Genomic DNA, 115343 nt, shown 5'->3' on the forward strand with positions numbered 1-115343 from the left:
AGGCCGACCACCCGATCCCCCGGGCGCAGGTCCGTGACCCCCGGGCCGACCTCCAGCACCACTCCGGAAGCCTCGCCGCCCATCAGGCCGACCTTGTCCTGGAACCAGCCCAGCGCGTTCAAACCGTCCAGCAGGTCACGGAAGTTGACGCCCGCCGCGCGCACCGCGAGCCGCACCTGACCGGCCTCCAACGGCTCGGACGGGAACGGAAGCAACTCCAGCGCGTCCAGACTGCCCTTGGCCCGGCTGCCCAGCCGCCACGCCCCAGCGGCCGGAGGCACCAGCCCGGTTCCCGAAGCCAGCGACGCCAACCGTGCCACGCGCACCTCACCGCCACGGATCACCGCCTGCGGTTCGGCCGAGGCCAGCACCGGGGCCAGCATCGCCGGCGACAGGGGCCACCCGGCCGCATCGACATCGACCAGCACGAACCGGCCGGGGTTCTCCGACTGCGCCGACCGCACCAGGCCCCACGCCGCCGCGGCCGGCAGGTCCGTGATCACCTCGCCCTCCGCGACCGCGCCCCGGGTGACCACCACCAGCCGCGAACCCGCCAACCGCTCATCGGCCAGCCACCCTTGCAGCAGTTCCAGCACCGAAGCGGTCACCTCATGGGTACGCGCCACCACGTCCTGGGACGACCCGGCCGCCACCCCGGCCAGCACCACACCCGGAACCGGCCCCGCCGCCACCAACTCCGCCAGGTCCCGATACACCTCGACCGGCCCGGCGACCTCCGACTCCGCGAGACCGATCACCGCCACCGGCACCGGATCGACGGCGGGAACGTCGGAGAGCGCGGCCCACTCCAGCCGGAACAGCCCATCGCCCAGCATGGCCTGGCCGCCGCCCGCGAGCTGGTCGGCCGAGAACGGGCGCAACACGAGTGAGCGTGCCGACAACACCGGATCCCCGGCCGCGTCCACCGTCGTCAGCGACACGGAATCCTCGCCCGTCCTGGCCAAGCGCACGCGCAACACCGACGCGCCGCCCGCGTGCAGGCACACGCCGCCCCAGGAGAACGGCAACCGGCCGCCCTCCACCGGTTCGAGCCCGGCGAACGACACCGTGTGCAGCACCGCGTCCAGCAGGGCCGGGTGCATCCCGAACGCGTCCTGCTCCGCCTGTTCGGGCAGCGCGACCTCGGCGAACACCTCGCCGCCCGCGCCGAGCCAGGCCGCCCGCAGCCCTTGGAACACCGGGCCGTAGCCGAAGCCGCCCGCGGCCAGACTGTCGTACAGCCCGTCCAATTCGATCGCGGTCGCGTCCCGTGGTGGCCACACCGCCGTGTCGAACGACCCGGCGGCCGCGGCGCCCGTGCCCAGGGTGCCGGTCGCGTGCCGTACCCATGGTGTGTCCTCCGGCGCGTCCGCCGAACGTGCGTAAACGTTGAGGGTGCGGTGGCCCGACTCCTGCGCCGCCCCCACCCACACCTGCACCGCGATGGCATCGCGCTCACCGAGCGCGAGAGGCGCGGTCAGGGTCAGCTCCTCCACCACGTCGCAGCCGACCTGGTCACCGGCGCGGATCGCCAGCTCCAGGAACCCGGTGCCCGGGAAGATCACCGTGCCGGCCACCGCATGGTCGGCCAGCCACGGATGCGACCGCAGCGACAACCGTCCCGTCAGCAACGCCCCGTCCGAGTCGGCCAGGCCCACCGCCGCGCCCAGCAGCGGATGCCCCGCGACCGCCAATCCGGCCGCCGCCACATTCCCCACGTTGGAAGCCGGGCCTTTCGGCCAGAACCACTGGTGCTGGAAGGCGTACGTCGGCACGTCCACCCGGTGGGCGCCGGTGAACAGGGCCTGCCAGTTCACCGCCGTCCCGTGCACGTGCAACCGGGCGAGCGCCTCGATGGCGGCGGCCGGTTCGTCCCGGCCGTTGCGCAACATCGGGACCAGCAGCGCCTCCTGATCGTCCTGCGGCTCTGCGAGCGAGGCGAGGGTGTCGTCGGCCATGGCGGTCAGCACCCCGTCGGGTCCCAGCTCCAGATAGGCCCGCACACCCTGCTGATGCAGCGCGTGTACGCCGTCGGCGAAGCGGACCGTGCCGCGCACCTGGTCCACCCAGTAGTCCGGCGAGCACAACTGCTCGGCCGTCGCCTGCTTCCCGGTCAGGGTGGAGACGATCGGGATGTTCGGCGGCCTGTACGTGAGCGTCTCGGCGACCTTTCTGAAGTCCTCCAGCATCGGGTCCATCAGCGGCGAATGGAACGCGTGCGACACCCGCAACCGCCGCGTCTTCACCCCCAGCGCATCGGCCACCTCAAGAACGGCCTGCTCGACCCCGGAGATCACCACCGACTCCGGGCCGTTGACGGCCGCGATCGACACCTCGTTCTCCCGCCCGGCCAGCAGGGCGGCGACCTCCTCCTCGGCCGCCCGCACCGCCACCATCGCCCCGCCCGGCGGCAACGCCTGCATCAACCGGGCCCGGCCCGCCACCAGCGCACACGCATCGGCCAGCGACAACACGCCGGCCACGTGCGCCGCCGTGATCTCCCCGACGGAGTGCCCGGCCAGCACAGCCGGACGCACACCCCACGACTCGACCAGCCGGAACAGGGCCGTCTCCAGCGCGAACAACGCCGGCTGCGCCCAGCCGGTCTGATCCAACGCCTCCGAGTCGGAGAACAACACCTCCCGCAACGAACCGCCCAGCTCGGCGATCACCTCGTCCAGGGCGCGCGCGAACACGGGGAACCGGTCATACAGTTCCCGGCCCATCCCGGCCCGCTGGCTGCCCTGACCGGTGAACAACATGGCCAGCTTCGGCTCCGACCCGGCCACCCCGCGCACGACACCCGGCAGATCCTCGACCACCGCGCCCAGACCGGCGAGCGCGCTCTCGCGATCCCCGGCGATGACCACCGCGCGGTGCTCGAACGCCGACCGCGTGGTGGCCAGCGAGAACGCGACGTCGGTCAGCCTCGCGTCCGGCTCGTCGCTCAGGTGAGACGCCAGCCGTCCGGCCTGTACGCGCAGAGCCTGCTCGGTCCGGCCCGAGACCAGCACCGGAACCGGTGCCTGCTCCTGCGTAGCGTCCCTGGTTTCCGTGGGCTCCACCGCTTGTTCGATGATGACATGGGCGTTGGTGCCGCTGATCCCGAACGACGAAACGCCCGCCCGCCACGGCCGTCCGGTTTCCGGCCACTCCGCCGGTTCCGTGAGCAGCTCTATCGCGCCCGCAGACCAGTCCACGTGCGAGGACGGCTCGTCCACGTGCAGCGTCTTGGGCAGCACGCCGTGCCGCATGGCCTGCACCATCTTGATCACACCCGCGACACCCGCCGCCGCCTGGGTGTGGCCGATATTCGACTTGATCGACCCGAGCAGCAGCGGCCGATCGCGATGCTGACCGTAGGTGGCCAGCAGTGCCTGCGCCTCGATCGGGTCGCCCAGCGTCGTACCCGTGCCGTGGCCCTCCACCACGTCCACATCGGCGGGAGCCAGACCGGCGCTCGCCAGCGCCTGCCGGATCATCCGCTGCTGCGAAGGGCCGTTCGGCGCGGTCAGGCCGTTCGACGCGCCGTCCTGGTTCACCGCCGACCCGCGTACGATCGCCAGCACCTCATGCCCGTTGCGGCGCGCGTCCGACAGCCGCTCCAGCACCACCACTCCGACGCCCTCGGACCAGCTCACGCCGTCGGCCGCGTCGGAGTAGGACTTGCACCGGCCGTCGCCGGCCAGCCCGCCCTGCGCGCTGAAATCGATGAACGCGCCGGGTGTGGCCATCACGGTCACGCCGCCGGCCACCGCCAGCGAGCAGTCGCCGCCGCGCAGCGCCTGCGTGGCAAGATGCATCGCCACCAGCGACGACGAACACGCGGTGTCCACCGTCACGGCCGGGCCCTCCAGGCCCAGCGTGTAGGAGATCCGGCCGGACAACACGCTTCCCGCGGTGCCGGTGCCCATGAAGCTCATCACTTCCGGCGGGAACTCCAGGCGTCCCGATCGGTAGTCGTGGTGCATCACTCCGGCGAACACGCCGGTACGGCTGCCGCGCAGCGACACGGGGTCGATCCCGGACCGTTCGACCGCCTCCCACGACACCTCAAGCAACAACCGCTGCTGCGGATCCATCGCCAGCGCCTCACGCGGCGAGATCCCGAAGAACCTGGGATCGAACTCGCCCGCCTCGTGCAGGAAACCGCCCTCGCGCACGTAGCTGGTGCCCCGGTTCTCCCGGTCCGGGTTGAACAGCGCCCCCAGGTCCCAGCCCCGATTCGTCGGGAACCCGCTGATCCCGTCCACGCCGTCGGTCACCAGCCGCCACAGGTCATCGGCGGAGTTCACCCCACCCGGGTAGCGGCACGCCATGCCCACGATCACCACCGGGTCATCGGCCACCGGCGGCAGCAGCGCGGGCGGGGCCGTGTCCACGGTCTCCGTCCGCGTGCCCATCAGCTCGCCGAGCAGGTGTTCGGTCAGCACGGCCGGCGTCGGGTAGTCGAACACCAGCGTTGCCGACAGGCGCAGGCCCGTCGCGGTGTTCAGCCGGTTACGCAGCTCGACCGCGGTGAGGCTGTCGAAGCCCAGGTCACGGAACTCGCGCCGGACCTCCACCGCGTCCGGCGTGGCATGTCCCAGCACCAGGGCCATCTCGGTCCGTACCACGTCCAGCATGACCTCGACGCGTTCGGCCGCGTTCAGCGGGGCCAGTCGCTGCGGCAGCTTGCTCCGCACCCGCGCGGCGGCGGCCGTCGAGCGGCGCACGGCCGGAACCAGCCCGGTCAGCATGGGCGGCAGCTCCGCGTGCGCCCGCAGCGCGGGCAGGTTCAGCCGGACCGGGGCGACCGCCGGCGCACTGGACGCGAGAGCCGCGTCGAACAACGCCATGCCCTGTACGGGCGAGATCGGCAGCAGGCCACCCATGTTCCACCGCTGCACGTCCACCTGCGACAACCGGCTGGTCATCCCGGCGTCCTGCGACCACGGGCCCCATGCCAGCGACACCGCGGGCAGTCCCGCGGCCCTGCGGTGCTGGACCAGCGCGTCCAGGAACGCGTTGGCCGCCGCGTAGTTGCCCTGGCCCGGCCCGCCGAACGTGCCCGCCACCGAGGAGAACACGGCGAACTCGGCCAGATCGGCGTCACGGGTGAGGTCGTGCAGGTGCCAGGCGGCATCGACCTTGGGACGCAGGACCGCGCCCAGACGCTCGGGGGTCAGCGAGGAGATCGTCCCGTCGTCCAGCGCGCCCGCCAGGTGGATCACCGCAATCAGCGGGTGCCCGGCCTCGACCCGCGCCAGCAGCGCCGCCACCTCGTCCCGGTCGGCCAGGTCACACGCGACGACGCTCACCTGCGCGCCGCTCTCCGCCAGGTCCGCCCGCAGCTCCGCCGCGCCGGGAGCGTCCGGGCCGCGGCGGCTCGCCAGCAGCAGGTGCCTGATGCCGTGCTCGGCCACCAGATGCCTGGCCAGCATGCCGCCCAGGCCGCCGGTGCCGCCGGTGATCAGCACCGTGCCGTTCCGGTTCCATTCCGGGGCGGTGTGCTCCTCCTGGACCAGCCGGGCCAGACGGGGTACCCGTGCCTCGTAGTCGCGCACCGCCACCTGCTGTTCGCCGCAGGCCAGCACGACGGGCAGCGCGGACAGGGCCGTCTCCTGCTCCTCGACGTCGGCCAGCAGGAAGCGGCCCGGGTTCTCCGCCTCGGCACTGCGGACGAGTCCCCAGACGGTGGCCGCGGCCGGGTTCCGCACGGTCTCGCCGGGGCCGGTGGCGACGGCGCCGCGGGTGACGAACACCAGGCGCGAGTCGTCGAACCGCTCATCGGCGAGCCACTGCTGCAACAGGCTCAGGACGCGGGTGGCCACCTCGTGCGCTGCCCCCACCACATCGGCGGAGCCGGACACGCCCACATCGGCGGGGCCGGGCACATCGGCGGGGCCGGGCACGTCTGCGGGGCCGGGCACGTCGATCTCGACGGTCACCAGTTCGGGTGCCCTGCCGAGCGGCAGCTCCAGCGAATCGAGGTCGCCCGTGAGCTCGGCCACCTCCAGCCCGATCACCGCGTCCACCGGGGAGACCGTCATCGGCACCGTGATCCAGTCGAGCTGGAACAACGAGTCCCGCTCCACGCCACGGTCGGGCGAGGCCGCGGCGAGTTGGTCGGCCGCGACGGCACGCAGGACCAGCGAGCGCGCCGACAACACCGGCGCCCCGTCGGGATCCACGGCGCTCAGCGACACGGCGTCCGTACCGGCCCTGGCCAGGCGAACCCGCAACGTGGACGCGCCTGCGGCGTGGAGGCGCACCGCACTCCAGGAGAACGGCAACCTGCCGCCACCCGCCGACTCCAGGCCGACGAACGGCACCGAGTGCAACGCGGAGTCGAGCAGCGCAGGATGCATGGTGAACAGGGCGGCGTCGGCTACCTGGTCCGACAGGGCGACCTCGGCGAACACCTCGCCGCCCGTACCTTGCCAGGCCGCCCGCAGCCCCTGGAACACCGGGCCGTAACCGAGCCCTCCCTCGGCGAGCCGGTCGTAGAGCCCGTCCAGCTCGATCTCGGTCGCGCCCTGCGGCGGCCACACCGCGGCGTCGAATCCGGCGCCTTCCCCAGCGGAGGAGTCTGTCGCCATCAGCACGCCGGTGGCGTGCCGGGTCCATGGTGTGTGGTCCTCGGCTTCGGCCAGGCGGGCGTGAATGCCGAGCGTACGCCTTCCCGACTCGTCCCGGGCTCCTACCGACACCTGCACCGCGACCGCGTCATCCGCACCCAGCACCAGCGGCGCCGCCAGTGTCAGCTCCTCGACCAGGCCGCAGCCGACCTGGTCCCCGGCCCGGATCGCCAGCTCAAGGAAACCGGTGCCGGGGAACAGCACCATCCCGCCCACGACGTGATCGGCCAGCCAGGGATGCGACTGCACGGACAAGCGGCCGGTCAGCAGCGCGCCGTCGGACTCCGCGAAATGCACGGCGGCGCTCAGCAGCGGATGCCCCGCCGCGGCCAGACCCAGGGCGCGGGCATCGCCGGTCCGCTTGCCGGTCGGCCAGAACGGCTGACGCTGGAAGGCGTAGGTCGGCAGCTCCACCCGGCGCGCGCCGGGGAACACCGCCCCCCAGTCGAGCGGCACCCCATGCACATGCAACTCGGCCAGCGCGGTCGTAATCGCCGTCTGCTCGTCGCGGCCCTTTCGCAACGCCGGCACCACATCCACGGTGTCGGCGGCCATCGCGGTCAGCACCCCGTCAGGACCCAGCTCCAGGTACGCCCCCACGCCCTGACTTTGGAGAGTGCGAATGGCGTCGGCGAACCGAACCGTGCCCCGCACCTGCTCCACCCAATACTCCGGCGTGCACAGCTGCTCGGCTGTCTCCCCGATCAGGGTGGACACGATCGGGATGCGCGGTTCGTTGAAGGTCAACGTCTCGGCCACGGCGCGGAAGTCTTCCAGCATCGGGTCCATCAACGGCGAATGGAACGCATGCGACACCCGCAACCGCCGCGTCTTCACCCCACGCTGCTCAAGAACGGCAGCCAGCTTGAGCACCGCCTGCTCTTCCCCGGAGATCACCGTGGAGGCCGGACCATTCACCGCCGCCACCGACACCCCAGCCTGACGCCCGGTCGACAGGCCAACACCTCCATCGGCCAGCAGGGCGGTGATGTCCTCCTCGGCGGCCTGCACCGCCACCATCGCCCCGCCCACCGGCAACGCCTGCATCAACCGCGCTCGCGCCGCGACCAGAGCGCATGCGTCCTTAAGGGACAGCACTCCGGCCACATGCGCGGCGGTGATCTCCCCGATCGAATGACCGGCCAGCACCTCAGGTCGCACGCCCCAGGACTCGACGAGCCGGAACAGGGCCGTCTCCAGCGCGAACAACGCCGGCTGCGCCCACCCCGTCTGATCCAACACCTCCGCCTCGGCCGCGCCAGGCTCGGCGAAGAGCACCTCACGCAGCGACCCCTCCAGCAACGGATCCAGCGCGACGATCACCTCATCCAACGCCGCCGCGAACACCGGGAACCGGGCATACAGTTCCCGGCCCATCCCCGTCCGCTGACTGCCCTGACCGGTGAACAGCATGGCCAGCTTCGGCTCCGACCCGGCCACCCCGCGCACCACACCCGGCAGATCCTCGGCCACCGCGCCCAGACCGGCGAGCGCACTCTCACGATCCCCGGCGATGACCACCGCGCGGTGCTCGAACGACGACCGGGTCGTGGCCAGCGAGAACGCGACGTCGGCCAACCCCAGATCGGGCTCGCCGGTCAGGTAGGACGCCAGTTGCCCGGCCTGCTCCTGCAGCGCCTGCTCGGTCCGGCCCGAGACCAGCACCGGAACCACACCCGCGATCGGCGGAGCCTCCGGCGCTTGCGCGGCCTCCTCGGCCGCTTGCTCGATGATCACGTGCGCGTTGGTTCCGCTGATCCCGAACGACGACACGCCCGCCCGCCACGGCCGACCGGATTCCGGCCACTCCACCGGCTCCGTGAGCAGCTCAATCGCACCCGCCGACCAGTCCACGTGCGACGACGGCGCATCCACGTGCAACGTCTTGGGCAGCACGCCGTGGCGCATCGCCTGCACCATCTTGATCACACCCGCCACACCGGCAGCCGCCTGGGTATGGCCGATGTTCGACTTGATCGACCCCAACAACAAGGGCCGATCACGATCCTGACCATAGGTCGCCAGCAACGCCTGCGCCTCGATCGGGTCACCCAGCGTCGTCCCCGTGCCGTGCGCCTCGACCGCATCCACCTCGGCCGGGGACAGACCGGCGCTGGCCAGCGCTTGGCGGATCACTCTCTGCTGTGACGGGCCGTTCGGCGCGGTCAGGCCGTTGGACGCACCGTCCTGATTGACCGCCGACCCCCGCACGACCGCCAGCACCTGGTGGCCGTTGCGGCGGGCGTCCGACAGCCGCTCCAGGACCACCACACCGACGCCCTCACCCCAGCTCGTGCCATCCGCCCCATCCGCGAACGCCTTACACCGCCCATCAGCAGCCAACCCACCCTGCGTACTGAAATCGATGAATGCCCCTGGTGAGGCCATCACCGTCACCCCACCAGCCAACGCCAGCGAACACTCACCGGACCGCAACGCTTGGGCCGCCAAGTGAATCGTCACCAAGGACGACGAACACGCCGTATCCACCGTCATCGCCGGACCTTCAAGGCCCAGCACGTAGGAGATCCGGCCCGACAACACGCTGCCCGCGTTGCCGGTTCCGAAGAAGCTCATCGCGTCCAGCGGGAGCTCCACGGTCGAGGCGTAGTCGTGATAGCTGATTCCGGCGAACACGCCAGTGCGACTGCCACGCATGGAGAGTGGGTCGATCCCGGCCCGCTCGATCGCCTCCCACGACGTCTCCAGCAACAACCGCTGCTGCGGGTCCATAGCCAGCGCCTCACGCGGCGAGATCCCGAAGAACCCGGGATCGAACTCCCCCGCCTCATGCAAGAAGCCGCCCTCACGCACATAGCTCGTGCCCCGGCTCTCCCGATCCGGGCTGTAGAGGGTCCCCAGGTCCCAGCCCCGATTCGTCGGGAACCCGCTGATCCCATCCCCGCCCTCGGCCACCAGTCGCCACAGGTCATCGGCGGAGTTCACCCCACCCGGATAGCGGCACGCCATCGACACAATGGCGATCGGATCGTCCACGACCGAGGTGAAAATGGTCGGGCTGATCACGTCAGTGTGCTTGCCGAGCAACTCGTCCAGGAGGAAGTCCGCAAGGACCACCGGCGTCGGGTAGTCGAACACCAGCGTCGCCGGCAACCGCAACCCCATCGTCGTGCTCAGCCGGTTACGCAACTCCACCGCAGTGAGCGAGTCGAAGCCCAGCTCACGGAACTCCCGCCGTACCTCCACCGACTCCGGTGAGGCATGTCCCAGCACCACTGCGGCCTGCGCGCGTACCAGCTCCAGGATCTGCCGAACCTGGTCGGCCCGGCCGATCCCGGCCAGCCGCCGTACCAGCTCCGAATCTCCACCGGCCGAAGCCGCCGCCCGGCGGCCGCCTCGCACCAACCCGCGCAACAGATGCGGCACCCAGCCCTGCGCCCGCACCGCCGCCACATCGAACCGCGCCGCCACCACCACCGGCCGGTCCACCCCGGGAGCCGCGTCGAACAACGCCAACCCTTGCTCAGCCGACAACGGCACCAGGCCCGCCCGCGCCATCCTGCGCATGTCCGCCTGACCCAGCGCGCCCGTCATCCCCACGCCTTGCGCCCACGCACCCCACACCAGCGACAAACCGCCCAGACCCAGCGCACGCCGATGCTCAGCCAGCCCATCCAGGAACGCGTTCGCCGCCGCGTAATTGCCCTGCCCCGCACCACCGAACGTCCCCGCCACTGACGAGAACAACACCAGATCCACATCCCGGGCCAGCTCATGCAAATGCCACGCCGCATCCATCTTCGGCCGCAACACCGCACCCAACTGCTCTGCGGTCAAAGACGCGATCGTCCCGTCATCCAGCACGCCCGCCGCATGAACCACCGCCGTCAACGGATGATCGACACCCACCCCGGCCAGCAGACCCGCCACCTGATCACGATCGGACACGTCACAAGCGGCGATCTCCACCGCAACCCCATGCGCGATCAACTCGGCCCGCAACTCCACCGCACCCGGAGCCTCCGGGCCCCGCCGGCTGGTCAGCAGCAGGTGCCTGATGCCGTGCTCGGCCACCACATGCCGCGCCAACAACGCGCCCAGACCACCCGTCCCACCCGTGATCAGGACCGTCCCCTCCGGATCCCACCGACGCTCGCCACCGTCAGACCCGGCCGCCACCCGCGCCAACCGAGGAACCAGCACCTCACCCCCGCGCACCGCCATCTGCGGCTCACCAGAGGCCAACACCTCGCCCAACAGCCCAGCCGAGACCTCATCGACATCCACCAGCACAAACCGGCCCGGATTCTCCGACTGCGCCGACCGCACCAAACCCCACACCGCCGCACCCGCCAGATCGGCAACCACCCCACCATCTCCGACATCCCGGGCGACCACCCCATCACCCGCCGCCACCGCGCCCCGAGTCACCACCACCAGCCGCGACTCACCGAACCGGTCGTCGGCCAACCACCCCTGCAACAGACCCAAAGCCCGCGCGGTCAGCTCATGAACCGACCCCACCGTCTCGCCCACTGGATCCGATACGAACTCGGCCACGACAACACCCGGCACCGGACCCACCAGGGCCGAAATATCCGCATAAACCGGAACCGACCCATCACCAACACCCAGGACGTCCCGACCAACCACCGCCACCGACGACACCTCGACCGCCGAAAGCCCCGTCAGCGGCGTCCACTCCACGCCGAACAACGGATCCCGCCCGGCCCCGGAGGCGACCGCGAACTCATCGGCCGAGAACGGCCGCAACACCAGCGACCGCGCCGAGAACACCATCTCCCCGACCGCGTCCACCGCACTCACGGAAACCGAATCATCACCCGACCGGACCAACCGCACCCGCAGCAACGAAGCCCCACCCGCATGCAGGCACACCCCACCCCACGACAACGGCAGCACCGCGCCCTCGAACCCGGCCAGCGGCAGCACATGCGACACCGCATCCAGCAGCGCCGGATGGATTCCGAACAGGCCCGCGTCAGCCACCTGCTCCGGCAGCACGACCTCCGCGAACACCTCCCCCTCCAGGCCACGCCACGCCGCCCGCACCCCCTGAAACACCGGCCCGTAATTCAGCCCGTCCTCGGCGAATTGCTCGTACAACCCATCCAGCTCGATCGCCGACGCACCCTGCGGCGGCCACACCACCGCGTCGAACGGCGCAACAGCCGCGCCACCGGACACCAGCACACCGGTCGCATGCTCGACCCACAGCTCATCTTCAGCCGCCTCCGCCGACCGCGCGTACACGCTGAGCTCACGACGGCCCGACTCCGCCGCAGCACCCACCCTCACCTGCACCGCAACCGCATCGTCCGCGCCCAGCACCAACGGCGCGACCACCGTCAATTGCTCCACCACGTCACAGCCGACCTGGTCCCCCGCGCGGACGGCGAGCTCCACGAACGCCGTACCCGGAACCACGACCGTATCCGCCACCGCGTGGTCGGCCAGCCACGGATGCGATCGCAGCGACAACCGGCCCGTCAGCAGCACTCCCTCGGAGCCGGCCAGCTTCACGGCCGCACCCAGCAGTGGATGCCCCGCGACCGCCAACCCCGCCGCCGCCACATTCCCCGCGCGCTCACCAGCGCCTTGGGGCCAGTACCACTGGTGCTGGAAGGCATACGTGGGCAGCCCCACCCGACGAGCCCCGGGGAACACCGCCGCCCAATCAAGCGGCACTCCCCGCACGTGCAACTCGGCCAGCGCCGACATGATCGCGAACTCCTCGTCGCGATCCTTTCGCAACACCGGCACCACATCCACGGTGTCGGCGGCCATCGCGGTCAACACCCCATCAGGGCCCAGTTCCAGGTACGCCCCCACGCCCTGATCTTGGAGAGTGCGGATGGCGTCGGAGAAGCGGACCGCGCCACGCACCTGCTCCACCCAATACTCCGGCGAGCACACCTGCTCGGCTGTCTCCCCGGTCAAAGTGGACACAATCGGGATGCTTGGAGAGTTGTAGGTAAGCGTCTCGGCTACGGCGCGGAAGTCTTCCAGCATCGGGTCCATCAACGGCGAATGGAACGCATGCGACACCCGCAACCGCCGCGTCTTCACCCCACGCTGCTCAAAGACGGCAGCCAGCTTCAGCACCGCCTGCTCTTCCCCGGAAATCACCGTGGAGGCCGGACCATTCACCGCCGCCACCGACACTTCACCCTGACGCCCGGCTGGCCAGGCACCTTCCTCGGCCAACAGCGCGGCGACGTCCTCCTCAGCCAGCAGGGCGATGATGTCCTCCTCGGCGGCCTGCACCGCCACCATCGCCCCGCCCTCAGGAAGCGCCTGCATCAACCGGGCCCGCGCCGCCACCAGAACGCACGCGTCTTTAAGCGACAGCACCCCGGCCACGTGCGCGGCGGTGATCTCCCCGATCGAATGGCCGGCCAGCACCTCCGGACGCGCACCCCACGACTCGACGAGCCGGAACAGGGCCGTCTCCACCGCGAACAACGCCGGCTGCGCCCACCCCGTCAGATCCAACACCTCCGCCTCAGCTGTCCCAGGCTCGGCGAAGAGCACCTCGCGCAGCGACCCGTCAAGCAGCGGGTCCAGCTCCGCGATCACCTCATCCAGAGCCTCGGCGAACACCGGGAACTGGTCATACAGTTCCCGGCCCATCCCGGTCCGCTGACTCCCCTGACCGCTGAACAGCATGGCCAGCTTCGGCTCCGACCCAGCCACTCCACGCACCACACCCGCCCTCGGCAGGTCCTCGGCCACCGCACCCAGACCAGCCAGCACACCCTCGCAGTCGCCCGCCAGCACTACCGCCCGATGCTCGAACGCCGACCGGGTCGTGGCCAGCGAGAACGCGACGTCAGCCAACCCCGGCTCGGTGCTCAGGTGAGACGCCAACCGCTCGGCCTGCACCCGCAGCGCCTGCTCGGTCCGACCCGAGACCAGCACCGGAACCACACCCGCGATCGGCGGAGCCTCCGGCGCTTGCGCGGCCTCCTCGGCCGCTTGCTCGATGATCACGTGCGCGTTGGTTCCGCTGATCCCGAACGACGACACACCAGCCCGCCACGGCCGACCGACCTCCGGCCACTCCACCGGCTCCGTGAGCAGCTCAATCGCACCCAAGGCCCAATCCACGTGCGACGACGGCGCATCCACGTGCAACGTCGCGGGCAGCACGCCGTGCCGCATCGCCTGCACCATCTTGATCACACCCGCCACACCGGCAGCCGCCTGGGTATGGCCGATGTTCGACTTGATCGACCCCAACAACAAGGGCCGATCACGATCCTGACCATAGGTCGCCAGCAACGCCTGCGCCTCGATCGGGTCACCCAGCGTCGTCCCCGTGCCGTGCGCCTCGACCGCATCCACCTCGGCCGGGGACAGACCGGCGCTGGCCAGCGCCTGACGGATCACCCGCTGCTGCGAAGGGCCGTTCGGCGCGGTCAGACCGTTGGACGCACCGTCCTGATTGACCGCCGACCCCCGCACGACCGCCAGCACCTGGTGACCGTTGCGGCGCGCATCCGACAACCGCTCCAGCACCACCACACCGACGCCCTCACCCCAACTCGTGCCATCCGCCCCATCCGCGAACGCCTTACACCGCCCATCAGCAGCCAACCCACCCTGCGTACTGAAATCGATGAATGCCCCTGGTGAGGCCATCACCGTCACCCCACCAGCCAACGCCAGCGAACACTCACCCGACCGCAACGCCTGCGCCGCCAAATGAATCGTCACCAAAGACGACGAACACGCCGTATCCACCGTCATCGCCGGACCTTCAAGGCCCAGCACATACGAGACCCGGCCCGACAACACGCTGCCCGCGTTACCCGTCCCGAAGAAGCCCATCACATCCGGCGGGAAGTCCACGCTGGAGGCGTAGTCGTGATAGCTGACCCCCGCGAACACACCCGTGTGGCTTCCACGAAGCGCGACCGGATCTATACCTGTCCGCTCGACCGCCTCCCACGACACCTCCAGCAGCAACCGCTGCTGCGGATCCATCGCCAGCGCCTCACGCGGCGAGATCCCGAAGAACCCGGGATCGAACTCCCCCGCCTCATGCAAGAAGCCGCCCTCACGCACATAACTCGTGCCCCGGCTCTCCCGATCCGGGCTGTAGAGAGCCCCCAGATCCCAGCCCCGATTCGTCGGGAACCCGCTGATCCCATCCCCGCCCTCAGTCACCAGCCGCCACAGGTCATCGGCGGAGTTCACCCCACCCGGATAGCGGCACGCCATTCCCACGATCACCACCGGGTCGTCCGCCACCGGCATCACCCCGGCGGGAACCACCACACCGGCCTGCTCACCCAGCAACTCGCCCAGCAGGAACTCCGCCAGCACCACCGGCGTCGGATAGTCGAACACCAGCGTCGCCGGCAACCGCAACCCCGTCGCCGCGTTCAGCCGGTTACGCAACTCCACCGCAGTCAGCGAGTCGAAGCCCAGCTCACGGAACTCCCGCCGCACCTCCACCGACTCCGGTGAGGCATGCCCCAGCACCACTGCGGCCTGCGCACGTACCAACTCCACAACCAGCCGGAGCCGGTCGGCCCCACCCACCCCGGCCAGCCGCCCCACCAGCTCGGCATCTGCGCCGGCGGAAACCGCCGACCGGCGAACCCCCCGTACCAGCCCGCGCAGCAGATGCGGCACCCAGCCCTGCGCCCGCACCGCCGCCACATCGAACCGTGCGGTCACCACCACCGCACGCCCGGCACCGGCCGCCGCCTCGAACAACGACAACCCCTGCTCGGCCGACAACGGCACCAAGCCCGCCCGCGCCATCCTGCGCATGTCCGCCTGACCCAGCGCGCCCGTCATCCCCACGCCTTGCGCCCACGCACCCCACACCAGCGACAAACCGCCCAGACCCAGCGCCCGCCGATGCTCAGCCAGCCCATCCAGGAACGCGTTCGCCGCCGCGTAATTACCCTGCCCCGCACCACCAAACGTCCCCGCCACCGACGAGAACAACACCAGATCCACATCCCGGGCCAGCTCATGCAGATACCAGGCCGCATCCACCTTCGGCCGCAACACCGCACCCAGCTGCTCCGCCGACAACGACGCGATCGTCCCGTCATCCAGCACGCCCGCCGCATGAACCACCGCCGTCAACGGATGCCCAGGATCCACCAGCCCCAGCAGACCGGCCACCTGATCACGATCGGACACGTCACAGGCGGCGATCTCCACCTCCGCGCCGAGCGCGATCAACTCCTCCCGCAACTCCACCGCACCCGGAGCATCCAAACCCCGCCGACTGCTCAACAGCAGACGCCGCACCCCACGCTCAGCCACCACATGCCGTGCCACCAACGCACCCAGACCACCAGTCCCACCCGTGATCAGGACCGTCCCCTCCGGATCCCACGGACGCTCGCCACCGTCAGACCCGGCCGCCACCCGCGCCAACCTCGGCACCCACACCTGACCGCCACGGATCGCCGCCTGCGGCTCGCCCGATGCCAGCACCCCAGCCAGCAACGGCTCCTGTCCATCCGCCTCGACGTCCACCAGGACGAACCGGCCCGGATTCTCCGACTGCGCCGACCGCACCAGACCCCACACCGCCGCACCCGCCAGGTCGCCCGACGCCATCGCCCCTCGGGTGACCACCACCAGACGCGACTCACCGAACCGGTCGTCGGCCAGCCACGCCTGCAACAGACCCAGGACCCGGGCGGTCAGCTCATGAGCCGACTCCACCACCCCATGCGCCGGGTCCGAGGCCACCTCGGCGACCACCACACCCGGTCCCTCCACCAAGGACGTCAGATCCGCAGCAACGCCCAGGAAGTCATGGCCAAGCACCGCCACCGGTACCGGCTCGGCAGTCGGAAGTTCCGCCAGCGGCGTCCACTCCACCCCGAACAACTCATCCCGCCGACCACCGGCGGCAGCGAGCTCATCGGCTGAGTAGGGCCGCAATCCCAGCGACCCCGCCGAGAACACCATCTCCCCGGCCGCGTCCACCGCACTCACGGAAACCGAATCATCACCCGACCGGACCAATCGCACCCGCAGCAACGAAGCCCCACCAGCGTGCAGGCACACCTCACCCCATGAGAATGGCAACAACCCGCCCTCGACACCGGCAAGCGACGCCACCTGCAATGCCGCGTCCAGCAGCGCAGGATGCAGCCCGAAACCGGCCCCCGGGACCTGCTCCGGCAGGGCGACCTCGGCGAACACCGCACCATCGGCGCCCCGCCACGCCGCCCGCAGCCCCTGGAACACCGGCCCGTAGCTCAGCCCGCTCTCGGCGAACCGCTCGTACAACCCATCCAGCTCGATCGCGGACGCACCCCGGGGCGGCCAGGTCGTCGTGTCGAACGGCGCGACGGCCCGGTCACCGGCGGCCAGTACACCGGTCGCGTGCTCGACCCACGGCTCGTCATCGGCGGCCTCGGCCGGTCGGGCGTAGATGCTCACGTCGCGACGGCCGGACGGCCCTGCCGCCCCCACCCACACCTGCACCGCGACCGCGTCATCCGCGCGCAGCACCAGCGGCGCGGCCAGCGTCAGCTCCTTGACCACATCGAGCCCGACCTGATCCGCCGCACGCACGGCCAGTTCGACGTACGCCGCGCCCGGCACCACCGCCGAACCCAGCACCGCGTAGTCGGCCAGCCACGGATGCGACCGCAGCGACAACCGGCCCGTGAGCAACACTCCCTCGGAGCCGGCCAGCCCGACCGCCGCACCCAGCAGCGGGTGCCCGGCCGCGGTCAGTCCCGCGGCCACCACATTCCCGACCCGCGCGCCGGCACCGTCGGGCCAGTAGCGCTGACGCTGGAAGGCGTACGTCGGCAACTCCACCGGGCGGCCATCCGGAATCACCGCCGACCAGTCCACCGCCACCCCGCGCACATGCACTTCGGCCAGCGCGGACATGATCGCCGACTCTTCGTCGCGATCCTTCCGCAGCGCCGGCACCACATCCACGGTGTCGGCGGCCATGGCGGTCAGCACCCCGTCAGGACCCAGCTCCAGGTACGCCCGCACACCCTGCTCATGCAACGCACGAACACCATCGGCGAACCGGACCGTGCCCCGCACCTGGTCCACCCAGTAGTCCGGCGAGCCCAGCGTGGCCGCTTTCCCGGTCAGGGTGGACACGATCGGGATGCGCGGTGGGTTGTAGGTGAGTGTCGCGGCGATCGCGCGGAAGTCTTCCAGCATCGGGTCCATCAACGGCGAATGGAACGCATGCGACACCCGCAACCGCCGCGTCTTCACCCCACGCTGCTCAAGGACGGCAGCCAGCTTCAGCACCGCCTGCTCTTCCCCGGAGATCACCGTGGAAGCAGGGCCATTCACCGCCGCGACCGACACCTCACCCTGACGCCCGACACCCTCCTCGGCCAGTAGGGCGGTGACTTCCTCCTCGGCGACCTGCACCGCCACCATCGCCCCACCCGCAGGAAGCGCCTGCATCAACCGCGCCCGAGCGGCCACCAACGCACACGCGTCGGCCAGCGACAACACCCCAGCCACATGCGCCGCCGTGATCTCCCCGACCGAATGACCGGCCAGCGCGTCCGGACGTACACCCCAAGAAGACACCAGCCGGAACAGCGCCGTCTCCACCGCGAACAACGCCGGCTGCGCCCACCCCGTCTGATCCAACGCCTCCGAATCGGAGAACAAAACCTCCCGAAGCGACCCCTCCAACAACGGATCCAGCTCCGCAATCACCTCGTCCAACGCCGCCGCGAACACCGGGAACCGGTCATACAACTCCCGCCCCATCCCGGCCCGCTGACTACCCTGACCCGTGAACAGGAACGCGACCTTGCCCCGCGCCCCGCTCTCCCCCAGCACGACCCCCGCAGCCGCCCGCCCCTCGGCCAACGCCCGCAGCCCGGCCACCACCTCATCGCGGTCACCGCCCGCCACAGCCGCCCGGTGCTCGAACGTGGACCGGCTGGTGACCAGGGAGAAGGCCAGGTCGGCCAGGTTCAGAGCGGGGTCGGCCTCGATGCGCGAGGCCAGCCGCCCGGCCTGCGCCCGCAACGCCTCAGCCGTACGACCGGACACCAGCACCGGCGGGGCACCCGCGACCGGTGAGCCCGCGACCGGCGCACTCTCCGGAGCCTGTTCGATGATCACGTGGGCGTTGGTGCCGCTCAGCCCGAACGACGACACACCGGCCCGCCAGGGCCGCTCCACCGCAGGCCAAGACCGGGCCTCGGTCAGCAGCTCAACCGCGCCCGCCGACCAGTCCACATGCGAGGACGGCGCGTCCACGTGCAACGTCGCGGGCAACAGCCCATGCCGCATCGCCAGCACCATCTTCATCACACCGGCCACACCGGCGGCCGCCTGAGTGTGCCCGATGTTCGACTTGATCGATCCGAGCAGCAGCGGCCGATCCCGATCCTGCCCATAGGTAGCCAGCAACGCCTGAGCCTCGATCGGGTCGCCCAGCGTCGTACCGGTGCCGTGTCCCTCCACCACGTCCACATCAGCGGGAGCCAACCCGGCGCTGCCCAGCGCCTGCCGGATCACCCGCTGCTGCGACGGGCCGTTCGGCGCGGTGAAGCCGTTCGACGCGCCGTCCTGATTCACCGCGGACCCGCGCAACACCGCCAGCACCCGATGCCCGTTGCGCTGCGCGTCCGACAGCCGCTCCAGCACCAGCATGCCGACGCCTTCGGCCCAGCCCGTGCCGTCCGCCGCGTCGGCGAACGCCTTGCACCGCCCGTCGGCGGCCAGCCCGCCCTGGCGGGAGAACTCCACGAACGCGCCGGGGGTGGACATCACGGTCACCCCGCCGGCCAGCGCCAGCGAACACTCACCGCCGCGCAGCGCCTGCGCCGCCAGGTGCAGCGCGACCAGCGACGACGAGCACGCGGTGTCGACCGTGACCGCAGGCCCCTCCAGGCCCAGGGTGTAGGAGAGCCGGCCGGAGGCCGCGCCCGCGCCCATGCCGGTCCCGAGGTTGCCCTGCAGGTCGGCCAGCGAGTTCACCATCAGGTAGGAGTAGTCCTGGCCGCTCATCCCGACGAAGACGCCGGTACGGCTGCCGCGCAACCGGGTCGCGTCGATGCCGGCCCGTTCGACGGCCTCCCACGAGACCTCCAGCAACAACCGCTGCTGCGGATCCATCGCCAGCGCCTCACGCGGCGAGATCCCGAAGAAGCCGGGGTCGAAGTCCGCGACGTCCCGTACGAAGGCTCCCTTGTCGGTGGCGCTGCGCGGCTCTCCGTCCGGGCCGCGGTCCGACAACATGCCGAGATCCCAGTCGCGGTCGGACGGGAAGCCCGAGGTGGCGTCGCCGCCCGCGGCGAGCAGCCGCCACAACTCCTCGGGGGAGGACACGCCGCCGGGGAAGCGGCAGCTCATCGCCACGATGGCGATCGGCTCGGTGGTGACGGCGACCAGTTTCTGGTACTGACGCCGTAGCCTGTCGGCCTCCTTCATGGAGGTCCGGAGCGCCTGTACGACCTGCTCACCGGGCGTATCCATCACAGCCTCCGTACATCGGGCGAGGTCGGGAGGCGTTCGGCCGGCGTCACCGGTACCAGGACACCCGCCGCCGCCCGCCACGTCGATCGCGTCAGTCCATCGGTGAAGTTAGGCCGACGGAGACTCGGCAAACGCCTAGTCTTTGGCCGGCGAGCCGCCTGGCGGGCCGCCTTACCGGGCCCGGTGAAGACTAGTGATCCCCCTAATTCGGCCGCGGTACCGTGCGGGCACGCCGACGTCAGGACACGCGAGGACGGGTCCCGCGTGCCGCTGGCGGCCGGGCTCCCGCGATGGAGGTACGTGATGGGCGAGGGCCGCAAGCCACTGCTGTTCGTGAGCAATGCGGGGGCCGGTGTCTTCAACCCGCTGTGCCTGATCGCCGCCGAACTGGCCCGGCGCGGCACGGAGGATCTCTGGTTCGCCTCGGACGAGTGCTGCAGGGCCGACATCGAGAAGATCGACGAGGGTGACGGCGTACGGTTCGTCTCGCTCGGTGAGACGAACCCTGACTCCTCCCCCGCCGACTGGGACGACGAGATGTACCGCCTGGCCACCCATCGATCCCGGTGGAAGGCGCACCACGCGGTGGTGCGGCGCCAGTTCGACCCGACGGGCGGCAAGGACAAGTACCTGGCGCTCGACGCCGCGATCGAAGAGGTCAGGCCCGCCCTGATGATCTTCGACAGCGTGAACCCGCTCGGGCTCGTGATGGCGCTCAAATGGAAGATCCCGTTCGTGCTCAGCTCGCCGTTTTTGCCGAGCAACCTGCTGCTGGCCAGGACGCCGCGCGGCTTCCCGATGATGCACACCGGCCTGCCGCTGCGCATGTCGTTCCCGCAGCGGGTCGGCAACACCATGTTCAAGCTCCGGGCAGGGCTGATGTTCCTGCACCCGAGGATGTTGCGGCTCGCCCTGGAGGGCATCTCGCTGGTACGGCAGCTCCAGCTTCCGCGCGAGTTCCTCAGCCCGTCGGCGAAGGTCGACTGCGCCGATCTCATCCTGTGTTACACGGTCTTCGGGCTGGAGTACCCCTTTCCGGTGCCGGACAAGTTCCACCTGGTCGGCGCCATCATCCCGCCCATGCCGGAGGCGCCGGACGACGACGACCTGTCCCGCTGGCTCGACGCCAACCCGTCGGTGGTCTACATCGGGCTGGGCACGATCACCCGGCTGGTCCGCCACGAGGTGCACGCGCTGGTGGAGGTCGCCCGCCGGTTGCACGGCCGGCATGCCGTGTTGTGGAAGTTGCCGGCCGAGCAGCAGCACCTGCTGCCGCCCAGGGACGAGCTGCCGCCGAACCTCAGGGTCGAGAGCTGGATTCCCTCTCAGCTCGACACGCTGGCCCATCCCAGCGTCAAGCTGTTCTTCAACCACGGCGGCGCCAACGCCTTCCACGAGAGCCTGTACTTCGGCAAGCCGCAGGTGATCAGGCCGCTCTGGGTCGACTGCTACGACCAGGCGATCCGCGGTGTGGACAGCGGGGTCAGCCTCACGGTGGACGATCCGCAGCGCATCGACGTCGAGGACGTCCTGGACAAGGTCACCCGGGTGCTGACCGACCCCTCCTTCCGCCAACGAGCCGAACATTTCGCCCGCGCGCAGCGAGAGGCGGGAGGCGTTCGAGCCGCCGCCGACCTGATCCTGGGCAACCCGGCGCTGAAATGAACTGTCCAGGTACTGCCGAAGGGCGTGGCAACCGTATGCCGAGCAACGATCCGACCACCACCATCGAGTTCCCGAGAAGGCGGCGCGGGCAACTCTCTCCCCCTGACGAGTACGCCGCGCTCCGCAAGCAGCCCGGCCTGGTCAGGTCGGCGCTGCCCAACGGCAGCACCCTGTGGCTGGTCACGCGGCACGAGGACGCGCGCACCGTGCTCACCGACCCCCGGATCAGCGCCAGCCCGCTGAATCCGGGTTTCCCGACGATCGGGCGCAACGGTACGGTGCCGCCGCCCGACCAGATCCCCGGCTGGTTCGTCGCCTACGACCCGCCGGAGCACACGCGCTTCCGCAAGGCCCTGATCCCGGAGTTCACCGTGCGGCGGGTCGGCGACATGCGTCCCGCCATCCAGCGGGTCGTGGACTCCCGCATTGACGCCATGCTCGCCGGCGGCACCACCGCCGACCTGGTCTCCGAGTTCGCGCTGCCGGTGCCGTCGCTGGTCATCTGCGAGTTGCTCGGCGTGCCGCGTACGGACCGGGAGCTGTTCGAGTCGAGGACCCGCATCCTGGTGACCTTCACCTCGACCGACGACGAGCGCGAGGCCGCGACCAAGGACCTGCTCCTCTACATCTCCAAGCTGATCGCCATGAAGCAGCGCTTCCCCGGCAGGGACCTGATCAGCCGGCTGCTGAAGGCCGGCGTGCTGACCCCCAAGGAGATCTCCGGCGTCGCGCTGCTGCTGCTGATCGCCGGGCACGAGACGACGGCGAACAACATCGCGCTCGGCGTGGTCATGCTGCTGCTGAACCGGCAGTGGATCCACACGCCCGGGGTGGTCGAGGAGGTGCTGCGCTACCTGTCGGTCGCCGACCGGGTGGCGCTCCGGGTGGCTCTCGAGGACGTCGAGATCGGCGGGCAGCTCATCAGGGCCGGCGAGGGAATCGTGCCGCTCGGCGCCGCGGCGAACCATGACGACGCGACGTTCGAGCGCGCCGACGAGTTCGACCCGAGCCGTTCCGCCCGCCACCACGTCGCCTTCGGGTACGGCGTGCACCAGTGCCTCGGGCAGAACCTGGTCAGGGTCGAGATGGAGGCCGTCTTCGAGACCCTGTTCCGCCGGATCCCCACCCTTGAGCTCGACCAGGCGGTGGAGGACCTGCCGTTCAAGCACGACGGCGTGCTGTTCGGCCTGCACGCACTGCCGATCCGCTGGTGAACACCGACTGAAGCCCCCGCACGAGAACGGCCCGGCCGGGTGTACGCGCACCCGGCCGGGCCTCTCTCATTGGCCGCCGCCGTTGAGGGCCGCGCGGACCAGTTCGTCGAGTCCCATCGAGTCGAGGGGGTCGCCGGTCTCGTCGTCGCCGGGTGCCGCCCCGTCGCCCGACAGGTGCAGTAGCGCGTCCAGGACGCCGATCTCGCGCAGGCGGGCCATGGAAAGCGACGCGAACAGAGCCCGGACGCGCGTCTCCTCCTGGTCGGCTCCGGGGATCTCGGCCGTGTCCGGTACGAGTTGCGCGAGCAGGTGACCGGCGAGGGCCTCCGGGGTCGGGTAGTCGAAGACGAGCGTGGACGGCAGCTTCAGTGCCGTCGCGGCCATGAGCCGGTTGCGCAGCTCGATCGCGCTGAGCGAGTCGAACCCGAGGTCACGGAACGCCTGGTCGGCGCCGATCGCGTCCCGGGAGTTGTGCCCGAGCACCGTCGCGATCTGGTCACGTAGCAGGTCGAGCAGTGCGCCGGGTCGTTCGTCGCCGGGAAGGGCGGTCAGCCTGTCACGGAGTACGGACACCGGCTGCGCGCTCCCGTCCGCCGAGCCGGGCCCCTCGACCAGTTCCCGGTAGCGCGGCAGCTCACGTAGCAGCCGGCTGGGCCGGCCGGCGGTGTAGGAGCGGACGAACCGCTCGTGGTCGATGTCGGCGACGACGCCGGCCGGTTCGCCTCCCGCGACCAGGCCGCTCAGGGCGGCGACGGCCAGTTCGGGGGCCATCGGGCGCACGCCCATGCGCCGGGATGCCTCCTGCGCCGCGGCCACGTCCGCCATGCCGCCGCCCGCCCAGGCGCCCCACGCCACCGAAGTGGCCGCGAGGCCGCGCTCGCGCCGCTGCTCCGCCAGGGCGTCCAGCACCGCGTTGGCGGCGGCGTAGTTGCCCTGGCCCAGGCTGCCGAGGGTGCCCGCCGCGGAGGAGAACAGCACGAAGGCCGCCAGGTCCAGCTCTCGTGTGAGCACGTCCAGTACGACCGCCGAGGTCACCTTGGCGCGGAACACCGTCTCGAACCGGTCCTGGGTGAGATCGTCCACCATGCCGTCGTCGAGCGCTCCCGCGGCGTGCACCACCGCGGTGAGCGGGAACTCCGCCGGGATGCCCGCCAGCAGGGCGGCCATCGTGTCCCGGTCGGCCGCGTCGCCCGAGGCGATGGTCACCCTGGCCCCGAGATCTGCCAGTTCGTCGCGCAACTCGGCGGCGCCGGGGGCCTGGTTTCCGCGCCTGCTGACCAGGAGCAGGTGCTCGGCGCCGTTGCCAGCCAGCCAGCGGGCGACGTGCCCGCCGAGTGCGCCGGTGCCGCCGGTGATGAGCACGGTCCCGTTCGGCTTCCACTCGCCGACGGAGCCTGCGGGGTCGGCGGGGGCTTGCACGAGCCGGCGGACGTACGTGCCGGAGGGCCGGACGGCGACCTGGTCCTCGCCTGCCGTTCCGGACAGCGCGCTCGCCAGCCGTCGTACCACTCCCCGGTCGGCGCCGGCCGGCAGGTCGATCAGGCCGCCCCACCGCTGCGGCTGCTCCAGCGCGGCGACCCGGCCGAGTCCCCAGACGGCGGCCTGCCCCGGGCTTCGCAGCGCCTCGCCAGGACCGGCCGCGACCGCGCCCCGGGTCAGGCACCACAGCGGCGCGTCGACACCGGCGTCGCCCAGCGCCTGGAGCAGGAGGGTGGTCAGGGTGAGGCTCGTGGGAACTTCCGGTCCCGAAGGCGCGGGACGCTCCTGCAGGGACAGCAACGACACGACCCCGCCAAACGACCCGGCCGCAGCATGTGCACGCAGGCGCTCGGTCAGCGTCGCGCGGTCCTCGGGCGTGGCGGTGAGGTCGCCCACCTCCAGAAGTACGGCGTCCGAGCCCAGCACCCCGACCGCGTCGATCACCGCGTCCGTCCAGGGGTCCGCTGCCAGGTCCTTGGGGAGCACGATCAGCCACGGGGCGGTCACCACGGGGCGGCCCGGCGGCGGCGCGGCGGCGGCGGTGAGGGGCTGCCAGGTGATGCGGTATCGCCAGGCGTCGATGGCGGATCTGCGCCGTCGTTCCCGGCGCCACGCCGACAGCGCGGGCAGCACCTTGGTCAGCGCGTCGCCGTCCGTGTCCAGCCGCGAGGCCAGGGCCTGCGCGTCCTCTTCCTCCACGGCGGCCCAGAACTCCGCGTCCACCGCGTCCTCTTCGCCGGTCGGCCGGCCCGCCGCGCCGCCCGTACGCTGCGGGTCCGGCCAGAACCGCTCGTGCTGGAACGCGTACGTCGGCAGGTCCACCGGCCTGGCGCCGGTCCCGGCGAACACCGCCGCCCAGTCCGGGCTCATGCCGGTGACGTGCAGCCGGGCGAGTGCCGTGAGGATGGCCTCGTGCTCGTCACGGTCCCTGCGCAGCAAGGAGGTAAGCTCGGCCTCGGTCTCCGGGGTGAGCGCGTCGCGGGCCATCGCGGTCAGTGTGCCGTCGGGGCCGATCTCGACGTAGCGGGTCACTCCGGACTCGTGCGCCGCCCGGATGCCGTCGGCGAACCGTACCGTCCCGCGTACCTGCTCGACCCAGTAGTCGGGCGAGCACAGCTCGTCCGAGACGAGCCGGCCGGTCACGTTCGAGATCACGGGGATGCGCGGCGGCGCGTAGGAGACGCGCTCGGCCACGGCGCGGAAGTCCGCCAGCATCGGATCCATGAGCGGTGAATGGAACGCGTGGGAGACCCGCAGGCGCTTCGTCCTGCGCCCGCGCTTCTCCAGCGCCTCCGCCACGGCGAGCACCGCCTGCTCGGCCCCCGCGATCACCACCGACTCCGGGCCGTTGGCCGCGGCCAGGCACACGTCGTGCCCGCGCCCGGCCAGGAACGGCACGACCTCCTGCTCGGCGGCTTGGATCGCGACCATCGCGCCGCCGGCGGGGAGCCGTTGCATGAGCGTGCCCCGGGCCGCCACCAGCGCGCAGGCGTCTTCGAGCGAGAACACGCCCGCGGCGTGCGCCGCGGCCAGCTCGCCGACCGAGTGCCCGAGCAGCACGTCCGGGGTGAGGTTCCACGATTCGAGCAGGCGGTACAGCGCCACTTCGACCGCGAACAGCGCCGGCTGCGTCCATCCGGTCTGGTCGAGCAGCCGGGCCTCGGGCGTGTCCGCCGGGGCGAAGAGGATCTCGCGCAGCGGGCGGTCCAGCCTGACGTCCAGATGAGCCAGTACGGCGTCGAGCGCGTCGGCGAAGACCGGGAACCGGTCGTAGAGTTCGCGGCCCATGCCCGGCCGCTGGGCGCCCTGGCCGGTGAACAGGAACGCCGTCCTGCCCGGCCCTCCCGCCCGGCCCCCGACCACGTGGGGCACCTGGTCGCCGTCCGCCGCCGCCACCAGGCCGTCCACCAGCTCCGCACGGCTTCCCGCCAGTACGGCGATCCGCTCCCGGAAGGGCGATCGGGTCGTGGCCAGGGAGAACGCGAGATCGGCCAGGCCGAGGTCGGGGTGCTCCGCGAGGTGGTCGAGCATGCGCCGCGCCTGCGCCCGTACGGCGGCCGGGGTCTTGCCCGACAGCGGGACCGGCACGAGACCCGGTACGGCCACCGAGTCCGTGGGCGTCTCCCGCTCGGCACCGTCTCCGGCGGGACGCGCCACGGCAGGCTCAGCGCTGTCCCCGGTGAGCGGCGCCTCCTCGATGATCACGTGGGAGTTGGTGCCGGTGGCTCCGAAGGAGGAGATCGCGGCGCGCCGGGGGCGTCCCGCCTCCGGCCACGATCTGGCCCCGGTCAGCAGCTCCAGCGCGCCCGCCGACCAGTCCACATGCGAGGACGGCGTGTCCACGTGGAGGGTTCTGGGAGCCACGCCGTGCCGGATGGCCATGACCATCTTGATCACTCCGGCGACGCCCGCCGCCGCCTGCGTGTGCCCGATGTTGGACTTGATCGACCCGAGCAGCACCGGCCGCTCCCGGTTCTGGCCGTACGTCTCCAGCAGGGCCTGGGCCTCGATCGGGTCGCCCAGTTTCGTACCGGTGCCGTGCGCCTCCACCAGGTCCACGTCGGAGGCGGCGAGCCCGGCGTCCGCGAGGGCCCGGTGGATCACCCTGCGCTGCGACGGGCCGCTCGGCGCGGTGAAACCGTTGGACGCGCCGTCCTGATTGACGGCCGAACCCCGCAGGACGGCGAGCACGCGATGGCCGTTGCGGCGGGCGTCGGAGAGCCGTTCGGCCACGAGCATGCCGACGCCCTCCGCCCAGCCCGTCCCGTCCGCAGTGTCGGAGAACGCCTTGCACCGGCCGTCCGGGGACAGCGCCCCCATCTCGCCGAACTCCACGAATCCCACCGGGGTGGACATCACGGTCACCCCGCCGGCGAGAGCCAGCGAGCACTCCCCGGACCGCAGTGCCTGGGCGGCCAGGTGCAGCGCCACCAGCGACGAGGAGCAGGCGGTGTCCACGGTCACCGCCGGTCCCACCAGGCCGAAGGTGTAGGACAGCCGGCCGGAGATCACGCTGGCCGCCTGGGCCGTCTGCGCGTGGCCGTGATGGTCGCGGGGCGGCTGGTAGTCGCCGCTGGTGGCGCCGACGTAGACGCCCACATCGCCGCCCCGCAGGCCGGCCGGGTCGACGCCCGCGCGTTCCAGCGCCTCCCAGGCCGCCTCCAGGACCAGGCGCTGCTGCGGGTCCATCACCATCGCCTCACGAGGTGAGATGCCGAAGAAGCCCGGGTCGAAGTCGGCCATGCCGTGGAGGAAGCCTCCTCCGGCCGCCGTACTGCGCCCGCGTCCGTCGCGGTCCCCGCCGGACAGGACGGCGAGATCCCAGTGCCGGTCCGCGGGGAACGGGCCGACCGCGTCCACCTCGTCTTCGACCAGCCGCCACAGGTCCTCGGGGGTGTTCACCCCGCCGGGGAAGCGGCAGCTCATACCGACGATGACGATGGGATCGTCCGGGAGTGCGGCGGGGACGGGCGCGCGGGTGTCGTTGCCGGTCTGGCTCTCCTCGCCGGACACCTGTCCCACGAGGTACGCGGCGAGTTCCAGCGGTGTGGGGTGGTCGAAGACGAGGGTGGCCGGCAGGGGGAGCCCGGTGGCGGCCTTGAGCTGGTTGCGCAGGTCTACGGCGGTGAGCGAGTCGAAGCCCAGCTCGCGGAATGCCCGCTGGGCGTCGATCGAGGCTCCGTCCGTGTGCCCGAGTACCGCGGCCGCCTTGGTCGTCACCAGGTCGAGCACGAGCTTGTCGCGCTCGGCCGCCGGCAGTCCTCGCAGTCGTTCGCGGAGCTCGGCGGTCTCGCCGCCGTGAGCGCCGCCGCCGGTCGCCGTCTCCAGCGCCGGGCGGGCCTGGGGCAGCTCGTCCAGCAGCCGGGTCGGCCGTAGCGCCAGGAAGGCCGGTACGAACCGGTCCCAGGCCACATCGGCGACCGTCACCGAGCCCTCGCCGCTCGCGACGGCCCGGCTCAACGCGGTCAGCGCCAGCTCGGGCGCCAGTGCGGGCAGCCCGTTCAGCCGCAGGTGCAGCTCCATCGCCTTGCCGGACGTCACGCTGCCATCCGCTCCTGCGGACGCCTTGCCGGGGATCGCGTCGCCGTCCGCTGATGGCTTTCCGGTGATCACGCTGCCACCGGCCCAGGCCGACCAGAACACGGCTGTCCCTGCCAGTCCCCGGGCCCGGCGCGCCTGGATCAGAGCGTTGCGGACCTCCTCCGCGGCGGCACCGGCCGCGCCGCCGGCGACGCCCCAGACGCCGGTCAGCGAGCAGAAGACCACGAACGCGTCCAGCTCCCGGTCCGCCAGCAGGAGGTCCAGGTTCGCCGCTCCCGCGGCGTGGGCCGAGGCGGCGGCGACCAGGCCGGCGGGACTCGCCCCGTCCAAGGGGGCGGCGGCGGGAGGTTCGTCGGCGTAGATGACCGCGTCCGGCGGGTACTCCGCGAGAAGAGCGGCCAGAGCCTCCCGATCTGTCGGGTCACAGCTCCTGATGATCACGCGGGGATCCGGGTCGGTGGATCCTGGCAGGGCGGGGGGCTGTGCTGGGCTGGGGGGGCCGGTCAGGACCACTCGTTCGGCGCCCGCGTCGGCCAGCCATTGGGCGACGTGCTCGCCGGAGGTTCCCGTGTCGCCCGCGACCAGCACCGTGCCGCGTGGGCGCCACGGCCGGCCCGCGTTCGCCACCGGGGCGGGGACGAGTCGGCGGGCGAACACTCCGGAGGGGCGCACCGCGACTTCGCTCTCGCCGTCGAGTCCCCCGGTCAGCACGCCGGCCAAGCGGGTGATGGCCCGCCGGTCGATCGGCGCCGGCAGGTCGATCAGGCCGCCCCAGCGCTGGGGGTGCTCCAGCGCGGCCACCCGGCCCAGGCCCCAGACGGCGGCCTGATCCGGGTCCGGTGGTGAATCGGAGCGGCCCGTGGACACCGCGCCGCGGGTGAGGCACCAGAGCGGAGCCTCGACACCGGCGTCGCCCAGTGCCTGCACCAGAGCGGTCGTCAACGCCACCCCGGACAACTCGCCACCGTCCGCTCCCGCAGGGCCGGACGGGGCGGGCGAGTCGGTCACGGCGAGTGCCAGAAGGGAGATCACTCCTGTCAGGGGGCCGCCGTCCTCGTCCTGCCCATCGAGGAGTTCGGCGAGCCGTGCGGAGGTAAAGGCCCGATCGGCATGCGTAAGCTCGAAGCGCACCAGTGAGCCCGTCAGGGCCGCGTCCAGCACCTCCATCCACTGGCCGTCGTCGAACCGGCCGGACGGGACGGCCACCAGCCATTTCCCGGACGGGACACCGGACGGCGGGGTGGACAGGGGCTTCCACTCTGCCCGGTAGCGCCAGGAGTCCGCGAGGACGTGTTCGCGGCGCGAGCGACGCCAGGAGGACAGCGCGGGCATCACCGTCGCGAGCGAGTCCGCCTCCAGTTCCAGCGTGGACGCCACCGACGCCAGGTCGGCCCGCTCGACCGCGGCCCAGAACTCGGCGTCCACCGGATCCCCGGCCGGGCCGGAGGCCGACGCGACGGTCTCCGGCCAGAAGCGCCGTCGCTGGAAGGCGTAGGTGGGCAGGTCGACCCGGCGCGCCCCGTACCCGGAGAAGAAGGAGCCCCAGTCCACCGGCAGCCCGTGCACGTGCAGTCTGGCCAGCGCGTCCACGGCCGACTCCTCCTCGCCACGGCCCTTGCGCAGCACCGGCACGACCAGGGTTCCGGCCTCGGCGCCGTCGCCCGCGAGGCAGTGCTGGGTCATCGCGGACAACACGCCGTCCGGACCGAGCTCGATGAACGTGCTCACGCCCGAGCCGCGCAGAGTGCGTACGCAGTCGGCGAAGCGCACCCCCTGCCGGGCGTGGTCCACCCAGTAGTCAGGTGAGCAGAGCCGCTCGGCGGTCGCCCGCTCGCCGGTCACGTTGGAGACGATCGGGATGGCCGGCGGCGAGAATCTCAGCCCTCGCACGGCCCGGCGGAAGTCATCCAGCATGGGCTCCATCAGCGGGGAGTGGAAGGCGTGGCTGACGGCCAGCCGGGTGGTCTTGCGGCCCCGCGCCGCGAGCCGGGCGGCGATCTCGGTGACCGGCTCCTCCGCTCCCGCGATCACCACGGCCGAGGGCCCGTTGACCGCGGCGATCGACACTTCGTGCTCGTGCCCGGCGAGCATCGGGAGCACCTCGTCCTCGGTGCCCTGTACGGAGACCATCGCGCCCGCGGCCGGTAGCGCCTGCATCAGGCGGCCCCTGGCGGCGACCAGGGTGCAGGCGTCCGCGAGCGTCAGCACGCCGGCGACGTGCGCCGCGCTGATCTCGCCGATCGAGTGCCCGGCCACCAGATCCGGCAGCAGCCCCCACGACTCGGCCAGGCGGAACAGGGCCACCTCGACGGCGAACAGCGCCGGCTGTGTCCACTGCGTCCGGTCGATCAGCTCGGCCTCGGGCGATCCCGCCTCGGCGAACAGGATCGTACGCAGCGGGCGGTCCAGCTCGACGTCGAGCTGGGCCAGCACCGCGTCCAGCGCGCGGGCGAACACCGGGAACCGGTCATACAGCTCGCGGCCCATGCCGGGACGCTGGGAGCCCTGCCCGGCGAACAACATCGCCGACCTGCCCGCGACAGCGGCGGCCTCCCCACGCGCGATCTCGGCCACGCCACCGCCGATGCCGGTTCCAGTGCCGCCGTCGGTGCCAGTGCCGGTGCCGGCCAGTAGTACCGCACGGTGGCGGAACACCGGCCGGTTCGCCAGCGAGTAGCCGACGTCCACCGGGTCGAGGTCGCTCGTGGCGGTCACAATCCGCTCGATCTGCGCTCGCAGCGCCTCAGGGGTCCGGCCGGAGACCACCCACGGCACGACGGCCGGCGCGGGCCGCCGATTCCCAAGGCGCTCAGGCGAAGGTTCCGCGTCGTTGGGACGCTCGGACGAAGGTCCCTGACCGTGCTCGCCGGAGCGCGGGTCCGGCGGCGGCTGCTCGATGATGACGTGGGCGTTCGTGCCGCTGATCCCGAACGCCGAGACGCCGGCCCGCAGCGGCCTGCCGTTCCGCGACCACTCCCGGGCCTCGGTCAGCGGCTCGACCGCGCCGGACGTCCAGTCCACGTGCGACGACGGGACGTCGGCGTGCAACGTACGGGGCAGCAGGCCGTGACGCATGGCGAGCACCATCTTGATCACCCCCGCGACACCCGCCGCCGCCTGCGTATGACCGAGGTTGGACTTGACCGCTCCCAGCCACAGCGGCAGATCCCGCTCCTGGCCGTAGGTCGCGAGCAGGGCCTGGGCCTCGATCGGGTCGCCCAGGGGCGTACCGGTGCCGTGGGCCTCGACCGCGTCGACCTCGCCCGGTGACAGCCGCGCGGCCGACAGCGCCTGGCGGATCACCCGCTGCTGCGACGGGCCGTTCGGGGCGGTGAGACCGTTGGACGCGCCGTCCTGGTTGATCGCCGATCCGCGTACGACGGCCAGCACCTCGTGCCCGTTGCGCCGCGCGTCCGACATACGTTCCAGTACGAGCATGCCGGCCCCTTCCGACCAGCCCGTGCCGTCCGCGCCGTCGGAGAACGGCTTGCACCGGCCGTCGGGGGCCAGACCGCCCTGGACGCTGAACTCGACGAAGGAGTCCGGGCTCGACATCACGGAAACCCCGCCCGCGAGCGCCAGCGAGCACTCACCGCCGCGCAGGGCCTGGGCGGCCCAGTGCAGGGCGACCAGGGAGGAAGAGCACGCCGTGTCGACGGTGATGGCGGGGCCCTCCAGCCCCAGGGTGTAGGACAGCCGCCCCGAGATGACGCTCGCCGTGGTGCCGGTGGCGACATGTCCCTGTACGTCCGCGTCCGAACCCTTGAGCAGGCCGACGTAGTCCTGGCCGTTGGTGCCCACGAAGACGCCGGCGTCGCCGCCCCGCAGCGCGGTGGGGTCGATGCCGGCCCTTTCCAGCGCCTCCCAGGACACCTCCAGCACCAGACGCTGCTGCGGGTCCATGGCCAGCGCCTCGCGCGGTGAGATCTCGAAGAACTCGGCGTCGAACTCGGTCGCGTCCCTGAGGAACCCGCCCATGCTCGTGGCCGACCGTCCGGCGGCGAGCGCGGCGAGGTCCCAGCCCCGGTCGTCGGGGAAGGAGGAGATGACGTCCCCGCCGTCCGCCAGCAGCCGCCACAACTCCTCGGGGGTGCTCACCCCGCCGGGGAACCGGCAGCTCATGCCGACGATCACGATGGGGTCGGTGTCGTCCGCGTGGTCCCGTACGGCCGGCGAGGAGGTCGCCCGCAGCGAGCCGAACAGCTCACCCACCAGGAAGTCCGCCAGCACGCCCGGACTGGGATGGTCGAACAGCAGCGTCGCCGGCAGGGTCAGCCCCAGCGCCGACGCCAGCGCGTTGCGCAACTCGACGGTGGTCAGCGAGTCGAAGCCCAGGTCCTTGAACGGGCGATCGGGCGCGATGCCGGCGGCGTCGGCGTGTCCGAGCACCGTGGCGACCATGCCGCGCAGCAGGTCCAGGACGGCCCGCCCGCGCTCGGCGGGGGACAGTTCGGCCAGCCGTCGCCGGAACCCTGATTCCGCCGTGCCGTTCCCGTCCGCCCCGGCCTCCGTGGCGACCGCGGCGACCTCCGGCAGGTCGCTCACCAGCGGGTTGTGCCGGATCGCGGCGGAAGCCCCGGCGAATCGGGACCAGTCGACGTCGGCGACGGTCAGCGTCGTGTCGCCGCGCTCGATCGCCTGCCGCAACGCGCGGACCGCCAGGTCAGGGGGCAGCGCCTCCAGGCCGGTACGGCGCAGCCTGCCCGCCACGACGGGGTCCGCCGCCATGCCGGACCCGGCCCACGGCCCCCAGGCGATCGACGTCGCCGCGAGTCCCCGGGCGCGCCGGTGTTCGGCCAGCGCGTCGAGCACGGCGTTCGCGGCCGCGTAGTTGGCCTGGCCCGGTGAGCCGAAGGTGGCGGAGGCGGAGGAGAACAGCACGAACGCCGGTACGTCCATGTGCTCGGTCAGCTCGTGCAGGTTGAGCGCGCCGGCCGCCTTGGATCGCAGTACCGAGGACAGGCGCTCCGGTGTCATTCCGTCCAGCATCCCGTCGTCGACCAGGCCCGCCGCATGGAAGACCGCCGTCAGCGGCCGGTCCTGCGGGATCCCGGCGAGTACGGCGGCCACGGCGTCGCGGTCGGCGACGTCGCAGGCCACGATGCTGACCTGGGCGCCGAGGGCGGTCAGCTCATCCCGCAGCTCGGCCGCGCCCGGCGCGTCGAGTCCACGGCGTCCGGCCAGCAGAACGTGCGCGGCCCCGACACCGGCCACCCAACGGGCAACTCGCGCCCCAAGCCCACCGGTGCCTCCCGTGATCAGCACAGTGCCCGCAGCGAACGCCTCGGTCCGCGCGGCGAACGACTCCGGGCCTTCCCCGGACGGCTGGAGGGCTCCGCTGGACGGCTCGGGGCCTTCCCCAGATGGCTCGGGGCTTCCCCCGATCGGGCGGGCGAGGTTCCTCCCGGCTGGGGCGAGCTCCTCACCGGCCGGGGCATGCGCCAGGCGGCGGCCGAAGATACCGGAAGGGCGGATGGCGAGCTGATCCTCGCGCCTCAGGACGGCGAGCCGATCCTCGCTCGACGGCTCGGTGCTCCGGGGGGCGGTCAGTACGCCGACCAGGCGGGCGATCGTACCGGAGTCCAGGTTTTCCGGGAGGTCGGCGAGCCCACCCCACAGCTGCGGCTGCTCCAGTGCCACGGACCGGCCGAGCCCCCATACGGCGGCCTGCACCGGCCGGGACACCTGCTCCGAGCGGCCCACCGATACCGCGCCACGAGTCACGCACCACAACGGCGCCTCGATCCCGGCGTCGCCGAGCGCCTGAGCCAGCGCGACCGTCAGCGCCAGACCGGTGGGGACCCCGGGATATCCGGCCAGGTCCCGTTCGTCCAGAGCCAGCAGCGAGACGATCGCGGCTGGACGCGGCCCGGCCGAGCACAGCTCCCGCAGGCGCGCGGCCAGAGACTCCCGATCAGGTTCGCGGACCTCCAGCCGGTCGGCCCGCGCGCCCAGCGCATCCGCCAGCGAAGAAGCCCACTCCGCGTCCACCAGCGAAGAAGCCCGCTCCGCGTGCGTCGGCGAAGAAACCCCTTCCGTGTCCGTCGGCGAAGAAGCCCGTTCCGCGTCCCCGGGCGAGCCCGCCTGCTGCTTAGCCGGGAGCACCACGATCAGCCGGGCACGTACGCCGGAGGCCGGCTCGGTGTGTGCGGGCAGCGGCTTCCAGACGGACCGGTACCGCCAGCCGTCCACCACGGAACCCTCCCGGCGGTGGCGGCGCCACGAGGAGAGCGCCGGAAGCACGGTCTCCAGCATGCCGCCGTCAACCCGCAGGCCCTCCGACAGCGCGGCCACATCGCCACGCTCCACCGCGGCCCAGAAGTCGGCGTCCGCCGCGTCGGCCACCCCCGGCGCGGCCTTGGCGTCCGGCCAGAAGCGCCGCCGCTGGAAGGGGTAGGTCGGCAGGTCGATCGCCTCGGCGCCGGTGCCGTCGAAGAAGCCGTGCCAGTCCACGGTGACGCCCTGGACGTGCAGCCGGGCGACCGCGGACGTGACGGCCTGCTCCTCGGCCCGGTCCCTGCGCGCCACCGGGACCGTCCGCACCCCGGGCCGTCCGGCCAGGCATTCGGCGGCGGCGGCGGTGAGCACGGCGTCGGGGCCGAGCTCCAGGAAGGTGACGACGCCCCGCTCGGCCAGGCCGTTCACGCCGTCGCCGAAGCGGACCGGCTCGCGGATGTGCTCCGCCCAGTAGTCCGGCGAGCAGAGCCGCTCCGCGGTCGCCGGCTCGCCGGTCAGGTTCGACACGATCGGGAGGTTCGGGGGCTCGTACGACAGGCCGCGTGCGACCCGCAGGAAGTCGTCGAGCACGGCGTCCATCAGCGGCGAGTGGAAGGCGTGGGAGACGGGGAGCCGCTTGGTCATGCGTCCTTCGGCGGCGAAGTGCGCCGCGATCTCCATGACGGCGTCCTGTTCGCCGGACACGACCACCGACGCCGGGCCGTTGACCGCCGCGATCGACATCCGCTCCTCGCGTCCGGCCAGCAGCGGGAGCACCTCCTCCTCGCCGGCCTGGACGGCGACCATCGCCCCGCCCGCGGGCAGCGCCTGCATGAGCCGGGCGCGGGCGGTCACCAGGGCGCAGGCGTCGGGCAGGGACAGCACGCCCGCGACGTGCGCGGCGGCGATCTCCCCGACCGAGTGCCCCAGAAGGTAGTCGGGCCGGATCCCCCAGGAGGAGAGCAGCCGGAACATGGCCACCTCGAAGGCGAAGAGCGCCGGCTGCGTGTATCCGGTCTCGTCCAGGAGTGCGGCCTCGGCAGTGCCCGCCGGGGCGAACAGCACCTCGCGCAGCGGACGGTCCAGGTGGGCGTCGAGGTGGGCCAGCACCTCGTCCAGCGCGTCGGCGAACGCCGGGAAGCGGTCATACAGCTCGCGGCCCATCTCCGCGCGCTGGCCACCCTGACCGCTAAACATGAAGGCCAGGGAACCGCGGACGACCGTCCCATGAACGCCTTCCGCCAGCGAACCGCGGACGATCGTCCCATGAACGCCTTCCGCCAGCGAACCGCGGACGACCGTCCCACCAACACCGTCGGCCAGAGAACCGGGGACGACCGTCCCGTCAAAGCCGTCGGCCAGCGCCCGCAGCCCGTCGATGATCTCCTCGCGGTCGCGTCCGACCAGCGCCGCGCGGTGGTCGAGGTGCGTGCGCGTGGTCGCCAGGGAGAACGCGAGGTCCGCCGGGTGCGGTTCGGAGGCCATCAGGGCCGACAAGCGTGCGGCCTGGGCCCGTACGGCCTGCTCGTCCTTGCCGGAAACCAGGACGGGGACGACGACCGGCTCGGCCTGCCGCGCCCGGACGGCGGCGGGCGGCGCCTCCTCCAGCACCGCGTGGGCGTTGGTGCCGCTCAGGCCGAACGACGACACCCCGGCCCGGCGCGGACGCCCGGCGCGCCGCCATTCCCTCGGCACCGTGAGCAGCTCGATCGCGCCCGTTGACCAGTCCACGTGCGAGGACGGCGCGTCCACGTGCAGCGTCCCGGGCAGCGCGCCGTGCCGCATCGCCATGACCATCTTGATCACGCCGGCGACGCCGGAGGCCATCTGGGTGTGGCCGATGTTGGACTTGACCGAGCCCAGCAGCAGCGGCCGGTCACGATCCTGGCCGTAGGTCGCCAGCAGCGCCCCCGCCTCGATCGGGTCGCCGAGCGCCGTGCCCGTGCCGTGGCCCTCCACGACGTCGACCTCCGCCGGCGAGACCCCGGCGTTGGCCAGCGCCTGCCTGATCACCCGCTGTTGCGACAGGCCGTTCGGCGCGGTCAGCCCGTTGGACGCGCCGTCCTGGTTGATCGCGGTCCCGCGGACGACCGCGAGGATCGGGTGCCCGTTGCGCCGGGCGTCCGACAGCCGCTCCACCAGCAGCAGGCCGACGCCTTCCGCCAGGCTCATCCCGTCCGCCGCGTCGGAGTAGGCCTTGCAGCGGCCGTCGGGAGCCATGGCCCGCTGGCGGCTGAACCCGACGAAGGCGTCGGGCGTGGACATCACGGTCACGCCGCCGGCGAGCGCCAGCGAGCTCTCGCCGTCGCGCAGCGACTGGCAGGCCAGGTGCAGCGCCACCAGCGACGACGAGCACGCCGTATCGAGGGTGACGGCCGGGCCCTCCAGCCCGAACAGGTACGACACCCGGCCGGACAGCAGGCTAGACACGGTGCCGGTGACCAGGTGGCCCTCCAGGCCCGCGCCCTGGCCGGACATCGCCGCCGCGTAGTCCTGGTAGCTGGCGCCGATGAAGGTGCCGGTGGTGCTGCCGCGCAGCGACGACGGGGCGATCCCGGCCCGCTCGACGGCCTCCCACGCCGTCTCCAGCACCAGCCGGTGCTGCGGGTCCATCGCCAGCGCCTCCCGGGGCGAGATGCCGAAGAAGCCGGCGTCGAACTCCGCCACGTCGTGCAGGAAACCGCCCTGGGTGGAGTACGTCTTCCCGGGCCGGCCCGGGTCGGGGTCGTAGAGACCTTCGGCGTCCCAGTCGCGGTCGGCGGGGAACCCTGAGATGGCGTCCACGCCGTCGAGCACGATCTGCCACAGGTGTTCCGGCGAGCCGACCCCGCCCGGGTAGCGGCAGGCCATCCCGATGATCGCGATCGGCTCGTCGGAGCCGGCCACCTCCATTGGGCTCGCCACGGCCCGCTTCCCGGAGATCTCGGCGCTGAGGAACGCCGCCAGCGCCTCCACGTTCGGATGGTCGAAGACCACCGTGCTGGGCAGGGTCAGGCCCGTCGCGGCGGCCAGCCGGTTGCGCAGGTCGACCGCCGTCACCGAGTCGAAGCCCAGGTCGCGAAAGGCCCGCCGCTCGGCGAGGGCGCCGGCCGACGAGTGTCCGAGCACGGTCGCCGCCTGTGCGCGCGCCAGCTCCAGGATCAGGCGGTCCCGTTCGGACTCGGGCAGCCCGCGCAGCCGGGTGACGAACGCCCCCTCCTCGGCGGCGCGGTCCTGCCGCTCGGCGGTCTCGGCCAGCCGCCGCACGCCGGGCACCTCGCCGAACAGCGGGGTCGGCCGTACGGAGGTGAAGACCGGGTAGTAGCGCTCCCACTCGACGTCGGCGATCGCCAGCACGGGCTCCTCACCGGCCAGCGCGTGCCGGAGACCTTCGAGTGCCGGAGCCGGATCCATGAATCTGAGCCCGCTGCGCCGGATCTGGTCCGGGTCGACCCGTCCGAGCTCGCGGTCGTCCGACCAGATGCCCCACGAGATCGAGGTGGCCGGCAGCCCGCGGGCCCGGCGGTTCTCCGCCAGCGCGCCGAGGAAGGCGTTGCCCGCCACGTACGCGGCGTGCTGCCCGCTGCCCCACATGCCCGCCGTCGAGGAGAACAGCACGAAGGCGTCGAGGTCGTCGCCGTCCAGCAGTTCGTCGAGGTGCCGTGCGCCGGTGACCTTGGCCCGTACCACCTCGGCGAACGCCTCCATGGTGGTGTCGTGCAGCGAGTGCAGTTGGATGGAGGCGGCGGCGTGCACGACCGTGCGGACGGTGTGGCCCTCAGCCCGCAGGCGCGCGAGCAGGCCGGCGAGGGCGTCGCGGTCGGACACGTCGCACGCCACCGCCGTGGCGGCCGTGCCCAGTTCGGTCAGCTCCGCCAGCAGTTCGGGCGCGCCCGGGGCGTCCGGGCCGCTGCGGCTGACCAGCACGATGTGCTCGGCCCCCTGCGCCGCGACCCAGCGGGCCACGTGCGGGGCCAGCGTTCCGGTGCCGCCGGTCAGCAGGACGGTGCCGCGCGGGGTCCACCTGGGCGCCGGCTCCGCGTCCGCCGGTTGCGGGGCGGGCACCACGCGCCGGGTGAACAGGCCGGACGGGCGGAGCGCGAGCTGGTCCTCCTCGCCGCCGCCCGCGAGGACGCTCGCCAGGCGCCGCGCCGCGCGCTGGTCGAGGGGCCCCGCGGGCAGGTCGACCAGGCCGCCCCAGCGTCGCGGGTGCTCCAGCGCGGCCGTCCAGCCGACGCCGTGGACCTGCGCCTGGACGGGACCGGCCAGCGGATCGGAACGGCCGGTGGAGACCGCGCCGCGGGTGAGGCACCACAGCGGCGCGTCGATGTCCGCGTCGCCCAGCGCCTGTACGAGCGCGACGGTCAGCGCGAGGCCGGTGGTCAGCTCCGGGTGGCGTTGCGTGGGCTCTTCCGCCAGGGCCAGCAGGGAGACCACGCCACGGACGTGCTCCTCCTCGGGTACGGCGTCGAGACCAGCGCCCAGCATCTCCGCCAGCACGGCGCGGTCGATGGCGGTCTCGTCGAGCACGATTCGCCAGACTTGTGCGCCCTGCGCGGCGAGCGCGGCGGCGACGTCCCCGTCCTCGACGCCCTCGGCGGTGACGAGCAGCCACGTACCGGGCAAGGGGGCCGCGACGGGATCGGGCATCGGCCGCCACACGACGCGGTAGCGCCAGGAGTCGGCGGTGGACCGCGCCTGTTGCCTGCGACGCCACGAGGACAGCGCGGGCACCACCGCGGCCAGCTCTTCCGTGCCCACCTCCAGCTCCGAGGCCAGCGAGTCCAGGTCGTCCTGCCCCACCGCCGCCCAGAACCGCTCCCCCGCCGCGTCCGCCACGCCGCTCGTCGCAACCTTGGGGCGCTGGATCCAGTACCGCTCGCGCTGGAAGGCGTACGTCGGCAGCTCCACCGGGCGCGCCCCCGTACCGGCGAAGGCGGCCGTCCAATCGACCGGTACGCCGCGCACGAACACCTCCGCCAAGGAGGTCAGGAAGCGCTCCGGGCCGCCCTGGTCGCGGCGGAGCGTCCCGGTGACGACCGTGCCGGTCCCATCGGCGTCCTCGGCCGTCTCCTGGATCGCGCCCGTCAGCACCGGGTGCGGGCTGACCTCGATGAACGCCCGATGTCCCGCGCCCAGCAGGTGGCGTACGGCAGGTTCAAAACGGACGGTCCGCCGCAGGTTGCGGTACCAGTAACCGGCGTCCAGCTCCGTACCGTCCAGCCAGTCCCCGGTCACCGTGGACAGGAACGGCACCTCGGCACGCCCCGGCCGTATCTCCGCCAGGGTGTGTGCCAGCTCCTCGCCGAGCCGTTCGACGTGCGCCGAGTGCGAGGCGTAGTCGACCGCGACCCGGCGGGTCCGCACGCCTTCCTCGGTCAGCCGCCGCGACAACTCGTCGAGCGCGTCAGGGTCGCCGCTCACCACGACCGCACGCGGCCCGTTCATCGCCGCGATCGAGATCCGCCCGTCCCAGGGGCGCAGCCTCTCCTCAAGCTCCGGTACGGGCAGCGCGACCGACATCATGCCGCCGGCGCCGGCCAGCGACCGCGCGATGGCCTGGCTGCGCACCGCCACCACCCGCGCGGCGTCGTCCAGCGACAGCGCGCCCGCCACGCAGGCCGCGGCGATCTCCCCCTGGGAGTGCCCGATCACCGCGTCGGGCTCGACCCCATGGGCGCGCCACATCGCCGCCAGCGAGACCATCACCGCGAACGAGGCCGGCTGCACGACGTCCACCCGGTCCAGCGAGGGCGCGCCCTCCGCCTGGCGCAGCACGTCCGTCAGCGACCAGTCGACGTACGGGCTCAACGCCAGTTCGCAGTCGGCGATGCTCCCGGCGAACACCTGGGACCGGTCGAGCAGACGGGCGCCCATGCCCGCCCACTGAGCGCCCTGCCCGGGGAAGACGAAGACCGTGCCGCCCTCGACGTCCGCCGTCCCCTGGACCACGCCCGGCGCGGGCTCGCCCGCGGCCACCGCGCGCACGGCGGCGAGCAGCGCGTCGCAACCGTCGCCCACCGCGACGGCGCGGTGCTCGAACGCCGACCTCGCCGTCACCAGCGAGAAGCCCACATCCGCCGGGTACGTGTCACCGCAGTCGCGCTCGTCCGAGTATGCGGCCAGCCGTCGGGCCTGGGCGCGCAGCGCCTCCGCGCTCCGGCCCGACACCAGCCACGGCACCACCCCGGCCTCGGGAACGACAGGGGCGAGGTCGTCGGCCGGTGTGCGTTCCAGGATCACGTGGGCGTTCGTGCCGCTGATGCCGAAGGAGGACACGGCGGCCCTGCGCGGACGTCCGGTCTCCGGCCACGGCGTGGCCTCGCTGAGCAGTTCGGCCGCGCCCGAGGTCCAGTCCACGTGCGAGGACGGCGTGTCCAGCCACAGCGTCTTCGGCAGCACCCCGTGCTCCAGCGCCATGACCATCTTGATCACGCTCGCCACGCCCGCCGCGGACTGCGTGTGACCCAGGTTCGACTTGACCGAGCCGAGCAGGATCGGGTGCTCCCGGTCCTGCCCGTACGTGGCGAGGAGGGCCTGGGCCTCGATGGGGTCGCCCAGGGGCGTACCCGTGCCGTGCGCGTCGATCGCGTCCACCTCGGCGGGGGACAGCCGCGCGCTCGCCAGGGCCTGCCGGATCACCCGCTGCTGGGACGGGCCGTTGGGGGCGGTCAGCCCGTTGGACGCGCCGTCCTGGTTGACGGCAGAACCGCGCACCACAGCGAGGATCGGATGACCGTTGCGCCGCGCGTCGGACAGCCGCTCCACCAGCAGCAGGCCGACGCCTTCCGCCAGGCTCATCCCGTCCGCCGCGTCGGAGAACGCCTTGCAGCGGCCGTCGGCGGCCAGGGCGCGCTGGCGGCTGAACGCCACGAAGGCGGCCGGGGTGGTCATCACCGTCGCGCCACCCGCCAGGGCGAGGGAGCTCTCGCCGTCGCGCAGCGACTGGCAGGCCAGGTGCAGCGCCACCAGCGACGACGAGCATGCCGTGTCGACCGTGACCGCGGGCCCTTCCAGGCCCAGCACGTACGACACCCGGCCGGACAGGATGCTCGGGCTGGAGCCGGTGACCTGGTGTCCCTCGGCGTCGGCGGCGTGCGAGCCGTACTCCTGGTAGCTGGAGCCGATGAACGCGCCGGTCGTGCTGCCGCGCAGCGACGAGGGGGCGATCCCGGCCCGTTCGATGGCCTCCCACGCGGTCTCCAGCAACAACCGCTGCTGCGGGTCCATGGTCAGCGCCTCGCGGGGCGAGATCCCGAAGAATCCGGCGTCGAAGTCACCCGCGTCGTGCAGGAAACCGCCTTCGACCGAGTACGTCGTACCGGAGTGGTCGGGGTCGGGGTCGTAGAGCCCTTCGGTGTCCCAGCCCCGGTCGGCGGGGAGTGAGGAGATCGCGTCGGCTCCGTTGAGCAGGAGGTCCCACAGCTGTTCCGGGGAGCCGACGCCGCCGGGGAAACGGCAGGCCATCCCGACGATCGCGATCGGCTCGTCGGTGTGGGCCGCCACCGGGGTTTCCACGGTGTCCACTGTTCCTATGAGCAGTGAGTGCAGGTGCTCCACCAGCGCGGCCGGGTTCGGGTGGTCGAACACCAGGGTGCTCGGCAACGCCAGGCCCGTCGCCTCGGCCAGCCGCTTTCTCAGCTCCACGGCGGTCAGCGAGTCGAAGCCCATCTCGCGGAAGGCGCGTCGCTCGGAGACCGCCTCGGGCGTGGCGTGCCGCAGCACGGCGGCCGCCTCGGTGCGTACCAGGTCCAGCAGCCTGCGCCGCCGTTCCTTCTCGGTCAGGTCCCGCAGCCGGGCGCCGAATCCGGGGTCGGCCGGCCGGCCGCTGCTCTCAAGTTGTGCCCTGACCTCGGTGAGTTCGCTGAACAGGTGGCTGGGACGCACTGAGGTGAAGATCGGATGGAACCGGTCCCAGTCAACGTCCGCGACCACCGCGTCCCCGCCACCGATCGCCCTGCTCAGCTCCGTGATCGCCAGGCCGGGCGGCAGCAGCGCCAGTCCACGGCTGACCAGGTAGTCGGCCATGACACCTGTCACGGCCATGCCGGCTTCGGCCCACGCGCCCCACGCCACCGAGGAGGCGGCGAGCCCGCGTGCACGCCGGTGCTCGGCCAGCGCGTCGAGGTAGGCGTTGGCGGCCGCGTAGGCGCCCTGTCCCGCGCTGCCCCAGGTCCCTGCCACTGAGGAGAACATCACGAAGAAGTCGAGTTCGCGGTCTCCGAGCAGGGCGTCCAGGTTGGCGGCTCCCGTTGCCTTCGCCGTCATCACCTCGGCGAGTTCGGCGGTGTCCGCCTGTTCGAGAGGCGCGACGGCCTGGCCCACCCCGGCCGCGTGAACCACTCCGGTGAGCGGGTGTTCGGCGGGGATCGTGGCGAGCACGGCGGCCAGTGCCTCGCGGTCGGCGACGTCACAGGCGACGATGCTCACGTCGGCACCCAGTGCGAGCAGTTCCTCCCGCAGCTCCGCCGCCCCGGGGGCGTCCATGCCGCGCCGGCTGGTCAGCACGAGACGCGCGGCGCCGTCACGCGTCAGCCACCGCGCGGTGGCCGCGCCGAGAGCACCCGTCCCACCGGTGATCAGCACCGTGCCACCGGAACCCGCCGAGCCCGCCGAGCCCGCCGAGCCCGCCGAGCCGGGTGCGTCGGGAGCGATCGGGTGGCGCCGCAGTCGGCGGCCGTACAGGCCCGACGCCCGTACCGCCACCTGGTCCTCGCCGTTCAGGCCCGCCAGCACGAGGGCCAGGCCCGCTGCGGTACGCCCGGCGATCACCTCCGGCAGGTCGACCAGGCCGCCCCAGCGCGCCGGATGCTCCAGGGCGGCGACCCGGCCCATGCCCCACACCTGCGCCTGGACCGGGCTCGTCACCCGGTCGCCCGGAGTCGCGGACACGGCGCCACGGGTGAGGCACCACAGCGGCGCGTCGATCCCGGCGTCCCCGAGCGCCTGCAGCAACGCGACGGTCCCCGCAAGACCGCCCGACACCGCGCCGGCGTCCGTGAGGGGCTGCTCCTCCAGCGCGAGCATCGACACCACACCGGAGAGCTCGCCCAGCTCACAGAGCCGGGCGGCGAGCGGTGCACGGTCGGTGGGCACCCCGTCCAAGCAGAGCTGGCTCACGCGCGCCCCGCTCTCCTCCAGCGCCGCGACCACATCGGCATCCGCGACCCCCTCCGAGGTCACGACCAGCCACGTGCCCTCCAGCACGGCGAGCGGTGGCGTGCGCAGGGGCCGCCACTCCACCCGGTAACGCAAGGAGCCGAGCGCCGACGCCTCACGACGGCTCCTTCGCCACGACGACAGGGCCGGGAGCAAGGTGTCCAGTGAGGAGGAGTGCTCGTCACGCAGAGCCAGGATCGCGGCCACGGTACGGGCGTCGCCGCGCTCAACCGCCTCCCAGAGCCGCGTGTCCGCCGGATCGGCGACGGCCGTGCCGCCCACCGCCGGCGGCGGCTCCGGCCAGAACGACTCGTGCTGGAACGCGTACGTCGGCAACTCCACCCGGCGGGCCCCGTCCAGCAGGGCCGCCCAATCGACCCGCAGGCCGTGCACGTGCAGCTCGGCCTGCGCGGTCATGAGGGCGGCGCTCTCGTCGCGGTCCCCGCGCAACACGGGAAGCAGCAGCACGTCAGCGTCGGCGGGAAGCGCGTCCTGGGCCATCGCGGTGAGCACGCCGTCCGGCCCGATCTCCAGGAACGCGGTCATGCCCGCCCCGTGCAGCTCCCGTACGCCGTCGTGGAACCGGACCGCCTCGCGCACGTGCCGTACCCAGTAGTCCGGCGAGCACAGCTCGTCCGCGGCGAACGCGCCGGTCACGTTGGAGATGACCGGAATGCGCGCGGGGTGGTACGTCACCGTCTCGGCGACCGCCCGGAACTCCGCGAGCATCGGCTCCATCAGCGGGGAATGGAAAGCGTGTGACACCCGCAGCCGCCGGGTCCTGCGCTCCTGGGCGGCCCACCGCGCGGCGACGTCCAGCACCGCGGACTCGACCCCGGCGATCACCACCGACGCCGGGCCGTTGACCGCCGCGACGGACACCTCGGCCTCCAGCCCGGCCAGCGACGCGCGGATCTCCTCCTCGGTGGCCTGGATCGCCACCATCGCGCCGCCGTCAGGAAGCGCCTGCATCAACCGGCCCCGCGCGGCCACGAGCGCGCAGGCGTCCTCCAGCGTCAGCACCCCGGCGACGTGCACCGCGGCGAGCTCCCCGATCGAGTGCCCCGCCAGCGCGTCCGGGCGCACGCCCCACGACTCCACCAGCCGGTACAGCGCGACCTCCAGGGCGAACAGCGCCGGCTGCGTGTACTCCGTACGGTCGAGCAGGCCGGCGTCGGAGAACAACGCCTCCCGCAGCGGGCGGTCCAGCTCGGCGTCGAGCCGCGCGAGCACCGCGTCCAGCGCGCGGGCGAACACGGGGAACCGCTCGTAGGTCTCCAGGCCCATGCCCACGCGCTGCGCGCCCTGGCCGGTGAACAGGAACGCCGTCTTGGGGTCGTCCTTGACCCGGCCCCGTACGACCCCGGGGGCCGCCCGTCCGGCGGCCAGCGCGCGCAACCCGGCCAGCGCCCCCGCACGGTCCCCGGCCGGCACGGCGGCCCGGTGGTCGAACGCGGAACGGGTGGTCACCAGCGAGTACGCCACGTCGGCCAGATCCGCGTCCGGGCGGTCCTCCAGGTGGGACAGCAGCCGCGCGGCCTGCTCCCGCACCGCCTGCTCCGTCCGGCCGGAAACCTGCAAGGGCACGGGTGAGTGCGTCGCGGCCGCGGCCGGCGGGGTCCCGTCGCCGATGGCGTCGGTGCGGTCAGTGCGGTCAGTGCGGTCAATGCGGCCAATGGGGTCTATGGGGTCTATGGGGTCTATGGGGTCTATGGGGTCTATGGCGTCCTGTTCGATGACGAGGTGGGCGTTGGTGCCGCTGAAGCCGAACGACGACACGGCGGCCCGGCGCGGGCGGCCCGTCCGCGGCCACTCACGCGCCTCGGTCAGCAGCTCCACCGCGCCCGCGGCCCAGTCCACGTGCGCGGACGGCGCGTCCACGTGCAGGGTCCTGGGCACGATGCCGTGCCGCATGGCCATGACCATCTTGATCACGCCGGCGACACCGGCCGCCGCCTGCGTGTGGCCGATGTTCGACTTGATCGACCCGAGCAGCAGCGGCCGGCCCTCGGGCCGCTCCCGGCCGTAGGTGGCCAGCAACGCCTGCGCCTCGATCGGGTCGCCCAGGGTGGTCCCGGTCCCGTGCCCCTCCACCACGTCCACCTCGGCAGGGGACAGCCGCGCCCCGGCCAGCGCCTGGCGGATCACCCTGCGCTGGGAGGGGCCGTTCGGCGCGGTCAGGCCGTTCGACGCGCCGTCCTGGTTCACCGCCGAGCCGCGCACCACCGCGAGCACCTGATGGCCGTTGCGCCGGGCGTCGGACAGGCGCTCCAGCACCAGCACCCCGACCCCCTCGGCCCAGCTCACCCCGTCGGCTCCGTCCGCGAACGACTTGCAGCGCCCGTCCGCGGACAGCCCGCGCTGCCGGGAGAACTCGACGAAGGCCCCGGGTGTGGCCATCACGGTGCCGCCGCCGGCCAGCGCGAGCGTACATTCGCCCGAGAGCAGCGCCTGCGTCGCCAGATGCACCGCGACCAGCGAGGAGGAGCAGGCGGTGTCGACCGTCACGGCCGGGCCCTGCAGGCCGAGCGCGTAGGACACCCGCCCGGACACGACGCTCGCGGCGGTCCCCGTTCCCCGGTAGCCCTCGAACTCGCTCGCGCCGAGCATGCCGCTGTAGTCGGTGTACATCACCCCGGCGAACACGCCCGTACTGCTGCCCCGCAGCGTGGCCGGGTCGATCCCGGCCCGCTCGATCGCCTCCCATGACGTCTCCAGGAGCAGACGCTGCTGCGGGTCCGCCGCCACGGCCTCGCGCGGGCTCATGCCGAAGAACTCCGCGTCGAACTCCGCCGCGTCGTGCAGGAAACCGCCCTGTCTGGTGTACGAGCTGCCCGCGTGGTCGGCGTCCGGGTGGTAGAGCGCGTCCAGGTCCCAGCCGCGGTTGGCGGGGAAGCCGGTGATCGCGTCGCGTCCCTCGGCCACCAGCCGCCACAGGTCCTCCGGCGAGGCGACGCCGCCCGGATAGCGGCAGCTCATCCCGACGATCACCACCGGGTCGTCGGCGACCGGCGTAACCAGGGCCGGAGCCGGCCCGTCCGCCTGCCCGCCCAGCACCTCATCCAGCAAAGACTGCGCCAGTACGGCGGGCGTGGGATGGTCGAACACCAGCGTGGCCGGCAGGCGCAGCCCTGTCGTCGCGCTCAGCCGGTTGCGCAGCTCGACCGCGGTGAGGCTGTCGAATCCCAGCTCGCGGAACTCCCGCCGGATGTCCACCAGGTCCGGCGAGGGGTGCCCCAGCACCAGCGCGACCTCCGCCCGCACGAGGTCCGCCACGGCCCGTACGCGCTCGGGGTGTTCCATTCCGGCCAGCCGGTCGATCAGTGCGCCGCCGGCGGGTGCGGACGACGCCGACCGGCGTGGTGCTCGTACCAGCTCGCGGAGCAGGTGCGGCACCTCGCCATGCGCGCGCACCGCGGCCAGGTCGATCCTGACCGGAGCCATGACGGGCCGCTCCGAGCGGACGGCCGCGCCGAACAACGCGAGGCCCTCGTCCGGCGCGAACGCGGAGATCCCGGCGCGGGCCATCCGGCGTGCGTGCGCGTCGTCCAGCGCGCCGGCCATCCCGGTCTCCTGGGCCCAGGGGCCCCACACGAGCGACAGCCCGGCCAGCCCTTCGGCGCGCCGCCGCTCGGCCAGCGCGTCGAGGAAGGCGTTGGCCGCCGCGTAGTTGCCCTGGCCGGGCGCTCCGATGGTGCCCGCCACCGACGAGAACAACACGAACGCGGCCAGGTCCCGGTCGCGGGTGAGCCGGTGCAGGTGCCAGGCCGCATCCACCTTCGGCCGCAGCACCGTGTCCAGCCGCTCGGGTGACAGGGACGGGATCGTCCCGTCGTCCAGCACGCCGGCGGTGTGGATGATCGCGGTCAGCGGGTGCTCGGGGTCCACCTGGGCCAGCAGCGCCGCCACCTGTACGGGATCGGCCACGTCACAGGCGGCGATCGTGACGTCGGCCCCCTGAGCGACCAGATCGGCCCGCAACTCCGCCGCGCCCGGCGCGTCCATGCCCCGGCGACCGGCCAGCAGCAGGTGACGCACCCCCTGCTCGGCCACCAGGTGACGGGCCGACAACGCCCCCAGGCCACCGGTGCCGCCGGTGATCAGCACCGTCCCCTCAGGATCCCACGGCCGGGCAGCACCCTCCGAGGCATCGCCGCTTAAATCACCGCCGTCCGGGTCATTGCCGCTTGAGGCACCGCTGTCCGGATCGCTGCCAACCGTGGCCCGCTTCAGGCGGGGCACCCGAACCTCGCCCTGGCGGATCGCCGCCTGCGGCTCCCCCGACGCGAGCACCCTGGCCAGCGCCCCGTCCAGCACCCCATCCGGCACCCCGTCCAGGGTCCCGGACGCCGGGACGATCGACCCCTCGTCCACATCCACCAGCACAAACCGGCCGGCGTTCTCCGACTGCGCGCTGCGTACCAAACCCCACACCGCCGCGCCCGCCAGGTCGGTCAGCGAGTCACCTTCGCGCGCCACCACCGCGCCACGGGTGAGCAGCACGAGACGGCGATCGTGGCTCCGCTCATCGGCCAGCCACCCCTGTATGAGCTCCAGAACGCGGGCACCCAGCTCGTGTGCCGCCTCCACCACCCCGAGCACCGGATCCGCGACCGCATCGGCCAGCACCACGTCAGGAACCGGACCCGCCTCCAGCGCCAGCACCGGCCACTCCAGGGCGAACATCGTGTCCCGCCCCGGCCCGCCGGGAAGATCACCGGCCGAGAACGGCCGCAGCCGCAACGACCGCGCCGACAACACCGCCTCCCCGGCGGCATCGACCGCGGTCACGGAGAGCGAGTCGTCGCCCGCCCCGGCCAGCCGTACCCGAAGCACCGACGCACCGGCCGCGTGCAGACACACCTCGCTCCAGGAGAACGGCAGCCGACGGGCCTCCTCCTCCAGCCCTACGAGCAGCACCGCGTGCAACGCCGCGTCCAGCAGAGCCGGATGCATCCCGAACCCGGCCCCCGACGCCTGCTCCGGCAGGGCGACTTCGGCGAACACCTCGCCCTCCACGCCCCGCCAGGCCGCCCGCAACCCCCGGAAAACCGGCCCGTAATCGAACCCGCACTCGGCCAGCCGCTCGTAGGCCCCCTCGACGTCGATCGCGGACGCGTCTCGCGGCGGCCACACCGCCATATCGGCAACATCCGCGACGTTCGCGGCACGCGCCAGCACGCCTACCGCGTGCCGTACCCAGTCGGCTTCGTCGCGCCGGGTGTGCACGCTCAGCTCGCGCCGCCCCGACCCGTCGGCGGGCCCCACCCGCACCTGGACGGCCACCGCGTCCCGCTCGCCCAGCACCAGCGGCGCGGTCAGGGTCAGCTCCCGTACCAGCTCGCAGCCGACCTCGTCACCCGCCCGCAGGGCCAGTTCGAGGAACCCGGTGCCGGGGAACACCACAGTGCCGCCGACCAGGTGATCGGCCAACCACGGATGCGACGCGAGCGACAACCTTCCGGTGAGCAGCGCCTCATCGGAGTCCGCCAACCCTACAGAGGCCCCGAGCAGGGGATGCCGGGCCACCGTCAGACCCAGCCCCCGGGCGTCTCCCGCATAGGTGGGGGCAGGCCAGTACCGCTGACGCTGGAAGGCATACGTGGGCAACTCCACCCGGCGGCCACCCGGAATCACCGCGGGCCAGTCCACCGCCACTCCGCGCACGTGCAACTCGGCCAGCGCGGACATGACCGCCGACTCCTCGTCGCGGTCCTTCCGCAGCGCCGGCACCACATCCACGGTGTCGGCGGCCATGGCGGACAACACCCCATCGGGACCCAACTCCAGGTACGCCCGCACGCCCTGCCCGTGCAACACCCGGACGGCATGGGCGAACCGGACCGTGCCCCGCACCTGGTCCACCCAGTAGTCCGGCGAGTCCAGCGTGGCCGTTTCCCCGGTCAGGGTGGACACGATCGGGATGCGCGGCGCGTTGTAGGTGAGCCCGTTCACCACGGCCCGGAAGTCCGCCAGCATCGGGTCCATCAACGGCGAATGGAACGCATGCGACACCCGCAACCGCCGCGACTTCACCCCCAACGCCTCGACCACTTCAAGAACGGCCTGCTCAACCCCGGAGATCACGGTGGAATCCGGGCCGTTCACCGCCGCGATGGACACCTCACCCTCACGCCCGGCCAGCAGCCCGGCGACGTCCTCCTCCGACGCCTGGAGCGCCACCATCGCCCCGCCCACCGGCAGCGCCTGCATCAACCGCGCCCGAGCGGCCACCAACGCACACGCGTCGGCCAGCGACAACACCCCTGCCACATGCGCCGCCGCAATCTCCCCGACCGAATGCCCCGCGAGCACATCCGGACGCACACCCCAAGACTCCACCAACCGGAACAGCGCCGTCTCCAACGCGAACAACGCCGGCTGCGCCCACCCCGTCTGATCCAACGCCTCCGAATCGGCGAACAACACCTCCCGCAACGAACCACCCAGCTCGGCGACCACCTTATCCAGAGCCGCCGCGAACACCGGGAACCGGTCATACAACTCCCGCCCCATCCCCGCCCGCTGACTCCCCTGACCGGCGAACAACATCGCGAGCTTGGCCTGCCTGCCCTGGCCCTTGACCACTCCGGCGGCGGCTCCCCCGTCCGCCAGCGCCGCCAGCCCCGCACGCAACCCGGCCCGGTCGTCGGCCACGACGGCGGCCCGATGCTCGAAGGACGATCGTGTCGTCGCCAGCGAAAAGGCCACGTCGGCCAGGGACGTCCCGGGGCTCTCGTCCAGGTGGGCCAGCAGCCGCGCCGCCTGGGCGGACAGCGCTTCCGGCGTCCGTCCCGACACCAGCACGGGCGGCACCCTCGTACCCGCCGGCCCCCGATCGGGAGCCTCGACCGGCGGGGCCTCCTCCACCACCACGTGCGCGTTGGTGCCGCTGACCCCGAACGACGACACACCCGCCCTGAGCGGCCGCCCGGTCTCCGGCCATGCGCGCTGCTCGGTCAGCAGTTCCAGCACGTCAGAGGCCCAGTCCACCCGCGAGGAGGGTACGTCCGCGTGCAACGTCCTGGGCAGCGTCCGATGCCGCATCGCCATGACCATCTTGATGATCCCGGCCACCCCGGCGGCCGCCTGCGTGTGACCGATGTTCGACTTGATCGACCCCAGCAGCAACGGCCGGTCCCGCTCCTCGCCGAACGTGTGGATCAGCGCCTCGGCCTCGATCGGGTCGCCCAGCGTCGTGCCCGTGCCGTGCGCCTCGACCACGTCGATGTCCGCCGCCGTCAGCCGCGCGTTGGCCAGGGCGTCGCGGATCACCCGCTGCTGCGACGGCCCGTTCGGCGCGGTCAGCCCGTTGGACGCGCCGTCCTGGTTCACGGCCGTGCCGCGCACCACGGCGAGCACCTCGTGCCCGTTGCGTTGCGCGTCCGACAGGCGTTCCAGCACCAGCACGCCGATGCCTTCGGACCAGCCCGTGCCGTCGGCGTCCTCGGCGAACGCCTTGCACCGCCCGTCGGGCGACAGGCCGCCCTGGCGGTTGAACTCGATGAAGGTACTGGGGCTCGTCATGACGGTCACCCCGCCGGCGAGCGCCAGCGTGCACTCGCCGGTCCGCAGCGACTGTACGGCCCAGTGCAGCGCGACCAGGGACGAGGAGCAGGCCGTGTCCACCGTCACGGCGGGGCCGACCAGGCCGAGGGTGTAGGAGACGCGGCCGGACAACACGCTGTTGGCCGTGCCGGTGAGCCCGAAGGCGTCGATGTCGCGCGGCAGGCTCTCCCGGTAGTCGGGCGACATCGCGCCGACGAACATGCCGGTCAGGCTTCCGCGCAGGGTGGCCGGGTCGATTCCGGCGCGTTCGACGGCCTCCCATGACGTTTCGAGCAACAACCGCTGCTGCGGGTCCATGCCCAGCGCCTCGCGCGGCGAGATGCCGAAGAAGCCCGCGTCGAAGTCGGCCGCCTCGGTGAGGAAACCGCCGGTCAGCGACCGTGGCACGGCGGCGCCGTACTGGTCGCGGAGCCTGTCGAGGTCCCAGCCGCGGTCGGCGGGCGGCTCGGACATCGGATCGCCGCCCTCGGCGAGCAGGCGCCACAACTCCTCGGGCGAGAACGCGCCCCCGGGGTAGCGGCAGCTCATGCCGACGATCGCGATCGGCTGCAGGTTCTGTTCTTCGAGGTCGTGGACGCGTTGGCGGGTACACCGGAGGTCCGCCGTAGCCCGCTTGAGGTACTCGCGGAGTTTCGCCTCGTTGTCCATCTGAGCTCAACCCTTTCCACGACCGGTGGCCAGTCTCGGTCCGGGGACGCCCGAAAATCCTTAGTACCGGCCGCCCCGCCACATCTGGGGAAAAGACCAGCGCGCGGACCGTACGCTCGCGCAATGGCCGGTCAACTCCAGATCACCGAAGAACTGTCCGACTACGTACGCACGGTGTCGCTGCGGGAGGATGAGATCCTGCGCTCCCTGCGCGAGCAGACCGCGGCGCTGCCCATGGGCACGGCGATGCAGGTCATGGCCGAGGAGGGGCAGTTGCTCGCGCTGCTGGCGCGGCTCATCGGCGCGCGCACCATCGTGGAGGTGGGCACCTTCACCGGGTACGGCACGCTCTGCCTGGCCCGCGCGGTCGCTCCCGGCGGCCGGGTCATCACCTGCGACATCGCCGAGCGGTGGCCGCTCATCGGGGTGCCCTTCTGGCGCGAGGCCGGCGTGCTCGACCGGATCGACTCGCGGATCGGCGACGCCGCGGACGTGCTCGCCACCCTGCTGCTGGAGGAGGGGCCGGGCTCGGCCGACTTCGTGTTCATCGACGCCGACAAGCCCGGCTACCCGAAGTACTACGAGGCCGCTCTCACGCTGCTGCGGGAGAACGGGCTGATCGTGGTGGACAACACCCTGTTCCTCGGCAGGGTCGCCGACCCGGCGGCCGGGGACGCCGACACCGAGGCGATCCGCGCGTTCAACGCCATGCTCGGCGAGGACCGCCGCGTGGAGGTCTCGCTGCTGCCGGTGGCCGACGGCATCACCCTGGTACGCAAGCTTTGAGTTCCGGTGCGATGAGGCTCATCGTGGCGGGCGGGGGCTGCGGCGCCGGGACGAGGTGCAGCCGTTGCAGGCCGTCGAGGTCGGCGGCCGGCAGGGTCGCGACGCACGGGCAGCTCTCACCGGTGAACCCGCCGAACCGGTAGGCGATCTCCATCATCCGGTTGCGCTCTGTCGGGCGGAAGTCGGCCACCAGGTGCGCTCCGGCGCGTGCGGCCTGGTCGGTCAGCCAGCGCAGGATCACCGAGCCCGCGCCGAAGGACACGACCCGGCAGGAGGTGGCGAGCAGCTTCAGGTGCCACGCTTCGTCACCGGCCGCCAGCAGCACGACCCCGACCGCGCCGTGCGGCCCGAACCGGTCGCTGAGCGAGGTGACCAGGACCCGGTGATCGGGGTCGTCGAGCAGCCCGGCCAGGGTGTCGCGCGAGTAGTGCACGCCGGTCGCGTTCATCTGGCTGGTGCGCAGGGTGAGCTCCTCGACGCGGTCGAGGTGGCCCACGGTGGCGTGCTCGATGCGCATCTCCAGGTCGAGGGATCGTACGAACTCCTCGTCGGGGCCGGTGAAGTCGGACTTCGCGCCCTCCCGCCGGAAACCGGCCTGGTACATCTCCCTGCGGCGACGGGCGTCCTCGGTCACCACCGCCGGGCTGAACTCCGGCAGCGCGGCCAGGCCGGCGACCTGGGCGGCGGTGTAGCACCGCACGTCGGGGAGGTGGAAGGACACCTCGGCGCGCTCGGCGTCCTGGTCGTCCACGAACGCCATCGCGCCGTGGGCGAACCGCAACTCCCCGGCGATGCTCCTGATCGCCTCGGACTTGGGCCCCCAGCTGATGTGCGGCAACACGAAGTACTCGGCGACGCCCAGTTCCTCCAGCTTCGCCCAGGCGTGGTCGTGGTCGTTCTTGCTGGCGACGGACTGCAGGATGCCGCGGGAGTCCAGGAGCCGGATGAGCTCGCGTACGGCGGGGTCGAGGTGCACCTCGCCGTCCTCCAGTAACGTCCCCCGCCACAGTGTGTTGTCCAGGTCCCAAACCAGGCACTTCACGGTCATGCCGGCTCCCGTCGGCTTGCCTGCGCGGCGGCGTGCCGGGCGAGGATGATCTGGCAGATCTCGGTGCTGCCCTCGATGAGTTCCATGAGCTTGGCGTCGCGGTAGGCCCGCGCCACGACGTGGCCGTCCTGCGCCCCCGCCGACGCCAGGACCTGTACGGCCGCCGCCGCGCCGCGTGCGGCCTCGGTCGAGCTGACGTACTTGGCCAGGACCGTGGCGATCACCATCTCCGGCGACCTGTCGTCCCAGCAGCGGCTGGCGTGCTCGCAGACCCGCGTCGCCACCTGCTCCGCCGCCAGCAACTCGGCCAGGTGCCTGCCCACGAGCTGGTGTTCGGCCAGCGGCAGGCCGAACTGCCGCCGCCCGGACGCGTGCGCGCCCGCCGCCGACAGGCACGCGCGCAGGATCCCGACGCAACCCCAGGCGACCGACATCCTGCCGTACGCCAGGGCCGTGGTGACCAGTAGCGGGAGCGGTTGCCCGCCTCCGCCGAGCACGGCGCCGAGCGGCAGCCGTACGGAGTCGAGGGTGACGTCGGCGTGCCCGGCGGCCCGGCAGCCGCTCGGCGCGGGCACCGGCCGGATGGTGACGCCCGGCGTGTCGGCGGGCACGACGACGGCGCCGCCTCCGTCGCCGTACCGTCCGAAGACGACGATCAGGTCGGCGTAGCGGGCCGCCGTGGTCCACGTCTTGCCGCCGTCGATGACCACGGCGTCGCCGTCGCGGCGGATCTCGGTCGTCATCGCGGTCACGTCGCTGCCGGCGCCGGGCTCGCTGAAGGCGACCGCGGTCAGCTCGCCGCCGGTCAGCCTGGGTAGGAACTCGCGCCGCTGGCGGGCGTCGCCGAGCCGCTGCACCGTCCACGCCGCCATCCCCTGCGAGGTCATGACGCTGCGCAGGGAACTGCAGAGGCTGCCCACGTGGGCGGTGAAGGCGCCGTTGTCCGCGCTGCGCGCGCCGATGCCGCCGTGTTCGACCGGCACCTCGGCGCACAGCAGGCCCTGTTTGCCCAGGGTACGGAGGGTCTCCACCGGCAGGAGGCCGGCCAGGTCCCACTCCGCGGCCTGGTCGCCGACCACGTCGGTGAGCTGTTCCGTGGCCTCCGCGAGCCAGTCAGGCATGGCCGGCCACCGGCTCCTCGCGCAGCCGGTCCACGAGGGAGGTCATCCGCTCGACCGTGCGGAAGTTGTCCAGCCGCAGGTCCTCCCCCAGGATGGCGATGCCGAACGCCTGCTCCAGGTGGACGATCAGCTCCATGGCGAACATGGAGTTGACGAGCCCGGAGTCGAACAGATCCTTGTCGACGGCGACGTCGGCCTTGGTCCGCTCCTCGACGAATTCGAGGATCCGCCGCTGGACCGTCTCTTCCGCTCCGATGTTCACGTCAGCACCTTCTCGTACTCGTAGAAACCCTTACCGGACTTGAGCCCGAGGTGCCCCGCGGCCACCTTCTCGCGCAGCAGTTCACAGGGCTGGAAACGCTCTTCGCCGGTACGCTCCGCCAGCGTCGACAGCGCGTCGACCAGGTTGTCCAGGCCGATCATGTCGGCCGTGCGCAGCGGTCCCGTGGCGTGCCCGAGGCAGCCCCGCATGAGGTCGTCGACCGACTCGGCGCCGGCCACACCGGCCGCGACGAGCCGCGCCGCCTCGTTGATCATGGGGTGGAGCAGCCTGCTCGTGACGAACCCCGGAGCGTCCCGGACGACGATCCCGCGACGGCCCATCCGCGCCAGCAGCTCGGTGATCGCGGTCATGGTCGCGTCGCTCGTCCTCGCGCTCCTGATCACCTCCACCATCGTGATCAGGTAGGCGGGGTTCATGAAATGGATGCCGACCAGTTCGTCCGGGCGGGCGACCAGCCTGCCCAGCTCCCCGATCGGGATGCCCGAGGTGTTGGAGACGAGCGGGGTGCCCGCCGCGACCAGGCTCGACGCCTCGCCCAGCACCTTGGCCTTGATCTCGGCGTCCTCGGTGACCGCCTCGACGACCGCGGTGGCGCCGGCGACCGCCGCGAGCTCCACGGTCGTCGTCAGACCGGCCGCGACCTCCGCGGGCGCCGCACCCATCAGCCGGGCGTGCCGGAGCTGGGCCTCGACCCGGCGCCGGGCGCCGGCGAGCCTGTCCTCCGACACGTCCACGAGCACCACCGGTATCCCGTGGCCGATCGCCAGCACGGCGATCGCCGTGCCCATCACCCCCGCGCCCACCACTCCCAGCGCGGGTTCTGCCGCTTCACTCATCCCTGGCCCCTCTTGCCTCTTGTACGAGCGCCCGCCGGCTCACCAGCTCGACGTGATGAAGAGGTCCCCCAGCTCCCGCTCGCGCGAGACGTTCTGCAGGTCGGACTCCACCATCATGTGAATGAGCTGCTCGAAGGTGACGGTCGGCTCCCAGCCGAGTTCCGCCCTGGCGCGGCTGGGGTCGGCGCACAACGTCTCCACTTCTGCGGGACGTACGAGTCCCGGGTCGATGACGACGTGGTCGCGCCAGTTCAGGTCGACGTGCTCGAAGGCCATCCGCACGGCGTCGTACACCGAGTGCGTACGGCCGGTGCCCACGACGTAGTCGGCGGGCTCGTCCTGCTGCAACATGAGGTGCATCGCGCGGACGTAGTCACCGGCGAACCCCCAGTCGCGCACCGCGTCGAGGTTGCCGAGATACAGCTTGTCCTGCAGGCCGAGCTTGATCTGGGCGACGGCGAGCGAGATCTTCCGCGTGACGAACTCCGCGCCCCTGCGCGGCGACTCGTGGTTGAACAGGATGCCGGAGACGCCGTACATGTTGAACGACTCGCGATAGTTCCTGGTGATGAAATGGCCGTAGGTCTTCGCCACCCCATAAGGGCTGCGCGGATGGAAGTTCGTCATCTCGTGCTGCGGGCTCTCCACGACCTTGCCGAACATCTCCGAGGACGACGCCTGGTAGAAGCGGATCTGACCGCTGCTGCCGTTGCGGGACTTGTCCAGGCCGCACACCATGCGGATCGCCTCCAGCGTCCGCAACACGCCCATGCCGTTGACGTCGGTGGTCAGTTCGGCCTGCTCCCACGACATCGGGACGAAGGAGATGGCCGCGAGGTTGTACACCTCGTCGGGCTGCACCTTGTCCACCGCCGCGACCAGGCTGCCCTGGTCCAGCAGATCGCCGTTGACGAACGACAGGTCACTGACGAGGCGGCTGATCCGGGACTTGCGGGGATTGGCCTGGCCTCTGATCAGGCCCCAGACCTGATATCCCAGGGACAACAGATGCCCGGCCAGATATGAGCCGTCTTGCCCGGTGATACCGGTGATCAGCGCGCGCCTGGACATGCACTTTCCTTTCAGCACCGCGGACGGGTAACCCGATGGGACACCATCGCCACCGCGAACGCACCCACGGTGCGCCGGCGGCGGGAATCCAGTCGGCCCGGAGCCGGCGGGAGGCGTGAACGCTATTCATCGACCCAGCCGTGGGCCCGCGCGAAGTCGATGAGGCAGGCGCGGACGCCCAGTATCTGCTCCGCGGTCATCGTCGGCACGGCCGCGAGCACGGCTTCGGTGATTTCCTGGGTGAATTCCCGGGCCGACAGCACGTCGCAGAAACCGGCGTCGTTCGCCTGGCCGTCGGGGGCGGGGGCCTGGGCAGGCACGGGCGCGGGGGCGGCCGGTCCCGGTGACACGATCGACGCGATCGTCGCAGGTGTCGGGGTGGCCGGCAGGGAGACCGGAGGCAGAGTGATCTTCGGTGCGGCGGGCCTGTCGAGCACGCGGGCATGCGCGGCCTTCAGCCCTTTGCCGCCATTCTCCACCATGAATTCGACCCGCGTGTCGACCGAGATGAGGCGCTTGTCGCCGTCCAGGTCATTGACATGCAGGAAAACATCTTCGCCGCCCCGGTCGGGGGCGATGAAACCGAAACCGCGGTATTCGTCGAAGCTGATGATCTTACCCGTTACCACGACAACACCTCACCCATGGCCTTTTTTCACTCGGCGATTTTGGTGCATTCCGACCACTGGAAGACCGGCAGCTTCTCCCCATCGACCAGCACGAATTCGCCGTTGTGCACGAAGTGCTGGTAACCCGAGCCGAGGAGAATCTTCACCTTCTCCGGCGAGTTCCCCGACGGCTGGAAGCTGCTGTGCTTGAATTGCGGGCCACCGTCGAGCACGATTCTTGGACCGGCCACGACGACACCTCCCTTGAATGGACCTACTTCACGAACTCGGGCAGCACCCGGGGCGGCCAGGAGCCGAGCCGGAAGACACCCATGGAATACGCCTTGGAGATCAGGGCCGGGCGATTGCTGGCCTTGAGCTTTCGCAGCAGCGTCGTCACGTGGTATTCCACGCCGCCGCGGCTGAGATACAACATCGACGCGAGTTGCACGGTCGACACTCCCGCCGCCACGCCCTCAATGACGCGCGCCTCCATGCTGCTCAGCAGTTTCTTCCTGCCGACCAGCAGGTCGTCCCGCTGATCGCGGTCGGGCCGCACCAGCACCATGATGCTCTCGACGTAGCCGGCGTCGCCGTGCAGCGCGATGCCGCTGAGCTCGCCGCCGAGCACGGTGCGGTCCGGCCGCACGGCGATCACGCGCTCCTCGAAGCGGGCGCGGTGATGATCGGTCAGGCGGGTGAACTGCTGCGCCAGCTTGTCGCGGATGCTCGGGTGCAGCAGCTCGCAGAAGGCCACCCCACGGATGTCCGCCAGGGAGCGCCCGAGCTGCCGGGTAAATTCGAGATTCGCCTCGATCACTCTGGTCGCGTGGTCGAGACTCGCCACGCATATCCCCGTACGATCGAGGAAAGAACGGTACTGATCGATACCGTCATTGGCTTCTTGGCCGGCCGGAAAAAATTCCAGTTCCTCATCAATGAGGGCGTGTCCGACATCAACACTCATGTGATGACCACTCTCCTCCGGTGACGAGACGACGCCCGCGATAACTTCGGATCCACGGGCCGAATGCACCTATTAGCAGGGTATTAACCGACCCGAAACCAAGTCAACAGCTGACCCGACAGGAGTGGCGAAAGACTGTGGTTTGCAATACGGCTGGTTCGGAGCTTGCGGTGCGGTCCTTCCTGTCAAGTTCGGACCGAACTCCGAGTCGTTCATATACAGGGCAGGCCGAAAGGCACGACGCATCGAAATCCAGATCTTAATGGGCCGGCGAACGGCGACGCGAATCACCCCGGAGGGGCGGCGCCGGGAAAAATCTTATTCGCCCGTGTTCCGCGTGCCCAGCTCTTCGACGAGTGCCGCCCGGCCGCTCACCCCGAGCTTGCGATAAGTGCTCGTCAGGCTTTTTTCGACGGCGCGGCGGGTCACGCCGAGAGAATCCGCGATCTGCTGGTTCGTCCAGCCCCGCAACACGAAGGCTGCGACCGTCTCCTCGGTCCTGGTCAGCTCGCCGCGTTCCGGCGTGACCAGCCGCAGCGCCGGGCCGTTCACGCCCGCGTCCTCGCCGGCCCCGCCCCAGGAGTCCCCGGCCCAGGAGCCCTCGGCCCAGGAGACGCCGCACTCCTGGGCGACCCGCCTGCCCTCGGCGCCGAACTCCTCCACACCGAGTCCGCCACCGGGTCCGCCACCGAGTCCTCCACCGAGTCCGGCGCTTGGTCCGGTGCTGGGTCCGCCACCGAGTCTGCCGGCGAGGAACATGAGTGTCCTGGACAACTCGATGCGATCCTCCGAGCCGCGCAGCGTGTCCACGGCGCGCCGCAGGAGATCGACGCCCTCCTCGCCGGGGGTGAGCGTGCCGTGCAGCCGTAGCGCGCGGCCGTACACGGCGGGTGCGCACCATTCCCGCGCGAAGGCGAGCTCCTGGACGGCCAGCTCGGCCGCCACCTGCGTGCGCCCGAGCCGGTGGCTCACCGCGGCGGCCCACACCCGCCAGGGGTAGAGCGCGGTGTTCGTCCATCCGCAGCGCGCCAGCTGCTTGCCGCTGTCGAGGAACCTGTCCAGCGCGGCCGGCAGATCGCCGCGCACCGCGTCCAGCATCCCCCGCATCATGCGATGCGCGACGAGTACGCGCAGATCACCACTCTCCGGGCCGGTACGGATCACCCGCTCGGCCAGCTCGGCGTCCCGCGTATCGAGCGCGACCATGGCGAGGGTCCAGACGGCCATCGCCGCCGCCTCCGGCCAGGCCGGGTCGGCGTTGTCGAGCACGCTCAGCGCCAGGCTTTTGGCCTGGGCAGGCCGTCCCGACGCGCGCAGGATCGCGGCGCGCTCCGCGTTGACCAGCACGGCCACCCCGTCGAGTGCCCGCTCCGGCAGCGCGTCCAGCCACTGGGCCACCGGTGCCGTCGCGTCGGCCAGGATCAGGGCCGGGACCAGCAGCGGGAGGGCGGTGTAGGCGTGCCCGGCGTGCGGCAGCTCCCGCTCCAGGATCCGGGTGGCCAGGGCGCAGACGCCACCGGCCGTGACAGCGCCGGTGACGGCCGCCGCGTAGGTGAGCACGGTCAGCAGTTCGCGCCCCGCGCCGGTGGAGACCGGCACGTCCGCGCCGAAGCGCCGCAACCGGTCGGCCGCCTCGCCGAGTCGCGTGCCGTCCTGAAGGTTCAGGTAGCGGTCACGGGCTTCGAGCCGCAGGCCGAGATCGTCCCGGGCGCAGGCCGGATCGAGGTCGTGCAGCCGGGAGGCCGCGTCCCGGACGAGCGCGCCCAGCGACGGGTTGACCGCGGCGAGCGCGGGCGGGATCGACAGTGCCGCCGACGCGCGTTCCGTCGCCGAGGTGAGCATCGGCATGGCCTGGGCGAGGTGGGTGACCGAGGAGGCGAGGTCGAAGCTGCGCTCGGCGGCGGCCAGGTCGGCCAGGCGCCGGCCCCGGTCCTCGCTGTCGGGCGGGCTGTGCAGCAGCGCGTGCCGCAGGTAGCGGACCGCCTCCCGCGCGCTGCCGCGTTCGAGCGCGGTGCCGGCGGCCGCGCGCAGGGTGTCGAACTCCCACGGCTCGTACCCGGAGGTGACCAGCAGGAGTTGGTCGGCGACCTGCTCGGCCGGGTGTCCCGCGGCGTGCAGCAGCGCCGCCGCCCGGCGGTGCATCTGGGTACGCGTCCTGACGCTCATCGCCGATTCGATGCCGTGCCGCAGGCTCTGGTGCACGAAGCGCGGGGCGTCACCGCCGGCGAGCAGGCCGAGGCGGTCCAGGGTCTGCATCGCGGACTTGTAGTCGATGCTGTCCAGGCCGGCGAGCTCACTGATGAGCTCCGGCTCGGCCAGGTCCCCGAGCACGACCATCGCCTGCACGAGGTCCCGCACCATCGCGGGCTGGATGCTGAGGCAGAACATGCGCCGGTCGCGCAGGAAGGGCTGGCTCACGGCGTGCACGTCAGCGGCCCGCGAGGCGACCGGGGTGAAGCCGGCCGTGCGCAACTCGCGGAGCATCGCGTACAGCAGCGCGGGGTTTCCGCCGGACACCTCATGGCAGGCGCGGGCGAAGGCGGGGTCGCACGGCTGCCCGAACTCCTCGCCGACCACCTGCCGCACCGCCCCGGCGGACAGCGGCATCGGGTACAACGTGCGAGCCGCCGAGGCGGCGATCTCCCTGAGCAGCATGTGGTCGGAGGCCGCGCAATCCTCGGTGAACGCTCCGGCGATCAGTACCCGCGCGTTGCCCAGCCGCTTGGCGAGGTAGGCCAGCCAGCGCAGCGACGGCGCGTCCGCCCACTGCAGGTCATCGACCATGATCAGCAGGACTTCGTCCCCGCTCAGATCGACGATGAGCGACTGCAGGGCGTGCAGGATCGCCTCCTGCCCGAGCGACCGGTAGGAGCCGGTGGACCACGACCCGCCGGAGAGCATCTCCCGTACCATGCCCGCCCCGCTGCCGAGGCAGGCCGCCCAGCGGGATTCCGGCACCCCGGCCATGAGCGGCTCGAACAGCTGCTGGGCGATGCCGAAGGCGAAGTCCTGCTCGACCACCGTGCCGCCGGCGCGCAGGACCCGCGCGTGCGGGGCGCAGGCGTCGGCGACGGAGCGCAGCAGGGCCGACTTGCCGACGCCGGGCGGGCCGATGACCGCCAGCATGGATCCGTCGCCCGCCCCGGCCGCGCCGAGCGCCTGCTTCGCGCGGGACAGCTCCTTTCCGCGTTCCAGCAGCATGGAATCAACCACCGTTCCGCGCCGCCGGAACCGCCACCGGAACCACCGCCGGGACCGCCGCCGGGACCACCGCCGGAACCGCCGCCGGGGCCGCCGCCGGGGCCGCCGATGTGACCGTGGCCAGGCGCGAGGCGAGCTCCTTGCGGCCGGTGACGGCGATCTTGCGGTAGATCCCGGTCAGCCGCAGCTCCACGGTACGCACGCTCACCGACAGGATGCCCGCGATGCAGGCGTTGGAGCGACCGGCGGCGGCCAGGGCGGCGATCCGTTCCTCCTGGGCGGTCAGCGGATGCGGCGTCCCACCCGGCATCTCTCCCGGCGTTCCTCCCGGCATCTCTCCTGACGTTCCTCCCGGTGCCTCTCCCGGCATCGTTCTCAGCATCTCTCTCGGCATCGACGACCTTTCCGGGACGGCCGCGAGGTGCCGGATCGGCTGGGTGCGCGGCGGAGGGGCTTTTCTGGTGGCCTCCTCCAGCAGGCTCAGCGCCTTGGCGTAGGAGCCGCGCGCCACCGAGTCACGCAAAATCCGCACGGCCTGTTCGAGTTCGCTGATGGCCTCGGCGCCGCTCAGCACGCGCGCCCCGCACAGATGGGCCAGCCCCAGCGTGCTGGGGGCGCCCCAGTTCCGTGCCCGCCGCACGGCCTCCGTCGCCAGCCGCCTGGCGGCCGTCCCGTCGCCGCGGGCGCTGTGCGCGGCGGCGGCGACCGATCGCCAGGACAGCACCGCGGGATTCGTCCATCCCCTGGCCAGCAGGACGCGCCCGCACTCGTCGATGTCCCGCAGCGCGGCCTGCGGATCGGCCAGCTCCAGGTGTACACCGGCCCGCGCGTACAGCAGCATCGCCCAGGCCGCGCCCTGGTTCGCCCCCGGGGGCAGCTCCTGGGCCAGCGCCCGCTCCGCCTCCTCCACGTCCTGGCCGGCCAGGGCCAGGCAGGCCCGCATCGCGACGAAGTACGGAGTCACGCGCGGATGCCAGGAGGTGAGCGGCAGCTCCGCCCGTGCCGCCTCGAAGTCGCCCATCGCCTGCCCGAGGTTGCCCCGCCGCAGTTCGCACTGGCTGCGCTGGAGCAGCGCCAGCGCGGCCGGCGCACGCGCGCCGCGGCGGCGGGCATCGGCCAGGACCTCATCCAGCCCGATCACCGCCTCGGCCACCTCATCGGCCAGGCACAACGCCCAGGCCGCGTGGATCCTGGGACTGAACGGCCGGTCCTCGGCCTTGCCCTGGAACGCCGTCCTGGCCAGCTCCCGCACCCGGGCCAGATGCCGGCCGCGCGTGGCCAGCATCCAGGCCGCGATACCCGCCGACACAGGATCCGCCGACCGCTCCGACGGATCGGGAAAGGACCGTACGGGCAGCACCGGGTCGGTCGCACACTCGTTCTCCGCCAGCCAGCCAATAGCCGCCAACGACCCAGCACCACCACACCCTGCACCTTCGCCGCTTTCCAGCCGTGCGTGGGCCGTCGCGACGGCGCGGTATGCGGCGGACGCGTCGCCCCTTGAGCTGAGCAGATCGGCCGCCTGAAGGAGCACCGGCACCTCGGACCCGCCGTTCAGCAGCACCTGCTGCAGGCGCCGGTCGCTCGTCGCCGGGCCGTCGCCCACCTCGGTCGTCGCGAGCTCGATGAGCAGGCGCTGCCGCTGCTCGCCCGCCACCGGCTCGCGCAACGCGCGAGCGAGCAACGCGGCGGCGGTCTCATGATCACCGGAGAGAACGCTCCGCCCGGCCACCCGGCGCAGCAGGCTCACCACCCACCCCGCGCCGACGGGCGGAGCGTTGAGCAGTAACCGGGCCAGCCGCTCCTCCGGGATCACCGCCCGGTACCCGAGCTCCACGGAACGCGCCGCCAGCGCCTGCCGCTCCTCGACGTCCATCCCGGCCAGCACCAGCTCGGCGACCAGGGAACCGGCAGGCCGCGGATACTCCCCGCCCGCCACCAGACCCAGCCGCAGCAGGACGGACAGCGCCTGCTCGGGAGACATCGTCCGCGGCGGCGCCAGGGACGTCAGCAGCTCGAAACCGAGGCCGCCCGCGCAGACCGCCATCACGCGGAGCAGCGCGAGGGCGTCCGCGGGCAGGCAGCGCAGCGACGTCGCCACCCGGTCGCCGCTCACCTCGGCGGCCCGCTCCAGTAAGCGCGGGACGTACCGCGCGGCAGGCGGCAGGGATTCGAGCGCGAAATGATCGAGTACGGCGTGCAGGGCCGCCGGGCTGCCCGCCGTGGCCTCGGCGGCGGCGTTCACGAACGCCTCGTCAACGGGCCCGGAGCACCGGGAGGCGATCACCTGCCGGACCCCGTGCCCGGACAGCGGCGGCACCTGGAGAACGGTTTGGGGCGCCGGTCCGGGGTCGGCGGGCGACCCGACGGTACGGCCCGCGCCGAGCGCGCCGGCCTGGATCAGGAGTATCGGAACGTGCCCCAGCCGCTGCGCCAGGGCCGCCAGCCACGCCTTCGACTCCTCATCCATCCACTGGGCGTCGTCGAGGGCGATCAGCAGGGGGTGTTTCCTGGCGAGCGCCGCGAACTCGCCGCACAACGCCGGGATCACGGTCGCGGCCGTCCGCTCCCGCAACCACGACCGCCGCGAGAAGGCCGGATGTCCGGCGCCGGCCAGCGCGGAGGTGATCTGCGAGACCACGCCGTAACGGAGGTCGGCCTCGGCGGAGGAACAGCGCGCCAGCACGGCCGGCAGCCCGGCGTCCCTGGCGCGGGCGACGGCCGCCCTGAGCAGGGCGCTCCTTCCCGTGCCCGGCTTTCCGAGCACGGTCGCCAGGCCGGCGCGTCCCGATCGCAGCTCGCTCACGTGCCCGTCCAGCAGGTGGAGCTGGGTCTCCCGCTCGGCCAGGAACTCCGGTACGGCCGGTTCGCCGCTCAGCCGGGGACGGACGGGAAAGTGCGGAAGCTCATCGTCGGCGGATGGAAGGCTCGTGCCCCGCGGCGCAGCCGGCTCGGGCGTGATCCCGGTTCCGGCCTCGTGTTCACTTCCGCTGGGCATGTCTCACCCCATTCGCTTAGTGAGCAAACTTTAGTTCTCCTCTGTTCCATTTGCAAGCATATGGGCGTTGGTTTGCTACCGCTCATCTTTGTTTACCTGCGATCATGAGGGTCAAAGCGGGATGTTCGTGTGACGGCCCCGGCGTACCGGAGCGGCCGCCAGCACCTCGGCGATCATGAGCCTGGTACGCGCCGGGTCGATCACCTCATCGACGACGCCCAGGCTCACCGCCCTGGCCACGCCCCCCGTGGTCCTCTCGTGCTCGGCGGCCAGGCGGGACAGCAGCTCCTCGCGCTCGCCCGGCTCCACGGCGGCCAGCTGCCTGCGGTGCAGGATCTCCACCGCCGCCTTCGCCCCCATGATCGCCACCTCGGCCTCCGGCCAGGTGAACACGGCGGTCGCGCCGAGCGAGCGGGAGTTCATCGCGATATAGGCGCCGCCGTAGGACTTGCGGGTGACCAGCGTGACCCGCGGCACGCTGGCCTCGGCGAACGCGTGCAGCAGCTTCGCGCCCCTGCGGACCACGCCGTCCCACTCCTGCCCGACGCCGGGCAGATAGCCGGGTACGTCGACCAGCACGAGCAGCGGCACGCCGAAGGAGTCGCACATCCGGACGAACCTGGACGCCTTGTCCGAGGAGAGCGAGTCGAGGCAACCGCCCTTGCGCAGCGGATTGTTGGCGACCACCCCCACCGTCCGCCCCGCGAGCCTGCCGAACCCGACCACCATGTTCGACGCCCATCTGGGCTGCAGCTCGACGAATCCGGAGGCTCCGTCCTCCTCGTCCAGGATCGCCTTGACCAGCGGGCGCACGTCGTACGCGCGTTTGGGCGAGTCGGGGAGCAGGTCGCGCAGCGGCCTGTCCTCCCGCACCGAGTCCACATCCACGAAACCCGGCTTCGCCAGCAGCGTGACGACCTGGCGGGCGCGGGCGATGGCGGCCTCCTCGGAGCCCGCGCCGATGTGGGCCACGCCGGACTTCTGGCCGTGCGCGTCAGGACCGCCCAGGCTCTCCATGTCGATCTGCTCGCCGGTCACCGACCTGACGACGTCCGGGCCGGTGACGAAGATGCGCCCGGCATCGGACATGATCACCAGGTCGGTCAGCGCCGGGCCGTACGCCGCGCCGCCCGCCGCCGGGCCCAGCACGACCGACAGTTGCAGGATCTCGCCCGAGGCGCGGACCATCGCGGCGAACATCTTCCCGATCCCGTCCATCGCCGCGACGCCCTCACCGAGCTTCGCGCCGCCGGAGTTCCACACCCCGATCACCGGGCAGCGTTCGTGCAGCGCGAGGTCGATGGCATTGACGATCAGCGGGCACTCGTCGATCCCGATCGCGCCGCCCTTCAGCGTGGCGTCGGTGCAGTAGAGCACCACTCTCGCACCGTTGATCCGCCCGTAGGCGACGACCACTCCCACGCCTTCACGTTCGCTGATGATCTCCAGCGAGCCGGGATCCACCAGCTGTGCCATCCGGACCGCCGGCACGCGGTGATCAAGACTCGGCTCGTCTCGGTCCATCACGACCAGGGGGGACAGTGTCATCGCTCACCTCTGCGCGTCACCCGATATCGGAGCCGCAAGTGAATCAGGCGCGATGCCGAGAAAACCCTAGTCTTGGGCCGACGCCGGTCCTGGGGTGGTCAGCGCAGTTGCCGCAGCCCGTCGTACACCCGCAGGATCACTTCAAGCGACGGCGCCTCCCCGCCCTGCGCGCGGGGCAACGCCTTGAGCTGGTTCCAGGCGATCGCGTCGCTGATCAGTACGAGGGCCGCGCCGATCGGCATCCTGAGCCTGGCCGCGATCTCGATCACGGGCGTGGGCTGCCGGCACAGGGCGAAGACCCGCCGATAGTCCTCACCCAGCGTGGGGCTGTGGGCGGTCATGGCGCCCTCGGGCGTCACCCAGATCAGCGAGTCCACGCCCAGCGGACCGTCATCGCGGACCCCGGCGTCATGGTGACCACCATTGACCGACTGCGGCTCCTGCGGGACGTCCACGCTCGTCACGTCGCCGTCCCGCGCGTCACCGTCCGCCGTGTCAACGTCCGGGACGCTTTCGACGGGTTTGGGCAGGAACTGGTGCTCGGCCCAGGTCTTGTAGTCACCCCAGCCGCCGAAGGAGAGCGGGTGGAACTTCGGTCCGTCGGCGTCTCGCCGTCGTCGTCTCCTGTGGGCGGGCATCGCGGGGTCTCACCTGCTCTTCGATCGTCCCGGCGTTGTCCCCCCGGTCGGCTCCCGTGACGCCTCGCCGCCGACCCCGCCCATTGTCGCCGCCGATTCCTAGGGTTTTGCGCAGTCTTCAGCGAATCCGGTGGCGGGCGGAGCGCTGCGATGGCACGGCCCCGGCCGGCGATGCCACCCGGCCCTGACGGGTCACACCGGTCACGCCGGTCCCACCGTTCACACCTCGTCTCGCCGGGCGCGTCCAGCCTCCGCCCAGGTCCGCCCGGCCGCTCACACCCAGCTTGCGGAAGATGCTGGTCAGGTGGATCTCGACGGTACGTACCGCGATGCGCAGGGTGTGCGCGATCTCCCGGTTGGTGGCGCCGGCCGCCGCGAGTTCCGCGACCCGCCGCTCCGCCGACGTCAGGACGTCCCTGACGCCGCCGTCCCCCTGGTACATCCAGCCGCCCGCGGCGACGAGCCGATCGCGCGCCTTCGCGGCCGGCGTGCGGAACCCGCACCGCACCGACAGGTACACGGCCTGGCGGAAGTGCCCGCGGGCGCCCTCACGATCGTCCATCCGCAGCAGCGCCTCGCCGAGCAGGCTTTGCGCCCGGACCAGGTACCAGCGCGCCGGGGTGCCCGCCAGCGTCTCCACCGACCGCGTGAGGATCTCCACCCCCTCGCGCCCTTCGGTGATGACGCCCCTGGCCAGCAGCGCGAACCCCCGGGCGGACGCGGTCCCCCAGGCCGCGGCCAGCCGCTCACCGTGCTCGACGTACTCCTCCGCCTCCTTCGCCCGGCCCAGCTCGGCGAGCACGCAGGCCGCCTCCAGCCACCACGGCACGAAGTTCGCATTCCTGACCCCGGCCTCGGCCAGCAGCGCACCGCAGGCGGTCAGCGACGACAGCGCGCCTTCGAGGTCGCCACGCGACACCGCCAGGTGCGACCTGGTCATCAGCACGCGCGGGTAGTCAGAGAGGGATTCCTCCAGGTCCGGCGAGGTGATCTGGTCCAGCACGAGAGCGGCCCGCTCGACGTCGCCGCGCCGGGCGAGCGCCGCCGCCAGAGCCGTGCGTGGCGCGGTGACGCCTTTCGACCACGACGACTCGTCCGCCAGCTTGACGGCGCGAGTCGCGTCCATCAGGGCCCTGTCGAGCTCGCCCGCCTCGCCCAGGATCAGCGACCGTGTGGACAGGGCCATCACCCGCGCCCAGTCGTCCCCGTGCTCGGTGGCGCGCGCGATCATCCGGTCCAGGGCCGCGACCGCCTCCCGCGTCTCGTCGGCGAGGGAGAGCACGCAGGCGGCGGGGCCCAGCGCCCAGCCGTCATCCGCGCCGTCCAGCGCCTCGCGGGCCAGCGCGGCGCAGGACTGCGCCGAGCCGCCGGACATCGCGGAAATCATCGATCGTACGGCGAGCAGCTTGCGCTCACCGGCGGCGTCCGCCTGTGGCATGCCCATCGCCATCTCGCGCTCGGAGATCACCTGGGCGGGATCGCCGTGCCCGATCAGCCGCGCGAGATCGGCCTGCGCGTCGAGATCGCCGGGATCGTCCACGACCATCCGGCCCAGGTAACGCGCCGCCGTCCGCGCCGCCCCGTCCCGCTCGGCACTGCGCGCCGCCGCACGCAGCACGTCCCGCATCCAGGGCTCGGGCAGCGTGGGCAGCAACACCAGTTGCGCACCGATCTCCTCGACCGGCCGGCCGGCGTCGTTGAGCAGCTGGGCGGCCAGCCTGCGCCACCGGTCCAGCACGCCGGGCGGCATGGCGCTCAGCACCCCGGCGCGTACCCGATCGTCGGTCAGCTCCGCGAGGTCCGCGTCGATGATCGCCTCATCGCGCAGGAGCTCGATCGCGTCCGCGACCAGCGGCTGCGAGACCCCGCACAACATGCCCACCAGCTCCGCGTCGGCCTGCCCCAGCACGGCGAGCGCCTCCACGACCTTGCGCACGTGCTCGGGCCCCCCGTCGAGCGTCGCCAGCAGATGCCAGGCGAAGAGCCCGGCGCCGACCTCACGGGCCCTGAGCACGCCCCGGGCATCGGCCGGCACACCCTCCTCGCTCAGGCGCGCGAACAGCCGCGCGAGCAGGGCGGGATTGCCGCGGCAGACGCTGGTGCACGCGCGCACGAACGGCTTGTCCGGTACGGCGTCCCACCACCGCCGGGCCAGCTCCGCCGCGTGCTCCTCCGGCAACGGCCCAAGGGTGACGGTACGGTGGCCGCGCGCGGCGACGCCGGGAACCGCCCGGTGCCAGCCGTCCTGATCATCCTGACCGGCCTGAGCGGCCTGGCCGGAGCGGCGCCGGGCGAGCACGACGAGCAGCGGAAGGCGATGCCCGCGGTTCATCAGGAAGTCCAGCCAGGCCAGCGACTCCTCATCGCACCACTGCGTGTCGTCGAGCATGATGGCCACCGGTCCCGACGAGGCCGCCTCGGCCACCCGCCGGAGCAGCCGGTGCGACAGGGGCGCGGCGGCGCGCTCGCCGGGCGGCGGCGCCTGGCCGAACAGGCTCTCCGCGGCGTGCCAGGGCTTGAGGGCTCCGGCGGGCGAGCAGGAGCCGCGCAGGACCGTCGCTCCGGCGTGGCGGGCGTGCCGTTCCAGGGCGTCCATGAGAGCGGTCTTGCCGGATCCCGCCGCGCCCCGTACCAGGATCATGCGCGCCGACCCCGACGCGGCCTCCTCCAGCGCGGACAGCAGCGGGCGCAACTCCTCCTGCCTGCCCGCCAGCCTGGTCTCGCCATGGACGAACCGTCCTGACATGGTCACCACCTTGCTCCAGTGAGTAGCCGGGTTGCGGATCGGTCAGGATGCTCCGGAAACCGCATTCGTACTGGGCGACTGTGCTGGGCCGCTCACCGCGCCTGCCGCACTGCCCTTCGTGCTTCCTCGGGGTCACGTGCCGCCAGGGCGAGCTCGGCGTGGTGCCGGCACTGGGCCAGCGTGTGGCCGGCGAGGGCGTCCCGTACGGCGGGCACGCTGCGGGCCGACATGGACAGGCTCGTGACGCCGAGCCCGGCCAGGACGGTGGCCAGCAACGGGTCGGCGGCGGCCTCGCCGCAGATTCCCACCGGCTTTCCCGCCGCCCGGCCCGCTTCGCCGCACTGCGCGATCAGCTGCAGGAGGGCCGGCTGCCAGGGGTCGAGCAGGTCGGCGAGGTCGCCGTGCTGGCGGTCCGCGGCGAAGGCGTACTGGCTGAGATCGTTGGTGCCGATGCTGAGGAAGTCCAGCTCGTCGAGCAGACGGCGGGCGTGCAGGGCCGCAGCGGGCACCTCCACCATGGCGCCGACGTTGACGATCCCCCGCGAACGCGCCCGCCGCGCGAAGTCGGTCACCTCCCCGGGCGTGGTGACCATGGGGGCCATCACCCACGGCGTGGCCTCGCTCGCGCGGGCGGCCTCGGCGATGGCGTCGAGCTGGGCGTCGAGCACGTCCGGCTGGCGTCGTGCCACGCGCAGCCCGCGTACGCCCAGGGCGGGGTTGATCTCGTCGGCGAGGCCGAGGAAGGGCAGCGGCTTGTCGGTGCCGGCGTCGAGGGTTCGCATGACGACCTGCGTGCCGGGGAAGGCCCGCAGGACCGCCGCGTACGCGCTGGTCTGCTCCTCGTGGGTGGGCGCCGTGCGGCGGTCGAGGAACAGGAACTCGGTGCGGAAGAGGCCGACGCCCTCCGCGTCCACGCCGGCCTGGAGGTCCGCCACGGATCCGATGTTCAGCAGCAGCTTGACCGGATGCCCGTCGGCGGTCCTGCCCGGACCGCTCGTGCTGCCGAGCCGGTCGCGCTCGGCATGGGCCTGCCGCTGGATCTCGCCGGCCGCCTCCTCGCCGATGCCGGTGCCGACCTCGCCCGTGCCGCCGTCCACGGACACCCACGTCCCGTCGGCGAGGCCGGTCGCGCCGGCGCACGCCACCACTGCGGGCAGCCCGAGGGCGCGCGCGAGGATGGCGGTGTGGCTCGTCGGCCCGCCCTTCTCGGTGACCAGGGCGAGCACGGCGCCGGGGTCGAGGTTCACGGTGTCGGCGGGCGCGAGGTCCTCGGCCGCCAGGACGAAGGGGTGGCCCGGCGCGGGGACGCCCGGCATCGGCAGGCCGAGTAGGCGTGCGACGGCGCGGTTCCTGATGTCGTCGAGATCGCTCGCGCGTTCGGCGATGTAGCCGCCCACGGACTCAAGCGCCTGGCGGTGGTCGGCGCACGCCGCGTGGATGGCGTGCGCGGCGTCCATCCCGGCGCGGATGTGCTGGTCGACCGACTGGTCCAGCATGGGGTCGCCGGCGATCTCGGCCAGTGCGTCCAGGATGTCGCGGGCCGCCTCGTCGGCCGCCTTCTCCGCCCGTTGGGCCAGCTCCGCCGCGGTCTCCTCCAGGGCCCGCACCGCCCGGTCGATCTCCGCGTCCGTGTCCGCGACCGGGATGGGGTCCGGCAGTTGCGGCGGACCCGCCATCCGGTACACACGGCCCGCGGCACGACCCGGACTGATGCCAAGCCCGCGCAACATCCCGCCCGCCGCTACTGCTTCCTGCGCCACCGGCTCGGCTTCCTGCGTCACCGGCTTCGAGGTTGCCGCTGCATTCTGCGTCACCGGCTCCGACGCCGCCGGGGCGGAAACCGTCTCCTGCGAAATTTCCGGCATCTGCGGATTCCTTTCAGGACTCGATGGTCACCTGGATCGCGACGCTGCGGCTCACGATGCCGATGGCGTCCAGGACCTCCGGGAGGGGAGGCAACGCGTGATCAGGCCGCACACCAACCGGCACCGTTTCTCCGGGCGGCGGTGGGCGGCGGGCCTGACGTGGGGTTCACCCCCCGGGTGTGAGCGGCAGAGCCGGATCGGGGGCGCAGATCCAGACGGCCGTGCGATCGATGTCGGCCGGGCCCGGCATGCGGCTGCCCGGCAGTCCGACGGCGGCGCTCGCCCACGCCAGCCCCTCGGCCAGCGCCGATTCGCCACGTGCCCCCGCTGCCAGAAATCCCGCGAGCATGGCGTCGCCCGCGCCGACGCTGCTGCGCGGCTCCTTGACGGCGCAGGTGCCGTACCAGACCTCATCGCCCTCGATGAGCAGCGCTCCGTCGGCGCCGAGGCTGGTCAGCACCGAGCGCGCGCCCATCGCGCGCAGCTTGCCCGCGGCGTCGATGGCGTCGCCGAGGCAGGTGATCGGGGTGCCGGTCGCCTCCACGAGTTCCTCGCGGTTGGGCTTGACCAGCGTGGGGCCCGCGGCCAGCGCCGAGACCAGGGCGGGCCCGCTGGTGTCGACCGCGACCTGGATGCCCGCGGCGGCGAACCTCTCGCACAGGACGGCATACACCTCGACCGGCACACCGGGCGGCAGGCTGCCCGAGGCGACGACCCAGTCCGCCGCACCTGCGGCGTCGAGCACCGCGCCGGCCAGCGTGTCGAGCTCGGCCGCCGTCAGCGCCGTACCAGGCTCATTGATCTTGGTGACGGTTCCGTCGGGTTCCGCCAGCGTGACGTTGGAACGGGTCTCCCCCGCCACCGGGATGGAGATCATGTCGATGCCCTCGGCGGCGAGCAGGGCCACGAGCTGCCGCCCCTCGGACCCGCCGAACGGGATGACGGCGCGCGAGCGCACCTGGTTGGCCAGCAGCGCGCGGGAGACGTTGACCCCCTTGCCGCCGGGGTCGCGGTGCGCGGCCGCCGCCCGGATGACCGCTCCCCGGGTCAGCGAGCCGACCTCGATGGTGCGATCCAGGCTCGGGTTCAGCGTCAGCGTGAGGATCATACGCGTACGACCTCCGGCCCCGCCGCGGCCACGTCCCCGGCGAGCTGGAGATCGAGCCGCGTGTCGGTGATGATCAGATCGATCTCGGACAACGACGCGAAGCGCGTCAGGTAGTTGTCGGAGAACTTGGTGTGGTCGGCCAGCAACACCGACCGCTGCGCGCAGTTGATCATGGCCCGCTTGATCACCGCCTCCGCCGGATCGGGGGTGGTGAGCCCCTTGGCCACGGAACAGCCGTTGGTCGCCATGAAGGCCACATCGACGTGCAACTGGGAAAGCTGCTGGAGCGCCCAGTCCTCGACGGTGGCCAAGGTCCGCCCTCGCACTCGTCCTCCCAGTATGAATGCCGTGACATTGGTACGGGCGGCCAGCGCGGTGGCCAGGGGCGGCGAGTTGACGATGACGGTGAGCTCCCGGTCGGCGGGTATCGCCTGAACCAGCCGGCCCGTCGTCGTGCCCGCGTCGATGATGACCGCACCGTCCTGCGGCAGCTCGGCGAGAGCCGCTTTGGCGATGCGCTCCTTCTCCGCCGTCATGACCTCGTCCCGCGCGGCGAGAGGGGGCTCGAAACCGAGCCGCTCGACCGGGATCGCCCCGCCGTGCACCCTGCGCAGCACGCCCGCATGCTCGAGAACCGTCAGGTCCCGGCGGATCGTCTCCGTCGTGACGCCGAACTGCTCAGCCAGGCTCACCACGTTGACCCGCCCGGCTGCACGGGCCTCACGCAGGATCTCCTGCTGCCGTTCCTCGGCGTACATTCTGTTGTTTCACCCCCGATTTGATGTTGTTCCGTTTGTTTTTATACCCGGGCATGTTGCCAGTCAACAAGCTGCCAGTAAGGAGTCTGCGGGAACCCTTAGTCATGCCGCCGATGCGACCCTCCGCCTCCGCCACCAATGCCCCGGACACATGATCACGCGCGGCCGCTTCCCCTGGGACGCCCGGGAAGAAGCAGGCCGAAGGCCCTGGCCACCCACCACCGCCGTTCTCCTCGTTCACTCTTGACGCGTCCACACATACGGGTATAAACAAAGACGAAACCACCTCGAAACGGCGGTGAATCACACAATGTACGCCGAAGAGCGGCAGCAGGAGATCCTGCGACGGGCTCGGGCGATGGGACGGGTGGACGTGGTCACCCTTGCCGAAGAGTTCGCGGTCACCACCGAGACGATCCGCCGCGATCTCACCGTCCTGGAGCGCTCCGGAGTGTTGCGCCGGGTGCACGGCGGCGCGATCCCGGTCGAGAGACTGGGCTTCGAGCCGGCGCTGTCCACCCGCGACGAGGTGATGATCGCCGAGAAGGAGCGCATCGCCAAGGCGGCGCTGGCCGAACTGCCGGACGACGGCTCGATCATCATCGACGCCGGCTCGACGACCGGCCGCCTGGTGCACGTGCTGCCGACGGACCGGGAGCTGACGGTCATCGTCAACTCGCCGCCGCTGGCCACGGCGCTGGCGACCAGGCCCAACCTGAGCGTGATCATGCTCGGCGGCCGGATGCGCCGCCGCACCCTGGCCACCGTGGACGACTGGGCGCTGCAACCGCTGGCCCAGCTGCACGTGGACGTGGCCTTCATGGCCACCAACGGCTGCTCCGCGACCAAGGGCCTGACCACCCCCGACCCGGCCGAGGCGGCGATCAAGCGGGCCATGATCAACTGCGCGCAGCGGTCCGTGCTGCTGGCCGACCACACCAAGTTCACCAACACCTATCTGGCGCGCTTCGCCACGATGGCCGAGATCGACATGGTGATCAGCGACAGCGGCCTGGACGACCAGGTCGCCGCCGAACTCCACGCCGCCGGCCCTGATGTGGTACGCGCATGAACACCGCCGCCGGCCCCGGCTCCGACGGCTCCCGGCCGTCCACCGGGGGTGAACAGGTGATCCTCACCCTCACCCTCAACCCCAGCCTGGACCGGACCATCGAGGTCGGCTCGCTGACCAGGGGCGCGGTGATCAGGGCCGGGGCCGCCCACCTCGACCCGGGAGGCAAGGGCGTCAACGTCTCGCGGGCGCTGGCGGCCAACCGGGTCGGGTCGTGCGCGGTGATCCCCTACGGCGGCGACGAAGGGCGCAGGCTCATCAGCCTGCTCTCCGCCACGGGCCTGGACATGATCACGGTGCCGGTGGCCGGTTCCACCCGATCCAACATCTCGCTGACCGAGCCCGACGGAACCGTTACCAAGATCAACGAGCCCGGCACCGCGCTGTCGCCCGCCGAGCTGGACACCATCGCCGACGCGGTGCTCGGCGCGGCCCACTCCGCCGACTGGGTGGTGGCCTCCGGCAGCCTGCCTCCCGAGGCCCCCGCCGACGTGTACGCGCAGCTGTGCCGCCGCTTCGCCGGCGCCGGCATCAACGTGGCGGTCGACACCAGCGGGCCCGCGCTGCTCGCCGCCCTCGCCGCCGGCCCCGCCCTGGTCAAGCCGAACCGGGAGGAGCTGGCGGAGGCGACCGGCATCCCGATCGCCACGCTGGGCGACGCCATCGACGCCGCGCGCAAGTTGCGCGCCATGGGGGCGCGGGCCGTACTGGCCAGCCTGGGCGGCGACGGCGCCGTACTCGTCGAAGGACCTACCGAAGGACTTGCCGAAGGCGACGGCGAGGCGGAGGAGCAGGAGCAGGTGTGGTTCGGCGAGTCCTTCGTCGCCGAACCGCGCAGCACGGTCGGCGCGGGCGACGCGATGCTGGCCGGATTCCTGGCCGCGGGAGCCCGCGGCGAGCAGGCCCTGGCCGAAGCGCTCGCCTGGGCCACCGCCGCGGTGGCACTGCCGGGCAGCCGGATGCCGCATCCGAGTGACATCAACCGTGATCTGGTGCGGCTCTCACCGCCCGATCTCAACCTGCCGCTGCGGCCGGAGGGCTGACAGCGGCGCATCCCCCACCATGACCGGCATCATCGCGCCGGTCACCTCCTGAAGGAGAGAAAGATGGCCTCCGTATATACACCCACAGTTGAGGGAACCGGAGTCAAGGCCACAATCCAGCGCATCGGCGGACACCTCGCCGGAATGATCATGCCGAACATCGGCGCGTTCATCGCTTGGGGCCTCATCACCGCGCTGTTCATCCCGACCGGATGGCTGCCTAACGCAACCCTGGCCGAGCTGGTCGGCCCGATCATCAGCTCGCTCCTGCCCATCTTGATCGGCTACACCGGTGGCCGGATGGTGCACGGCCAGCGCGGCGCGGTCGTGGGAGCCGTTGCCACCATGGGTGTGGTCGTCGGCGCCGACGTGCCGATGTTCCTCGGCGCGATGATCATCGGCCCGCTCGCCGCGTACATCATCAAGCTGGTCGACAAGCTCTTCGAGGACCGGATCAAGCCCGGCTTCGAGATGCTGGTGGACAACTTCTCCGCCGGCATCGTCGGCGCGGCGATGGCGATCCTCGGCGCCCTGGGCATCGGCCCGGTGGTCGAGCAGGTGACCAAGTTCGCGGGCAGCGGCGTCGAGTGGCTGGTCAGCAACAACCTGCTGCCGCTGGCATCGGTGCTGGTCGAGCCGGCCAAGGTGCTGTTCCTGAACAACGCGATCAACCACGGCGTGCTCGGCCCGCTCGGCGTCACCGAGGCGGCGCAGGCCGGCAAGTCGATCCTGTTCATGCTGGAGTCCAACCCCGGCCCCGGCCTCGGCCTGCTGCTGGCCTACATGTTCTTCGGCCCGCGCCTGCTGCGCGCCAGCACCCCGGCCGCGATCATCATCCAGTTCTTCGGTGGCATCCACGAGATCTACTTCCCGTACGTCCTGATGAAGCCGCGCATGATCCTCGCGGTCATCGCGGGCGGCGCGGCCGGCGTGGCCACCTTCATGATCACCGGCGCGGGCCTCGTGGCCACCCCGGCACCCGGCAGCATCTTCGCCGTAATCACCATGACCCCGCGCGGCGGCTGGTTCGGCGTCATCCTCGGCGTCGTGATCGCGACCGGTGTGTCCTTCCTCGTCGGCGCCGCGCTGCTCGGCTTCGGCAAGGCGTCCGGCGACCCCAAGGAGGAAGAGCAGCCGGCGACCGAGGAGGCGTCCGCCGCGGAGGCCGAGATCGCCGGCAGCGACTCCGACAGCGACTCCGGCAGCAACGAGAAGGCAAACGACAACAACGGTGCGCGCAAGGACGGCGCACACGTCATGAAGGAGGTCTAGTGACATGGCGAGCATAGAGGGCAAGGACGTCAAGAAGATCGTCATCGCCTGCGACGCGGGCATGGGAAGCAGCGTGATGCTGGCCTCCACCGTACGCAAGCAGCTCAAGAACCAGGGCGTGGAGGTCGTGCACACGCCGGTCAACACGATTCCCTCCGACGCCGACGTCGTACTGTGCCACTCCGGCCTGGCCGAGCGGGCGCGCAAGTCGGCCGGGAGCATCCCCGTCATCCCGTTCAGCGTCTTCATCGGCGACCCGGCCGTCACCAAGGTCGTCAACGCGATCAAGGAGGGCGGGACCTTCGATGCCTGAGGTGGTGCCACTACCCCTCGACCCGAAGGCGGTCCGGCTCGACGCCACGGCGTCGAGCCGGGACGACGCGATCCGCCAGTGCGGCGAGATGCTGCTGTCGGTCGGCGCGATCGAAGCCCCCTACATCGACACCATGCTGGAACGCGAACGCTCGATCTCGACCTACGTCGGCGAGGGCGTCGCGATCCCGCACGGCACGCTGGCCGGCAAGGACGTCGTCCACCACGACGCGATCTGCGTCCTGCGCTTCCCCGACGGCGTCGACTGGGACGGCGAACGGGTCGACGTCTGCGTGGGCATCGCGGCCAAGGGCGACGGCCACGTACGGCTGCTGTCCGAACTGGCCCAGATCCTGCTCGACCCGGACCACGCCAGGGAACTGCGCGAGGCCACGGAGACAGACGCGGTGCTGCGCCTGCTCCAACCCACCGGAGAGGAAAACACGTGAAAGTCGCCCGTTTCCACGCGCCCGGGGACATCCGCATCGAGGACGCCCCCGAACCCGTGGCCGGCGCCGGCGAGATCAAGATCCGCGTGCGCAACTGCTCGACCTGCGGCACCGACGCCAAGATCCAGAAGCACGGCCACCACCACATCCGGCCGCCCAGGGTCATGGGCCACGAGATCGCCGGCGAGATCGTCGCCATCGGCGACGGCGTGTCCGGCTGGAGCGAGGGCGACCGGGTCCAGGTCATCGCGGCCATCCCCTGCGGTACGTGCGAGGAGTGCCGCAGGGGCCGGATGACCGTGTGCCCGAACCAGGAGTCGATGGGCTACCACTACGACGGCGGCTTCGCCGAGTACATGGTGGTGCCCGCCAAGGTGCTCGCGGTCAACGGGCTCAACCGGATCCCCGACGGCGTCGGCTACGCCGAGGCGTCCGTCGCCGAGCCGCTCGCCTGCGTGCTGAACGGCCAGGAGCTGGCCCGCGTCGGCGAGGGCGACGACGTGGTCATCATCGGCTCCGGCCCGATCGGGTGCCTGCACGTACGGCTGGCGCGCGCCCGCGGCGCCGCCCGGGTGTTCCTGGTTGACCTCAACGCCGAACGCCTGGCGATGGCGGCGAACCTGGTCAACCCCGACGAGTCAATCCGCGGCGACGAACTCGACGTCGTGGACGAGGTGCTCAAGCTCACCGGCGGCCGAGGCCCCGACGTCGTCATCACGGCGGCGGCCTCCGGGGTGGCGCAGCAGCAGGCGATCCAGATGGCGGCCAGGCAGGGCAGGGTCAGCTTCTTCGGCGGCCTGCCCAAGGACGCGCCGATCATCCAGTGCGACTCGAACCTGGTGCACTACCGCGAGCTGACCATCGTGGGCGCCAACGGCTCCAGCCCCCAGCACAACGCCCAGGCGCTACGGCTCATCGCCGAAGGCTCGGTCCCCGTCTCCGACCTGATCACCCACCGCCTGCCGCTGGACCAGGTCCTCGACGGCATCGGCATCGTCACCCGCGGCGAAGCCATCAAGGTCACCGTCGAACCCTGACCCTCTCCCCGCCTCCTCCCATCACCAACCCACCGACCCACAGATCCACCACCCCGGCGCCACCGGCCCGCCGCGGGCCTCCACCATCACGGACGCCCGCCGGGCCCGGCGCCATCGAGAGGAGAGCTTGCCATGCCCGAAAGGAAAGTCACCGTGGCGGCGAGCAGCGGCCTGCACGCCCGCCCGGCCAAGCTGTTCGTCCAGGCCGCGGCCAAGCAGGGCACCCCGGTCAGGATCCGGGTCGGCGAGGGCAAGTCGGTGCCGGCCAACAGCATGCTGGGAGTGCTGTCCCTCGGCGCCACACACGGCGCCGAGGTCACCCTGGAAGCCGACGGCCCCGAGGCCGACGCGGCCCTGGACGCCCTGGCCGCCCTGCTCGCCATCGACCTCGACACCAACGAACCCGCCGGCGCCTGATCCCTTTTCCCCCGCGTACGCCCTTCCGGTGCCAACTCGGGCGTACCACTCACCCGCCACCGCCACCGCGCACCTGCCTGCGCGGTGGCGGTGGCGGATCCGCCCCCCTTTACAAAGTACGGATGCCGCTTGGCCACGGCGTCAACGCAGCGCCTCCGCAAAGACGAGGCGGTTGGCACTGGTGTAGGCGTGTTCCCGCTCGGACCATGCGATACGCGAGGCGATCTGTTCGGGACCGGCCAGACGGAAACTGGAGTCGCTCAGGCGCTCCGCCCACCAGCGGGCATTACGGGATTGACGATCGAGGATCGCGTCAAGAACTTCGGCACGGCGCGCGGCGCTGAGCCCGTACGCGTCGGCGAGCACCCGCACCTGGGCGGCCTGCGCGGCAACCGGCGGCCAGTCGGCCTTGGAGGAGACACACCACGTCCAGGCCATGTATCCGACGTCCTCAAGCGGATCACCGGAGGCAGCGGTGTCAAAGTCGATGAAGGCAACCGGCACCCCGCCCCGGAACACCGTGTTGTTCGGCCCGGGGTCGTGATGGCAGACAACGGGCTGCTCCCCAGTGAGCCCGCTGTCACGGGTGGCGTCATGCAACGATCGAAGAAGCACCCCAGCCGAAGCGACCTGATCATCACTCCAACGCTGAAACCTGTCCGCCACCCACCCGGGCAGGTAGCTGAGAACATCGCGACCGGCTTCGTCCCGCCCAAGGTAACGCGGCGCACCCGTGAACCGACGTCGCTGCAGGTGCGTAAGCAACCGCGCGACGAAAGGCGAAGAATCTTTGGCCGACCGTCGAACGGTATCAGCGACCCGGACTACACCCGAGGTGATGCGCCCTCCGGTCAGGGGAACTTCGGCGGAAGGCGGTCGCATCGGCGGGAGCTCTCCTGGTCATCACGCTTGCAACGATCAAGGGCTGCGGCATGCCGTCCCGGGGCCGCTCAGAAAGATCATAGGCCGCTTCCCGACTGGGAAGTGGCCTATGAGTTGGTGGGCGATACTGGGATCGAACCAGTGACCTCTTCGGTGTGAACGAAGAAGGAATCCCACTTCCGAGGGCATACATCGCTCTGAGCTGGCAAAACATCGAGCAGCACAGAGCAGTACTTAGCAGGACTTGGCGCACGTGTGGCGCATGCTGGGCGCACGAACACAGTGTGACCTTAGTCCTGATCACCAACGCACATGGACTGTGCGTGACGTGAGGCAACCGGTCCAGGGCCGGTGTGCTTACGTCGGCCCTGGATCACCCTCGGAGGCGATCCATATGACTGCCCGCTCCATCCCTTCCCTGTGGCACCGCGTTCGTTCCGGGCAAAAGGCTCCTGTGCCACCTCAACCAACTCCTCCTGAGAGCGGCACGGAGACTCGTGGAGACCGGTTGATCCGGGGCGTCGCGGTGACCATCTTGCTCGGCGTAGCGGGGGCTGCCGGGTACGTCTCGTACCACCACTTCTACGCCCTGGCGATCTCTCTTGGAGAGCGGCACGACATGGCCGTGCTCTACCCGGCGATGAGCGACGGCGTGATCGTGATGGCCTCGCTCGTCATGGTCTACTGCTCTCGCCGGAGACTGCCTGTGCCGCTTCTGGCGTACGTCTCACTGGGTGTCGGAGGCATCGTCACGCTGGTCGCCAACGTGGCCCACGGGTGGTCCGGTGGTGTGGGATCGCGCCTGCTCAGCGCCCTTGCGCCGGTCGCGTTCGTGGCCGCCTATGAGCTGCTGATGTGGCTCGTACGGAGTGGCCGAAAGACCGCTTCCAGTACCCCTGAGAAGGAGCACCTGTGCCACCCCTCGGAGAAGGTGGCACAACCTGTGCCACTCCTGCCGATGGACCGGTATGAGGCGGCACGGCTCACCTTTGAGGAGAGCCTCCAACCGGGCAACAAGAGGCTTGGTCGGCGAGCCCTCATGAACCGGTGGGGCATCGAGCAACGCGAGGCCGAAGAGATCATCGCCGAGGTGGAACAGGAGCGCCCTACGCCCTCTCTCAACGGGGCTCACCCATGAGCGAAGACGGAGATGTCGTCCCGGTCGGCCCTGAAGAAGTTTGCGACGACGGGGAAGTTCTCGAAGGTGTTCTCGTTGATCAGCCACATCAGCCCGATCACCTACTCGCACGCCTGGCCGAGCGACGCGTCGCTCGTTCTCCCCTGGTTCCGCTGTGGCTCAAGTCCCGCGCCGACGCGTTGGCCGTCCTGAAGTGGCAGGCGGAGCACAGCAGCTACGTGCTGGCCTACCACGCCCTTCGCACGCCGAAGTACGTCACGAAGGTGCTGTCGCGCTCCCCTGCGGGCGTGTGGCGGCTCCTGGTGGAGCTGGTGCGCTGGCAATTCGACCTTGAGGGCCGCCCAGTGCGGCAGGCAGTCGTCAGGCGCGAGGACGCCGAGCAATACCTCAGGCTGAGTGAACGCCGGGATGCTCGGGTCAGAGCACGGCTGTGGGTGACACTGATCGCCGCCATCACCCTTGTCATCGCGTCGATCATCCTCGCTGTGGCCGCACCGCCATGGGCGCACTGGCTCACTCTCGGCATGCTGATCGCGGTGGCGGGGATCGTTGGCTCGCCCTCGGACAAGCCCCTCCTCGATCGGGCCGTCGTCCCTGCTCGTGTGACGAAGCTGACCAGTGACATGGTCATCGAAGCCCTCGCGTCCCTGGGTATCTCCGGCATCACCCAGGCCCTATCCCGGGCCGGGAAGGGCATCACCTTCCCGGCTCCGATCACCCGCGACGGGCCAGGATGGCGGGCCGACGTCGAACTTCCTCGCGGCGTCACGGCCACCGACATCATGAAGGTGCGCGACAAGCTCGCCTCTGGCCTGCGCCGCCCCCTTGGGTGCGTGTGGCCTGAGCCAGCAGAGGAGCATCCCGGCAGACTGCTCCTCTGGGTGGGCGACCAGGAGATGAGCAAGGTCAAGCCTCCTCGGTGGCCCCTGGCTCGGACTGGCCGGGCGGATCTGTTCAAAGAGGTCCCCTTCGGCACTGACCAGCGGGGGCGTGAGGTGCCCGTCTCTCTGATGTTCGGCAACCTCCTCATCGGAGCCATGCCGGGCATGGGCAAGACCTTCGCCCTGCGGATCTTCGCCCTGGCCGCCGCGTTGGATCCTTCGACGGAGCTACGGGTGTTCGAGCTGAAGGGGTCGGGGGACCTGTCGCCTCTGGAGAAGCTGGCCCACCACTATGGCAGCGGCCAGGACGATGCGACGGCCTTCCGATGCCTGCTCTCGCTGCGAGAGGTGCGCGCCGACCTGGAGCGGCGAGCCATGACCATCGCGGGCTTGCCGAAAGACCTCTGTCCGGAGAACAAGGTGACGCCTGAGTTGGCGGCCAAGCGTTCTCTCGGTCTGTTCCCGCTGGTCGTCATCATCGACGAGTGCCAAAAACTCTTCTCTCATGAGGATCACGGAGAGGAGGCGGGACGGCTCGCCACCGACATCATCAAGCTCGGCCGGGCGTTCGGCGTGATCTTGCTGCTCGCCACACAGCGGCCAGACAAAGACAGCTTGCCCACCGGGGTCACGGCGAATGTCGGAGTGCGCTTCTGTCTGCGGGTGATGGGGCAGACCGAGAACGACATGATCCTCGGCACCAGCTCGTACAAGAACGGCATCCGGGCCACCACCTTCACGAAGAAGGACAAGGGCATCGGCTATCTGGTGGGGGAAGCAGACGACCCACTGATCGTCCGGTCCTACTACGTGGACAACCCCACGGCCGAGAAGGTCTGTGGTCGCGCCTACGCCGCCCGCAAGGCCGCAGGAACCCTATCGGGCCAGGCGGTAGGAGATCGGCCGCCTATGGCTTCACCGTCAGATCTGCTGGCCGATGTGGTGGCCGTCCTGCCTGAGGAGAAGGCATGGAACTGTCGTGTGGTGGATCGGCTGTCCGACTTGCGGCCGGATGTCTACGGGGCGTGGGCCGATCAGGATGAGGCAGGGAAGACCGCAACGCTCACGGCGGCGTTGAAGCCTCACGGCGTACCGACCAAGGACATGCACGGCTACACCGACGAGGGTCGGACGAGCACGCGGAAGGGCGTGGAGAAGGTCCATCTCATCGAGGCTCTTGAGCGACGCCAGTGATGTCTTGCGCTTGCGGGCCGGCACTCTCCCAGTACGCCGTTGGAGGCACTTCGGAGGCGTCCAGTCAGGGCCGCAAGGCCGCAAGATTGCAGGTCAACAGAGGTTCGGCCCGCAAGCGGACCCGCAAGATCTTGCGGGTTAGGCGCAAGGTGAGGACATGAGAAAGCCCCTCCTCCGATGGGTGCGGGGGGCAGTCGGAGGAAGGGCCTTCAGTCAGTGCTCGTGAGGTAGGTCAGCGATCTGACCAGTTGCTCGCTCACAAGCTGAAATCCATCGTGCCTGTCCTCCGGCGTCGCGAATCTCCACGCTCTTCACCGGCTTGCTGTCACATCGCGCGCCCGAACGCCTGCCGCCGTGCCAACCGCACCTGGTTGCTGAGACGGTACCGGGCTTATGTAGCTCTGAATCGTATTCAGTGCTGTCCACGATGGTGAGGGCCATGGTCTCTCCCCGTGATCAGGCATGCCCGAATGGAACTGGGCAGGCCATGGTTGAAGATCGCCTTTTCCCCTGAGAAGGCGAATATTTACACCTCCCAGACTAAATCTGTGGCCCTAGGGCCACAACCCTAGGGGGCCACAGGGGTACCTACGGTCCAAGACCATGAGCATCGATCCGGGAAGCTACACCCCCATCTACCGGCAGCTAGCCGACTTGCTGCGGGTTCGGATCGAGGCCGGAGAGTTCGCTCCCGGCGAAAGTCTTCCTTCCGAGACACGGATCGCCCAGGAGTACGAGGTGGGTCGCGACACTGTCCGCGATGCCCTTGCCGCTCTGCGGAACGAAGGCGCCATCATCACCGTGAAGGGCGCGGGATCGCAGGTGCGCCCGCAGCATGACGTCGCTGTTGTGCGAGTGGATGGCAGGGCTCGCGTCGCCGCCCGGATGCCCAGCAGCGCGGAGAAGCGTCAGCTCAAGCTCACAGACGGCACGCCCGTTCTCGTTGTGCACAGGGAAGGCCGCGACGAGGAGGTCCACCCGGCCGACCGCACGCAGCTCGACGTCGGAGACTAAACACTGTCCTTGACAGCCCCCCTCACGCGGACGGACGATCCCGTCGTCTAGAAATCTCCAGAAACTCCTCTGAGGAGGCGATCGGATGAGCCTGAAGTTCCTCGGCAAGGCGACCGATGGAGGTCACTCCCCCACCCTGTGGGAGGACGGGGACGAGTTCGTCATCCAGGGCTTCGCCGTCAGCAACCCCGAGCACATCGAAGCCATCGGCGGCGTTCCGGCGAACGAGTTGGTGATCCGCGTCCCCAAGCGGCTCATGAACTTCCTGCCGCCAGGAGGGTCGGATGGTCCGACTGTCCGATGAGGACTTCCAGCAGTACTTCCGCGACGCGAAGCGCGCCTTCCACCTGGAGCTGAAGGACAGCTACCACGTGGTCAGCGAGGCGGAGCCGCTCCGGAAGTGGAAGGCCGGCGAATTCGACGACCATGCCTGGCGGCGGTCCTGGCAGGCGTTCCTCCGCGAACAAACGGCGAACGGATGCATGATCCAACGTGTCCGCGTCGTCACGGTGCCGCATAGCCTCTACACGCGATGGCTACTCAACATCGCCGGGGACAACGTCAAGGCAGGAGAGGACATCCGCTACTTGCCCCGCCACTTGGCGGAGAGCATCGACCTACCGGAAGAGGACTGCTGGCTGTTCGATGAAGAGCACCTGGTGCTCAGCACGTTCCCCGGCGACGGGCGTGTGGGAGTGTTCGTCGTTGCCGACAACGCACGACTGATCGATCGCTACGCGGGAGTGCGTGATCTCGTATGGCAGCGCGCGATACCGCACGCCGAGTACATTCACTCCTCGTACATGAACACCTGACCCCATCCCCACGTGTCTGCCCCAACTGATCCCGCCCGCGAAGCCCTCGGCTCCCGGCTACGAGACATCCGCCGTGATGCGGAACTCAACGGCCGGGAGCTTGCCTTGCGTTTGGGCTGGCGTCCGCCGCGCGTGTCCAAGTTGGAGCACGCATGGCAGTCCCCCAGTGAGGACGACATCCGGGTGTGGTGCCGGGCCTGTGGAGCCGAAGACCAGATCCCCGAACTGATCGCCACCGTGCGCGCCATCGAGGCCCAGTACGTCGAGTGGCGGCGGCAGATGCGCGGTGGTCAGCGTCGCGTCCAGCACGTCCTCAGTTCCGACGACCTGGCGACCATGCTCTTCCGGATCTGGGAGCCCTTCCACATCCCCGGCTTCCTGCAGACCCGTGAGTACGCCCGCGCCATCATGTCCCGCGTCATTGCCTTCTACGAGACGCCGAACGACCTGGACGCCGCCGTAGCGACCCGCATAGGCCGCCAGTCCATCCTCCGCATGGGACACAGGCGGTTCCACATCCTGCTGGCCGAGCAGGCGCTCTACACCCGCGTGGGGGGCAGCGAGGTGATGCGCCCGCAGTTGGAGCACGTCATCTCCGAGATGGCCGCACTACCGCGCCTGCACCTCGGCATCGTTCCCCGGCACGCTGACTACGAGCTGGGGCCGCACGCTGGTTACTGGATGTTCGACCAGCGGCACGTGGCGACCGAGACCGTGAGTGCCGCCCTGAACATCACCCAGCCACGAGAGATCGCCCTGTACCTGAGGCACTTCGACGGCATCGCTGAATTGGCCGTCTATGGCCAAGAAGCTGAAGCCTTGATCAGGCGAGCGTCTGAAGATCTTTAAGAAACTTCGGGAAACTTTATTGAGAGGCCGTCCGCCCCGTTCGTAGCGTCCCTGACATGGACAGTCACGGGTCCGCACCCGTAATGCGAGCGCCTACAGGCGCTATCACCAAACGCAGGTCTGCCGACGTGACACGGTGTCGGCGGACCGAGGTCTCTCGTCCGTTCGGTGTTGCCCTCTACTCATGGACGGTTTTCAGCACTGGACAACGGGGGTCTTGTGGCGTCACCAACGATCCTCTCCGCGCCACCTTCCATCTCGTCACCGCACTCCTGAACACCCCCATTGGGACGACCGGCCTCATCCTGCCTGCTCGTATCAACTCCGCACAGCCGCTCCGCTATGTGACCACCGTGCCGATCATTCGAGCCCGCCGCCTGGCCAACGGCGCAATCAGGCTTGCGGGGGGCGCTTGAGATGACCATCACGTGCCCTGAGTGGTGCACAGAGTCCCACCTGGCCAGCTCCGATGCGGTCCTGCACCGAGCCGACGTGCGCGCTGTTGCTCTTGGGCTGGAAGGCGCGGGCCGGGGGTACACGCCGACGCTGTTCATCGAGCTGGTGCAGCAGGTCCCGAGTGAGGCCGGGCCGGTGATCAAGCTGCGGGTCGGCGAGCAAGTGATCGCCAGGCTCATGCCCGGGGAAGCCCTGGCCGCAGCCCTACGACTGATCGGCCTCATCGGGCTGGTGATGGAGTCATGACGATCCCCGACATCCGCTGGGAGCACCGAGCGAAAGCACCGCAGCGCTATGTGCACGGCTGGGTTGGCGACATCTGGGCCTTCACCATCGACCTGGGCGGTCGAGGTGTGACCTTGCATCCGAAGCTTCCTGGTCCGTTCGGAGCGCGAGACGGCGAGGGCCCCTTCGCGACGGAGACCACCGCGCGGACGCGAGCATGCGAGCTGCTGGCTGAGTTCCTCTCTCAGCTTCACCGCGAGGAGATCTCGTGCTGACCGAAACAGAGCCCAGCGACCCACTGGACACGGAGTTGATGGACTTGCAGTCCGTGCTCCAGAAGACCGCCATGGCTCCAGGTCTGGCGGAACGCCTACTCGTGCTCTTGCGCGAGATCTTTCCGAAGTGGGAAATCTTCCTCGAAGATCACACGGGCGCGGTGATGTGGTGTGCCACCCTGCGCCGCGATGTCACCATCCCGATGCAAAACGCGGGGGTTATTCGGACCCATCGCTATTCCAGGGGAACCAAGCTCGCCACCGCGCTCGCGCACCAGTTGGAAATCCTCGCCCGTTTCGATACGGAGAGGTAACTGTGTATCCCGTAGGTATAAGTCCCGCGCCCCCACCCGACCCCGAGAGCATTTGCCGGTTTTGCCGGTCACAGATCGTCAAGGTGAAAGCCATGCCCATCGGTAACCAATACTGGATTACGACGGAACCGCAATCAGGGATGAGCCTGTCAGGTTCGTGCCGGGCGCGACCTATACCAGTGCTCGGCTTCGTCGCATTCGGCAGTCATGAGCCCACATGAACGAACGACCTAGGAGGTATCGCATGATCCTGATCATCCCCATGGTGACGGATAGAGGTCCTTGCATGCGCACACTTCAGCCGCTTCACGATCCATTGCGTGGAGCGTACTGTCAGGTCACGGCCAAGGGCGATACCCCTCCGGTTTGTGGTACCTGCCTCGGCCAGGGCGGCGAGTGGATAGAACTCAACGGCAAGAAAGACAAGGAACGCAAGTGGGTGCCATGCAAAGCATGCAACGGAACCGGCCGTAGATGACCGACCCCATCACCTGCCCCGAATGCGGAGGCCACCAAGGAACCAAGCTTGGCGACCGTTTTCTCGCCTGCCAATTCTGCGGCGGCCTCGGCTGGGTCGGTGGCACGAACGAACCAGCCGAGCGGGGGCACGATAAGGAACCGCCCCCGCCTCCGCCCGCATGGGAGCACAAGGTGTGGGCCGACCAGTGGATCAGTGCACAACTCGGCTGCCGCTACTGCTTCGGCTCCAAGCAGATCGCTCATGTTGATGAGGAGTGCGGGCAGTTGGTCACCGTGCCCTGTGTCTGCGTCCTGCACTGAGTTTGCCCGTCCATTTCGCGAGGACTTGATGATGACAACGCCGGCCTGTCACGTGCCCTGGTGCACCTGGGATCACTCGGACGGCATACTCAGCCACTCGGCCGAGTTCGGCGCGTGGAGGCTGGGGGCGAAGGCGACTTTCGAGTTCTACATCCTCCAGACTCCACCGGACCCGCCGACCTTCGTCGTTGCCCGGTATCAGGCGGGCAAGGTTCCGCGTGAGTGGAAGCTGAACCACACTCAAGCCCTCGACATGGCCGATCTGCTCGACCTCTCCGACCTGCTGGACAGCGACAAGAGCAGAGAACTGGCTGCAGCCCTTCGACGAGCAGCCGTAGCTCTTGTCTGTCCCCCCAGGCCCCGGCTGGGACGGTGACGTCCCGATGCCGGAAGGGGCCTTAGAGCGTGGGCTCTGAGGCCCGAGCCGGGGCGGTGTTCCGCCGCCTGTGAACACCGCCCCGGCTCCCATCACGAATCCCAGAGAGGAGTGAGGTCATGGCGACGGTGAAGGTGTGGTCGGAAAGAGGGATCGTGGAGGTGGAGGTTCCTACCGAGGCTGCGGTGTGGGTCGTAAATGACTGGTTGGCTCGTCATGGCTCGAAGGAGCGGGTTGAGGCTGGGGATGTGATCGCGGGTGAGACGTAGAGATCCAACAACTTCCGGAACAACGACAAAAGACCCCCGCCCTCCCAAGGAAGGCGGGGGTCTGCTCATTCGCCGTCGTCTCCACGCTGAGCTTCCAGCGTTGCCGCAAGTGTGTCCTCGACGCGGCGTACGGATTGCTCAACTCTGTTGACCACGTCACGGGTAGAGTGCCCGCCGTTCGGCCTGAGCTGAGCCTCGATTGTTTCCAGGCGCTGCATGACGCCCGGCCTGCCGGGGACGCCGGGGCGGTCCGGTTCGCCCTGCCAGTCATCGACGGCATCACCCAACTTCTTCAAGAATTTGACCAGCTTGGCGATGACCGTGATGCCTCCCGCCAGGGCGGCCAAGCCCACGCAGGCAGCAATGATCTCCGTCAATGGCGCCTCCTCTGGTTAGGCGGGAGACAACTCCCAGATGACTTCCCAGAGGCGATTGCCGTGGGAGAACTTGTGGCTGATGGACTCGATGAAGAAGTCCCGCGAGATACCCATGCCCGCGTTGTTGATAGCGGTCAGGGTGATCCTGTCGCCCACGCGTCGGGTGCACGCCTGCTTCCGATAAGCCTTGCTCTTGGTGGCGTAGAAGCTCAGCGAGAAGATCGGGCGGTCGTCGGCGTGCGTCTCCAGCACGAGGTTGGCATAGGCCAGGGCGTCGCTCGCTGAGGCGAACAGGTTGGCTGGGTTGGTGTAGGTGCGGATCGCGTTGTGCTCATCCTGGGATTCAAAGTCGTCCGCTTGAATGAGCTGCTGGTCACCTTGTATCAGCGGCACACCGGATACTTCGATGTTTTGGTGCGACTGCGTCGTACCGCCGAGGCTTGCAACGTATTCGATAGTGAAACTTGGGTTCGACCCCGTAGGTGTTGCGCCGGTCACTTGAGTGGTCGAAATGCCTCCGCCACCCCGTATTGCAACGGTGCGAGCGACTTGCGAGTACGCCGCTGGTGACAGCTCGAACGGCCCTGGGTTCTCCGATGCGGTACCCGAAACCTCCCTCTGTGCCGACCCAAGATAAGCGCCGGAATCGTGGGTATAGAAGGCATCGCTATAACCGGTAGGCGTCTCCATGAGCGACAACGCTGAGCCAGCCGTGTCACGACTCTGGAAGATGGCGATGTACAAAGTGGGCAAAGCCCCCCAGGAGGGACTTAGGGGTGGAGGGTCCGGCTGGTCGTTCACCTGTTTGGTGAATGCGCTGCTAGCGAGCTGTACACCTGCAAGCGACCCGTACCAATTTGTGATTCGGAAGACCTGGACGGCCCAGAACCCATTAAGCGCTACACCCAGAAACGTGACGGTTGTTCCACCTTCGCTACCGGTAGCGACTTTGGCGAAGATGGATGAATTGGAAAGGTCAGTCCAACCTGCAGCGTTAGCTCCCACGCCGGTGAGGAAGCCGTCTTCTCTGTTCGAGATGGCGACGAGGAGAAGATCTCCGGAATTCACCGTAGCGGGCATGTCAACGTCGAAGTCGGCGGTAGCCGTTCCTGTCGTGGCCTGACCATCAACGCTGGCCACGACAGGAAAGCCGGGGCCTTCAACGTCTCGCGTATGGCCAGTCCAGCGCACGACGGTGCCGTCATAGGACGCCTGCAGCATCTGCGTATCGCCAGCGGACAGGGCATAGGGACCGGGGTCGGTGAAGAGCGTCGCCTCCACGCCTTCTGCCCACGGGGACACTCCAGCGATGACGCGGTTGAACACTTCGCGCCGCCAGTCATACGGCTCCAGCCGGTGATAGCCGTACTTGCCGTCCGTTGCGTCGGTGAACGTTGCCGCCGATGCTGCATCCTCCCGTGCGCTCCGGGAGTCGTAGGAGATGTAGCCCTCCTGCGTCTCGTGCAGGAAGCCGAACTCGGTCTCCTCGACCCGCCTAGCGACCTCCATGGCGGTGGTCTCCTCGATGGCGAAGACGCCCGTGGTGATGTCGCCTTCGTCGATCTGGCCAGGAGGGTGAAGGAGCATGGACTCTGACAGCACGTTGCCGACCAGGAGCCCTGTCTTACGCCCTGCGAGGCTCGCAGGCGGCGTGATGCGCTGCGTGGCCAGCTTGGACAGCCGTCCCTCGCCGGAGACGGAGGCGAGCTTCTCAGTGCCCGCCGTCACCGAGGCCGCCAACTCCGACACGTCTCCGGTCCACAGGACGCCATCGACTTGAGCAGGCAGGCCGTCCCAGACATAGAAGTCGTCGATCTCTGGGCGGTCGTCGGCAGCGCCCCACTCGGCGTAGATGCCCGCCGACCCGGCCGAGGTGTTGCCCGCCAAGCCGACGAAGAAGGGGACGCCTTCCATGTAGGCCGTAACTGACGTGCCCTCGACGAGGACGCCGACAGTGGCCCCGGAGTACACCTCAACTGGACGGTTGGCCACCGATGTCTCCACGCCCGCGACGACGTCGGAGAGTTCGACCAGGCCCAGACCCGCGTTGAGCACGCAGACGCTGTAGTCGTTGCTGTCCACGTACCGGTAGACCAGGCCCACCCGATTGGAGGAGGCGCCCAGGACGCTGACGCGAGCTTGGATGTAGTAGTCAGCGGAGCCGGTATCAACGACGGCGAGATGGGTTCCACCCTCTTCCGTGGCCACAGCCCGGCTGCTCGTCACGGCCCAACTCGTCACGGTGGCGGTGACGTCATCGACGTAGGCGACCACATCCCCGTTGGCGTGGCTGTCGTCCGTCCAGAACTGGATGTCGATGTCGTCCAGGGTGTCTGTCAGCGTTACCACGCGGGAGACCTGAGTCCAGGTGTCAGCGACCAGGCTGTCTGTGTTGGCCAAGGCATAATCCACACCTGCTGCACCGAAGACAATGAGGGTCACCTTGGGGAAAGAGGCGGCCGGGATGTACACCCAGGCCGAGATGACGACCGTGTCCCCTGTAATGGCCCCGGAGTCCACGCCCGTGCACGTAGGGCCGTAGAGATTGAACGGCGGATTGGCGGACGCGCGCTTGACCTCCAAGCACGCCGTACCGCTGTGCGCGATGCTGGTCACCCTCGTGATGGTGCTGCCGCCCTGGGCGGTCCACCCGGTGGTGTTGGTCTCGAAGCCCGGATTCTGCACCTTGTTGGTCGTCAGCGGCTCCGAGTAGAACTTCCCGGTATCGTCTGCCTCCAAGGCTCCGTCTGCTCTCCTGAAGCGGTCCCTCACAAGCAGGGTCGGGTCTGGGTTCGCTGCACCTGCGATACGGACCCGGACTTTGCGGCCGGTCTTCAGGCTGCGGGGCGAGGTGTTCAGCGGCGAGCTGGTGTTGAAGTAGGAGAACCGGTCGTCGTCGTTGCGCAGGCTCGCACGGAACTTGCCCGGTCCAGCCTTGCCGGTGAGAAGGGAGGGCCAGTCGCGGCCCGTGAAGGTCTCCAGGGACAGGGCGTACGGAGTGATGTCCTCGACGCTCTCGGAGAAGTCCCCGTCATTGTCGAAGTCCCACTCCACCACGATGTCAGCGGCGACCTGGCCGGTGTGCCTGAAGAGGACGTCAGCTGAGCCGGCGACTTGGACACCGCCCGCAGGCACCATGGCGTAGGCGGTTGGGGCGGAGCCACCGAGGATGATACCGCCAGAGCCGGTGACGTCGCCGATGAGCGTGATGGCCCGAGACGGCGGAAGCCATGCCTGTCCCCGCTTACGGAATGGGTGGCGGAAGACGACGGTGTTCGGCATCTGTCCTCCGTTCGGTCAGGTCAGCCTTCTTCGACCCAGAGCGTCCCAGCAAAGGTGAGGTCGTCGGTGACGGTGGACTCACACCGGATGAGCAGCGCCTCGCCCTGGACAGCGGCCGGAGAGAACCTGGGGTCCGGGTACCAGATCTCAAAGGGCGAGTTGCGGATGTTCCAGGCGATCTCCTCGACCACCTCGTTGTCGCCCGTGGTGGTGGCCACCGTGGTGTTGTTCGTCTCGGAGGCGAAGGATGCGGTCTGGTTCGACCGTCCCACCTCTTCGGGTGCTCCGGTGGCTCCTCCAGAGCCAGAAGTGACCGTGGCGCGGAATCGCCGGATGGTGATCCGCAGGCTTTCCTCGGCCGTGTCGCCTAGCTCGGAGGTCTGGCCCAGTCGGAAGCCTCGGATCTTGCACGGCAGGTCGTCCGCTGGGGAGATCTCCCACAGGTCGGTATTGCCACCAGCGTTGGTGATGGTCCCGGTCCACGGGACCGTGTAGATGCGTCCGGTGGACATCAGCGGAGCCTCCAGATTCGGTTAGGGCGGGATGTGAACATCGGTATCGCTGTAGAGGCTTGGTGCGTAAGCGTCAGTTTCGGATCCTGGGTAGTTCCGGATTGCTCTGCGGTCCTGAACGACACATCTTCGGCTCCGCTCGGTGCGTTTCCGAGACGGAGACGGGACGAGCACAGCATGAGATGCACGACACCGGTCTTCAGACCTGTCGCCACGAGGAAGGCGGGGTCAGAAGTAAACGCCTTATAGGCGCCAGCACCCCCAATGCCACTCGTATTAATTGACGCCATGAGGATCAGTCCACCAAGGCTTGCGCCTGCAACCCAGTCGGCCGTCGTGAGAGTGGCTCCCCAGTTGTACTCTCTGGCTTCAACAGTGAAGTCAGTGGCTGAGGTATCGTTCAGAAGGTAGAGATCGAGGACGATGAGCGAAATTTGATCACTATCCGCAATGGCGGACGTGTCGAACGATATAAAAGCTTCGAAGCACTGGTAATCGCCGACAAGACTTTGCCCCACCGACATAGTGGTGCCTGACGTGTTCGCACTAAGAGAGGCGCCTGTGCGAGCAGTGGCGTAAGTGGGAGATGTCGAAGAGATCTGGCCGTCGCTCGCGTCAGAAAAGACGGTGGTAACGGTGCCTCGGGTACGCCAGCCCTTCGCGTTCGGAGCACCTTCCACTGAATCCCAGACGGCTTCGTAGAAGGCAGCCAGGGGATCCGGCGTGAGGATCCGATCCTTGATGGGCAGTCCGCGGTCGTCCTTCCGCCCCGTATCCACCTCCTGCACGCCGGAACGTGGGACCGTAGGCGGGTTCACGATGCGGCGGTGAGGGTCAACCCGCAACTCCTTGCCGTCAGGGCCATACAGACGCACCCAGGCGTCCACACCGATGACCTGACCGTCCTTGCCGTAGATGAAGTCCGGCTCTCGGTAGAACTCCAGCCGGTTCTGACCCCGAGTCTTCTCGATGACCGGCTGCTTCTTGTCCCGCCAGTCCCGAGCGGCCACGTCCTTGATGGCCTCGGCCCGCTCTCGTGAGTTCATTAGTCCCCCGCGTCAGCGAGCGTGAGCCGGGGCGTGACCGCGATGCCCTCACCGTTGAACTCGATCGTCAGCGGTGAGGAGAAGTCCTCGAACCACTGCAGCGCCCCATCCGAGGTGCGAGTGACGTAGTAGCCGTAGCACCCCTGCGCCGACTGGTCAGCCGTGGAGGCGAAGGTCTGCTGGGCATACACGCCCACGCACGGATCCCCGGCCGTCGTCGTCCAACTCCCGCCCGTCAGGGCCTTGGAGGAATAGCCAGTGAAGTCGGCCTCAGTGAAGTCCGCCTCCGTCAGCGCCTCGATCTGTCCGGCCGACAGCCCATCGGTGACGTCGTTCTTGTACAGGTGCAGGGTGTAGTTCACGGCCAGGATCGCATCGAGGAGGTCTTCCTCGCCCTGGTTGACGACCACGAGCGTCACGACGCCTCCTTCGTGGTTGATGGTCGAGGGGTTGCCGGCCCGCCTCAGGCGTTGGCCAGCGCTCCCCGGAAGCCGCCGTTGACGAACTCGTCCCGGATGAGAGCGACCAACTCGCGGTCGGAGCGAATGGAGCCCTGCACGTACAGGTTCACAACCACGCCGCCGCTGCCGCCCTGCGCGAGCATGCGCTCCGACTGGCCGTTGGGGATCACCGTGGAGCCGAATGGCAGGCGAACCAGCTCGGGGCCTTGCTCGCCGACGAGGGTCATGTTGGAGCGGGGTCCGCCTCCGGCCGCGCCAATGACACCGCCGTGGGCACGGGTAGACGCTGTGACGCTTCCAGCCTTGTAGATCGACGTGTCGCCGACCGTTCTGACGGTGACGGTCACGGTCTTGTTGGGGATGGACGCGAGCGCCGCCTTGGCCGCCGAGACCTGGGCCTGAAGCTGGGAGATCTCCGCGTTCAGCTTGGACTTGCGCTCCTTGGTCAGCTCCGGGTTCTGCAGTTCTTTCTTGGCTGTGGCCAGCCTCGCCTGAAGCTCAGCGATCTCGGTGGTGATGGTGGACCGGTACTCCTTGGTGAGCTTGGGGTCGCCCAGCTCGGAGATGGCCTTCGCCTTAGCTGCTTGTAGCTTGGCGATGTCGGCATTCAGCTCGGCACGCCGTTCCTTGGTCAGGTTGGGGTCGGCGAGAGCGGCCTTGGCCTGGTCGAGCTTCTGGGTGAGGTCGAAGATGTTCGCCTTCAGCTCGACGGCCTTACCGGCTTCCTGAGCTACGCGCTTCCACTCGTTGACCTTGCCGATGGCCTGGTCGATCCCCGCGATGAGCTTCTGGCCGATCTGCTCCATGCCGGGCATGTTGCTGATGGCCTCGCCGATGCTGCGCATGACCCCGAGGAAGCGAGTGGCGAAGTCGGCTACAGCGGTGGTTCCGCCCACGAAAGCCCTGGTCAGACCCACGTTGACATTGTTGACCACGCCGAGCATGGTGCCGAAGAAGCTGACGACGGACGCGATGCCGCTGATCACGGCGGGTATGGCCTGGAGGAGCCCAACGAAGAGCGTCGCTATGGTGGTCTTGTTTTCCAGGACAACTCGTGACAGATCAGTCAAAGAAGACGCTATGTTCGAAAACACGCCCTTCAGCTGAGGTCCGATCTGTGTGAGCAGGCCGGTGAAGGCGTCCATGATCGGTTGGACGGCGGGCTTCAACTCCCGAAAGGCTCCGAGCAACTGACCGGTGAACTCCTTCAGCGGTCCTTGGGCATCCTGAAACGCCTGCTTGAAAATCGGGTTGAACTCCTGGACCAGGCGTTTTACCCCGGACCAGGCTTCCTGGAAGACCGGCAGCAGCGGCTTGGCCGCGTCGGTCATGATCGCCTTGATCTCGTTGCCGGTCTTGGCGAACTCGGCGCGGATCTTCTCGTTTTGCAGGAGCAGCATCGCGCCGATGCCGACGAATCCGGCCCCCAGGCCGAGCGTGATCGCGCCACCGAGTGCCGCGCCGATCGTCGGCCCTGCCGCCGCCAGCACGCCACCGAGGACGCCGATCAGGACTGGCCCTGCGGCCTTCGACGCCATCTCGAAGCCGGTGCTCAGCGCATCCTTGATCGCTCCAGCTCCGGACGACACCGCGCTGCCCACGGCCGACACGAGCCGCGAGCCGATCGACTTGCCCGAGCTGTCCGCATCCTTGACGGAGCCGTCCAGGTGGCTGCGGATCGACTGACGTACCTGGGCGAAGGCGGCGTTGGCCTTGGTGGCGATACCGGAGAAGAGCGTGCCTGTCCTGTCGGAACCTCGCACGGTGATCGTGACCTCGTTGGCCATCGCTACTCACCGTCCGATCCGAGTTCTTCGAGAGCGAGCAGGCGCAGGAAGGAGGCATCCTCGGCGAGGAGCTGGGATGGCAGACAGCCGAACCGCTGGCACATGGCCAGCACCCACTGGGCGTGCTCCAGCTCATGAGGCTTGGTTACGACACGTCCATGGGAATCGACGCCGCCAGGGACGGCTCTCCACCTGGCGACGGATGCGGCAAAGGGGCCGGCACTCCGCTGATCGCGTCAGCCCAGGCCAGAATGATCCGCATGACGAAGTCGATGTCCTGGTCGAGCAGCCCTTCCAAGGTTGCCGAGACCGGCTGGTCATCTTCGTCTTCGAGGTTCCAGGACACGAGGACCTCGGCGAACTTCTCCAGCAGCTCGGCGATGCTCTCCATCTCCTCGGCCGTTGGCGAGGCGGACAGCTTGAGGTCGAACAGCGGGGCCATGTCGAGCAGGGCACCCGTGGACATGGAGCGGGCCTTGACCTCCAGGCCCTCCATGTCGTCTTCGGCGAAGACCAACTTGTAGACCTTCGCCGGTCGCTTGTACCCCATGGTCACGACCAGGTCGGAACGGTGCCGTTGGCCAGGACGCCAGGCGCGGACCACGTCAGCGAGCCATCGTCGCCGCGCTCAAGCGAGTAGTCGGTATACAGCACCTCGGGGGCGAGGGTCTGGCCTGACACGGTGATGGTGGTCGTGCGGGCCACGCTGGTGGACGGCACGGTCTTCAGGACGGCGTGCGCGTGGCTCGCCTCGTCGTTGAAGACGCCGTTGAGCGTGATGCTGAAGTCGGCCAGTAGGAGCAGCCGCTCCATCGCGCTCTTGTCGATGCCGGTCACGTCCTGGACGGCTCGCGGCGTGGCGAACTCGAAGCTCAGGACATCGTTGCGGATGTCGCAGACGTTGCCGCCCGAGTCATCGACAGACAAAGTCGTCCACCCCAGGCCGGATTCTTTCAAAAGACTCACCTCTTCCCAGATAGCCGCTTGCCGTAAGCGGCAAGGCGGGGTCGTCGTTCGATTGCTCAGCGGCGATCAGTGGCCCGGCCAGACGCAGCGGGCGGTGTGCTGAAGAGGGCCATGCGGGTGGTCGCAGTCCTCGTCGTGGTGCTCCGTGCAGTGGCAACGGGCCTCGCATCCGGGGCAACCAGGCAGGCGCCCCCACACATGCGGGTAGTCGAGGTGTTCGGGATCGCACATGGCCTAGCCCTTCTCGATGACGTCGGCCAAGCGGCCTTGGTGTTCTGCGAAGTCCTCGGTCCAATCCGCCGCGTTGGCATGTCTACGGACCTGGCCGGTCGGGTTGCCCCTGAAATCGCCGGCCCGCACGAGGTAGACCTCTGGCCGGTCAAGACGCACCTGGTGAGGGGCGAAGCACCGCTGTCCGACCTCGAACTCGAAGACGGTCAGCCCAGCCTCGTTCCGGGTCTCGGCAAATCTCCGGCCGGACTCGCGGCGGATGTAGTGGGCCTGCCGCTGCCCCAGGTCTGAGGTCTCGTCGATGACGGACTTCCACCCCTGGTGGTACGCCGGGCAGTCCGCCTCGGCGCAGGTGGCGGGCCTCCAGTGTGTCGAGGGCGGGGCCACCACCTGGTAGGTCTGATAGGCGTGCGTAGGGAGAGCAGGCGTGATTCTGCTGATGGGCCGCATCAGAACACCGTCAACAAGTCGTTCTTGACCACCACGACCACGAACGAGGCGCTGCTGAAGGTGCCGGTCGTGACGACCCTGAGGTACTGCTCCACGTCCTGATCCCGCGCCGTGGTAATGCGTTGTGAGGTAACGCCGGTCGCGGCGGTGAAGCCTCCCCCGGTCACGTCGGCCCACGAGTCGGAGTCTCCGTCGTCGCTGGATTCCTGCAGCTTCACGGTCACCGAGGTGCCGGTGAAGGCGGTGACGTGGAGGTACGCCTGTAGGCCGTACGACGTGGCTGCGCCGAAGTCGATGGAGTCGCCGCTCGTCGCCGTGGTGTCAGTGCGTACACCTGCGGTGAGCTGAGTGCCCCACTCCAGGCCGTAGCTGTTGGCCAGGGCCTGGACGTCGAAGGTGAACTCTCCGCTGTCGCCTCGGCTGCCGTCGTAGTTGATCTGCTTGGCCACCATGCAAGCTGCCGCGTTGCCCAGCGTCGTGCCCCGCAGGTACGTGACGACCTGGTCAGAGGTGGGCAGCGAGGAGAAGCGCTCATGGGCCCGCTCGGTGACCGGGTTGAAGTACGAGGTGAACTCTATCGCCCCGTCCCGCAGGCCGCCGATGCGCTCCTTTGCGGACTTGTCGATGCCGGTGACCTCTAGCGGAGCGTTGCCACCGCCGATTCGGCCGAGGCTGTTGATGTCGCCGCTGAGGTCGTACCCGGCGACCACGAGCCGGTCTCCGAGGCCGGACTGCTTCACGTCTGCCTCCTAAGGGCTCTGGGTCCACAGGTCGTTGACGATGAGCGGGATGGTGAGCGTGTACACGCGGTAGGTCGCACCGTCCAACGGGAGGTAGCCCGCCTGGGCCGAGAGGGGAACGCCTGCTTGGCCGAGGAGGTCCACGTTGCGGACGTTGCCGCCCAGTTCGAAGTCGCCGCTATAGGCGGCCATGAGGGCATCTACCGCAGTGAGCATGGCCGGGTCGATCGCGTCCGGGGGATCCTGCTCAGCCGAGGCGTAGATCCTCAGGTTCAAGACCAAGCGGCCGGTGGTCGAGGCGAGCCCGGAGCCGGATCGGACGGGGCCAATCTCCTGCACCCACACGGCGGCGGTCAGGCCGTTGCCGGGGGCGTTGGTCGGCTCGAAGCCGTTGACCCGTTCGAAGTGTCCGGACGCTGCGGCATGGGACACCACGGCGTCCAGGATGCTCGCGGCGTCCAGGGACATGACTACTCCATGCGTCGGATGAACTGGGGTAGGACTCGCTCAGCGATGTCTGCAGCCTCGGCCTGGAGCCGTTGGGTGGCCAGGCGCCAGTGGGGGTAGCCAGCGAAGCGAGTCTCTGGAGCGTTGCGGCTTCCGACACCGGCCAGCCAGGGTCCGTAGATGACGCCGCCATCCGTGACGACCGAATCTCCGGCCGCCCGGTCGGTCTGGATCTGGCTCTCGTAGTAGCCGGTGGGGTTACGCTGGACGTGGTCCAACTCGGATCGGACAATGTTCACGCCGTGCCGGGCGATCTCTTCCTCGGCCTCGTCGATAAAGGCGTCGACCGCAGCACGTGCCCGGCCGTCGAAGACCGGGCCGCTTGTGTTGGTGTCGATCTCGATGTCCATCTACACCGCCCGAACTCGACCTTTGCGGCCAAAGGCGATGTATGCCTGCTCTCGGATGTCTCTCAGCGCACGTCCGGCAGCTTCTCGCTGGTTGTCTCCAGAACCGACCACGCGGGCGTAACCGCTGCCCTCCTGGAGCAGGGTGTTGATCGCCTCCGCGACGCACAGGGACCGCACCAGGGCGGGCACCACGTGCCTGCTGATGGGCGAGGCGTCGTTGTGGCTTGCGGCTGTGGTCCCCAGCACTCCACGCACCACCGTCAGCGCACGCAAGGCGTAGATGGTGCTACCTGTGTGGGCAGCCAGGACCGAACCGTCCCATGCTCGCTTCACCGTGAGCGCGTTGCCCGCGATATCGACGACGAGCATCCGCTCCGAGTCGAGCAGGATCACCTCGCCAACCACGAAGGCGCTGCCGGTTGTCACGACCACGGAGACATCAGCCGCCGAGGTGGTCATCGGGTCCTGGAGAGTCTGACCCGTGCTCACCATGCTCTTGTCCGCAACCAACATCCGTTCGTCGCCGACCTTGATGAGATCGCCCACGCCAACAGCTGAAGAATCTGAGACGTTGGCGGTGGTGCCTGAGGCATTCAGTCCAGCCGCCAGAGTGCCGGCCGTCTGTGTCTCCGCCTGAAAGCCGAACAGGCCCGTTATGGCGATCGACCGCTGGTGCGTGGAGTCCGCGGTGAAGGAGGCCGCGGAATCGAGGTCGATCTCCAGGCGGTTGAAGGGCGGACCCGAGTTCACCGGCTCAAGGAAGTAGTCCGATGGAGCGAAGGTCGCGCCGCCGCTCGTCACTTCCGTGACAGAGATGACCTCGTCGGTGTCCAGCCACAACCGCCAGGGCCGGGCGTATTGCCTGTTCGGCCAGTCGAAGTAGCGGGTGGCTTGTACGGGATAGAACCTGCGGTGGAGCCGTCCCTCGATGGCTCGCGAGGCTGACTCGATCGCCCCGTCCACTTGGGCGTCAGACCGGGCGGTGAGCTTGACATCCAGTGCCGACTTAACGGCCTCTCGGGTGCAGTAGACGGGTGTGCTGATCGTCATGTCTGCCTCCCAAGAGGTCGTCTTTAGTTAGCGGTGTGGACGCCATCCGTCGAAGCGGCAGAAGAGCCCGCCGTCCGGGGCAGCTCGCAGAGGTTCACCGTCATTCGGGCACGCCTGCGGGTTGTCTCGTTCGTCGTCGCGGGCCTGTTGGTACTCCTCTGCGCACGACTGGAGCAGCGCCAACAAGCCCTCGTAGCTCATTACGTCGAGCCTCTCTTCGGCGTCGCCTTCTTGGGCGGCAAGGTGTCCGCCTCGGTCTCCTCCGATGACGAGACCCGCTTCTCCAGTGCGTCGAGCCGTGCCGCTACGCTAGCCAGCTCTGCCACGATCCGGCCGACGATGGACTTCAGCTGCGACGAGTGCGTGACAGCTTGGACCTGATCAGCAAGGTCATCGAAGGCGCTCATCACGCAGCCGACACCGAAGCGCCGTCGTCGAACGGCACGTACGTCAGGCCCCACGAGATGACCCCGGAGCCCGGAGTGTGGTTGGAGCACAGAGCGCTCAGGGTGCCAGCGGGCAGAATAACCGGCCGCCACAGGGTGTGCACGAACGTCACGCTGGGGGCCTCGGACGCTGCCACGGGCGTCCCACCGATCGCGCTGACGCTTTGGATGCTGAGCAGGTCCGTGGCCACAGCCGACGTCAGCGAGTACAAGGTGCCCACTGCATCGTTGGTGATGCCGGTCGCGCCGCTAAGGTCGGCAGCAGCTCCGCCAGAGGGAGTGTGCTGGAGTTTCATTGTCAGCGACGCCGTGTTGGGGATCGCTGTGGTTACCCGGCCGACGAGCGCGGTCACCGCAACCAGCCCACCCGCGACGGTGAACAGGTTGGTGCCCGCGTTCTGGGTCAGTCCGGAGGACTTCGACACCTTCACGCCGAGCGCGATTGCTCGGACCTGGTTGCCCTGGATGAGAACGCTCATGTCACACCACCGACCGGGCGAGGTTCGCCGGATCGCGCTGGACGTTCATGTCATGAACGATCGCGATGACCGGGTTACCGCCGTCGTTGGTCAGCTCGACGCAGTTGTAGCCGTCGCTGAGCTGGTCGGCACCGACATAGACGACCACCGCGTCGTTGGTGGTGTCATCGACGTTGTCGTATGTAGCGGCAGCGGCCTGAGTCACCTTGGTCCAGGTTCCGCCGACGCCGGGACCCTTGTAGACCTTGTCAATGACGGCGAGATTCTGCTCGCTGTTGCCGTTGATGGACTCTTTGAGGGTGACGACCTGGGAACCGTCGTCCTCGAAGCAGATGAACGTCACGCCTTGGGCGTTGGTTAGCGGAATGTGTACGCCGCTGGCCTGGGCGACGACGTTGAACAGCCGTCCGAGACCTTCCATGGTCTTTCCTCTCCGACCGGGGCTTGATGCGATCTCCTGCCGGTCCGGTTAGGGCCTACCGGGGCATGCGCCCCTCGGCCGCGAGTTGATTACGCACGCTCGGCGAGCGTCACGTAGGGGGACAGGGTGTTGGCGGATCCGTTGGCAGGCGTGATGGCCGACTTCATCCACGGACGACCATCGACCCGCTCGATCACGCGGTAGACGATCATGTCGTTGCCGAACTTGTAGTGAGTCGAGGACTCCACCCGCATCTGCTGCCGGTCGCCCAGCAGGTACTGACCGAAGTCAACGAAGGCGATGTCGCCCTGGTCGCCGAGCTTCGACGTCTTCTCGGTGAAGTAGCAAGGGCGGCCCAGGATGGTGGCCGGAGGACCCTCAACACCGTTGTTCAGCCAGACGGCCGAGCCGCCAGTACCGATGCTCAGAGCCATGGTGGCCAGTTCGGGGAAGCTGTCGATGGAGGCGATCCACACCGCAGAGCCGAGGGAAGCGGGGAGCATCCGCGCGAACATCTTGATGATGTTCTCCCACAGGATGGTGTCGGCGGCCTGACCGCTCTCCTTCGCGACAGCAACCAGGGCGGAGTTGCCGGTGTTCAGCACACCCAGCGGCTTGCCCGCACCGTTGCCCGTCAGGAACGCCTTGTCCTCGAAGAATGAGATGGCCTTCGGCATGGCGTTGTCGATGAATCCACCGAACGCCTGCGGAGCGTCCATCGGCAGCTCAGAGGGTACCTCGCAGTAGGAAACGAGCTTGTTGGCCCGCAGCACGGTCCGACCGAACTTGGCCTCGGACTCGGGCAGAGCCTGGCCCTCCTCGACCCACGTGCCGGTGATGCCGCCATAGACGCTGTCAGCGTGGGAGGTCTCATCGACGGACGGAAACGGCACAGAGGGGCCGTCCATCGGCACGACCATGGCCCGAGGCCGGACGATCGAACCTTCCAACGAGCTGGACAACAGGGTGGCACGCAGCACCTCGGGAACGAGGAAACCGCCAAGGGCCGGCTCAACGGTGCTGTAGTCGTTGCGGATCTTCTCCCAGCGGGCGCGGTTGGCCGGGGACCGCTTGTGGTCCGGCGCAACCGAGGCAAGGAAGTCCGACACCGAGGAGAACTCGTTGTCCAGGGCAGCACCAATGGCATCAGCGCTGTAGGCAGCACCCTTCTTCGGGGCACCACCGTTGGCCAGGTCGAGCTTCGCCCGGTTCGACAGGGAGGCGTTGTTCTCCTTCAGCATCTCGGCGAGAACGATCTGCGCCTGCTCCTTGACCTGAGCAGAGATCTCTTCGCCGTGCTTGGCCATCTGCGCTGTGGCGTAGTTCTTGATGAATTCACCAAGGCTGGCGGGGGTCTTGGCCACCTGGGCAAGGGTGGTGGTGTCCGTGAGCATGGCCTCCAGCTCGGCCGCGCTCGTAGGGATCTTGGGTGCGGTCATGAGCTGAACGCCTCCTTCATCAGTCGTTGGAATTCATCAAGGTCAAACTCGGCTTCCGGGTCGGCGGGGGTCGGCTCGTCCTGTCCATCCGTGGATGGCACTGGGGCCTTGTTCTCTGGCTTCTTCGCCTGCGGCTCGGCTTCGCCCAAGACCGCGTCAGCCAGGCCCGCCTCTACGGCCTCGCGGTCCGAGTACCAGGTCTCCGCCCGCATGGCGGCACGCCAGTCCTCGACGTCACCGCCCGCACGCTGCGCGTAGACCTGGGCGATGTTGGCCGACGCCTTGTCCAGAAGTGCGGCCATGTCCGCCATGTCCTGGCTGTTGCCGATGACGAGCCCACTCGCCTCGTGGATCATGAACATCGACTGCGGGGCCATGACGACCGTGTCGCCCGCCATCGCGATGAATGAGGCTGCAGACGCCGCTAGACCGTCGATGGTGACGTTCACAGTGGCCGGGTGCTGGCGGAGGCTGTTGAGGATCGCCAGGCCATCCCACACATCCCCGCCTGGGCTGTTGATGTGGAGTTCGAGCGTCCTGGCGGTGACGCCCTGCAAGTCCCTGCAGAACTCCGAGGCGGTTACGCCCCATGCACCGATCTCGTCATAGATGCTCACTTCGGCGACGTCGGCGGCCAGGTTCTTCAGCTCGTACCAGCGGCCAACCCGAGCCTGCGCCGACCTCTGGAAGTTGTGTGGTCGCTTCAGGAGACGACTCATCGGTCAACCACCATCCGCTCCTTCGATTTGGCTTTCCGTTACAGGGGCCGGCTCACGCATCCGCATCCTCGGTAGGCCCACTACGTCGGCTGCGTCGTCGGGATGAGCCCCCTCGCGAACCAGTGCCGCCCACGCCGCCGTCTTGGAGTCACGGGCCTCGTTCGCTGCCGTCGCATCGGGTGGGACCGGGTCGTTGTAGGCGAACTCGACGCCTTGCCCAGTGGAGCCGAACAGAGGGAGGAACTCGGTGTTCAGGGCCAGCTTCCAGCGCTCAAGGCGTGGCACTGTGATCTGTTCGGCGAACCATGCCTTCGACGTCTCGGCTACCGCACGGTTGACGTCATCGACATCGCCGAGGGCGAACTTGGGGAGCCCATACGCCTCGCGGATCATGTCCCGAGACAGGGTGCGCAGTTCGGTGAACTGCATGTCCCGGATCGTGTACTTGCGGTCCACCCACTTGTGACCCTCAAGGATCGCCACCCGGTGGGCGCGTGACACGCCACGGTGCTGCTCCGACCAGCGGGCCTGCAACTCGTTGAACTCGTCGTCGCCGAGACGACCATCGGTCTCGATGATGCCGCCCGGCTCGGCGGAGTTCAGGAAGAAGTTGCGGTTCCACTCGGCGGCCAGGCGTGCAGAATCGACGTCTCTTATCGCGGCCTGCACAGGACCGAGCCCCCGGTAGGGATCCTCCGGGTCCGGCATGCGGATCTGGATGACCTCATCTAGGGCGAGGGGGATCCGTTCACCGCCAGGGGCTCGGTAAATGTATCCGGCGAGGAACTGTTCCTTCGACGGCACCGGCTCCATGCGGTCGGGACGTACCACCCACAGGCCGAGCGGGAGACCAGGAAGCCGCTCGTCACGTTCGACGATGAGCCACGTCTCTCCGGTCAGGTCGTTGTGCTGCTGACCCGACTCAACCAGCTCTTGCCGGGTGTAGAAGTCGTTGGGCTTGTTCCAGATCCGCAGTGCGAGATGGTCCTCAAGAAGGTCCACACCTGGCTTGTCACAGAGCGGGCAGACGGCAGTGCTTGCGTTCCGCACTCGGATCCGGTGCATATGCCAGTCCACGGACGCCGTGGAGATCGAGGTGCGGCTGACAATGGCGAACACCGTCCCGTTCGAACCCATCGCCTGCAGATGTCCGTGACGATCTCGCTGCGAGAAGGAGCTGGTATTGGCGCCGATAACGTCGTGGGCCACGTACGGCACGGGAGCGCGGTTCTTGACGCCGCCAAGCAGGGCACCGACGAGGCTACGCATCGCGCCCGGCCCATTCGAGCAGCAGCAGCGACACCCCGGCCGCGGCGATACCGGCCACCACGTGCAGTTCCCACAAGGCGTAGTCGATGAGCCCGAGACCACCGACTTGGAGAACGAACGTCCGGGCTCTGCGCCACGTCGGCAGGATGCGTCCTGCGTGGCGTGCAGCGCGGGACAGGATGGACTCACAGGCAGGCCGCTTGGCTCTCGATGCCCGGCCTTCAGCCCACGACTCAGTCAGGGTCGTCATGTCGTTCCTCTCACAGCCAGCGGATCGAGCCGCGAGTCCGGCCGTCGCGGTGGGCGACGAGATAGCGCATGGCGTCACAGCCGTGGTCGTTTTCCTTGACGGGTGCTTCCTTGGGCGGCTTGCCGGGCGCTTGGTCCCACACGTATCCGGGCAGTTCCTCGGCCAGCCAGGTCGGCTTCTTCGCCTCGGCCAGCTCGGTGTCGCGCTGGATCAGGGAGTCACGGAGGACGAACAAGCGGGGCTTACCGTCACCAGCGGGACGCAAGCGGGCCTGTACCGCCTGGATGCCCTCGGTGACTTTCTTGTTGGCCGCCAGGGTGGACATCCCGAGTTCCCGCTCCAGCACCGCACGGCCCTCGGCATCGTGGTCGCAGATGATGGCGCGCGGCCTTGGCTCCGACCAGGACCCGTCCTTCTTCGTGACCGCCTTGAGGATGTCCGCAGCGTGCTGATCGACGGTTCGCCGGCTCGCGTACAGCTCCCGGTACAGGTACAACCTGCCATCCGGATCCTCGGCCCAGCACTGCAGGACGAAGGGGTTGGTGTAGCCGAAGTCCACCGCCCACCACCGCGTCCACTCGCCGGGGATCGGGAATCGGTCAACCAGGTGGACGGCGGGGTCGAAGTCCTCGTAGATGAGACCCTCGGCCGCGACCCACAGGCCCTTGCGAAGACGGGCGTGCCGTACGTTGGTGAGCTTGTCCAACTTGCTGATGTAGTCGGCACCGACCGGTGTGGGGTGACCGTGGTCGTCGAACAGGACGGGGTTGTCCTCATGGCGGCAGTCGAGCATCACCGTGTCGCCACGGTCGCACCGAGCCTTGAGCCAGTGCGTCGGCACCGAGGGGTTGGTGTCGGCGATCAACTGCTGGAAGGAGACCTTGCCGTTGCGGAGGCGGGTGGTGATGGCTTCCCAGTCGTCCTCGGTCAGCTCGATGGCTTCCTGGACGTAGACCACGTCGTACTCCGACGACATGATTTTCGTGGCCTTGTCCATGCCGCCGATCACGATGACGCTGCCGTTGGTGTACCGGTACGACTTCGCCTCTTGGGCTGATCCGCCGTAGTAGGCCACATCACCAGCAGCTAGGGACTCCTTGGCCACGTGTTGGCGGAAGGTGACCAGGCCGCTGGAGCTGAGCGACACCGCCGTCTTCCTGACGATCAGGCCGCGCATCCCTGGGTTGAGCAGGGCCATCAGGTGCAGCTTCTCCAGGCAGGCCCTGGACTTGCCGGTACCCGCAGGGCCGGAGAGGAGGACCTCAGGGGCCCGACAGTCGAAGAGGACGGCAGCCACACCGCGCGGCCGGTAGTGGTGCCGTAAAGCGATGCTCATGGAGCCCCACCCTTCGGCGTGACGCTTTATTCGCTTTCGGGCATGACTCATCTGTCGAGCCCACCGTGGGCCGCCGTCGCGACTTAGGCTTGCGGGGCGGCAGGAAGTGGCCTGGACCCGACTTCCCGAGAACCTCTTCGGACCCCCCTGTCTTCTTCCCGGGGGGCGGGGCCGTCCGAGGTTGGTAGAGCAGACGAGTGCTGCTCGGTCTCGGCGGAGGAAGGAAGAGGTCATGACCCCCGATCCGGGCAGGCGGAGCCGTTGGTGGTGGCTCCCAGGAACAGCGGCGGCGATCGTCTCAGCAGTGAGATTCGTCTATGAGTTCTTCCGCGATCACTACTACTTCCACGGGAAGTAGGCAAAGAGCCCCGGCCGGTTCATTCGGTTCGGGGCTCGGCGCTGTAGAGGGAACCGCACGATTACCCCAGGCTATTTACCGGCTTCATCAGCTCAGTGATGTTCACCCCGATCTCCTCGTACAGCCACTCTTGTTGGATCTTGCTGTACTCGTACCCCACCCTGAGCATCTCGACGGCTGTCTGTTCGAGCCGTCTGAAGTTTGCCCGCCCCGACTGTCTGTCCTCTTCCTCCCTCATCTCAATGATGGAGGCTAAGTAGTTTGGGCCGTGGTTCTCTAGACCGTGTGCACCGAGGCGCTGTTCCAGGACTTGTAAGGTGGTCTCGCTCAGCGACGCGAACCCGTATTGATTCTTTGGGTCGGCTCCACGGATGAAATATCGAAGGATGGTTGCGTACTGATCAGGGATGACAGGGAGGACGGTAGCTAACTGGTTTACCTGTCCCTGAGCCCAATAGAGGGAAGCCTTCTGGAGCTGCTCGATGATGAGCTGGTTACGATCCCTCTCCCGCCCTTCTTCAAGAAGAAGCTGCAACCTTCGGTCACCGGCTTCGCGCTCTTCCTGTAGACGGCGCTCAGCGTGCTCGTGGTCCTCCTCGCGATCCTTCTTCGCCGCCCCGAGGTCCGACTTGCGTCGGCGAGTCTCCACAAGAGCCAAGATCAACGCAAGCACCACAGCCGCGACGGTCCCCACTCCCTGTAAGTGGTCAGCCAAGGGCACGTCGTCAGGCGGCGGCACCACGCGGACCGTACCGGTCACAGCGACTGTAGGCTCTAGCGCAGCAGTCGGAGTTGGTGTCGTGCGCGCCTCAGGCGCTGCCGTGGGCGTCGAGGTGGCTCTTGGCGACGGAGTCATGTCGCGATTCTGCCGTCTACCGCAGGTTGGCCGCCTCCGCACTCAAGGCACACCGTACACATCCCGTTTCGGCTTGACACATATTGAGATTTCGGGCTCGGATCATCGCAAATTGCCGTGCAGCATGTGGCGGCAGTGGCTACGGTTTCCGTGCATCCTCCCCTGGGGTCGAACTTCTAGAGCTGCGCTGCGGTGCTGTACAGGCGCAACCGCGCGGCGAAACAAACAGAGGAGAGATCCATGACTTCCGACTTAAAGCAGAAGCCCAGCCGTTGGTGGTGGCTGCCGGGAACGGTCTCGGCAGTTGTCTCGACGGTGAGGCTCGTTTATGAGTTCGTGCGTGGTCACTATCACCTGCACCGCTAGGTAGATCGCCCAGAAGCCCGGCTGGAGAACCGTCCAGTCGGGCTTCACCCTGTTACCGCAGGCTATTCAGATCCACGCCCTCGAACGAATACGTGATCGTCTGGTCCGTCTGGATCTGCTGCTTCACCGGGGTGTCCAGGCCCAGCAGCTTGGCTCGCCTACTCTCGATGTCCAAGACCGTCTTGATGGCGTCCAGCAGTGGGCCGGCGTCCTGCAGTGGCTTTCCGTCCAACGTCACGACCCGGCCGTTCGAGACCGTGATGTGGTGCCGCTCCAAGACCTCGTTGGCCTTCACCAACAGGGCATCCAGGCGTTCGAGCTGCTCGGTCCGGTACGTCGTCACCTCGTCGAAGGTGATCTCCGTCATGGCCGTCTTCCAGATCTTGTGCGCGCCCTGCTTCGTGATGCCCAACCGGTCACCGATCTCCTGGAAGGCCACTCCTCGGCGCCGCAGTCGGAGCACCTCGGCCTTGCGGTGCTGAGCCTCCTCGATACGAGCGGGGCTGCGGGTATCTCCCAAGGTCAACCCCCTTTATCACGTCAACCGGGTGTTATGAGGCGAGCAGGTCGAAGTGGAAGCCGACTGCGATCAACGCCACCGCTGACCAACGGATGGCGCGCTCTGTTGAAGGTCTCTCAAGCAGCGTCGCGAATCCGCGAACGATGAATCCGGCTACGCGTGGAGAGAGTGCGAGGGCCAGCAGGACCGCGCTGTATCCGAGCACCAATGTGACCCTCGTGGCTAAGTCAAGGAAAGGTCCGGGGGGAAGCAGCTCAAACTCCACGGGCACATAGGTAATCATCCAGGCGAAGGCCAGGACCGCTGCGGCCATTAGCGCCTTCATCCAGCCGTACGACTTGAGTGCTTCGAAATCCTTCGATTGTCCAGCCCACTGCCGTACACGTTCCGGCCCCAACGCATCGAGGACAGCCGTCGCTCCTCCGAGGAACGCCGCGATCTTTCCTGCCCGGCCTAGGGCGAGGATCGAGCAGCCGTACAGGGTGTGCTGGTTCACCTGGACGTTGTCGAACCACATGCCCCACGCCTGCAGTAAGCCGAGGTCTGCCATGGCCCGGCAGCGTATCGGTGGGATGGTGATCAATTCCGCTGATTCGTTCGGTTGCCCTAGAAACGCCAGCCCCTGCAAGCGATAGTCGAGGAGTGAACTGGGCTCAGGTCATCCCCGCGCTGCTCGGCACCCTCATCGGAGGGGGTATCTCTCTCATCACCACCAGATGGACGCAGGCGAATCAATGGAAGATTGAACGCGACAAGCGAGCCGCCGAACGAGAACAAACCGCTCGGATCAGCGCCACCGAGGCAGCGGTCAAGCTCATTCAGATCAAGCCGATTCCCACTGAGGAGTACGAACTCAGAGCGCAGCGGGCGAAGAGGTGTGGCGATCCGCCGCCTCCGGATGAAGAGCAACCCTCGGAAGATGAAGTCGCAAAGTGGGCGCAGATCCAGGAGCCGTTGGTCATTCAGCTCCGCGTAGCCATTGAGGAGTTCTCCGATGACCCGCTACGGGAACGGCTGCTGGATATGACCTTGGCAGTAACGCAGGCCGATTACATGTGGGAGCGCATCGGTGCTCCCGGATCCGTTACCCGGCGCGCCGCTTGTGAGCACATGGTGGAAGTCCTAGGGCGATACGGAAGAGGTGCCGACTTGCCGCCACTCCCCGAAGAACTTCAGCAGGCATTGGGGGCCATTCATGACCAGATCGAATGGTGGGACTCCCTCATAGAGAGGCAGAAGGTCCAGGTCGAGGCCCCGAAAGCACCACCCGGAGGACAACTCTCTTCATGACAAGCATAAGAGGCCCGATGTTTAATCGAGCCCCTCAGCTATGTATCCCAGGCTATCCGTATGATCCGTTACAAGTAGTTGCTTTGTCAACCGACACGTGCTACGCGGCCTTCTTCGCCTTTCCTGAGGCTGCCGCTTCGATTACGTCACCGACCCGGTATAGCGGGAGTAGATCACCGCCGAGCTTCTTCGGCTCGCCGTACGAGCAGGGGTCCAACTTCCCTCTGCTCGCCCACACTCGGATGGTTGAGGCCGCGACCTTGACACCCATTCCGGCAAGAGCGGATGCGACCTGGACGGAGTTTCCGACGAAGTGCTCCAGCTCTCCAAACATCCATGCACGCCGTGCGTCCACGTCGTAGACGAACTGCTTCCCGTCATCGGCGAGGCACTCGCGACAGCCCACCTCCGTATCCCCCGGCCGGGCGTACAGCGGCATCCCACAGGCGTCGCATGGGCCTGCGTACAACCGGTCCGGAGGCCGGTCAATCACCATTCTCACCGCCTGGACGGCGTCGCGGATCTCGGTCACCGCCTCACTGCCAGCGGGGTGATGACGGAGCCATTCGACGTGCGTCACCAGCCGCTGAGAGATGGAGATGAGGTCGTCCGCAGGGAGCCTGACGCCGCGCTCGTCGGACACCAGACGGGCCCACGCGACCAGGACGAACCTGAGGGTGTGGGCCTTGTCCGAGGCCGCGATGTGGAATGGCAGGCGCCTCTCACTGGACCGCCGCAGCGCACCGGCCGACATCCGTGCCCGACCGGTAAGCGTCACCTCCAGCTCCTCGACAAGAGCGGGGATGTCGTCCAGGTCCCAGCGCAGCCGTTCACCGCAGCGAGCACACACGTGGGCCAGGTCGGCGACCTCGGAGCCGCACAGGTCGCACAGGACGTTCACTGCGCCCTCCGCACCTCGTTGCTGTTGATGGCCTTGAAGGTGATGCCGGTGCGGAGTTCCGCCTCCTGGACGGCGGGGTGCTGCTGAACAGCGGCCTCGTGCCGGGCAAGAGCCTGGCTGACCTTGGCGATGACGTGCCGGCCCATCACATGGAGAACCACAAGCTCGATGAGGACGGCGATGTTCAAGACGACGATCAGGGTCACCATGTCCAACTCCATTCACTACAAGAATCTGAGGCGTTGTGGGGGGCGGGGGTAGGCCAAGGGACCACGCCCGACTCTTCGTCCGTCTGTGGCTCGACGTTGAGGCCGGAATGGGCAAGCTTGGCCGCGTGGCGCTTCTCCAACCCGTACGCCCGTCGTTCCGCGAACGCGGCCTGCGCCCGTCTACGAGCCTCACGCCGCCGTGTAGCCTCCTCGATGAACTGCTGCACCCGCTCATCAGCCCGGCTCATTGATAGCCCTCGATCATCGAGGTGCCGAGCCCGAGCACGCTGCTGAAGATCAGCACGGTGGTCAGGGCAGCGGGGACCGCGATCACGTACCCGAGGATGAGTCCGGTGACGGCCTGGCCGTGCCCGGCCTTGGAGCCGTTCTTGGTTTCCTTCCAAGCGAAGTGACCGCAAACAATGGCGATCAGGCACGGGAGTCCAAAGGCACACCACCCGCCGAAGAATCCGATCAGCCCGAACACCAGGGACGCGGTGGCCATGCCGGACGTGGGTACGGCCCGGGGAGGCTGCATGGTCATGATGCCGCCTCCCGGTAGATCGGGTCGTCCGACAAGGTGGTGGCGTTGGCCAAGATGTCGGCCATGTGGACAGCCGTCACGGTGTTCCGACTGCGCTGGTAGTAGGCCATGAGGTGCTGGAACTCACGCTCCAGCGCCTCGTTCAGGAACTCGATGGTCATCATCAGTTCGCCACGTGCTTCAGCCAGACGGGGCAGTCGGCGTCGTGGAAGATCTGCCAGTAGTGCTTGCCTCGGCCGCCGCGATTAGCGTCGAGGACGGCGTAGGCAGAGCACTGATCGCAGCCCGCATCATCGATTTTGAGGCCGTCAAACTCGGTCAACTCGTCATATCCGCCCATGTCACTCTCCGTAATATTTCAGGTGATCATGCGAGGGGGTTTAGGGGGTTTAACGGGTTTGTTTCGAACCGGTCCCACTTTTTCGCGTGCTCGCACCTATCTCGAAAAGGTCCCTCCCGTGAGAGATGGGTGAAAACAAACCCGTTAAACCCCCTAAACCCCCTCCTGCTCCGCATCCCAGCGTTCGATACGGAACGTGTTGCCGTTCTTCCTGTCCTGCCACACCTTTACGGTCAGATCACCGACATAGCGACCTGCTCGATAGGTGAACCACTTACCAAGCGACTTCGTGAACCCGGCCCGACTGTTCCCCCGGCTCCACTTCTCTGCGAGATCACCTGGAAGCGTCGAGGGAGCGATCCTCCCCGTCTGGGCGTATGGACCGTATGGGTCTTCGGAGGCGATCTTTCCGACCAGGTCCGCCATCTTGAACGATGTCTCACCCATCACCTCATAGGCGGCGGCGAGAAAGGCGGCCCATTCCTGGTCCTCGGTGCTGTCGAGGTGCTTGTTATCGGGCTTGCCGAACTGCCCCGAGAAGCCTGCCCACGACAACAGGCCCTCGACCGCTGCATCCCAACGTGCGTAATCGTCACCACGCTTGGGAGGCCCTTTCGGCGATCCCGCGAGTACCCACGCCCTCACGATGATCAGCAGGGCCTGGATGATTCGACCGCGATTGGCTGGCACCCAGGTCTTCAGGTCGAGGGAGAATCTTGTACGGTCCTGCGGTCTGGGCACCCTGGGGTCGATCGTGATCCAGTAGACCCGCCGCGCCAAGTCCCCATCGATCTCGGCATTGTTCGCGGTGATGGTCCACAGCCGATCGTTTGGAGCCGCGCCGTCCCTGTTGGCTCCGAGGATCCGTTCAGAAAATTTTGCCGAGGTGAGCAGGGCCTCGAACTTGGCGCTTCGGACTCGCCCGCGTACGTTGTCGAAGGTGACGACCGGGGCTGTGGTGTGCATGAGGATGCCAAGGATCCCCTTCGTGAGTTCAGCATCGTCCTGCGGCCAGCCCGCACGAAGGATTCCGCCATGGACGGTTCGCAGGATGTTCGCCAGATAGGACTTGCCCGACCCTGGGGCAGGCGCGTCGATCACAAACACGGGGTACGGGCTCGGATAGATCGCACGCAAGATCGGCGTGAACAGCGCCCCGTACCAGTTCGCCCGATGATGCTCCTCCACGAAGGGAAACTCGGCGACGATGCTGACGATCAATTCGACCGCCATCTTCGTCTCGGCGGGCGTGGGTGCGCTTGGCACCGGCAGCACATCGAGCCCCGGTCCCGGCAGGTAGAGCACGCCTGTGTCCAGGTCATAGCCGGGCTGGTCGATCACCGAACCGTCAGGCCGCATCGTGGGCGTGTGAGTCACGCCTCTCAAAGTGCGCAGGTGCGGTGTGCCCTCCTGCATGCGCGCGGCAGTGTGCGCATTGGTGGCGCATTCCCTGGGGAAGAGCCTCGGCTCCCAGTCCGGGACCGTGCGCGTACTCTGCTCGCCTGTCGCTGGGTCAGTGGCAGGCTCCTGACGCTGACGACCGATGCCGGGGGCGTAGCGAATCTCCACCAGCGTCTTCAGCTCGGTCTCCGACATCAGTCGGACTTGAGCAGGGCCATCATCTTCGCGTTCGTCCTGGCGCGGGATGTAGCCGTCCTCCCCCACTCGGGGCGTGAAAACCAGTTCGCCGTCCCGATGAAACAGCCCAGCCAGGCCGTCCCGTCCGATCTCATCCCGGAGCCATCGGGAGGCACGCTCCTTATTGCCGACCGGGACCCTGGCTCGGCCGTCCCGTGCCTCTCCCTCATCCACCAGGGGTACGGATGATGCCCGTCCCCTCGCATTGTCGTCGGCGCTATCAGTAGGAGCGACGTCCACCATGGACTGGGTCGCCGGCCCGCACTGACAGTAGGTCGGCACCACCTCATCGCAGATAGGACAGAACTCCGGCGCATCCAAGAGCCCATCGAGGGGGTTCGAGGTCACGTCGCCTCCCGGAAGAGGACGGCGAGCCGGTCACGCTGCCACGGCTTGAGCGGAGGGGCGGCGTCTACCAGGGCGGAGACGTACTCACCAACGCCGAGGGACTCGAAGACGGAGCGCAGCTCCGAGACCGCGTTCACGCCACGTCCTTGCGGAAGCCCAGACGCTCACGGGCCCACTCGCCCAGCTCAGGGTCGAGTTCCTCCAATCGTTCGACGGCGGCCCGTACAACCTTGCCCTCGCTCCTGTGCGGGGCGTTCTGCACGCGACAGGAGAGGAGGTCTGCGGGGGCCCATCCGTCTTCATCGATAAGGAGTCCCTCTTCCCGACCTCCCGGCGCCGCCAGGCTGTCGAGGCCCGCACGGATGATGTCCCGGCAGAATTCCGAGACCGCGCTTTCGAGTTCCGTGTCGGTGAAGAGGTCTCCGACGCTGACGCCGAGCCGGTCCGCCATAACCGTGACGATCTCAAGGGAAGGGTTTCGGTGGCCTTCCATATACCCGTAGACCGCTCCGGGGTGCCGGGTGATGGCCTCGGCAAACTCACTTACCGAGAAGTCCCGCACCTTGATGTAGTGGCGAAGCTTGTCTCCAGAAAATTCCTGCACTGTGACTCCTCATACAGGACACACACCGCCACAGCCGATTCTCTCGAAAGAGAACTCTTCTGCGACGGCGTACCCTGGAGGAAGGTCCCGACAGTGCCCGCCCTTTTGGAACGGACCCTGACCCGCGACCGCATCAGCGTCAGTGCACGCCATCACCGAATAGTGCCACCATTCGGTATGGGTTATGCGTGCCGGTTTTGTTCCCGACGTGTTTGAGAGTAAGACACTGAACGTGCAAAGGCAAGCCCGATCAAGGGCTCGACCTGCCAAAACCCTTGACGAGACGCACTCTCATCTTGAATTGTCACTGCTCAACGGTATGCTTTCAGCGAGGGAAATCTGCTGAGATTTCTTTGCAGCACCCCGCGTCCCGGAGACGGTTCGCCGGGTGCTGCATACAGGAGAACGGACTACGCCAAGCCGGTCTTGTCCTCCGACTTTCAACAAGGAAAACCCCCGCCTACCTGCACAGGCGGGGGTTTTCGTGTCTCGTCTTCTTAAGATGCCAGGTCCACAATCAGAGAGTCGATGTACGCCACGGCGTCCGACTCACGGATACGCGT

General features: G+C 69.5%; 76 protein-coding genes and 1 tRNA gene (2 of these 77 cut by a window edge). 24 read left to right on the top strand and 53 right to left on the bottom strand.

The window, feature by feature from the left end:
- Positions 1-20066 carry the 5' portion of an SDR family NAD(P)-dependent oxidoreductase gene (locus AB0I81_RS34545; RefSeq protein WP_360665423.1) on the bottom strand. It extends 2008 nt beyond the left edge of the window, so only the first 20066 of its 22074 coding nucleotides appear in the window; it begins with the start codon at positions 20064-20066; the stop codon falls past the left edge of the window.
- Between the two features lie 303 nt (positions 20067-20369).
- Here AB0I81_RS34545 and AB0I81_RS34550 point away from each other — a divergent pair, with 303 nt between their 5' ends.
- Positions 20370-21731 (top strand): glycosyltransferase, encoded by a 1362-nt coding sequence (locus tag AB0I81_RS34550; protein ID WP_360665426.1) that lies wholly within the window; start codon positions 20370-20372, stop codon positions 21729-21731.
- A 35-nt stretch (positions 21732-21766) separates the two neighbouring features.
- Complete coding sequence (locus AB0I81_RS34555) at positions 21767-22945, top strand: cytochrome P450 (protein WP_360665429.1); 1179 nt, start codon at positions 21767-21769, stop codon at positions 22943-22945.
- A gap of 66 nt (positions 22946-23011) precedes the next feature.
- Here the strand turns inward: AB0I81_RS34555 and AB0I81_RS34560 are convergent, their stop codons facing one another.
- The gene (locus AB0I81_RS34560) at positions 23012-52036 is read right to left on the bottom strand and encodes a type I polyketide synthase (protein ID WP_360665432.1); all 29025 of its coding nucleotides are present in this window, start codon (positions 52034-52036) and stop codon (positions 23012-23014) included.
- 123 nt (positions 52037-52159) lie between these two features.
- Here AB0I81_RS34560 and AB0I81_RS34565 point away from each other — a divergent pair, with 123 nt between their 5' ends.
- The gene (locus tag AB0I81_RS34565) at positions 52160-52822 is read left to right on the top strand and encodes a class I SAM-dependent methyltransferase (RefSeq protein ID WP_360665435.1); all 663 of its coding nucleotides are present in this window, start codon (positions 52160-52162) and stop codon (positions 52820-52822) included.
- On the opposite strand, the gene AB0I81_RS34570 is transcribed toward AB0I81_RS34565, so the two are convergent.
- The 16 genes from AB0I81_RS34570 to AB0I81_RS34645 all read right to left on the bottom strand — a co-directional run bounded on the left by AB0I81_RS34570 (position 52800) and on the right by AB0I81_RS34645 (position 73618).
- Positions 52800-53870: an HAD-IIIC family phosphatase gene (locus tag AB0I81_RS34570; protein WP_360665437.1), complete on the bottom strand. Its 1071-nt coding sequence runs from the start codon at positions 53868-53870 to the stop codon at positions 52800-52802. The genes AB0I81_RS34565 and AB0I81_RS34570 overlap by 23 nt on opposite strands.
- On the bottom strand, positions 53867-54991 hold the full coding sequence (locus AB0I81_RS34575; RefSeq protein ID WP_360665440.1) for an acyl-CoA dehydrogenase family protein: 1125 nt from the start codon (positions 54989-54991) through the stop codon (positions 53867-53869). The genes AB0I81_RS34570 and AB0I81_RS34575 overlap by 4 nt, the downstream gene beginning before the upstream one ends.
- Positions 54984-55253: an acyl carrier protein gene (locus tag AB0I81_RS34580; RefSeq protein WP_360665443.1), complete on the bottom strand. Its 270-nt coding sequence runs from the start codon at positions 55251-55253 to the stop codon at positions 54984-54986. Before AB0I81_RS34580 ends, AB0I81_RS34575 begins: the two co-directional genes overlap by 8 nt.
- Positions 55250-56110: a 3-hydroxyacyl-CoA dehydrogenase family protein gene (locus AB0I81_RS34585; RefSeq protein WP_360665446.1), complete on the bottom strand. Its 861-nt coding sequence runs from the start codon at positions 56108-56110 to the stop codon at positions 55250-55252. The genes AB0I81_RS34580 and AB0I81_RS34585 overlap by 4 nt, the downstream gene beginning before the upstream one ends.
- A gap of 39 nt (positions 56111-56149) precedes the next feature.
- Positions 56150-57181 carry a GDP-mannose 4,6-dehydratase gene (locus tag AB0I81_RS34590; RefSeq protein WP_360665449.1) on the bottom strand — a complete coding sequence of 344 codons (1032 nt, stop codon included), beginning with the start codon at positions 57179-57181 and terminating at the stop codon, positions 56150-56152.
- A 122-nt stretch (positions 57182-57303) separates the two neighbouring features.
- Positions 57304-57810 (bottom strand): cold shock domain-containing protein, encoded by a 507-nt coding sequence (locus tag AB0I81_RS34595; RefSeq protein WP_360665452.1) that lies wholly within the window; start codon positions 57808-57810, stop codon positions 57304-57306.
- 26 nt (positions 57811-57836) lie between these two features.
- Complete coding sequence (locus AB0I81_RS34600; protein ID WP_360665455.1) at positions 57837-58040, bottom strand: DUF5988 family protein; 204 nt, start codon at positions 58038-58040, stop codon at positions 57837-57839.
- 23 nt (positions 58041-58063) lie between these two features.
- Positions 58064-58756 (bottom strand): LuxR C-terminal-related transcriptional regulator, encoded by a 693-nt coding sequence (locus tag AB0I81_RS34605; protein ID WP_360665458.1) that lies wholly within the window; start codon positions 58754-58756, stop codon positions 58064-58066.
- Positions 58757-59074: 318 nt separating this feature from the next.
- Positions 59075-61957, bottom strand: a complete 2883-nt coding sequence (locus tag AB0I81_RS34610) for a LuxR family transcriptional regulator (protein ID WP_360665461.1) — start codon at positions 61955-61957, stop codon at positions 59075-59077.
- A 4-nt stretch (positions 61958-61961) separates the two neighbouring features.
- A complete protein-coding gene (locus AB0I81_RS34615) occupies positions 61962-64955 on the bottom strand; it encodes an AAA family ATPase (RefSeq protein ID WP_360665464.1) in 2994 nt (997 codons plus the stop codon).
- 111 nt (positions 64956-65066) lie between these two features.
- Positions 65067-66503: a carboxyl transferase domain-containing protein gene (locus AB0I81_RS34620; protein WP_360665467.1), complete on the bottom strand. Its 1437-nt coding sequence runs from the start codon at positions 66501-66503 to the stop codon at positions 65067-65069.
- A 98-nt stretch (positions 66504-66601) separates the two neighbouring features.
- Positions 66602-67141: a DUF742 domain-containing protein gene (locus tag AB0I81_RS34625; protein ID WP_360665470.1), complete on the bottom strand. Its 540-nt coding sequence runs from the start codon at positions 67139-67141 to the stop codon at positions 66602-66604.
- Between the two features lie 118 nt (positions 67142-67259).
- Positions 67260-69887, bottom strand: coding sequence for a BREX system ATP-binding domain-containing protein (locus AB0I81_RS34630; RefSeq protein ID WP_360665473.1), 2628 nt, complete (start codon positions 69885-69887; stop codon positions 67260-67262).
- Between the two features lie 92 nt (positions 69888-69979).
- A complete protein-coding gene (gene ptsP / locus AB0I81_RS34635) occupies positions 69980-71617 on the bottom strand; it encodes a phosphoenolpyruvate--protein phosphotransferase (RefSeq protein WP_360666072.1) in 1638 nt (545 codons plus the stop codon).
- 301 nt (positions 71618-71918) lie between these two features.
- Positions 71919-72860, bottom strand: a complete 942-nt coding sequence (gene pfkB, locus AB0I81_RS34640; protein WP_360665476.1) for a 1-phosphofructokinase — start codon at positions 72858-72860, stop codon at positions 71919-71921.
- On the bottom strand, positions 72857-73618 hold the full coding sequence (locus tag AB0I81_RS34645; RefSeq protein WP_360665479.1) for a DeoR/GlpR family DNA-binding transcription regulator: 762 nt from the start codon (positions 73616-73618) through the stop codon (positions 72857-72859). The genes pfkB and AB0I81_RS34645 overlap by 4 nt, the downstream gene beginning before the upstream one ends.
- A gap of 310 nt (positions 73619-73928) precedes the next feature.
- Between AB0I81_RS34645 and AB0I81_RS34650 the strand changes: the two genes are divergently transcribed.
- The 7 genes from AB0I81_RS34650 to AB0I81_RS34680 all read left to right on the top strand — a co-directional run bounded on the left by AB0I81_RS34650 (position 73929) and on the right by AB0I81_RS34680 (position 79220).
- Positions 73929-74690 carry a DeoR/GlpR family DNA-binding transcription regulator gene (locus AB0I81_RS34650; protein WP_360665482.1) on the top strand — a complete coding sequence of 254 codons (762 nt, stop codon included), beginning with the start codon at positions 73929-73931 and terminating at the stop codon, positions 74688-74690.
- Entirely contained in the window at positions 74687-75733 is a 1047-nt protein-coding gene (locus AB0I81_RS34655; RefSeq protein WP_360665485.1) for a 1-phosphofructokinase, read from the top strand. The genes AB0I81_RS34650 and AB0I81_RS34655 overlap by 4 nt, the downstream gene beginning before the upstream one ends.
- Positions 75734-75796: 63 nt before the next feature.
- Positions 75797-77005, top strand: a complete 1209-nt coding sequence (locus AB0I81_RS34660; RefSeq protein WP_360665488.1) for a PTS mannitol transporter subunit IICB — start codon at positions 75797-75799, stop codon at positions 77003-77005.
- 4 nt (positions 77006-77009) lie between these two features.
- Positions 77010-77318 carry a PTS lactose transporter subunit IIB gene (locus AB0I81_RS34665; RefSeq protein WP_360665491.1) on the top strand — a complete coding sequence of 103 codons (309 nt, stop codon included), beginning with the start codon at positions 77010-77012 and terminating at the stop codon, positions 77316-77318.
- On the top strand, positions 77311-77766 hold the full coding sequence (locus AB0I81_RS34670; protein WP_360665494.1) for a PTS sugar transporter subunit IIA: 456 nt from the start codon (positions 77311-77313) through the stop codon (positions 77764-77766). The genes AB0I81_RS34665 and AB0I81_RS34670 overlap by 8 nt, the downstream gene beginning before the upstream one ends.
- Positions 77763-78803 (top strand): zinc-dependent dehydrogenase, encoded by a 1041-nt coding sequence (locus AB0I81_RS34675; protein WP_360665497.1) that lies wholly within the window; start codon positions 77763-77765, stop codon positions 78801-78803. The genes AB0I81_RS34670 and AB0I81_RS34675 overlap by 4 nt, the downstream gene beginning before the upstream one ends.
- Before the next feature lie 132 nt (positions 78804-78935).
- Positions 78936-79220, top strand: coding sequence for an HPr family phosphocarrier protein (locus tag AB0I81_RS34680; RefSeq protein ID WP_360665500.1), 285 nt, complete (start codon positions 78936-78938; stop codon positions 79218-79220).
- A 141-nt stretch (positions 79221-79361) separates the two neighbouring features.
- Here AB0I81_RS34680 and AB0I81_RS34685 read toward each other — a convergent pair whose 3' ends face one another.
- Positions 79362-79820: an aminoglycoside phosphotransferase family protein gene (locus AB0I81_RS34685; protein WP_360665502.1), complete on the bottom strand. Its 459-nt coding sequence runs from the start codon at positions 79818-79820 to the stop codon at positions 79362-79364.
- Positions 79821-80217: 397 nt separating this feature from the next.
- A tRNA-Val gene (locus tag AB0I81_RS34690) sits at positions 80218-80300 on the bottom strand.
- A gap of 328 nt (positions 80301-80628) precedes the next feature.
- Here AB0I81_RS34690 and AB0I81_RS34695 point away from each other — a divergent pair.
- The 13 genes from AB0I81_RS34695 (at position 80629) to AB0I81_RS34755 (ending at position 88688) form a co-directional block, all read left to right on the top strand.
- Positions 80629-81240 carry a DUF2637 domain-containing protein gene (locus tag AB0I81_RS34695; RefSeq protein WP_360665505.1) on the top strand — a complete coding sequence of 204 codons (612 nt, stop codon included), beginning with the start codon at positions 80629-80631 and terminating at the stop codon, positions 81238-81240.
- Complete coding sequence (locus AB0I81_RS34700; RefSeq protein ID WP_360665508.1) at positions 81237-83315, top strand: cell division protein FtsK; 2079 nt, start codon at positions 81237-81239, stop codon at positions 83313-83315. The genes AB0I81_RS34695 and AB0I81_RS34700 overlap by 4 nt, the downstream gene beginning before the upstream one ends.
- Before the next feature lie 603 nt (positions 83316-83918).
- Positions 83919-84329: a GntR family transcriptional regulator gene (locus AB0I81_RS34705; RefSeq protein WP_360665510.1), complete on the top strand. Its 411-nt coding sequence runs from the start codon at positions 83919-83921 to the stop codon at positions 84327-84329.
- 85 nt (positions 84330-84414) lie between these two features.
- Complete coding sequence (locus tag AB0I81_RS34710; protein WP_360665513.1) at positions 84415-84633, top strand: hypothetical protein; 219 nt, start codon at positions 84415-84417, stop codon at positions 84631-84633.
- Entirely contained in the window at positions 84614-85144 is a 531-nt protein-coding gene (locus AB0I81_RS34715; RefSeq protein ID WP_360665516.1) for a DUF6879 family protein, read from the top strand. Before AB0I81_RS34710 ends, AB0I81_RS34715 begins: the two co-directional genes overlap by 20 nt.
- A 12-nt stretch (positions 85145-85156) precedes the next feature.
- Positions 85157-85993, top strand: a complete 837-nt coding sequence (locus AB0I81_RS34720) for a helix-turn-helix transcriptional regulator (protein ID WP_360665519.1) — start codon at positions 85157-85159, stop codon at positions 85991-85993.
- A gap of 417 nt (positions 85994-86410) precedes the next feature.
- A complete protein-coding gene (locus tag AB0I81_RS34725; RefSeq protein WP_360665522.1) occupies positions 86411-86695 on the top strand; it encodes a hypothetical protein in 285 nt (94 codons plus the stop codon).
- The gene (locus AB0I81_RS34730) at positions 86692-86949 is read left to right on the top strand and encodes a hypothetical protein (RefSeq protein WP_360665525.1); all 258 of its coding nucleotides are present in this window, start codon (positions 86692-86694) and stop codon (positions 86947-86949) included. Before AB0I81_RS34725 ends, AB0I81_RS34730 begins: the two co-directional genes overlap by 4 nt.
- A complete protein-coding gene (locus AB0I81_RS34735) occupies positions 86943-87263 on the top strand; it encodes a hypothetical protein (protein ID WP_360665528.1) in 321 nt (106 codons plus the stop codon). The genes AB0I81_RS34730 and AB0I81_RS34735 overlap by 7 nt, the downstream gene beginning before the upstream one ends.
- Before the next feature lie 244 nt (positions 87264-87507).
- Positions 87508-87741 (top strand): hypothetical protein, encoded by a 234-nt coding sequence (locus tag AB0I81_RS34740; RefSeq protein WP_360665530.1) that lies wholly within the window; start codon positions 87508-87510, stop codon positions 87739-87741.
- Positions 87738-88043 (top strand): hypothetical protein, encoded by a 306-nt coding sequence (locus tag AB0I81_RS34745; protein ID WP_360665533.1) that lies wholly within the window; start codon positions 87738-87740, stop codon positions 88041-88043. The genes AB0I81_RS34740 and AB0I81_RS34745 overlap by 4 nt, the downstream gene beginning before the upstream one ends.
- Positions 88044-88071: 28 nt before the next feature.
- Positions 88072-88419: a hypothetical protein gene (locus AB0I81_RS34750; protein WP_360665536.1), complete on the top strand. Its 348-nt coding sequence runs from the start codon at positions 88072-88074 to the stop codon at positions 88417-88419.
- Between the two features lie 119 nt (positions 88420-88538).
- Positions 88539-88688 carry a hypothetical protein gene (locus AB0I81_RS34755; RefSeq protein WP_360665538.1) on the top strand — a complete coding sequence of 50 codons (150 nt, stop codon included), beginning with the start codon at positions 88539-88541 and terminating at the stop codon, positions 88686-88688.
- 65 nt (positions 88689-88753) lie between these two features.
- Here AB0I81_RS34755 and AB0I81_RS34760 read toward each other — a convergent pair whose 3' ends face one another.
- The 24 genes from AB0I81_RS34760 to AB0I81_RS34875 form a co-directional block, all read right to left on the bottom strand.
- Positions 88754-89065: a hypothetical protein gene (locus AB0I81_RS34760; protein WP_360665540.1), complete on the bottom strand. Its 312-nt coding sequence runs from the start codon at positions 89063-89065 to the stop codon at positions 88754-88756.
- Between the two features lie 15 nt (positions 89066-89080).
- Entirely contained in the window at positions 89081-92347 is a 3267-nt protein-coding gene (locus AB0I81_RS34765; protein ID WP_360665542.1) for a carbohydrate binding domain-containing protein, read from the bottom strand.
- A 20-nt stretch (positions 92348-92367) separates the two neighbouring features.
- Positions 92368-92859, bottom strand: coding sequence for a hypothetical protein (locus tag AB0I81_RS34770; RefSeq protein WP_360665545.1), 492 nt, complete (start codon positions 92857-92859; stop codon positions 92368-92370).
- A complete protein-coding gene (locus AB0I81_RS34775) occupies positions 92859-93905 on the bottom strand; it encodes a hypothetical protein (protein WP_360665547.1) in 1047 nt (348 codons plus the stop codon). Before AB0I81_RS34775 ends, AB0I81_RS34770 begins: the two co-directional genes overlap by 1 nt.
- Positions 93905-94324: a hypothetical protein gene (locus AB0I81_RS34780; protein WP_360665550.1), complete on the bottom strand. Its 420-nt coding sequence runs from the start codon at positions 94322-94324 to the stop codon at positions 93905-93907. Before AB0I81_RS34780 ends, AB0I81_RS34775 begins: the two co-directional genes overlap by 1 nt.
- A 44-nt stretch (positions 94325-94368) precedes the next feature.
- Entirely contained in the window at positions 94369-96153 is a 1785-nt protein-coding gene (locus tag AB0I81_RS34785) for a hypothetical protein (RefSeq protein ID WP_360665552.1), read from the bottom strand.
- A 145-nt stretch (positions 96154-96298) separates the two neighbouring features.
- On the bottom strand, positions 96299-96703 hold the full coding sequence (locus AB0I81_RS34790) for a hypothetical protein (protein ID WP_360665554.1): 405 nt from the start codon (positions 96701-96703) through the stop codon (positions 96299-96301).
- A gap of 2 nt (positions 96704-96705) precedes the next feature.
- Positions 96706-97080 carry a hypothetical protein gene (locus AB0I81_RS34795; protein ID WP_360665557.1) on the bottom strand — a complete coding sequence of 125 codons (375 nt, stop codon included), beginning with the start codon at positions 97078-97080 and terminating at the stop codon, positions 96706-96708.
- Between the two features lie 273 nt (positions 97081-97353).
- Positions 97354-97800 carry a hypothetical protein gene (locus AB0I81_RS34800; protein ID WP_360665560.1) on the bottom strand — a complete coding sequence of 149 codons (447 nt, stop codon included), beginning with the start codon at positions 97798-97800 and terminating at the stop codon, positions 97354-97356.
- Complete coding sequence (locus tag AB0I81_RS34805; RefSeq protein WP_360665563.1) at positions 97800-98540, bottom strand: hypothetical protein; 741 nt, start codon at positions 98538-98540, stop codon at positions 97800-97802. Before AB0I81_RS34805 ends, AB0I81_RS34800 begins: the two co-directional genes overlap by 1 nt.
- 9 nt (positions 98541-98549) lie before the next feature.
- On the bottom strand, positions 98550-99008 hold the full coding sequence (locus AB0I81_RS34810) for a hypothetical protein (RefSeq protein ID WP_360665566.1): 459 nt from the start codon (positions 99006-99008) through the stop codon (positions 98550-98552).
- 2 nt (positions 99009-99010) lie between these two features.
- A complete protein-coding gene (locus AB0I81_RS34815; RefSeq protein ID WP_360665569.1) occupies positions 99011-99397 on the bottom strand; it encodes a hypothetical protein in 387 nt (128 codons plus the stop codon).
- Positions 99398-100447 carry a hypothetical protein gene (locus AB0I81_RS34820; protein ID WP_360665572.1) on the bottom strand — a complete coding sequence of 350 codons (1050 nt, stop codon included), beginning with the start codon at positions 100445-100447 and terminating at the stop codon, positions 99398-99400.
- A 200-nt stretch (positions 100448-100647) separates the two neighbouring features.
- Positions 100648-100854 carry a hypothetical protein gene (locus AB0I81_RS34825; RefSeq protein WP_360665574.1) on the bottom strand — a complete coding sequence of 69 codons (207 nt, stop codon included), beginning with the start codon at positions 100852-100854 and terminating at the stop codon, positions 100648-100650.
- A complete protein-coding gene (locus AB0I81_RS34830; RefSeq protein WP_360665577.1) occupies positions 100854-101372 on the bottom strand; it encodes a hypothetical protein in 519 nt (172 codons plus the stop codon). The genes AB0I81_RS34825 and AB0I81_RS34830 overlap by 1 nt, the downstream gene beginning before the upstream one ends.
- A 1-nt stretch (position 101373) precedes the next feature.
- On the bottom strand, positions 101374-101793 hold the full coding sequence (locus tag AB0I81_RS34835; RefSeq protein ID WP_360665580.1) for a hypothetical protein: 420 nt from the start codon (positions 101791-101793) through the stop codon (positions 101374-101376).
- A gap of 89 nt (positions 101794-101882) precedes the next feature.
- The gene (locus AB0I81_RS34840; RefSeq protein ID WP_360665583.1) at positions 101883-103232 is read right to left on the bottom strand and encodes a phage major capsid protein; all 1350 of its coding nucleotides are present in this window, start codon (positions 103230-103232) and stop codon (positions 101883-101885) included.
- Positions 103229-103951, bottom strand: a complete 723-nt coding sequence (locus AB0I81_RS34845) for a head maturation protease, ClpP-related (protein ID WP_360665586.1) — start codon at positions 103949-103951, stop codon at positions 103229-103231. The genes AB0I81_RS34840 and AB0I81_RS34845 overlap by 4 nt, the downstream gene beginning before the upstream one ends.
- Before the next feature lie 3 nt (positions 103952-103954).
- Positions 103955-105220 (bottom strand): phage portal protein, encoded by a 1266-nt coding sequence (locus AB0I81_RS34850; protein ID WP_360665589.1) that lies wholly within the window; start codon positions 105218-105220, stop codon positions 103955-103957.
- Positions 105213-105470 (bottom strand): hypothetical protein, encoded by a 258-nt coding sequence (locus tag AB0I81_RS34855; RefSeq protein ID WP_360665592.1) that lies wholly within the window; start codon positions 105468-105470, stop codon positions 105213-105215. The genes AB0I81_RS34850 and AB0I81_RS34855 overlap by 8 nt, the downstream gene beginning before the upstream one ends.
- Positions 105471-105480: 10 nt before the next feature.
- The gene (locus AB0I81_RS34860) at positions 105481-106806 is read right to left on the bottom strand and encodes a phage terminase large subunit (RefSeq protein ID WP_360665595.1); all 1326 of its coding nucleotides are present in this window, start codon (positions 106804-106806) and stop codon (positions 105481-105483) included.
- A 419-nt stretch (positions 106807-107225) separates the two neighbouring features.
- On the bottom strand, positions 107226-107924 hold the full coding sequence (locus AB0I81_RS34865; RefSeq protein ID WP_360665598.1) for a hypothetical protein: 699 nt from the start codon (positions 107922-107924) through the stop codon (positions 107226-107228).
- A 514-nt stretch (positions 107925-108438) separates the two neighbouring features.
- Complete coding sequence (locus AB0I81_RS34870) at positions 108439-108906, bottom strand: hypothetical protein (protein WP_360665601.1); 468 nt, start codon at positions 108904-108906, stop codon at positions 108439-108441.
- Positions 108907-108937: 31 nt separating this feature from the next.
- Positions 108938-109456 (bottom strand): hypothetical protein, encoded by a 519-nt coding sequence (locus tag AB0I81_RS34875; RefSeq protein ID WP_360665604.1) that lies wholly within the window; start codon positions 109454-109456, stop codon positions 108938-108940.
- Positions 109457-109548: 92 nt separating this feature from the next.
- On the opposite strand from AB0I81_RS34875, the gene AB0I81_RS34880 reads away from it, so the two are divergent.
- A complete protein-coding gene (locus AB0I81_RS34880) occupies positions 109549-110196 on the top strand; it encodes a hypothetical protein (protein ID WP_360665607.1) in 648 nt (215 codons plus the stop codon).
- Positions 110197-110296: 100 nt separating this feature from the next.
- Here the strand turns inward: AB0I81_RS34880 and AB0I81_RS34885 are convergent, their stop codons facing one another.
- The 9 genes from AB0I81_RS34885 to AB0I81_RS34925 form a co-directional block, all read right to left on the bottom strand.
- Positions 110297-111097: a hypothetical protein gene (locus AB0I81_RS34885; protein WP_360665609.1), complete on the bottom strand. Its 801-nt coding sequence runs from the start codon at positions 111095-111097 to the stop codon at positions 110297-110299.
- On the bottom strand, positions 111094-111306 hold the full coding sequence (locus AB0I81_RS34890) for a hypothetical protein (protein ID WP_360665611.1): 213 nt from the start codon (positions 111304-111306) through the stop codon (positions 111094-111096). The genes AB0I81_RS34885 and AB0I81_RS34890 overlap by 4 nt, the downstream gene beginning before the upstream one ends.
- A 244-nt stretch (positions 111307-111550) precedes the next feature.
- Positions 111551-111811, bottom strand: coding sequence for a DUF4190 domain-containing protein (locus tag AB0I81_RS34895; RefSeq protein WP_360665614.1), 261 nt, complete (start codon positions 111809-111811; stop codon positions 111551-111553).
- A 35-nt stretch (positions 111812-111846) separates the two neighbouring features.
- A complete protein-coding gene (locus AB0I81_RS34900) occupies positions 111847-112014 on the bottom strand; it encodes a hypothetical protein (protein ID WP_360665617.1) in 168 nt (55 codons plus the stop codon).
- Complete coding sequence (locus AB0I81_RS34905; protein ID WP_360665620.1) at positions 112014-112190, bottom strand: hypothetical protein; 177 nt, start codon at positions 112188-112190, stop codon at positions 112014-112016. The genes AB0I81_RS34900 and AB0I81_RS34905 overlap by 1 nt, the downstream gene beginning before the upstream one ends.
- Before the next feature lie 153 nt (positions 112191-112343).
- Complete coding sequence (locus AB0I81_RS34910) at positions 112344-114176, bottom strand: hypothetical protein (protein ID WP_360665623.1); 1833 nt, start codon at positions 114174-114176, stop codon at positions 112344-112346.
- Positions 114173-114313, bottom strand: a complete 141-nt coding sequence (locus AB0I81_RS34915; protein ID WP_360665625.1) for a hypothetical protein — start codon at positions 114311-114313, stop codon at positions 114173-114175. The genes AB0I81_RS34910 and AB0I81_RS34915 overlap by 4 nt, the downstream gene beginning before the upstream one ends.
- Positions 114310-114780, bottom strand: a complete 471-nt coding sequence (locus tag AB0I81_RS34920; protein WP_360665628.1) for a helix-turn-helix transcriptional regulator — start codon at positions 114778-114780, stop codon at positions 114310-114312. Before AB0I81_RS34920 ends, AB0I81_RS34915 begins: the two co-directional genes overlap by 4 nt.
- Before the next feature lie 497 nt (positions 114781-115277).
- Positions 115278-115343, bottom strand: partial view of a helix-turn-helix domain-containing protein gene (locus AB0I81_RS34925; protein ID WP_360665632.1) — the 3' end only. 147 nt of this gene lie beyond the right edge of the window; only the last 66 of its 213 coding nucleotides appear in the window; its start codon lies beyond the right edge, outside the window; the stop codon is at positions 115278-115280.

Origin of the sequence: Nonomuraea sp. NPDC050404 (genome assembly GCF_040655495.1) — a bacterium.
In the GTDB taxonomy this organism is placed as follows: Bacteria; Actinomycetota; Actinomycetes; order Streptosporangiales; family Streptosporangiaceae; genus Nonomuraea.

Bases quoted from the DNA above. Each gene is read 5' to 3' on its own strand.
- AB0I81_RS34550 (WP_360665426.1), top strand. From the start codon at position 20,370: ATGGGCGAGGGCCGCAAGCCACTGCTGTTCGTGAGCAATGCGGGGGCC.
- AB0I81_RS34555 (WP_360665429.1), top strand. From the start codon at position 21,767: ATGCCGAGCAACGATCCGACCACCACCATCGAGTTCCCGAGAAGGCGG.
- AB0I81_RS34560 (WP_360665432.1), bottom strand. From the start codon at position 52,036: ATGGACAACGAGGCGAAACTCCGCGAGTACCTCAAGCGGGCTACGGCG.
- AB0I81_RS34565 (WP_360665435.1), top strand. From the start codon at position 52,160: ATGGCCGGTCAACTCCAGATCACCGAAGAACTGTCCGACTACGTACGC.
- AB0I81_RS34570 (WP_360665437.1), bottom strand. From the start codon at position 53,870: ATGACCGTGAAGTGCCTGGTTTGGGACCTGGACAACACACTGTGGCGG.
- AB0I81_RS34575 (WP_360665440.1), bottom strand. From the start codon at position 54,991: ATGCCTGACTGGCTCGCGGAGGCCACGGAACAGCTCACCGACGTGGTC.
- AB0I81_RS34585 (WP_360665446.1), bottom strand. From the start codon at position 56,110: ATGAGTGAAGCGGCAGAACCCGCGCTGGGAGTGGTGGGCGCGGGGGTG.
- AB0I81_RS34590 (WP_360665449.1), bottom strand. From the start codon at position 57,181: ATGTCCAGGCGCGCGCTGATCACCGGTATCACCGGGCAAGACGGCTCA.
- AB0I81_RS34605 (WP_360665458.1), bottom strand. From the start codon at position 58,756: ATGAGTGTTGATGTCGGACACGCCCTCATTGATGAGGAACTGGAATTT.
- AB0I81_RS34610 (WP_360665461.1), bottom strand. From the start codon at position 61,957: ATGCTGCTGGAACGCGGAAAGGAGCTGTCCCGCGCGAAGCAGGCGCTC.
- AB0I81_RS34615 (WP_360665464.1), bottom strand. From the start codon at position 64,955: ATGCCCAGCGGAAGTGAACACGAGGCCGGAACCGGGATCACGCCCGAG.
- AB0I81_RS34620 (WP_360665467.1), bottom strand. From the start codon at position 66,503: ATGACACTGTCCCCCCTGGTCGTGATGGACCGAGACGAGCCGAGTCTT.
- AB0I81_RS34625 (WP_360665470.1), bottom strand. From the start codon at position 67,141: ATGCCCGCCCACAGGAGACGACGACGGCGAGACGCCGACGGACCGAAG.
- AB0I81_RS34630 (WP_360665473.1), bottom strand. From the start codon at position 69,887: ATGTCAGGACGGTTCGTCCATGGCGAGACCAGGCTGGCGGGCAGGCAG.
- ptsP (WP_360666072.1), bottom strand. From the start codon at position 71,617: ATGTTGCGCGGGCTTGGCATCAGTCCGGGTCGTGCCGCGGGCCGTGTG.
- pfkB (WP_360665476.1), bottom strand. From the start codon at position 72,860: ATGATCCTCACGCTGACGCTGAACCCGAGCCTGGATCGCACCATCGAG.
- AB0I81_RS34645 (WP_360665479.1), bottom strand. From the start codon at position 73,618: ATGTACGCCGAGGAACGGCAGCAGGAGATCCTGCGTGAGGCCCGTGCA.
- AB0I81_RS34650 (WP_360665482.1), top strand. From the start codon at position 73,929: ATGTACGCCGAAGAGCGGCAGCAGGAGATCCTGCGACGGGCTCGGGCG.
- AB0I81_RS34655 (WP_360665485.1), top strand. From the start codon at position 74,687: ATGAACACCGCCGCCGGCCCCGGCTCCGACGGCTCCCGGCCGTCCACC.
- AB0I81_RS34660 (WP_360665488.1), top strand. From the start codon at position 75,797: ATGGCCTCCGTATATACACCCACAGTTGAGGGAACCGGAGTCAAGGCC.
- AB0I81_RS34665 (WP_360665491.1), top strand. From the start codon at position 77,010: ATGGCGAGCATAGAGGGCAAGGACGTCAAGAAGATCGTCATCGCCTGC.
- AB0I81_RS34670 (WP_360665494.1), top strand. From the start codon at position 77,311: ATGCCTGAGGTGGTGCCACTACCCCTCGACCCGAAGGCGGTCCGGCTC.
- AB0I81_RS34680 (WP_360665500.1), top strand. From the start codon at position 78,936: ATGCCCGAAAGGAAAGTCACCGTGGCGGCGAGCAGCGGCCTGCACGCC.
- AB0I81_RS34700 (WP_360665508.1), top strand. From the start codon at position 81,237: ATGAGCGAAGACGGAGATGTCGTCCCGGTCGGCCCTGAAGAAGTTTGC.
- AB0I81_RS34705 (WP_360665510.1), top strand. From the start codon at position 83,919: ATGAGCATCGATCCGGGAAGCTACACCCCCATCTACCGGCAGCTAGCC.
- AB0I81_RS34710 (WP_360665513.1), top strand. From the start codon at position 84,415: ATGAGCCTGAAGTTCCTCGGCAAGGCGACCGATGGAGGTCACTCCCCC.
- AB0I81_RS34715 (WP_360665516.1), top strand. From the start codon at position 84,614: ATGGTCCGACTGTCCGATGAGGACTTCCAGCAGTACTTCCGCGACGCG.
- AB0I81_RS34725 (WP_360665522.1), top strand. From the start codon at position 86,411: ATGACCATCACGTGCCCTGAGTGGTGCACAGAGTCCCACCTGGCCAGC.
- AB0I81_RS34730 (WP_360665525.1), top strand. From the start codon at position 86,692: ATGACGATCCCCGACATCCGCTGGGAGCACCGAGCGAAAGCACCGCAG.
- AB0I81_RS34740 (WP_360665530.1), top strand. From the start codon at position 87,508: ATGATCCTGATCATCCCCATGGTGACGGATAGAGGTCCTTGCATGCGC.
- AB0I81_RS34745 (WP_360665533.1), top strand. From the start codon at position 87,738: ATGACCGACCCCATCACCTGCCCCGAATGCGGAGGCCACCAAGGAACC.
- AB0I81_RS34750 (WP_360665536.1), top strand. From the start codon at position 88,072: ATGATGACAACGCCGGCCTGTCACGTGCCCTGGTGCACCTGGGATCAC.
- AB0I81_RS34755 (WP_360665538.1), top strand. From the start codon at position 88,539: ATGGCGACGGTGAAGGTGTGGTCGGAAAGAGGGATCGTGGAGGTGGAG.
- AB0I81_RS34765 (WP_360665542.1), bottom strand. From the start codon at position 92,347: ATGCCGAACACCGTCGTCTTCCGCCACCCATTCCGTAAGCGGGGACAG.
- AB0I81_RS34770 (WP_360665545.1), bottom strand. From the start codon at position 92,859: ATGTCCACCGGACGCATCTACACGGTCCCGTGGACCGGGACCATCACC.
- AB0I81_RS34775 (WP_360665547.1), bottom strand. From the start codon at position 93,905: ATGAACTCACGAGAGCGGGCCGAGGCCATCAAGGACGTGGCCGCTCGG.
- AB0I81_RS34785 (WP_360665552.1), bottom strand. From the start codon at position 96,153: ATGGCCAACGAGGTCACGATCACCGTGCGAGGTTCCGACAGGACAGGC.
- AB0I81_RS34790 (WP_360665554.1), bottom strand. From the start codon at position 96,703: ATGGGGTACAAGCGACCGGCGAAGGTCTACAAGTTGGTCTTCGCCGAA.
- AB0I81_RS34800 (WP_360665560.1), bottom strand. From the start codon at position 97,800: ATGCGGCCCATCAGCAGAATCACGCCTGCTCTCCCTACGCACGCCTAT.
- AB0I81_RS34810 (WP_360665566.1), bottom strand. From the start codon at position 99,008: ATGTCCCTGGACGCCGCGAGCATCCTGGACGCCGTGGTGTCCCATGCC.
- AB0I81_RS34815 (WP_360665569.1), bottom strand. From the start codon at position 99,397: ATGGACATCGAGATCGACACCAACACAAGCGGCCCGGTCTTCGACGGC.
- AB0I81_RS34820 (WP_360665572.1), bottom strand. From the start codon at position 100,447: ATGACGATCAGCACACCCGTCTACTGCACCCGAGAGGCCGTTAAGTCG.
- AB0I81_RS34825 (WP_360665574.1), bottom strand. From the start codon at position 100,854: ATGAGCGCCTTCGATGACCTTGCTGATCAGGTCCAAGCTGTCACGCAC.
- AB0I81_RS34830 (WP_360665577.1), bottom strand. From the start codon at position 101,372: ATGAGCGTTCTCATCCAGGGCAACCAGGTCCGAGCAATCGCGCTCGGC.
- AB0I81_RS34835 (WP_360665580.1), bottom strand. From the start codon at position 101,793: ATGGAAGGTCTCGGACGGCTGTTCAACGTCGTCGCCCAGGCCAGCGGC.
- AB0I81_RS34840 (WP_360665583.1), bottom strand. From the start codon at position 103,232: ATGACCGCACCCAAGATCCCTACGAGCGCGGCCGAGCTGGAGGCCATG.
- AB0I81_RS34845 (WP_360665586.1), bottom strand. From the start codon at position 103,951: ATGAGTCGTCTCCTGAAGCGACCACACAACTTCCAGAGGTCGGCGCAG.
- AB0I81_RS34850 (WP_360665589.1), bottom strand. From the start codon at position 105,220: ATGCGTAGCCTCGTCGGTGCCCTGCTTGGCGGCGTCAAGAACCGCGCT.
- AB0I81_RS34855 (WP_360665592.1), bottom strand. From the start codon at position 105,470: ATGACGACCCTGACTGAGTCGTGGGCTGAAGGCCGGGCATCGAGAGCC.
- AB0I81_RS34860 (WP_360665595.1), bottom strand. From the start codon at position 106,806: ATGAGCATCGCTTTACGGCACCACTACCGGCCGCGCGGTGTGGCTGCC.
- AB0I81_RS34875 (WP_360665604.1), bottom strand. From the start codon at position 109,456: ATGGCAGACCTCGGCTTACTGCAGGCGTGGGGCATGTGGTTCGACAAC.
- AB0I81_RS34890 (WP_360665611.1), bottom strand. From the start codon at position 111,306: ATGGTGACCCTGATCGTCGTCTTGAACATCGCCGTCCTCATCGAGCTT.
- AB0I81_RS34895 (WP_360665614.1), bottom strand. From the start codon at position 111,811: ATGGCCACCGCGTCCCTGGTGTTCGGGCTGATCGGATTCTTCGGCGGG.
- AB0I81_RS34900 (WP_360665617.1), bottom strand. From the start codon at position 112,014: ATGATGACCATCGAGTTCCTGAACGAGGCGCTGGAGCGTGAGTTCCAG.
- AB0I81_RS34905 (WP_360665620.1), bottom strand. From the start codon at position 112,190: ATGGGCGGATATGACGAGTTGACCGAGTTTGACGGCCTCAAAATCGAT.